Source organism: Streptomyces ovatisporus (genome assembly GCF_042653885.1).
In the GTDB taxonomy this organism is placed as follows: domain Bacteria; phylum Actinomycetota; class Actinomycetes; order Streptomycetales; family Streptomycetaceae; genus Streptomyces; species Streptomyces ovatisporus.
This window is the reverse complement of the sequence record NZ_JBHSFH010000006.1, coordinates 344557-456932: the sequence shown is the minus strand read 5'-3', so window position 1 is coordinate 456932 and position 112376 is coordinate 344557. Positions and strand designations below refer to the sequence as shown.

Here is a 112376-nt window from a genome sequence, read left to right as displayed (position 1 = left end):
TGTGTTGACACGGCTGAAGGGACGCGAGCCGAAGAACCCGCGGTCCGCCGACATGGGCGACGGATGGGAGGACTCGACGACGGGACGGCCGGCCAGCAGCGGACGCAGATTGCGCGCGTCGCGCCCCCACAGCACCGACACCAACGGGCGGTCTCGCTCCACAAGAGCCTTGATGGCCTGCTCGGTGACCTCTTCCCAGCCCTTGCCCCGGTGGGCCGCGGGCCGGCGGGGTGCGGTGGTGAGCGCCCTGTTGAGCAGCAGGACGCCCTGCCTGGTCCACGGTGTCAGGTCGCCGCTGGAAGGTCTCGGCAGGCCGAGGTCGCTGTGCAGCTCGCGGAAGATGTTCTCCAGGCTGCCCGGCAGAGGCCGCACGTCGGGAGCGACCGAGAACGAGAGCCCCACCGCGTGGCCGGGCGTGGGATACGGGTCCTGCCCGACGATCAGGACACGCACTTCGTCGAAGGGCTGCTGGAACGCCCGCAGGACGTTCTGACCCGCCGGCAGGTACGTTCTCCCCGCCGCGATCTCCGCGCGCAGGAACTCGCCCATGGAGGCGACCTTCTCAGTCACCGGCTCCAGCGCCTTGGCCCAGCCCGGTTCGACGATCTCGTTCAACGGTCGTGCAGCCACGGGCCGTTACTCTACTGGCTCCGCCGCGCCGCTCCGGCCGTCCCGCTCACATCAGTCGATCACCGTCGCCCGCACGCACAGCACGTCCGGGAGATGCCCGGCCAGTTGCCGCCAGGTCTCCCCTTCGTCCGCGCTGGCGAAGACCTCGCCGTTCCGGTTGCCGAAGTAGACCCCTGCCGGGTCGGCGGCGTCCGTGCACATGGCATCGCGCAGCACCGGCCCGTAGTGCGCCTTCTCCGGCAGGCCGGAGCCGAGCTCCTGCCAGGTCGCCCCGGCGTCCTCCGTGCGGTGCACGCGGCAGCGGCGCTCGGCCGGAACCCTGTCGGAGTCCGCGTTGAGGGGGAAGACGTAGGCGACGCCCGCGCGGTGCGGGTGACTGACCACGGGGAAGCCGAAGTCCGAGGGCAGGCTCTCGCCGATCGACTGCCAGCTGGTACCGGCGTCGTCGCTGCGGTAGACGCCCCAGTGGTTCTGGAGGTAGAGCCGGTCGGGGTCGACCGCGTCGCGGGAGACCTTGTGCACGCACTGCCCGTACTCCGGGAACTGCTGGTTCTCCGGCAGGAAGACCGCCTGCACGCCCCGGTTGCACGGTTCCCAGCTCTTGCCCGCGTCAGCGGTGCGGTACGCGCCGCCGGTGGAGACCGCGACGGTCACCCTGCGCGCGTCCCTCGGGTCGACCAGGACGGTGTGCAGGCCGAGGCCCCCGCCTCCCGGCACCCAGTCCTTGCGCGTGGGGTGGTCCCACAGGCCGCGCACGAGCTCGAAGCTGCTCCCGCCGTCCTCCGAGCGGAACAGGGCGCCGGGCTCGGTGCCGGCGTAGACGACGTCCGGCTCGCTCGCCCCGCCGGGCTCGAGCTGCCACACACGCTCCAGGGAAGTCTCCGTGTCCTGCGGGAACTTCACAGCGGGCTCGGGCGGCTCCGTCCACGTCGTTCCCAGGTCGTCGGAGTGGAAGACCGACGGGCCCCAGTGCGCGCTGTCGCCGCCGACCAGGATTCGGGGCCCGGAGTCCCGCCTGGTGTCGATCGCGACGGAGTAGACCGCCTGGGCGTTGAAGTGCGGACCGTCGAACTCCCAGTCAGCCGCCTGACGTTCGCCCACCGCCCGCCGTGCGAGGAAGAGCCCTTTTCTCGTGCCCACCGCGAGAATCACATCTGCCATGCCGGATTTCGCCTCCCTTGACGCCGTTGTCCGAGGTGGGCATCAGTCTGCACCCTGGGACCGACAATGACGCCGGGCCGGCGTCGGTGCAGGTGGGGAAGGCGCCGACCGCCGGAGGACGTGTCCGCGACCGGGTCGGCCGCCCCTACGCCTCGCGCGCCGCCTGCGCCTCCCCGCACGGCTCGTACGGCAGCCCCTCGCCCGGCAGCCCGTCGGCGGCCTGCCCTGCCCCGGCCTGCGGCGGAGGAGCGGTCAGCCGAAGGGTGACCGACGGCTGCTGGACGGGCATCTCGCGCGCCCCCGCGGGCGGCGACTCCTGAGGGGGCCGGCCCAGCCGCCATTCCAGTTCGTACCGCGCGAAGAGCTCGGCGCGCAGTCTCGCCATCGGCATCGGCGCCCCGGGCAGCAGCACCGCGACCACGGCACCCATGAGAAGCGCGCGCAGCAGCGGATAGTCGGTGTCCGGGTCCGCCGACCCGTACCGCTCGATGGTGTCCCGCAGCAGCATCGCCAGGCGCTGCTGCTCAGGGCACTGGACGAATCCTTCCTGCTGGAGGATCCCGGCCATGTGCGCCCTCATCAGCACCGGCCGGTCGACCGCCAGCCCGAGGACCGCGTCGATCGCGCGGGCGAGCGCTTCATCGCCTGCGTCCGGATCCTCCGGCCCGGGACCGCGCTCCAGAGCCTCCTCCAGCGTCAGATGCATCAGCCTGTGCACGGCGGACTGGAAGAGCTGCCGCTTCCCCGCGAAGTAGTACGAGACGAGTCCGCGGGCGGATCCCGCACGGTCCGCGATGTCGCCCAGGGTCGTCGCCTCGAAGCCGCGCTCGCCCACCAGCTCCACGGTCGCCTGGAGCAACCGTTCGCGTGAGCGTCGGCGCAACTCTTCATTGACCGAAGCGCTCCGAGGGGACATCCTGTAGCTCCTGTTGTTGACTGGCCCGCAGCCAATATACTCAGGACGACTTCGGACGCACGCCCCCGACCAGGCTGCGCCCGGCTGGCCGCCGGTATTGGGCGACACGGGGGATCGCCCAATACCGGTCGCTCCGCCGCCCCTCGCGGCTCCGTCACGGAGAGCGGGGGCTTTCTTGTTTCGCTGGTCGGGGGCCTGATCGGCGTCGGCGGCTCGGTGCCGGGCAAGCGAGACGAAGGCCCCGGCCGGGAGACCGGCCGGGAGACGGGGCCTTCGTCGTTCTCGTCCCTGTCCGTCTCGGTCGCCGCGCCGGAGAAGGCGTGACCCGCTCTGCCGCTGCCCGCGTCCCGTGGCGGCCGGCCGCGGTACTGCGGTGGGGGCGGGCCACCAGCCGCTCCTCCCCGGGCTGGAAACCGACAGCCCGCTCCGGTGCGTGCTTGCGGCCGGTCCCCCGAGGGGAAGTGATATCGGTGGGGCGCTCGAAGGGACACCGGGCAGGGCGTTCTTGGGCGGGACCGTAGTCAGGTGGCTCGAGTCCGTGGAGGGCGGCCGGGTCCGGGGGCAGGGCCGCATCCCTGGAGGGGGTACGTACGAATGGCAGACCCTGAGCCCTTCGAACTGAGCAGTACCGAGACGGAGTTCAAACGGAACCCCTATCCGCTGTACGCGGCGCTCCGGAGCCGGGGCCCCGTGCACCGGGTGACCATCGAGGGCGGTCGGCAGGCCTGGCTGATCGTCGGCTACGAGCAGGCCCAGGCGGCGCTGGCCGACCCGCGCCTGTCCAAGGACTTCCGCAATGCCTCGCCCTCGCTCGGCATGCGGTCCGTGGCAACCGGGCGGCACATGGTCAACTCCGATCCGCCCGATCACACCCGCTTACGGAAGGCAGTCGGCCCTGCCTTCAGCCCCGCCCGCGTTCAGAGCCTCGCCCCCCGCATCCAGGCCATCGCCGACGACCTGCTGGACCGCCTCTTCGCGCCCCCGGGGGACGAGGCGGACCTCGTGGAGGCGTTCGCCTTCCCACTCGCCATCTCCGTCATCGGGGAAATCCTCGGGGTTCCGGAAGCGGACCACGCGGAGATCAGCCGGTGGTCGCAGGCGGCCTCCCGTCGCCAGGACGCCACCGACGCGGCCCGGCGGTATCTCACGGCCCTGCTGGAGAACAAGAAGAAGCACCCGGGCGACGACCTCCTGAGCGCGCTGATCACCGCGAGCGAGAAGAACGAGGCGAGGCTGACCACCTCCGAACTCCATGCCACCGCATTCCTGTTGCTGCTCACGGGGCACGAGACCACGGTCAATCTCATCTGCAACGGCGTCCTCGCCCTGCTGCTGCACCCCGACCAGCTGGAGGCCCTGCGGAAGGACTCCGGACTGACCCGCAATGCCGTGGAGGAGGTGCTGCGCTACGACGGGCCCGCCGAGACCTCCTCGTACCGTTTCGCCGCCGAACCCCTCAGGATCGCCGGTACGGACATCGCCGCGGGCGATCTGGTCATCGTCGCCCTCGGCTCGGCGGACCGCGACGGCGAGCGCTTCCCCTCGCCCGACCGGTTCGACATCTCCCGCAACACCGGTGGCCACCTCGGCTTCGGCCGGGGCATCCACCACTGCCTCGGCGCGCCCCTTGCCCGGCTGGAGGGCCGCATCGCCCTGCGCACCCTCTTGGAACGCTGCCCCCGGCTGCGGCTGGCGGTCCGTCCGGAGGAACTCGTCTGGCGCGCGGGCTACTTGATCCGCGGCCCCCGGCGGCTTCCCGTGCTCTTCCGCTGAGCGCAACCCGCGCGGCCGCAAGGCGAAGCGGGGCGGCGCGGCGGGCGCTCGTGCCCTGGCTCACCAGGGCTCCGCGCAGAGGCACGCAGATCCTGCGCGGGCCGGGAGGACGTCACGATCGACTGCCCCCGCGAGGCGCACCGTTCCGCTCGTGCTCCACATGCACCTCCAGCCTCGGACCGTGGGGCGTCCCCGCCCGGATGCGCAGCCGACCGGTGGGCCGCGCGCCGACGCTTCGGAGCACCCGTACGACGGGCCGGTTGGCGGGAGCCACATAGGCGCGCAGTTCGCTGTCCCCCTGCTCCCGTGAGTGCGCGATCACCGTGGCCACCAGGCGGCGCGCCAGACCACGGGACCGGTCGTGCGGCTCGACCCACAGACCGCTGAGGAAGCCGATCCCGTCCTCGCTCCGGTACTGAACCAGCCCCACTGTCTCCTCGCCCCGGGCCGCCTGCCAGACCGTGCTCGTCGCCAGCAGGTCCCGCCAGTACGCGGGCGGGGCCGTCGCCTCCGCCGCGCGCTCACCGTCCAGGTACCCGCCCGCCCGATCCAGAGCCGTCAGACGCACATCGCGCAGCAGCCTCCACTCATCGGGACCCATGAGCCGGATTCGCCCGGCCCCGCGGGGGACCGCCGTGCCGGTGCCGTCCGACGGGGGAGCGTCCCCGGCGGCTTCCGTGTGGTCCACTTCCCTCCCCCTGCTGGCGGTCCGGGCCGCCGAGTGGAGTCCAAGTCGGCTGTCCGGAACGGTACTTGGCGGCCCTGACCGGGAGAGTGTGCTCCAGTGGATTCTCCCCCGGCCGGCGCGCCCGCATGCAGGACCCGGTCGCCGCGGCCTGAACCAACTTGCAGGGCAAGACAGCCGTGAACCGGGCGACAGCGGGGAACAACTGTGCCCCCTCCACCGTCCCGGACCGGGCGGCCTCCCCGCGGTGTCCGCACGTACGTGGCGGGTCTCAACTGCCGCCCGGCCGGCGCCCATCCGGGGATCAGGAACTCTTCGCGCCCGATCCGACCAGGAGCTTCCCGGCGCCTTCGCCCTCCACCACGAAGGAGCGAATGGCATCGATGTACTCGTCGAAGACGACCCAGCCGTCCCCGTCGGTGTCGATCTGGGGGAAGGCCTGCTCCGCACGGTCCCGGTCGCTGCCCGAGGCGGCGATGGTCAGCCGCAGGAACTCCTCCTGATCCAACCTGCCGTCCCGGTCCGCGTCGGCGAGCGTGAAGGCGGTGCGCAGTGCCGGCACCAGCGCCTCCTCGAAGTCGCCGTTGCGCTTCGTGTGCCCGTGGAACCAGTTCAGATACTCCGCGAAGCTGATCTCACCGTCCTTGTCGACGTCGAGAGCGGCGGCCATCCGCTCCCACAGGCGCATGTAGGCCTCGGTCACCGCCCGGGCCCGGTCCGACTGCGGGTCGGCCGAGAAGGCGTCGATGACTCGGTGGGCCCGGGCGCGATAGTCCGCCGCGGTGATACGGCCGTCCCCGTCCTCGTCCCAGTGGTCGAACGCCTGCCGTGCGCACGCTTTTTCCGTCATGCGAGTGCCCTTCGTCTGCGATGCGGTGATGGTCTGACCGCGCGTCACAACTGCCTTGCGCAGCCCGCCTCTCTGTATCGCGGACAGTCACCGTGCACCGTCGAAACCGCGCAGAACCACTCTCCGGAGTGATCCGCAGGCGTCCTGGCCAGGATCGCCCTGCGCGCGGCGGTCCGGCGGTCATAAGCTGAGCGCCGCCCGGCGGCAGTCGCGGCGGGAACCGCCAGGTCCGCCCCGGGATCCGGGAGCCGGTATGCAGGCTCGTCCCCTGGCCCGCCCCTCCGCGCCACCGGTGCTGCCCACCCGCCCGTGCCCCCGTCAGCGGCTGGGCAGCCCACGCCCCCCGACTGGCCTCCCCGCAAAGGAGATTGCCCCACATTGACTGCCGGACGCCGCCCGATGACGACAGCAGACCGTGGGACCGACGACCGGCCTCCACCCTCCCGCGTGGACCACCCAGGCTCCCGGCCCGTACGCCGGTCCGCCCTCGCCGGTCGTCCGCCGGGGCTCGACGCGCACTCCGGCCTCGCGTGACCGGCGCCGCGTCCCTCCTGGAAGAAGCCCGGCGGCTCCTGCCCGAGGCCATTGCCGTACGCCGCTCCCTGCACCGCTCGCCTGAACTCGGTCTGCACCTGCCGCGCACCCAGCAGACCGTCCTGGACAGCCTGGCCCGACTCCCGCTGACGCTCACCACTGGGAAACGGCTCAGTTCCGTGGTCGCCGTCCTGGAGGGAACACGCCCCGGCCCCTCGGTCCTGCTGCGCGGCGACATGGACGGTTTGCCGCTGCACGAGGAAACCGGCCTGGAGTTCACCTCACGGCTGCCCGGCGCGATGCACGCCTGTGGACACGACCTGCACGTCGCGATGCTCATCGGGGCCGCCGGACTGCTGTCCGCACGCCGTTCGCAGCTCCGCGGGCGGGTGGTGTTCATGTTCCAGCCCGCCGAGGAGAGCGGCGGGGGCGCCGCCCCCATGATCGACGAAGGCGTCCTGGAGCCACCCGGCGGACCGCCCGTGAACTTCGCCTTCGCCCTGCACGTCACCCCGCGTCTGGAGACCGGCGCCGTGGGGCTGCGGCCCGGGCCCCTGTTCGCCTCGTCGGACCGGATCCACATCCGTCTTCGGGGCCGAGGAGGCCACGCGGCCGCCCCCCACCTCGCGCTCGACCCGGTCCCCGTCGCCTGCGCGCTCGTGCAGGAACTGCAGACCATGGTCGCGCGGACCGTCCCCGTCTTCGATCCCGCGGTGGTGACCATCTCCCGCATCCAGGCCGGCAGCACCACCAACGTGATTCCCCATACGGCGGACCTCCACGGAACGCTGCGGACCCTCACACCCGCCAGGCGCCGGGCCGTGCGCCACTCCCTGGAGCGCCTCGTGCGGCACGTCGCCGCCGCGCACGGGGCGGAGGCGAGCCTCGACCTCACCGAGGGCTACCCGCCGCTCCTCAACGACCCGGCCGCCACCGACACCGTGCTGCACACCGCCGCGGAACTCCTGGCCCCCGGCCTCGTTCGAACGCTGCCGGAACCCGTCATGGCGTCCGAGGACTTCGCGTACGTACTGGAACGCGTGCCCGGCGTCATGGCCCTGCTCGGCGCCCGCCCCGGCCACCTCCCCGAGGGAGCCTCCACCCCGGACTGCCACTCGAGCCAGGTCGTGTTCGACGAGCAATCCATGACGACCGGCATGGCCCTGCACGCCGCGGTAGCCCTGACCTGCCTGGCACAAGGCCCAGGGAACGACACGCAGGACGGCGGCCAGGAGTGAGCCGGTAGCGCCGTGAGCCGGGGGCGGCATCCGCGCCTCACCGGCCGTCATCCCCGGCCCCGTGCACGCCCCGTACTGCGAGCAGCCCCCGTCCCCCTGTGCCGGGCGTACCCGGCGCCGGTCCTTCAGCAGGTGGGGGACGGCGGCGGCCTGTGGTGCGCGGTCAGTTGGGCCACGGCTGGTCGTTCGGCCGCAGGGCCCAGAGCCTGTCGGAGGAGGGGTAGGACGTGTCGAGGTAGAGCGTGTTCCAGCTGCCGTTCCCGTATGCGTCGATCGTCATCGCGAGCTTGGTGTTGACGACGGGGCGCCAGATCCACCAGCCCGAGTTCGTGCCGCCGACCGTTTCGGGCTGGAGGTTCCACTTCTGGATGTCCGACCCGTTGCAGGTCTTCACGACGATGCGCGTTCCGCGCTCAGGCGTATTCGTCTGCGGCTGGAGGCACTTGTCGGCCGCCACGTTCCTCAGGACCCGCCTGTGCGTTCCGTCAGGAAGTCCGTCGCTGACGAGTTGTGACGTCCACTCCTCCGTGCTGTATTTCCAGCCCGGGTTCCGCAGGCTGTTGGCGAAGGCACCCTCGGCCGCGGTGTTGTTGTCCACGAGGGCGAGGCGCGAGCCGTCCTTCTTGTTGATGAGGTCCCGGGAGCCGGGCTCGGCGGATGCCGGTGCGGCGCTGGTGGCGACGAGGCCGGACAGAGCCAGAATGCCGGTGGAGGCGGCGATTGCGGTGCTGCGAAGTGTGGGCATGGCGTGCCTTCCCCTCGATGGTCCAGAACCAAGTGGTCCAGCACGATCCTGCACGGCGAGTACGGCCGTTCAGAGCACGTGCCGGGTAACGCCATCCGATGGTGTAAGACCGGCTACGGGGAGGCATTCGGCCTGATCGGACTGGGTAGGCCGACGGCTTGGTCTTCGGCTGCTTCCCTGAGCGAAGACGTCCCGCTTCCGACGGAAGCCGGCAGGAACCGTGGAAGCCGGCAGGAACCGTGGACCTCGCCCGGTATGGCGAGTGCGCGGCGGCAGGGGCGAAGTCAGCGATCAGCGTGGTCCCTTCCTGCCTGGAGGCGGTGGAGCGAAGGGCCGTCTCGTCGGCCCCACGCGAGAGATACATCAACACCGGGGCCGCGCTCCGGCATTGAGAAGACTCCCCGGCGGAAGTGGTCCGGCGACAGCGTGAACTCGATCGGGGGCTCGTGCGGAGTAGGGAGTGACCGGGCTCTGTTTCGCCCGGCGAGGCGAGACGAAACGGAGCCTGATGTGACAGCGCCCTCCCGAGTGGAGCGCCGGCAGGAACCCTTGGGCGATTCGGCCCTGGTGCAGGCGTCACAGACCGATCCGCAGCGGTTCGCCGAACTGTACGACCGGCACGCGCCGGACATTCACAGATACGCCGCACGACGACTCGGGGATTCCGCCGCGGACGACGTCGTGGCGGAGACGTTTCTGGTGGCCTTCCGCCGCCGGGACCGCTTCGATCCCTCGCGAGGCGCCGCACGCCCGTGGCTGTACGGGATAGCCGGCAACTTGATCGCCGGACACCGCCGTTCGGAGGTCGAGCATTACCGCCTCCTGGCGAAGACCGCCATCGATCCGCTGGTCGAGGGAGACCACGACCGGGCGGACAGCCGGGTGGCAGCGGCAGCGGTGACCCGCCGGCTCGGCGCCGCTCTGGCCCGGCTCTCCAAGGGCGACCGGGACGTACTCCTGCTCGTCGCATGGGAGTCGCTGACCTACGACGAGGTCGCACAGGCGCTGGAGATCCCCATCGGGACAGTGCGCTCCCGACTGAACCGGGCTCGCAAGAAGGTCCGGAAAGCGCTCGGCGGGGTCGACCCCACCGCGGCAAGCGAGGAGTTCACACGTGGATGAGATGACAGAGCTGCGGCGCATGCGCGCCGAGGTCTCCCACCCTGACGCAGCCCGTCTGGCCACCGGCCGGCAGCGGCTTCAGGCCGTGATCGACGAGGAAGAGGCGGCACCCGAGGCGGTTTCCCGACGACCATTCTCCATAGGGGGATTCATGAACGACACGAAGGACGGCTCCCGCAATCCCGTACGCAGACGTCCCCTGCTGAGCGTCGCCGTGGCCGCCGCGGCGGCGGTCGCGGTCACCGCCACGGCAGTGGTCGCCGACAACATCGGTGACAGGCAGGACGGTTCGGCGGACGCGGCACGTACGAAGCACTCCTATGCGGAGGAGGTGCTCCGTAGTGCCGCGGAAGAGGCGCGGAGGGGCCCGGAGTCCGACATCCCGCGGGACGACCAGTTCATCTACACCAAGAGCGTCACCAAGGAAACCGAGCGCAAGACCCACAAGAGCAAGACCTACACGGACGAGAGCTGGACGTCGGTCGACGGCTCGAAGCACTCGTGGAACGTGTTCCTCGGCCAGGGCAACTGGACCAACCCGCATGAGAACGAAATGCAGTACGACTGGAGCGAGCTGAAGAAACTCCCCACGGACCCGGTCAAACTCATTCTCAAGCTGTGCAGCCCGGTCGACCCGCCGCTGAAGCCGAAGTCGTTGAAGGGTGTGAGCAAGGAGGAGTGGAAGGACCTCCACTCCCAGTTGGAGGGCATGGTGATGCGGGCGCCGGTGATGCCCAAGGAACTGCGGGCCACCGCCTTCGAAGCGCTCGCCATGGTCCCCGGGATCAAGGCCAAGCCGGCGAAGGATGCCGAGGGACGTCCCGCAATCGGGATCTGGTCCGAGAACGCCCTGTTCGAGGGCACCCTGCTCGTCCTCGATGAAGACAGTCACAAGGTCCTCGGGTCCACGAGCATCCGTACTCCCGGCAAGAAGACGTACGACCAGTTCTCGCATCTGGAGGACTACGCGATCGTCGACAAGCTCAAGCAGCGGCCCTGACGTCGACGGCTGCCGGGCACCGGCGGGGGAGGGCGCCACCGGGCCGACCGGTGGCGCCGCCTGGTCCACCGGGAGCGAGAAGAAGCAGCCCGCCGGCGAGGATGCTCGGCAGGTCGCCCAGAAAGCCGCTCGAGAAGTTCTGCAGGGCCCGGTGGATTCCAGCTTTCCGGCGCCGGTGCGTCACCCGTCCCCGCGACGCCGCGGCTCGCGGCCGTGTGGCGATGACGCCGCCTTGCCAGTGCCCGGTGATTGGGTGGCGGCATGGCTGATGACACGACTCTTGTTCTCGGAGCCACCGGCACGACCGGACGGCGTGTGACCGCCGGGCTGCGCGCCGCGGGTCTCCCGGTCCGGGCGGCCTCCCGGCGGGGCGACGTCACCTTCGACTGGGCGGAGCGCGACACGTGGGAACCCGCGATCGGCTCGGCCTCCCGCATGTGGCTCATGGCCCCCGAGGACACCGCGGTGGACCCGGAGTTCGTGCACTGCGCGGTGCAGCGGGGCGTCCGTCGGATCGTGCTGCTCTCCAGCAGAGGGATCGAGACGATGGGCGACGAACGCCTGCAGGCGGCTGAGCGGACGGTGAGCGAATCGGGCGTCGAGTGGACGATCGTCCGGCCGGACTGGTTCGACCAGAACTTCGACGAAGGGTTCTGCCTGCCCCAGGTCCTCGCCGGTGAGGTCTTCCTCCCGCTCGGCGGCATGCGTCAGGTGTTCGTCGACGCGGACGACATCGCCGCTGCCGCCGTCGTCGCCCTGACGGAGGACGGTCATGCGGGACGCACGTACGAGCTCACCGGGCCGGAGGCGCTCTCCTTCGCCGACGCGGTGGACGTCATCGGCGAGGCATCCGGCCGCACCGTGCGGTTCCACGGCGGGGAAGAGGAGTTCGCCGCCGCGCTGGAATCCGCGGGCACGCCACGCGAGGTCACGGACGGCATGCTGTCGGCCTTCGCGGCGCTGCGCGGCAAGGGCGACTCCGAACCCAACGACACCGTGCGGCAGTTGACGGGACGTGAGCCGAAGAGCTTCGCCCGCTACGCCGCGGAGGCAGCCGCTCGCGGCGTATGGAAGCCCTGACACGGTCCGGCGGTCGGTGCTGTGCCGGGGGCTCCCGGTAAGCGCTGACCGCGCAGCGCCCGGCTCCTGACCGGCGCCTGCCCGTGGCGGTGCCTGCCGGTCAACTGCCGGTTCGTTCCTCAGTGTTGCCTGCTGCCCGCATCCGTAGAATGCTGAACGAACACGGTGAGGCCGGCGTGGCCGCGGAAAGGGCTTGTCCGGTCCCGTTGTACGGCGATCCCCCGTCCGCAGCTCACAGGGAGAGCTCATGTCGTTAGCGGTGGTCTCGCTCATCTGGGACGCGAAGTCCTCCTCCGGTTCGCAGCGCGTGTCGTACGACGACGACGGTTACCACCTGGTCCGCTTCCCGTACGACGGGGAGTCCTACGACCCGTGGAAGATGCACGACCCCGACAACGGAGGCGGCGACTCCGAGGATTTCCCGCACGCCCGGTCCGGGCTGATCTACCCCAGCCATGAGGGCTGGGGCGTCCTCTCCGCGATGGTCCACTGGGAGAAGGACGGCGATCCGCACGAGTACCGCGCCCGTTTCGTCCGCGATCCGCTCGGCGACGGCTACGACTCGACGGCGACGAGTGATGCGGCGGAGACGGGTGGCGGCCAGTACAAGTCGTACGTGTGGCAGTTCTTCGTCCATCCGGAGACGCCGCTCGGGCTGAAGGTCTCCGCACGCGGCACGGGGGACACGAAGGTCGCCACGCCCCTGATGCACGCCCAGTTCAAACTCGCCATCCACACGGACGTGATGGAGCCCTGACCGGCGCTGCGACCGGGAAGGTCGAGCGTCCGGCAGACCTTCCCGGCCACAGCACTGGGGCACGTCGTTTGGATCTTCGCGGGCTCGCGACGCCCGGCCCGCCCATCTGCTGCGTTGTCGGACTCGCCCGAGTACGCCCAGTACGAGGGCGATCCTCCGCCTGGCATCTGGACGCACCGGACGCCGCTCGCCGACCCACGAAGATCCAAACGACGCACCCTAGCCGGAGGCGTCACGCGCTGCAGGCGCGGCCTCGTTGTGCCCATGGGGCTTCCAGGTGAAGCGCTGAAGCAGCGTGTACCACGCCCCGATGGCCGCAGCGGCGAGAGCGACCCCCAGCATCGCGCCGACGAGCGTGTCCGTCGGCCAGTGGACGCCGAGCACGATCCGCGTCAGGCACACCCCGAGGACGGACACGAGCCCCAGCACCGGAACGATCCGCTGCGCGGGAGCCGGGGCACCGAACTCCCGTACCAGCCACACCACCAGCGTGCAGGTGACCGCCGCCGTCATCGCATGCCCGGAGGGCATCGCCGCGTAATGCGCCGAGTCGACGGGGTGCTCCCACTGGGGACGTTCACGGTCGAGCACGGCCTTGAGGCTCTGCTGAACTCCCGTACCGACAGCGGACGTCGCCACGCACCACACGGCGAGCAGCGTCTCCCCGCGGCGCAGCCACAGCCACAGCGCGGCCGCGGCGATCAGCAGCCGCATGGTCACCGGGTCCCACACCCAGTCGGTGAGGACGCGGTTGGCCTCGGTCAGGGCGGGATGGGCGAGAGCCCGTGCGTGCATCCAGTCGGCCACACCCTCGTCGACGTCGAGCAGCGGCTGCCAGGCCAGTGCGACGAGCACGACGAGGGTGGCCGAGGCGCCCGTCAGCCCGAGTGCGGCGCACAGCCACGGCCCCCTGGAAGGGGCCGAGCCCGACGGGCCGGAGCCGGACGCGGAGGGGCCGGACGCGGAGGGAACGTGGAGCGGTCGCATGTCTCGATCTTCACCTGAGGAAGGGCCGTTGGGCTATCGCAGCGCGGAGAGCCCCGGCACGAAAGCCACCAGCAACGGCACCGCGGGAACCAGCGCAGCCGCGGCCGTCATCCGCAGACGGCGCGCCACCGGCGGCCGGGGCGGCGCCGTGAGCAGGCGGTGCACCCGGTGCGGGACCTGGGCCAGCGGCGTGGGGCACGGTCCGAACACGCCGCGCTCCTCGTTGAGTTCGACCAGTGCGAGAGCGATCGTGAGGCGCCCGAAGCGGCGTGACGCGGTGTCGTCCGCCGCCATCTCGACCAGGGTGTGCACCTGGTCGCGGAAGGCGGCGAACACCGGAACCCGGGGGAAGCCCACCGCCAGCGCGGACGAGCAGTGCAGCAGCCAGTCGTGCCGGGCCCGTGCGTGGCCCTGCTCGTGCTCCAGGACCGCATCCAGCTGGCGGCCTCTCAGGCGGCGCAGCGCGGCCGTGGTGATCACCAGTCGGGGTGCGCTGCCCGGCAGCCACCAGGCGCCGGGCTTGGCGCCTTCCAGTACGACGAGACGGTCGCCTTCGGAGGGTTCCTCACCGGGCAGCCGGGGTGCGCGCTCGCGCAGTTCGGCACGGCGCCGGCGGCGCCGCGTCCGGGCTTCGTGCACCTCGCGCAGCAGCATCGCCCCCGTCCACGCGCCGCCGCAGGCGAGCAGTACGGCGAGCAGCCCGGCCCAGGGCCCGGACGAGCCCAGTGCGTACGCCTCTTCGACGCCGCTCGGCGCCGGCGCGAAGACGTGGGCCCGTACGGCCTGCCAGGCGGCTGCGGCGGAGAAGGCCATGGCCAGCACGCAGCACAGCAGCACCGCGGCGACCACGCACTGCCACATCCACAGTCCCAGCACCGGCTCCCGCTCGGGCCAGGAGGAGCGCGCGAGTACGCGGGGGGCCACGGCAGCGGCCAGTCCGGCCAGAACGAGCAGCGCCAACGGGAGCGTCATGAGTCACACACTATGAGCCGTCCGCTACGGAGTGGTACGCCTGCCTCGGCGAAGTGACGGACGCCTCACATCACGAGCAGCATGGTCAACATGCCGGTTCCCATGGCCACTCGGCATGCGCCGGCCAGCGCGGGAGCGCCGTGCGCGGTGCAGGGCGGAGGGTGACGGCCGCTCCCGGCGGCGGTTGCCACGCCGGGAGACGGGTCGAGGCCGGTACCGCCGCCGTGGCCGGCCGGAGCGGGCAGCAGCCGCAGACCTGTGCGCAGCACGTACGCCGCGAAGTACGCGAGAAGCACACCGCTCAGCAGGGGCGCTGCGGCGGTGGGCGCTCCGGATGCCGTGTGGGCGTGGCCGGTGCCCCCCGTCTGCGTGCCCGGCATGGCAGCAGCCAGGTAGACCATGGACAGAGCGCCGAGAAGGTGGTGGAGATGGTGCGCGCTGCTGCGCGCCGATCGATCCCCCGGCTCCCGCAGCCGCGTCCGCAGAAGTCCCAGCTCCCAAGCGGCCACCACCCCGAACACCACAATGAAGACGAACGGGGGGACGGCCGCTGCGGGCAGGGTGCCGGACAGCGCCATCGCTGCCATCCCCGACCCCATCAGGGCCTCGCTCCGGGCAGCGCTCCGCTGCATCCCCCCGGCCCTCCGCGCCCGCAGCAGACACGCTCCCCCCGTCACGGCGCAGAGCGCCGCCAGCAGCAAGCCGACCGCTGCCGAGCTGTGCATCGCCGACCTCCCCGTCCGTCCAGGAGGAGGCTGCCCGGCCTGTCACCTCCGCACGGGAGCGCACGGTCGCACGGGGGAGCGCCCGGCTGCGTCCGTGACGGGCGCCCGGCGGCGGACCGGCCGCGCCGCCGCGGGCGCGCACGGTCGCACACCCTCCGGCGCGCCGAGGGGACGGCTTTTCAGATGCCCGGCCGGTAGCGCATCGGGTGGTCCTCGGGGACCTCGACGACGCAGATGCGCACCCCGTCCGGATCGGCGATCCACATCTCGACGAGCCCCCACGGCTCCTTCACAGGAGGCCGGAGCACCTCCGCACCCGCCGCCGCCAGTTCGCGGTGCGCGGCCCCGGCGTCCTGCACCTGGAGCCACAGCTGGAGACCCGGTGAGGGCGGGGCGTCGGAACGGCCGGAGACCTCCAGGAACCCTCCGCCGAGGAAGTAGACCGTGCCGCGTTCCGTCCCGGTCCCGAACTCGCGGTGGACTGCGAGGCCCAGCGTCTGTCCGTAGAAGGTCCGTGTCCGCTCGGGATCGGTCGGCCGCAGAAGGAGCCTGCTGCTCAGTACGTGCACCATGCCTGCCGACCCTATTCGCGCGGGCGCCGTATTAAGGTCGCTCACCATGGAGAACGTCATGGAGCCCGCGCCCCCGGCAGGCGAACTGACTTTCCGGGCCGCCACCGAGGAGGACGTTCCTTCTCTCGTGGCGCTCGTGGAGTCCGCCTACCGCGGTGACGCCAGCCGCGCCGGGTGGACGACGGAGGCGGATCTTCTGGAGGGGCAGCGCACCGACCCGGAGGGCGTGGCCGCCGTGGTCGGCGACCCGGACAGCATCCTGCTGACCGCGGAGCGCGCGGGGCTGCTGGTGGCGTGCTGTCAGCTCGAACGGCGCGGCGCGGAAGCCTACTTCGGGATGTTCGCCGTACGTCCCGGGCTTCAGGGCACCGGCCTCGGCAAGGTCGTGCTCGCCGAGGCGGAGCGCACCGTACGGGCGGAGTGGGGTGCCCGTGAGATGCAGATGACGGTGATCCGTCAGCGGGAGGACCTGATCGCCTGGTACGAGCGCCGTGGTTACGCCCGCACCGGCAGGCTCAGCCCCTTCCCCTACGGCGACGAGCGGTTCGGCATCCCGCAGCGCTCCGACCTCGCCTTCGAGCTGCTGGTCAAGCCTCTCGCGCCGCAGCCCTCTTGATCTCCGGCATATCGGTCACCACGCCGTCGAGTCCCAGCTCGCGGACGCGGGCGAGGTCCTCGTCGGTGTTGACCGTCCAGCTGATGACCTTGATCCCGTGGGCGTGGCACTGTTCGACCGTCTCCCGCTCCAGCCACCGCAGTTCGCAGGAGACCATCACGGCGCCGAGCTCACGTGCCCGCTCGGGTGCCGTGGGCGTGGAGCGGCCGGTGACCAGGACGAGCGGCATCTCGGGCAGATGGGCGCGGACCTCGCGCAGGGCCTCGTCGTGGAAGGAGATGACGGTGACCCTGTCGTGCAGCCCGAGCTCGTCGATCACTCCGGCCAGTACGCGCGCGGCGGCCCTGTCCTTGATCTCCGCCTGCAGCGGCGCCCGTACGGCCTCCACGACCTCCCGGAAGACGGGGATGCGCTCGCCCTGCCCGGCGTCCAGCAGGCGGAGTTCGGCGAGGGTGAAGTCGCCGATCGGGCCCGAACTGTCCGTGGTGCGCGCGACGTCGGCGTCGTGCATCACCACCAGCTCCCCGTCCTTGCTCAGGTGCAGGTCCAGTTCGATGACGTCGAAGCCTTCGTGCTCGGCGCGTACGAAGGACCGCAGGGTGTTCTCGGGCTCCACGCCCATCACTCCGCGGTGGCCGACGGTGAGCAGTGACACGGCGCGCTCTCGCTTTCCTGTGGTGACGGCGCACGGGGGCACGTGCGCGCCGCACAGACTAACGGCCCCGCCGCGGCTCCTCCGGTGCGCATGCGCCGTACCGAGGGGCCGTACGTCCGAGGACCTGTCCGCGAGGGGGTGCGACCGCGGGACGTATCCGCACCCGGGTCGGGCGCATCCGGCGGACGCGGTGCCTGGCAGCCCGCACACGCGAGTTGAAGGAGCAGACACATGACCGAGACGGCCTCTTCCGGACCCGAACGCCTGGCCCCGGGAGCCCGCGCGCTGATGGAGGCGATGACCGCCGTCTTCCCGGACGTGGGGAGCACGGTGACGGACGCCGCGGAAGCCCGCCGCATACTCGCCGGCACGATGCCCCCGCCGACGGGGAACCCCGCCGTGGGACAGGTGGAGGACCGCACGGTTCCCGGCCCCGAGGGCGCCCCCGAACTGCCCGTACGGATCTACCGGCCCCACAGCGAGGGGCGGGGCGGCGGTGCGGCTGTGCCGACGGTCGTCTTCTTCCACGGCGGCGGCTGGGTCCTGGGCGGTCTCGACAGCCATGACACGACGGCCCGGAGCATGTGCCTCGCGTCGGGCGCGGTGGTGGTCTCCGTGGACTACCGGCTCGCACCGGAGGCGCGTTTCCCCGAGCCGGCCGAGGACGCCTACGCGGCCGTGTGCTGGGCCTCGGAGCACATCGGTCAGCTGGGCGGCGATCCGCGGGCCCTGCTCGTCGCCGGGGACAGCGCGGGCGGGAATCTCGCGGCGGTCTGCACCCTGATGTCGCGGGACCGCAGCGGTCCGCGCATCGACCACCAGTCGCTGATCTATCCCTCCACCGACCCGGGGGCGCGCACGCCGTCCCGTAAGGCCAACGCGCGGGGCTACTTCCTCACCGAGGACGCCATGCGCTGGTTCGGGGCGCAGTACTTCGGTCCCGGCGCCGACCTCGGACATCCCTACGCGGCGCCGCTCCGCGCCGACCTGCGGGGGCTGCCGCCCGCGCACGTGGTCACGGCCGGCTGCGACCCGCTGTGCGACGAGGGCCGGCTGTACGCCGCCAAGCTCGCGGAGGCCGGAGTACCGGTGACCGAGGCGCATTTCCCGGGAATGTTCCACGGCTTCCTGGGGGTGGGGCATCTGCTGCCGGACGCTCTCGAAGCCATGGCAGGACTGGGCAAAGTCATCGCCGCGACAGCCTCTGACAGGAAGATCGACGGTCAGGAGGGGGGTTCTGGCGGATGATTTACGGCGCCTCCACTTGAGAGGGCGCTCTGGCCCGGCTACCGTTTAGTCACGCCAGGTTCTTTCGTGGAGGGGTAGTCATGACGGAAATTCTTTCGTCCAAGACCGAGGCCGGCGGGGGTACGTCCGACGAGCGCGTGGTCGAACACCCGGCATGGGCCGTACTGAAGGACTCGGTGGAGGCGATCCGTCCGGCCCAGTCCGAGGACGGCTCGATCGACTTCGAAGCGGAGGACGCACCCTCCCGCACCGCCGTGGAGACCGAGGTGGCGCAGGTCTGCACCGCGATACGGGACCTGTCCGCGCTCCTGCCCCACGACGCCGAGTACCACGAGGCGCTCGTCACCGACCTGCGCCGCTGGGCCGAGAGCGGCTTCGGCATACCCGACTTCCTCGACTCCCTGCTCGCCTTCCAGCCGGCCCAGAACCGCCGGGACGGGCTTCAGCACCTGGTCGTCTTCCCGATGTACACGCAGAACGGCAACCCGGACCGCAACCTGGAAGCGGTCGTGCTGCGCATGGTCTGGCCCGACTGGCTCGCCGAACTCGAGCGCACCCGCTACGACAACCCCCTCTTCTGCGGCATCACCTTCGAGGACTTCACCTCCGGGTACGACACCAACTCCGCAGTGCTCTTCCCGGAGACCGTGGCCGTCCGTGAGGCGCCCGAGCGCTTCTCGTGGGGCGGCATCTTCTGCGACCGGGAAGCCGCCCGGTTCCGGCGCGTCATCGACGCCGCCTGCGACGTCACCAGCCTCCGGCTCCCCGACGACGCCGGCGGACTGGTGGCCGACCAGGCGCGCTGCCAGCAGACCTTCGTGCTGTGGGACATGATCCACGACCGCACCCACAGCCACGGCGACCTGCCCTTCGACCCGTTCATGATCAAGCAGCGGCAGCCGTTCTGGATGTACGGCCTGGAGGAGCTGCGCTGCGATCTGACGGCTTTCCACGAGGGCGTGCGGCTGGAGGCGGACGGCTATGCGCAGGGCCGCGACGTGCAGTACGCGGTGCTGCTCGACCGGCTCTTCCGCTTCCCGGTCACCGGTGAACGCAACCGCAACTACGACGGCCTGGGCGGCCAGCTCCTCTTCGCCTACCTCCACCAGCACGACGCGCTGCGCTGGAGGGACAACAAGCTCGCCATGGACTGGGACCGCGCCCGGGAGGTGACGGTGCGCCTGCGGGAGGAGATCGAGGCGCTCTACCGTGCGGGCATCGACCGTCCGAAGCTCGTGCACTGGTTCAAGGCATACGAGCTGGTCTCCACCTACCTCGCCCCGCACCCCGGCTCGAAGTGGGCCCAGGGGCCGGAGGCGCTCGACCTGAGCCTGCCGCCCCGCAAACTCGTGGACGACGTGCTTCCGGACGAGTTTCCGCTGAGCATGTTCTACGAGGCCCTCGCGAAGAAGCTCCGTTCCGTGATCGCATCGACCAAGGGCATCACGGCGGAGGCCCCCGCCCTCGCCGCGGCCTGACCGGCAGCGCCGGTGCGACCGCACGCAGGTTGCACGGCGCACCGGCCCGGCAGGCGGGCACGACAGCACCACGCACGCGGTGCCACTGCGACCCGGTGGCGCAGCGGGGCGTCCAGGACCAGGAGGCAGCAGGCATGACCAGCACGACGGCACGTGGGAACCAGGGCAACGGCAAGGGCAGCCTCGAAGGCTCCGTCGTCGCCGTCGCCGGGGCGGCCGGGCCCGCAGGAGCGGCGGCGCTCCTGCGTCTCGCCGAGGAGGGAGCCACGGTGGTCGCCGCCGACGCGGACGCCGAACGCCTGGCGCAGGCCGTCGACGCCGCCCGGTTCGCACACGGGGGTGCGAGCGTCACCGGTGACACCGTCGACCTGCTGGACGTGGCCGCCGCCCGCGAGTGGGCGGCCCGCACGGAGAAGGAGTTCGGGCGCGTCGACGGCCTCGTGCATCTCGTGGGCGGCTGGCGGGGCTCGTCGTCGTTCGCCGACACCGACCTCGCCGACTGGGACGCGCTGCACAGCCTGCTGATCCGTACCGTCCAGCACACCTCCCTCGCCTTCGAGGGAGCCCTCAGGCGCAGTGGGAACGGCCGCTACCTCCTGGTCAGCGCGGCAGGCGCGAGCAACCCCACAGCAGGCAACGCGGCCTACTCCGCCGCAAAGGCCGCCGCCGAGGCATGGACCCTGGCGCTCGCCGACGCCTTCCGCAAGGCCGGGGGCGATGCGGGCCCCTCGGCGGCTGCTGCCATCCTGGTCGTCAAGGCGCTCGTGCACGACCAGATGCGCGCGGACCGCCCGAACGCCAAGTTCGCGGGCTTCACCGACGTCAGGGAGCTGGCGGAGACCATCACCGGGACGTGGAGCAAGCCCACCGAGGAAGTGAACGGAAAACGCCTGTGGTTGACTCCGAAGCCCTGACCACCGACGCGAAGCGCCGCCACGACCCCGGGGTCCGCGGTTTCGCCAGCGACAACTACGCGGGCATGCACCCCGAGATCCTGGCGGCGCTGGCGCTGGCCAACGGCGGTCACCAGCCGGCGTACGGGGACGACGACTACACGGCCCACCTCCAGCAGACCGTCCGCAGCCATTTCGGCGCGCGCGCCCAGGTCTTCCCGGTCTTCAACGGCACCGGCGCGAACGTCGTCGCACTGCAGGCGCTCACCGACCGCTGGGGTGCGGTCATCTGCGCCGAGACCGCTCACATCAACGTCGACGAGTGCGGTGCGCCCGAGCGCGTGGGCGGCCTGAAGCTGCTCACCGTGCCGACCGAGGACGGCAAACTCACCCCGGAACTGATCGACCGCGAGGCACACGGCTGGGACGACGAGCACCGCGCGATGCCGCAGGTCGTCTCGATCACCCAGAACACCGAACTCGGCACCTGCTACACGGTCGAGGAGGTGCGGGCCATCTGCGAGCACGCGCACGAGCGCGGCATGAAGGTCCACCTCGACGGTGCCCGCATCGCGAACGCGGCGGCGTCACTGGACGTGCCCATGCGCGCCTTCACCAACGCCGCGGGCGTCGACCTGCTCTCCCTGGGCGGCACCAAGAACGGAATGCTCTTCGGCGAGGCCGTGATCGTCCTCGACCCCGGGGCGGTCCGGGCGATGAAGCACCTGCGCAAGCTGTCCATGCAGCTGGCCTCCAAGATGCGGTTCATATCCGTGCAGTGGGACGCGCTGCTGGCCGGTGACCTCTGGCTGCGCAACGCCCGTCACGCCAACGCGATGGCGCAGCGCCTCGCCGAGGGCGTCAAGAGCGTCGACGGAGTCGAGATCCTCTATCCCGTACAGGCCAACGCCGTCTTCGCGCGCCTCCCGCACGAGGTGAGCGAACGTCTGCAGAAGCGCTTCCGCTTCTACTTCTGGGACGAGGCGGCCGGCGACGTGCGCTGGATGTGCTCCTTCGACACGACCGAGGAAGACGTCGACGGGTTCCTCGCGGCGCTGCGCGAGGAGATGGGCCGCTGAGCCAGGCGCCCGGGAACGGCCGGACCGGCGGCAACGGCGCACCGGCGACGCGGTGCGCCGACCGTCGTCGCGTCGCGCTACATGGACTGCGCCTCCGCGGGCGTCGGCGCCGTACCGCCCATGTGCGCGGGCAGCCACCACTTGTCGTTGTCGTCCTTGGGCACCGCGGGGTAGGCGCGCTGCGCCGCCTCCAGCATCTCCTGTACGCGCTCTCGCAGGCGGGAGGTCAGGCGCGTGACCGGCTCCTCCGCGCCGGCCTCCATCGGCTCGCCGACGCGGATGGTGACCGGGAAGTGGTTGCGTCCGAAGTCCCGTTTGCGGCCCTTGGTCCACAGCCGCTGAGTGCCCCACAGGGCCATCGGGACCAGCGGAACCCCCGCCTCCTGCGCGAGCCGTGCCGCGCCCGACTTGAAGTCCTTCAGGGTGAAGGAGCGGGAGATGGTCGCCTCGGGGAAGACGCCGATGATCTCGCCGGAGCGCAGGGAGTCCAGTGCGTGGCTGTAGGCGCCCTCACCTTTCGAACGGTCCACCGGTATGTGCTTCATCGCCCGCATCAGCGGTCCGGAGACCCTGTGCCGGAAGACGGAGTCCTTGGCCATGAAGCGCACCAGGCGCTTCGCCGGCAGGGCGGCGAGACCGGAGAAGATGAAGTCGAGATAGCTGATGTGGTTGCTGACCAGGACGGCTCCGCCCCGCCGCGGCACGTGCTCGGTCCCCTCCATGTCGAAACGCAGGTCCAGTGCCTTGAACCAGGCCCGGGCCGTGGCGATCACCGGTGGGTAGACGAGTTCTGCCATGTCGGGAGACCTTCCTTGTCGCTGCCTGGGGAGGGAGTCCCCGGCCAGGGTTGCCCACTACCTACGGACGCGTAACTTCGGCCCGTGCAAGATGGTTCCCGATGGGCAGGCGCCTGGCTACCCCGCTGCCCGTCCGGAGGGGAGATCCTCGTCACCGGTGGTGACGGAGGGGCGGGAATGCCCGTGCGTACCGCGCATGCCGCCCACTTCGGACGGCCACCGGTCCGAACGGCGGCGGCAGCAGCGACAGTCGGCATCGACGCGAGCGACAGGAGGGCGCAGTGAGCGGACGCGGGCGCGAGGACCAGCGGCGCGCAGGCGAGGACGAGCGGCGTGAAGGCAAGGACGTGGTGCTCGACCCCGCAGCCCTCGGTCTTGCCCGCCTGGGGGAGCGGGCCACGCTCGTGCACTTCTCCAGCGCCTTCTGCCAGCCGTGCCGCGCCACCCGGCGCGTCCTGGCCGAGGTCGGCGGAATGGTCGCGGGCGTGGCTCACGCCGAGATCGACGCGGAGAAGCACCTCGCGCTGGTGCGCCGGCTCCGGATCCAGGGGACACCGGCCGTACTCGTCCTGGACGCCGGGGGACGCGTGGTGCGGCGCGCGTACGGGCAGCCCCGCAGGGCGGACGTCATCGCCGCGATCGGGGCTGCGGCAAGTTCCGCGGAGCGGTGAAGAGGTGCGGTGAAGAGGTGTGGAGCGGGGCCGTTCCCGCCGGTGAGGCGGGGTGCCGTGATTGATCTCCCATCCCGGGGGCCGTTCTTGACGCTCGGAGTGCCGTATCGGCACCGTGACGGTACGCGCTCGCCCGTTCCGGCGCCGCACAGCCGCCGTGATTGAGTTGGGCATGTGTCCCGGCGCGTCATGCGTAGGCAAGGTCACAGTTCCCGGCCTTGAGTACGGGGTACGCGCTGTGTGTACTGACGAGTAATATTGAACGGGGTCCGGTTCAGCGACGGACCGGAACCGTAGGACAAGCAGTAGGAGAGCCGGCGTGAGCTTGAGGATCGTTGTCTGTGTGAAGTACGTGCCCGACGCCACCGGCGACCGGCAGTTCGCCGATGACCTGACCACTGACCGCGAGTCGGTCGACGGTCTTCTCTCGGAGCTCGACGAGTACGCAGTGGAGCAGGCGCTGCAGATCGGGGAGAACTCCGACGACGACGCGGAGATCACCGTGCTCACGGTCGGCCCCGAGGACGCCAAGGACGCCCTGCGCAAGGCGCTCTCCATGGGTGCCGACAAGGCCGTCCACGTCGAGGACGACGACCTGCACGGTACCGACGCGCTCGGCACCTCCGCGGTCCTGGCCAAGGCCATCGAGAAGACCGGGTACGACCTGGTCATGTGCGGCATGGCCTCCACCGACGGCACGATGGGCGTCCTCCCGGCTCTGCTCTCCGAGCGCCTCGGCGTGCCGCAGGTGACGCTCCTGTCCGAGGTGTCGGTCACCGACGGCAAGGTCAACGGCCGCCGTGACGGGGACGCCGCGACCGAGCAGCTGGAGGCGTCGCTGCCGGCCGTCGTCTCGGTCACCGACCTCTCCGGCGAGGCGCGTTACCCCTCCTTCAAGGGCATCATGGCGGCCAAGAAGAAGCCGGTGGAGTCCCTGGACCTGGACGACCTCGACATCGAGGCGGACGAGGTGGGACTCGAGGGTGCCTGGACCAAGGTCGAGGACGCCACGCCGCGTCCGGCACGCACCGCGGGCACGGTCGTCAAGGACGAGGGCGAGGGCGGCAAGCAGCTCGCCGAGTACCTCGCGGGCCAGAAGTTCATCTGAGCGCCCGCCTGAGCCCACGTACTCCCCGCCCGCAGAACCGCCCCACATCCCCGCAGGAGCAACCCCATGGCTGAAGTCCTTGTCTATGTCGACCACGTGGACGGTGCCGTCCGCAAGCCGACCCTCGAACTGCTGACCCTGGCCCGCCGCATCGGCGACCCGGTCGCCCTGCACCTCGGTGCCGGTGCCGAAGAGGCCGCCAAGACCCTCGGCGAGTACGGTGCGGTGAAGGTACTGGCCGCGGACGCCCCCGAGTTCGCCGACTACCTCGTCGTGCCGAAGGTCGACGCGCTGCAGGCCGCCTACGACGCCGTGTCACCGGCCGCCGTGCTGGTGCCCTCCTCCTCGGAGGGCAAGGAGATCGCCGCCCGCCTCGCGGTGCGTATCGGCTCCGGCCTCATCACCGACGCCGTCGACCTGGAGGCGGGGGACGAGGGGCCGGTGGCGTCCCAGTCCGTCTTCGCCGCCGGTTTCACCACCAAGTCCCGCGTCACCAAGGGCACTCCGGTCATCACCGTGAAGCCCAACTCCGCCGCACCTGAGGCCGCACCGGCCGCCGGCGCCGTGGAGCAGCTGTCGGTGACCTTCGGTGAGAAGTCGACCGGCACGAAGATCGTGGCGCGCACGCCGCGCGAGTCGACCGGGCGCCCGGAGCTGACCGAGGCCGCGATCGTCGTCTCGGGCGGCCGCGGCGTCAACGGTGCCGAGAACTTCCACATCATCGAGAGCCTGGCCGACTCCCTCGGCGCGGCGGTGGGCGCCTCGCGAGCCGCGGTGGACGCCGGCTGGTACCCGCACTCCAACCAGGTCGGCCAGACCGGCAAGACGGTCTCCCCGCAGCTGTACATCGCTACCGGCATCTCCGGCGCGATCCAGCACCGGGCCGGCATGCAGACGTCCAAGACCATCGTCGCCGTCAACAAGGACGCCGAGGCCCCGATCTTCGATCTGGTCGACTACGGCGTCGTGGGTGACCTCTTCGACGTCGTCCCGGCGCTGACGGAAGAGGTCAAGGCCCGCAAGGGCTGAGGCCGTTCCGCAGGCGACCGGACACTCTGCTTCCCCCGCCCCCGCACGCCGCCGGCGTGCGGGGGCGAAGCAGTTCGCGGGGGCTGGAGCGGCCCGCGCCCCTGCGTGGTTCTGCTGAGAGCAGGACGCGGCCTTGGCCGGCGGATGACCGGGCACAGTTCGGAGCATGAGACTGCTGATGCTGGGAGGGACGGGCTACGTCGGGCGGGCGGTGGCACAGGCGGCCGTGGCACGCGGCTGGCGGGTCACCGTCTTCCACCGGGGACGGCACGCGCCGCCGCCCGGAGTGGAACACGTACTGCACGGGGACCGCGACGCCGAGGGAGGCACGGCCGCTCTCCGGGGCGGCGAGTGGGACGCCGTGGTCGACACCTGGTCGGGAGCGCCGGACGCCGTACGGGCCTCGGCACGGCTCCTCGCCGAGGGCGGGGGAGCGGGCAGGTACGTCTACATCTCCAGCCGGTCGGTCTACGCCGGACCGGTCGCCGCCGGGCTGGACGAGACGGGGCCAGTGGTGGCCGCGTCGGCCGGGGACACGGCCGAGGAGACGGAGGGTGACTACGCGCGGGCCAAACGCGGCGGCGAACTCGCCACGTGCGAATCCTTCGGCGACCGCGCCCTGCTCGTACGGGCCGGGCTGATCCTCGGGCCGGGGGAGGACGTCGGGCGGCTGCCGTGGTGGCTGCTGCGCATGGCCCGTGGCGGGGCGGTGCCGGCACCGGGGCCGCGCGACCTGCCGATCCAGTACATCGACGTCCGTGATCTGGCGGAATGGGTGCTGGACGCCACGGCCCGCGGACTCTCCGGCGCCTACAACGTGGTCTCGCCGCCCGGGCACACCACCATGGGCGAGTTCCTGGAGTCGTGCGTGCGCGTCACGGGCGGCAAGGCGGAACTGCACTGGAGAAGCCCGGAATCGGTCCTCGCCGCGGGGGCCGAGCCGTGGACGGGCCTGCCCGTCTGGCTGCCGCCGGGTGCCGACTTCGACCACATGCACCGGGGTGACGTCTCGAAGGCCCTCGGCACGGGACTGCGCTGCCGTCCCGTGGGTGAGACGGTGACCGATACCTGGGCGTGGCTCCGGCAGCTGGGCGGGAAGGCTCCGCTGCGGCCGGACCGCCCGCTGAAAGGTGTGGATGCGCAGACGGAGGCAAGGCTGCTGGCGATGCCCGCGTGACGAGTGGCGATGCTCGCGTGACGAGCCCGGGGCGTGTGGTTGACCTGCGTCGGCGGCCCTGGATAGCTTCGTTCTACGAATTGTTGATTCCATGATGCGGAAAGTTGGGATTGGCGTGAGCGAGGACGCGACCGTTGCCACCAGCCTGCCCGGCAGTGTGACCGAGGAGCTCGCCGCCCGGCTGGCCCCCGTCGACGCGGAACTCGCACGCCGGTACCCGGGCGAGCCCGGCACGCGCCAGCCCGTCCACACCGTCTACGTGCCGGCGGACGCCTACTCGGCCGGCACCGTCGCGGACTGGGGCGGGCAGGCCCTGGAACTGCTCCGTCAACACGCCCCGGGCGCCAGGGAGTTCGCCGACGTACTCGGCCTGCCCGAGGAGCTCGCCGGGTCCGTGTACGAGCGCGTACTGGCGAAGCTGGAGCGCGAGCCCGTCGAGGACCTGCGCATCGACTTCGAGGACGGCTACGGCGTCCGGCCCGACGCGGAGGAGGACGCGGCCGCCGCCAGGGCGGCCCGCCTGATCGCCGAGTCCTGCGCGGCGGACGGCGCGCCCCCCTACGCGGGCATCCGTATGAAGTGCATGGAGGCCGCCGTGCGCGACCGCGGCATCCGCACCCTCGACATCTTCCTCACGGGGCTGCTGGAGGCCGGGGACCTGCCCGGCGGGCTGGTGCTCACGCTGCCGAAGGTCAGCTGCCCCGAGCAGGTCGAGGCCATGGCCCGGCTCTGCGGAGAGTTCGAGAAGGCACGCGGACTTCCACCGGGACGCATCGGCTTCGAGATCCAGATCGAGACGACCCAGTCCGTCCTCGGCCCCGACGGGCGTGCCACTGTGGCGCTCATGATCGAGGCAGCCGGGGGACGGGCCACGTCCCTGCACTACGGCACCTTCGACTACAGCGCCTCCTGCGGGGTGAGCGCCGCGTACCAGGCGATGGACCATCCCGTCGCCGACTACGCGAAGGCGGTCATGCAGGTCGCCGCCGCGGGGACGGGAGTACGCCTGTCGGACGGTTCGACCAACATCGTGCCGAGCGGGTCCCGGCGTCAGGTCCACGAGGCGTGGCGGCTCCATCACGGCCTCGTACGGCGCTCGTTGGCCCGCGCCTACTACCAGGGCTGGGACATGCACCCGGGGCACCTGCCCACGCGGTACGCCGCCACCTATTCCTTCTACCGCGAAGGGATGGAGCAGGCAGCGGCCCGACTCGCCGCCTACGCGGGCCACTTCGGCGGCGACGGCGCGGTGATGGACGAGCCCGCAACAGCCCGGGCACTGAGCAACTACCTGCTGCGCGGCCTGGACTGCGGCGCGCTCACGAGCGGCGAGGTCGCCCGCTACTCGGGCATGACCCGCGCCGACCTCGACCGGCTCGCGGGGCGGAGCGCGGCCACCGGGCAGGCCACTGCGGCGACTTGAGAGCCGTAGGCTGTCCCCCTCGGCACGCGGCAAAGGGGACGGGCAGTGCAGACACCGGGGGAGCAGCAGCCGGCGGGCAACGGCGGTGCGGAGCACGGCGGTTCGGGCGGCCTGCCGTCCCCGCCCGAGGCGGCGGGCGGCAGCGACGACGCCGTGGGCCGCGTGCTCGCAGGACGCTACCGGGTGACCGGGCGGCTCGGCCGCGGCGGCATGGGCGTCGTCTGGCGGGCCACCGACGAGGTGCTCGCCCGGGAGGTCGCAGTCAAGGAGCTGCGTACCTGGACCGATGCCGCGAGCAGTGAACTCGGCGACCTGCGGACGCGGATGGAGCGCGAGGCGCGTGCGGCGGCACGCGTGCGGCACCCCGGAGTGATCGCGGTGCACGACGTCGCGCAGCACGAGGGCCGGCCCGTCATCGTCATGGAACTCGTCGAAGGGCCTTCGCTCGACGACGTCCTGCGCGAGCGCGGCTCCCTCGAACCACGCGAGGCCGCAGCCATCGGGCTCAAGGTCATGAACGCCCTCGACGCCGCACACCGCGCCGGCGTGCTGCACCGTGACGTCAAACCGGGCAACGTACTGCTGGAGGGCGGCGGGGAGCGCGTCGTCCTCACCGACTTCGGCATCGCGACCATGGAGGACCCGGACGACGGGTCCGGCACGCGGCTGACCGGCAGCGGCGAACTCGTCGGCTCACTGGACTACTTGGCACCGGAGCGGGCGCGTGGCGAGCCGCCGCGTGAGGCGTCCGACGTGTGGGCGCTGGGCGCCATGCTCTACGCCGCCGTCGAGGGCGCCGTGCCCTTCCGCCGTACGTCCACGTGGTCGACGCTCAACGCGATCGTGGTCGAGCCGCTGCCCGAGCCGCGGCGTGCGGGCCCGCTCGCTCCCGTCCTCGCCGAACTCATGGCCAAGGACCCCGGGCAGCGCGCGGACGCGACGCGGGCGACGGCACTGCTGAAAGCCGTCGCCGAGGGTGCGGCTGTGCCACCCGCCTCCGAGACGGTGCGCCTGCGCACCGCAAGTGCTCCTGGGGCAGTCCCGCCCGGGCCGCAACAGGCGGCGTCCGCACCGGGAGTCCCCGGCCGGCCGGGACCGTCGTCACCACCGCACGGCGGACAGGGCCCGTTCGGTGAGCACCACGCTGCCCGGCCGCAAGACCCGTACGGCTCCGGACAGTTGCAGGCCGGGGTGGGCGGGACGGACCCGGAACGTGACACCGTTCGCACCGCTACGGGCCGCTCCCGCGGCCGGGTCCTGGTGGCTGCGGCGGCCGCCGCGGTGGTGCTGACCGGAGCGGGGGTGACGTACGCCGTCGTGGCCGGCGGCGAGGACGACGGCGTACGGGCGGACGGCGGGAAGCGGGCGGGGGCGTCCGAAGGTGCGGAGGGGGACCGGAAGGGCGACGGGCGCACCGAGGGCGGTCGCGGCGGTAAGAAGGCCGATTCGCTTCCCGGGACGGGCAGTTCGACAGGCACTGCCGAGGGCGGCGGCCGTCAGGAAGACGAGGGAGCCGGGGACGCGCAGGAAGGCGGCTCCGGCGGCAGCGCCGGGACGAGCGGAGTCCCGGGAGGCGGAGACGCCGGGAGTGGCGGCAGCACGGGAGGCGCCGCCCTGTCCGGTGGCGGTGAACCGGGACCGGCGCCCGCCTGCAAGCCGCGAGGCGGAGGCAGATTCGACTGCTCGGTGTGGAAGAAGGCGACGTCCTTCAACTCGGCACACAGACCGGTCGGTGAACTCAATGCGGGCATCAACTACTTCTTCTGCCAGAAGAAGCTCGCCCACCGGGAGACCGCAGGCCGCTGGACCAACATCTGGTGGGCGAAGACCGACGACGACAGCGGCAACAGGAAGGTGTGGGTCAGCGTCGTCTACATCAGGGGCGGGGGCAACGACGAGCCCGTGCCCGGACTGCCCGTCTGCTGAAGCCTGCCCCTGGGGGGGCAAGTGTGGGACAAGCGCTATGTCGCGGGCGGGAGTTCGCCCGAACCGCGGGCTATCAGCCGCGTCGGGTGCGTCGTCCGGCGGGGCGGGTCGTGCGCGCCTTCGAGGCGCCGGAAGAGCAACCCGGCCGCGGTGCGCCCCAGTTGGGCGGGATCCTGCGCGACGACGGTCACCGGGGGGACGAGCAGATCGGCCAGTTCGAAGTCGTCGAAGCCCACCAGCGCCACGGGACGGTCCAGTTCGGCGAGCACCCGCACCAGGGTCACGGTCACCCGGTTGTTGCCCGCGAAGAACGCGGTGACCCCTTCCGCTCCGGCGAGCATCCGCTCGGCGTCGGACCGTACGCGCTCCGGATCGGTGGCCCCGGCCGCCAGCCAGCTGTCGTGCACCGGCAGCCGCGCCTCCTCCATCGCCGCCAGGTAACCGCGCTGCCGCTCGTGAGCCGTGTGGATGCGCGGGCGGTCGCCGATGAAGCCGATGCGTCGGTGCCCGTGCGCGATGAGGTGGGCGACGCCGTCGCGGGCGCCGGCGAAGCTGTCGGCCAGCACCTGGTCGGCCTCGATGTGCCCCGGGGGCCGGTCGACGAAGACGGTGGCGACCCCGGCCGCTATCTCCGGTTCGAGATAGCGGTGGTCGCTGCTGGCGGGGACGATGACCAGGCCGTCCACCCGCCTCGCGCACAGAGCCAGCACCAACTCCTGTTCACGGGCCGGGTCTTCGGCGCTCGATCCGTTGATCAACAGCGCTCCGTGTGCGCGTGCGACCTCTTCGACGGCGCGGCTGAGCGGAGCGTAGAAGGGGTCGGCGAGGTCCTCCAGTACGAGTCCGATGCTCGCGGTGCGGCCCTTGCGGAGGATGCGGGCGCTGTCGTTGCGGCGGAACCCGAGCGCCGTGATCGACTCCTGCACGCGGCGTTCGGTGTCGGGGGAGACGCCGGCCTCGCCGTTGACCACCCGGGAAACCGTCTTCAGGCCGACCCCCGCCCGGGCCGCGACATCCTTCATGGTGGGCCGGTTCCCGTAGCGGCGTTCGGGAGTACGGCCTGCGGCGGGGCGTGCGGTCTCGGGCACGGGGGCGGGTTCCCTCTCAGGTCTCTTGCAGGGGAAGAGCAGCATAGCTCTCCGCCGCACAGGAGTCTGGACAACGTTGTCAGCACACGCCAGACTGGACCTGCTGACCGTTCCCGGCCGGGGGCGGGTCGCCGCCCCGTCCTCAGGAGAACATCACCCATGCACCAGGACCTCGTGGTCGCTCTCGACATCGGCGGCACCAAGATCGCGGGTGCCCTGGTGAACAGCGTCGGCGAGCTGCTCGTGCGTGCGCAGCGTCCCACCCCGTCGCGGGCGCCCGGTGAGCAGGTGATGGCGGCGCTCGGGGAGGTGCTCGGAGAACTGGCCGCGTCCTCGCAGTGGTCCGGTGCACGTGCCGTGGGGATCGGCAGTGCAGGGCCCGTGGATGCCAAGGCCGGCACCGTCTCCCCGGTCAACATCCCCGGATGGCGCGAGTTTCCACTCGTGGCCAACGTGCGGGAGCGTACGGGTGGGCTGCCCGTCACCCTCGTCGGCGACGGCGTCGCGATGGCGGCGGCGGAGCACTGGCAGGGCGCCGCGCGGGGACGGGCCGGTGCGCTGTGCATGGTGGTCTCCACGGGTGTGGGCGGCGGCCTCGTCCTCGGCGGTGAACTGCACCCCGGTCCCAGCGGCAACGCGGGCCACATAGGGCACATCAGCGTCGACCTGGACGGCGACAGCTGCCCCTGCGGAGGACGCGGCTGCGTGGAACGCATCGCCAGCGGGCCCAACATCGCCCGCCGGGCACTGGAGGGGGGCTGGAGACCCGGCCCCGGCGGCGACGGCAGCGCGGCGGGCGTGGCCGCCGCGGCGCGGGCCGGCGACCCCGTCGCCCGCGCCTCCTTCGAGCGTGCCGCACGTGCCCTGGCAGCGGGCATCGCCGCCACGGCGACGCTCGTCGAGATCGAGATCGCCGTGGTGGGCGGGGGAGTGGCTAAGGCCGGCGAGGTCCTGTTCGCCCCGCTGAGGCGGGCGTTGGCGGAGTTCGCGACGCTGTCCTTCGTGCAGGGCCTCGAGGTGGCACCGGCTCGGACAGGCACCGACGCGGGTCTCGTGGGGGCTGCCGCCGCTTGCTGGCACCTGGAGGGCCGCTGAGTCTCCGGCCGCGGCTCGCGCCCCGGCCCCTGTCCGCCCGCACGCGGGCCCGGCTCCGGCGCCGCTCCGTACGGGAGCAGCACCACTTCACGCGCGGGCCGGTCCCGCCGGTCGCGCCCGTCCAGGCCGTCCCGGAGCAGCGTGGGCGACCGCGCGTGCGTAGTCCGTCGGCGGCAGGCCCACGGTCCTCGTGAAGTCCCGTACGAGATGGGCCTGGTCGCTGTAGCCCAGTTCGCCGGCCAGCCGTGCCCAGTCGGTGCCCCGCTGTGCCCCGGCGGCCTCCAGCGCCTCGTGGATCCGGTAGCGCAGGATCACCCACTTCGGGCTGACGCCGACGCACGAGGCGAACAGCCGCTGCAGAGCACGCACGGACAGGCCCCCTTGGCGGGCGAGCTGCTCGACGCGCGTGATGCTCCGGTCGGTGCGAACGCGGTGGGCGAGCTCCATGGCGCGCTCGGCGGCCGGATCCGGCGACGGTCCCGAGCCGAGCAGAAGGGCGTCGGCGGCGGCGACCCTCTCGTCCTCCCCCACGGGCGAGACGATCCGGGCCGCGGCCTGGCCGTCCGCGGAAGGAAAGACCTCCGGGAAGGGCAGACTCCGGCCCGTCAGCGCAGCGACGTCCCGCACGCCGTCGCCGGACAGGAAGGGCCGGAAACCGCCCGGACGGAACTGGACTCCGCAGACCCGGCCTGTGCCCTGCAGCGTGATGGAGAACAGCCCGAGCCCCACACCCGCCACTTCCGCGCCGGGTGGCTCGGCGCCGTAGCGGTGGAAGACGATGTTCACCGACGGATGCGGCACGAGCTGGGAGACGTAGGGCTCCTCCAGCTCCCAGTCGATCAGCCAGTAGTGCTCGACGTACGGGCGCAGGGCCTCCGCGGCAGGGCGGCGCCGGAAGCGCACGCGGGAGAAGAGCTCCGCGGCGTCGAGGATGCCCCGGGTGTCGGCCCGCGGCCTGTCCGAGCCGTACGGCCCCCGCTCCGGCGGCACCGGGCCTCCCCGGCCGTTCCCACCTGCCATGACGCAGATCCTATGCCCGGCGGTGTCGCATTTCTTCAAGCCCTCGGCGGCGGGGCCGCCGTAGCGTTCCGGGCATGACGAACGCGTACGACCTCACCGGTCTGCTGAAGGGTGCCGCCGAGCGGGCGGAGCCCGTGGTGCGCGGGGTGAAGGAGTCCGACCTCGGCTCGCCGACGCCCTGCTCCGAGTACGACGTGCGAGATCTGATCAACCACCTCCTGCACGTCGTGATCAGCTTCCAGGCCCTCGCTGCCAGAGGCACCGCCGATTTCTCCACGACTCCGGACTACCTCGAGGACAGTGCCTGGAGAGCACGGTTCGGGCGGGAGGCCGGACTTCTCGTGGAGGCGTGGTCGCAGCCGGGAGCGCTGGAGGGAGTGTCGCAGGGGATGGGTCTGCCGCAGCGCACCGTGGGGGAGATGGTGCTGGGCGACATGACCGTGCACGCCTGGGACCTCGCGCGCGCCACCGGCCAGGACTTCGTCCCGTACGGACCCGGCGTGCCGGTGCTGAACGAGGGCTTCGGGGCTCTGGCGCCGACGGGGCGGAAGATGAACGTGTTCGCGGAACCCGTCCAGGTCGCCGAGGACGCGACGGACTTCGACAAGCTGCTCGCCCTGACGGGGCGCGACCCCGCCTGGCGCGCGCCTGCCGCGAAGTGAACCCGTCCCACTGACCGCGCCGCTGCTCTCCTGCCCGCCGTCGCGCCCGCGCGGAGGGACGGCCGGGAGGGCGCGGCCGGGCCGTCCTCCTCCCCCGGGCGCCCCGAGTGCGCGACCGCGCGCGGCTTCCCTCACATTCGTGACGATGACCCGCACATCGCCTCCAACTGCTCCCCGGCTGCCGCCTGTTCTCCGCCGTACCGTAGGGGAATCCGCCGCGTGCGCCTGCGTTTTGCGACGGCGCCGCCCCGGCGCGTTTCCGTGGCAGGGTGGAACGGGCAGCGTGAAACGGGGGGCGACGGAAGAGGGGGAACCGACCGTGATCGTGTGGCTCAACGGCGCCTACGGCGCGGGCAAGACCACCGTGGCGCACGAGCTGGTGGACCTGCTCCCGGGAGGCATGCTCTGCGAACCGGAGCTCATCGGCACCGGGTTGAGATGCATGCTCCCCAAGGAACGCCTCGCCCAGATCGACGACTATCAGCAACTGCCGTCCTGGCGACGGCTGGTGGCCGAAACGGCAGCGGCGCTCCTCACCGAGGTCGAGGGACCCCTGATCATTCCGATGACCCTGCTGAGGCAGGAGTACCGGGACGAGATATTCGGCGCTCTCGCCGCCCGTCGCATACCGGTGCACCACGTGCTGCTGCACGCGGATGAAACGATCCTTCGCGCTCGCATGGAGCAACGCGCGTACACGGAAGGTGGGTTGGACCGTGTCCGGTGCCAGGAGCAGCTGCCCGCGTACCGCACCGCGCTCGGCTGGCTCGGCGAGGACGCGCACACCGTGGATACGTCCGGCCTCACTCCCCGCCAGACCGCGGAACGCGTCGCCGGCGCGCTGAACGAGGGCGCCGGCAGCCTGGACATCGTGCAGACCCCCGAGCCGACGGCCGAGACCGTGGCGGCGGGCGTGCTGCTCTTCGACGAGCAGGAACGGATACTGCTGGTCGACCCCACGTACAAGCCGGGCTGGGAGTTCCCCGGCGGAGTCGTCGAGCCGGGGGAGGCACCCGCCAGCGCCGGAATCCGCGAGGTGGCCGAGGAGCTGGGCCTCCAGCTGCACACCGGCCCCCGCCTGCTGGTCGCCGACTGGGAACCGCCGAAACCCCCCGCATACGGAGGGCTGCGGCTGCTGTTCGACGGTGGCTGCCTCTCCAGGGACGAAGTACGGCGACTGCTGCTCCCCGCCGCGGAGTTGAGGGCATGGCGCTTCGTCACCGAGGAGCAGGCCGCCGGGCTCCTGCCGCCCGCACATCTGGAGCGTCTCAAGGGAGCGCTGCGCGCCCGCGAGTCGGGTCACCCGCTCTACCTGGAGGCGGGGGCCCCGGTCGGCGACGGAATCAGCCGCGCCGCCGGGTAGCCGCAGCACCCCGACGGCAGCACCCCGACGGCGCCACCCCGACGGCGGGGCGGCTCAGACGCGCTGGGCGTACCTCAGCAGGAAGAGCGCCTCCGCGACGGACATCCGCTCCAACTCCTCCGGCGAGACGCTCTCGTTGACCGCGTGGATCTGGGCCTCCGGTTCGCTCAGCCCGATGAGGAGGATCTCCGCCCGCGGGTAGAGCGAGGCGAGCGTGTCGCACAGCGGGATGGAGCCGCCCTGGCCCGCGATCTGCATCTCCTCTCCGTCGTAGGCCGCCTGCATCGCCTCGGCCATCGCCTTGTACGCCGGGCTCGCGGTGTTCGCGCTGAACGGCTGTCCCTGGCCCACGACTTCGACGGACACGCGGGCACCCCACGGCACGTGCGACTCCAGGTGGGAGACGAGGAGCGCGGTGGCCTTCACGGTGTCCATGCCCGGGGGCACCCGCAGGCTCACCGCCGCACCTGCGCTCGCCTGCACCGACGCGGTGGCCGTGGCGACCGACGGGCAGTCGATCCCCAGCACCGTCACGGAGGGGCGGGCCCAGATGCTCTCGGCGACGGTTCCCGAGCCTGTCAGCCGTACGCCCTCCAGGACCTTGGCGTCCTTGCGGAAGTCCTCCGGCGGGTAGTCCAGCCCGTCCCAGCCGGCATCCGCGTCCAGGCCGTCGACGACGGTGTTGCCCTCGGCGTCCCGGACGGAGTCGAGCGTCCGGACCAGAGCGGCCAGCGCGTCGGGCGCGGCTCCGCCGAACTGACCGGAGTGCAGGTTGCCTTCGAGCGTCTCCACCCGGACGTGAAGCTTCGCCATGCCGCGCAGCGAGGCGGTGACTGTGGGCAGCCCCACGCGGAAGTTGCCCGTGTCGCCGATGACGATAGTGTCCGCCGCCAGCAGCCTGGGATGAGCCTCCGCGTACCGCTGCAGACCCCCGGTGCCCTGCTCCTCGGAGCCTTCGGCGATGAACTTCACGGTGACGGGGAGCTCGCCCTGGGCACGCAGTGCACGCAGTGCCAGCAGGTGCATGACGATGCCGCCCTTGCAGTCGGCCGCTCCGCGCCCGTACCAGCGTCCGTCCCGTTCGGTGAGCTCGAACGGCGGTGTCCGCCAAGCGGATTCGTCGAGCGGCGGCTGCACGTCGTAATGCCCGTACAGCAGCACCGTGGGGGCGCCCTGCGGGCCCGGGAGCATTCCGTAGACGCTCTGGGTGCCGTCGGGGGTGTCGAGGAGCGCGACGTCCTGGAAGCCCTCCCCGCGCAGCGTGGCGGCGACCCAGTTGGCCGCGGCCTCGCACTCGCCGACCGGGAACTGCGAGGCGTCGGCCACCGACCGGAACGCCACCAGTTCGGCCAGCTCGGCCCTGGCCTGCGGCATGAGAGAGGCGACGGTGGCGGCCACGGCATCGGTGTACGCGGCGTGTTCGTCTGCACCGGGGGCCGGGGTGAGTGTCATCGGAAGGCTCCTTGTGGGGCGCGGCGTCGGACTTCTGCGTACGCGGTCTGTGTGCAGTGCGCGCGCACGAAAAGACGCCGTTGATCCTCCCACAGAGGGACGCGCCGGGGCCGAGCCGTAGGATGCGGTCGGCAACGCAAAGCCGAGGTCGAGCGGAGCGGAAGGACATCGTGAGCAGCGAGAACGCAGCCGGGTCAGAGGGCCGGGGCGGGGACGGGCACGCGGAGGACGTCCTGCACTCCGAGGAGGCCGCACCGGACGGCGGCCCGAGCCCCGCCGAGAGCACGGACAGCGCGGTCGGCCCGGACGACGGGGACGAGCCCGTCTGGGACGTGGTCGTGGTCGGTGCCGGGCCTGCCGGAGCGTCGGCGGCGTACGCGGCGGCAGTCGCCGGACGGCGGGTGCTGCTGCTGGAGAAGGCCGAGCTGCCCCGCTACAAGACGTGCGGCGGCGGCATCATCGGCCCCTCGCGGGACGCCCTGCCGCCGGGCTTCGAACTGCCGCTGCGCGACCGCGTGCACGCGGTGACGTTCTCGCTCAACGGCAGGATGGCCCGTACGCGCCGGTCCCGGCACATGCTCTTCGGGCTGGTCAACCGCTCGGACCTGGACCACCGGCTGGTGGAGCACGCCGTCAAGGCGGGTGCCACCGTGCGGACGGGCGTGAGCGTCTCACGCGTCGAGCAGCACGGCCCGGCCGTGCCCGACCGCCGTACGGTGGCGGTCGTCCTCTCCGGGGAGGAACGGCCCGTACTGGCCCGCGCGGTGGTGGGGGCGGACGGAAGTGCCAGCCGGATAGGCGCACATGTCGGCGTGAAGATGGAGCAGGTGGACCTCGGCCTGGAGGCGGAGGTCCCGGTGCCCGCCAGCGTCGCCGAGGACTGGGCGGGCCGCGTGCTGATCGACTGGGGCCCCCTGCCCGGAAGTTACGGCTGGGTCTTCCCCAAGGGCGACACCCTCACCGTCGGTGTCATCTCGGCGCGTGGCGAAGGAGCCGCGACCAAGCGGTACTTGGAGGACTTCGTGGGCCGGCTCGGACTCGCCGGCTTCGAACCCGACGTCTCCTCCGGCCACTTGACGCGCTGCCGTGCCGAGGACTCCCCGCTCTCCCGGGGCCGGGTGCTGGTGTGCGGGGACGCCGCCGGGCTGCTGGAGCCGTGGACGAGGGAGGGCATCTCCTTCGCCCTGCGTTCAGGGCGGCTGGCCGGAGAGTGGGCGGTGCGCGTCGCCGAGGCGCACGACGCGGTGGAGGCCCGGCGGCAGGCCCTGAACTACGCCTTCGCCATCAAGGCGGGTCTGGGCGTGGAGATGGGTGTCGGGCGGCGGATGCTCAACGTCTTCGCCCGCCGCCCCGGAATGCTGCACGCCGCGCTCACGGGATTCCGACCGGCGTGGAACGTCTTCGCACGGTTCGCGCGAGGGGCGACGTCGCTGGCGGAGGTCGTACGGACGAACGCGGTGGCGCGGCGGGCGCTGGAGACACTGGACCGCTGAAGCACCCGGGCACGGGTCTGCGGTGCCCCGGACGGCAGGGGCGCCGCACCGGCGCGGGCCGGCGCCGGGACTCGGCCGGTACGTGGCCGCGGCGGCAGAGCGCGGCTGCGGACAGCGGCGGCGGGTGCGCCGCCGCCGAACCGGTCCGAGCCGGTGCAGAGCCGGCCGGTTACCGCCGGGCTCAGTCCACGGTGATGCGGAAGACCGGGTACTTGGGGGCGGCGGCGAGGAGTTCAGCGTCCGTCGACTCCGCGCTGAGCCCCTTGAAGAACGCGCCGACCTCCCAGCTCCACTTCTTGATGTAGGCGCGCAGCACCGCGGGCTTCTCCTCGTCGGCCAGTTCGACGGCGCGGAAGAGCTCCACCTTCTTGCCCTTGCGCAGTTCGCCCCCGCCCGCGGCGCGCATGTTGTGCGTCCACTGCACGTGGCCGCGGGGAGCGACCAGGTACCGCTCGCCGTCGAGGGGGAGCGGGTTGACGGGGGTGGTGCGCCACTCACCGGTCTTGCGGCCGCGGACGGCGAGGACGCGGGAGCCGGCGAGGCTCACGTTGCGCCTGGCCAGCCAGGCGACGGTGGGGTTGAGGACCTTGCGGGTGAAGCCGTCCGGCTTGACGAAATGGGCGGTGGTCATGGCGGTCTTCCTTCGTGCATGAGGGCTGCCGGTGACGGCGGCTGGACTCTGACTGGGACGGAACGGGCCGGCCGGGCCGGCGAAGACTGAGGTGGGCTGCTCTTCGAGAGCAGTGCTCTCTCTCAAGAGCAGTGTTGCACGAGCGGCGCACCAGAACAAGAGCACTGATCTCATTCTTGGTCAGTGCTCCGGAAGCTGGCACACTGACACCCATGACCAAGATCCAAGGCGCGCGGGAGCGGGCACGCGGTGAAATCACCATAGCCATCAAGGACGAAGCGCGGCGCCAGCTCGCGGCGGAAGGCGCGGCCAAGCTCTCCCTCCGCGCTGTGGCACGCGAGTTGGGCATGGTCTCCTCGGCGCTCTACCGCTACTTCCCCAACCGCGACGACCTGCTCACCGCCCTGATCACCGACTCCTACGACGCGCTGGGCGCCGCCGCCGAAGCCGCCCTCGAGGGTTCTGCCGCCCAAGGCGATGCCCACCTGGCCCGCTGGCAGGCCGTCTGCCGCGCCGTCCGCGCATGGGCCCTCGCGCACCCGCACGAGTACGCCCTCATCTACGGCTCGCCCGTCCCCGGCTACGCGGCGCCCGAGACCACCACCGGCCCGGCAGCACGAGCGGCGCTCACCCTGATCACCATCGCCGCGGACGCGCACGCCGCAGGAGCGCTGCGTCTCCCCGCCGCGGCAGGTGCGGCCTCCGGGGCCGCGTCCACCGGCCCGGAACCTTCCGGATGCGGGCCGGTCCCCGCCGCGCCGGCGCCCGTCCTGTCCGACACCCACGATCTGACGCAGCGCCTCGGTGTGGACCTGCCCGCCCCCGCCATGGCCGAACTGGCCGCCGTCTGGGCGCAGTTGTTCGGACTGCTCAGCTTCGAGCTGTTCGGCCAGTTCGACGGCGTCATCGCGGCGAGGGACGACTTCTTCGATCACGCGGTGGTCGGCCTCGCCAGGGCGGCGGGCCTCGTCTGAAGCGCCGCGACGCCGCGACGCCGCGACGCCGCGACGCCACGACGCCGCGACGCCACGACGCCGCGACGCCGCGACGCCGCGACGCCTGGCGCCGGCGCCCGGGACGACCCTGCCCCCGGCTCGTCCGGCCCCACCCCCACCTCCACCTCAACCCCCACCCCGGCCCCGGCGGCCGTCCGGACCCTGCGACGTCCGCCTCCGGGACCCCGCCCGGCCCGCTGCGTCCGTCGCTACTCCCCGGGGAGTAGCGAGGAGGCCCGCCCGAGGCTGACTACGGAGCGGCCGCTCCCGGCTAGCGTTACGGGACATGAACGGTCTCCGCCGGCTCCGCAGCCGAAGTCTCTCCGGCCTGGCCCGGTCCGTCACCCGGACGCCGGGCGAGGCGGACGGGCAGCCGCGGCGGGCGCATCACCGCTCCGGTCACCCGGCTCCGCCCGGCTGCCGCCGGCCGGGGCGGCCCGAGGGAGCCGCGTGGACGTCCGGGAGGGCCGGAACCCCCCGCGGTCCCGGGTCTCCCGGCATATCGGCCCTCAGGTCGGTGCCCTGGCTGTCCTCGTTCGCCGTGCTCGTCGTGCAGCAGGTGGGTTCCCAGGCGGCCGCAGCCGGCCAGGACGTGCTGCGCATGCCGCTCGACGGGTTCGCCCGGTTCCTCCTCGCCGCCGGCCCGTTGCTGCTCCTGCTGCGGCACATCGCCCCACGCACAGCCGCTTTCGGCACCGCTGCCGTCGCAGCGGTGTATCTGGGCGCCGGATACCCCTACGGTCCCGTCTTCCTCAGCGTGGGGGTCGCCTGCTTCGCCGCCGCCGCGGCGGGACGGCGCTACGCGGCGTGGAGTGCCCTGGCCGCCTTGTGGGCGGGACATGTGCTGCTGGCGCATCTGCTCTACCGCTGGCTGCCGCCCGACGGCGACGGCGGGGCGAGCTGGGGGACGGAACTCGTCGCCGCGGCCTGGGTCGCGGCCGTCGTCGCCGGGGCCGAACTGGCCCGTGCCCGGCGACAGGAGTGGGCGCGCCGCCGTGCCGCGCAGGAGGAGGCGGACCGGCGCCGCGCGGACGAGGAGCGGCTGCGCATCGCCCGTGAGCTGCACGACGTGCTCGCGCACAGCATCTCCGTCATCAACGTGCAGGCGGGGGTGGGTCTCGCACTGCTGGACTCGGACCGGGAGCAGGCCCGTACGGCGCTGACCACCATCAAGAGCGCCAGCAAGGAGGCCCTCGGCGAGGTCCGTCAGGTGCTGGACGCCCTCCGTGCCCCCGGCGCCGCGCCGCGCACACCCGCCCCCGGCCTCGACCGTCTCCCGGAGCTGACCGGGCAGGCCGCCGGGGCAGGGCTGGACGTGACGACGGAGGTCGTGGGGACGGCGACGCGGCTTCCGCCGGGAGCCGACCTGGCGGCCTTCCGCATCGTCCAGGAAGCCCTGACGAACGTCGTGCGCCACTCGGGCTCGCGCACCGCACGCGTACGGCTCGGCTACGGCCCCGGTGAGTTCCGCGTCGACGTGGACGACGAGGGCCCGGCACTGCGGGACGCGGGGTCCGCGTCCGCGGGCGGCGGCTCCGGCGGCGGCGGTTCGGGCGGCAACGGCCTGCCCGGCATGCGCGAACGGGCCTCGGCGCTCGGCGGAAGCGCCGAGGCGGGGCCACGGGCCGACGGGGGGTTCCGCGTCACCGCCCGCTTCCCCTGCGCGCCCGCCGCTACGGTGCCCGTCCCGCCGGAGAAGGAGAGACCGTGATCCGTGTGCTGCTCGCCGACGACCAGTCGTTGGTCCGTGCCGGCTTCCGTGCTCTGCTGGACGCTCAGCCCGGCATCGAGGTCGCCGGCGAGGCCGCCGACGGTGCGGCGGCGCTGGAGAGCGTCCGCCGCCTCCGCCCCCACCTGGTGCTGATGGACATCCGGATGCCGGTGCTCGACGGGCTCGCTGCGACGCGCCGCATCACCGAGGACCCCGGGCTCGCCGACGTGAAGGTGGTCATGCTCACCACCTTCGAGCTGGACGAGTACGTCTTCGAGGCCATCCGCGCGGGCGCCTCGGGTTTCCTGGTCAAGGACACCGAACCCGAGGAGCTCGTACGGGCGGTCGGCGCGGTCGTCGGCGGCGACGCCCTGCTCTCGCCCGGCGTGACGCGGCGCCTCATCGCGGAGTTCGCGGCGCGTTCCAAGGAGCCGGGCGCCGCCGAGGAGCTGGGGCAGCTCACCGAGCGCGAGCGTGAGGTGATGGCGCTGGTGGGAATGGGCCTGTCGAACGAGGAGATCGCACGCCGCCTCGTGGTCTCGCCGTTGACCGCCAAGACCCACGTCAGCCGCGCGATGGTCAAGCTGGGTGTCCGCGACCGGGCCCAACTGGTGGTCCTGGCCTACGAGTCGGGGCTCGTCCGCCCCGGCTGGCTGGGCTGATCCGCTGCCGGGGTCGAGGGCCGCGCGGCGGGGCCGCGCAACTGCACCCGCACCGCGCCGGCATCGCCGGACAGGATGAATGTATGCGCTTCCAATTTTGTGGGCACGTTGCTCCTGATGCATCCGCCGTCCCCGTGCCGTGGGGCCCCGCGCCTCTTCGGCAGGCGGCCGGTGCACCGGTCGTCACGTCCGTCGAAGGAGCCATCGAGTGGCCGAAAACGTCAGCCGTCGCAGCGTGTTCAGGGCATCCGCGGGTGCCGCGGTTCTCGCCTCGTCCGCGTCCGTCCCGCCGCTCACGGCCACTCCAGCGGCGGCGGCTCCCGCCTCGGGAACCGCCGCTGCCTCCGCGGTGCCCGCAGCCCAGGGAGCGGGCGTCCTGAGTGCCGAGAGCCGTGCGAAGACCGAGCGCCGCGTGCAGGAGCTGCTCGCCCGGATGACCGTCGAGGAGAAGTTCGGGCAGCTCCAGCAGCTGACCTGGAATCCGGACACGGGCCCCGGCGAGGGCCAGAACGAAGCCGCCACGGAGGCCGCGGCGGAAGGACGGCTGGGCTCCGTCCTCAACATCACCGGCGCCAAGGAGTGCAACGACCTGCAGCGGCACGCCGTCGAGGAGTCCCGCCTGGGTATCCCGCTGATCTTCGGACTCGACGTCATACACGGCTTCCTGACCACGTTCCCCGTCCCGCTCGCCCAGGCCGCCGGCTTCGACCCGCAAGTCGTCGTGCGGGACGCCGAGGTGAGCGCGCGGGAGGCGGCCTCCTGGGGCGTGCACTGGACGTTCGCGCCGATGGCGGACGTCAGCCACGAGCCGCGGTGGGGCCGGGTCGCCGAGGGCAGCGGCGAAGACCCGTACCTGACCGCACAGTTGGCCGCGGCCAAGGTGCGGGGCTACCAGGGCGAGGACTACTCGGCCGACGGCCGCATCGCCGCGTGCGTCAAGCACTTCGTGGGCTACGGCTTCCCCGAGGGCGGCCGGGACTACAACACCGTCGACATCTCCGAGCGGCGGCTGCGCGACGTGGCGCTGCCGCCGTTCAAGGCCGCGGTGGACGCCGGGGTGGCCACCGTGATGGCCGCCTTCAACACCGTCAACGGCGTTCCCGCACACGCCAATCCGCACACGCTCACCCGCATCCTGCACGAGGAACTGGGCTTCGACGGCTTCGTCGTCGGCGACTACAACGGCGTGCAGGAACTGATCCCGCACGGTGTCGCCGCCGACGGCGCCGACGCCGCCCGCCTCGCGCTGGGCGCCGGAGTGGACATGGAGATGGTCAGCACCACCTACGCCGAGCACGGCAGGGAACTCCTCGAAGCCGGCGAGATCGACCCGCGGCGCCTGGACGACGCCGTCGCCCGCATCCTGCGCGTCAAGGTGCGGCTCGGTCTCTTCGAGAACCCCTACACCGACGAGGACGGGGAGATCGCCGAACCCACCGCGGCAGCCCGCCGGCACGCCCGGGAGACCGCGGCGTCCTGCGCCGTGCTGCTCAAGAACGAGGACCGTACGCTGCCCTTCGCCAAGGACACGTCCTCGCTCGCCGTCGTCGGTCCGCTCGGTGACGACACCAGGGAACTGCACGGAACCTGGGCAGGGCCGGGATCGAGGATGTTCCCCGCCGTCTCCGTGCTGGAAGGCGTCAGGAAGGCCGCACCCGGCGCGAAGGTGACCTTCGCCCGCGGCTGCGACGTCACCGGCGGAGACACCGGCAAGCTCGCCGAGGCCGTGGCGGCGGTCGAGGCGGCGGACGCCGCCGTCGTCGTCGTGGGGGAGAAGGCAAGTCACAGTGGTGAGGCGGCAGTTCGCAGCGACATCACCCTGCCCGGAGTGCAGGAGGAGCTGATCCGCAGGGTCGCGGAGACGGGCAGGCCCTTCGCCGTCGTGGTGCTCGCGGGGCGCCCGCTGGTGCTCTCCGGCGTGGTCGAGCACGCTCCCGCCGTCCTCAACGCCTGGCATCCCGGCATCGAGGGAGGCAACGCGGTGGCGGACGTTCTCTTCGGCGAGGTCGCCCCCGGCGGCAAGCTGCCCGTCACGCTCCCTCGTGCGGTGGGCCAACTCGCCGTGTACTACGGGCATGAGAACACCGGCCGCCCCTACGACCCGGACGACCCGTACACCTCCAAGTACCTCGACCTGCGCCACGGCCCGCTGTTCCCCTTCGGGCACGGCCTGAGCTACACCACGTTCGCCTTCTCCGGCCTGGAGTTGAGCGAGAAGAGCGTGAGCGCGCAGGACGTCCGGGAAGGCCGGGCGAAGGTGACGGCATCAGTGACGGTGGAGAACACGGGAGGCCGCACGGGAGACGAGGTCGCCCAGCTCTACATCCGTGACAAGGTCGCCAGCCTCGCCCAACCCGTGAGGCGTCTGCGGGGATTCGAGCGGATGACCCTCGAAGAGGGCGAGCGCCGCACCGTCACCTTCGAACTCGGCGCGGCCGACCTCGGCTTCCACACCAACGACCCGCGAGGCGAACTGCTCGTCGAACCGGGCGAGTTCGAGATCTACGCGGGAGGCAGCTCGGAGGCCGGACTGCACACGACGCTGACGCTCACCTGAGGCGACGGCCGTGCTGCTCACGCCACGGCGGCCGGACCGAGCCGGAGCGGCACGGCCCCGAGTCACACGCCGGGGACCGGTCGCGGCAGCAGGCACCGGTCCGCCGCTCGCCCGGGCCCCCGGCTACCGGCCGGGCTTGCGGCGTACGTACAGCTGCTTGCGTACGCGCGCCACCACGGTGCCGTCGGCGGCGGTCACGGTGGACTCGAACCAGGGAAGGGCCTTGGAGCCGTCCGCCGTCGCCTGCCGTATCTCCGCGACCCTCGCCTCGCTCAGCTCGAACTCGGTGCAGACGGTGCCGCGGCCCGGCGAGACGAACTCGATCTCACCGGTCTTGTCCCACACCAGGTAGTCGCTCCCGAGCCGGTTCACGACCAGCAGCACCCAGAAGGGGTCGCTCATCGAGTACAGCGAGCCGCCGAAGTGGGTGCCGAAGTAGTTGCGGTTGAGCAGTCCGAGGCGCAGCCGGATGCGGGCGCTGCTCCAGTCGTCCGCGATGTGCACGACCTTGATGCCCGCGCAGCGGTACGGCGGCCACCAGGCGAGCGCGCGGCGCAGACCGCGCGGGGTGGAGATCAGCTTGCCGAGCCTGGCCATACGGGGAAACTACCACGGCGCATACTCGTGAGTAACTCAGTGGCCGACCGCGCCTCGCACCGTCCAGGCGACCACTCCGGCGACCGTGGCGAGCAGGGCGACCGTGGTGAGCGCCGAGGGCAGTGAGAACCATTCGGCCAGGAACCCGATGGCGACGGGGCCGAGGAGCATGCCGCCGTATCCGAGGGTCGAGGCCGCGGCCACGCCGCCGGGCCCGGCGAGTGCGCCGGCGCGGGCGACCGCGACGGGAAAGAGGTTGGCCAGACCCAGACCCGTGATGACGAAGCCCACCAGTGCCGCCCAGGTCCAGGGTGCCAGCGCACCGAGCAGCATCCCCGCTCCCGCGGCGAGTCCGCCCGCCGTCAGCAGGCGGCTCTGGCCCAGCCGTTCGGTCAGTGCGGTGCCCGTCAGCCTCCCCACGGTCATCGCCAGGGCGAAGACAGAGTACCCGGCTGCGGCGAGTGCTGTGCCGGCGCCGAGGTCCTCGGCCAGGTGCAGCGCGCTCCAGTCGGCCAGCGCCCCCTCGCCGTACGCGGTGCACAGCGCGATCAGGCCCAGTACCAGAACCAGACGCCTGCCCGGCCCCGTCCGTGCCCCCGCCCGCGGCGCCGCTTCAGCCGCACCGACGCCCGTGCCTCCGCCCCCGGGGCCGGCTGCGGGCGGCGCCGGCTGCTGCAGCAGCGTCCGTCCTGCCGCGGCGGTCACGCACAGGCCGAGCACGGTCAGCATCAGCAGATGACGGGCCGGGCTCAACTGTCCTGCCACGAGGCCGCCCAGGCCCGCGCCGAGCATGCCGCCGAGGCTGAACGCCGCGTGGAAGCCGGGCATGACGGGACGTCCCAGGACGGCGATCAGGTCGACGGCCGCGGCGTTCATCGCGACGTTCAACCCGCCGTAGGCTGCCCCGAACACGAGAAGCACGAGACCGAGGGCGAGGACGGAGTGGGTCAGCGGGGGAAGCGCCACACCGGCCGACATCAGCACTGCCGCCGCGACGGTCACCGCGTGGTTGCCGAAGCGGTGGCACAGTCGTCCGGTGAGCATCATCGTGATCACACCGCCGGCGGAGACGCCGAGCAGCGCGAGCCCGAGCGCGCTGGGGGAGGCGCCGGTCTGCTCCTTGACCGCGGGGATGCGCACCACCCAGCCGGCGAAGAGGAAGCCGTCGAGGGCGAAGAACGCGGTGATCGCTGTACGGAGGCGACGCCAGGCCGGGGGCGGGGAGACGGCCCGGGAGCCACTGCCGCGTCCCCTCGCGACGGCAAGCGCCGACCGTATTTTGTTCAGTGTCGGCACAAAGCGAGAATAGAGGGGTGACCCCGACGCGTACAAGCAAATTGGAGAGAGGCCGCAGCGCCCTCGGCCCGGCACTGGAACTCGTCCACACCGGAAGAGCGCCCACCCGTGCCGTCCTCACCGCCGAACTCGGCGTGACCAGGGCGACCGCCGGAGCCGTCGCAGCCGAACTGGAGACGCTGGGCCTGATCACGGTCGACTCCAGTCCGGGTGCCGCGTCCGGCACCCAGGGCCGCCCCTCGCACCGCCTCTCCGTCAACGGCGACGGCCCCGTCGTACTCGCCGCACAGGTGCACGCCGACGGCTTCCGCGCGGCACTCGTCGGCCTCGGCGGCCGGCTCGTCGCCACGGCGCCCGGCGCGGGAACGGCCTCGGCCGATCCGGCACACGTGCTGCGGGAGGTCGTCGAAGCAGGCGCGGGCCTGCTGAAGGACACCGGACGCCGGTGCGTGGGGGCAGGGCTGGCCGTGCCCTCGGCCGTCGCCGAGCCCGAAGGCACCGCCCTCAATCCGCTGCACCTCGCCTGGGAGGCGGGCGCCCCCGTACGGGAGATCTTCAGCCGCAGCCTCGCCAGGGCGCGTATCCCCGGCATCTCCGGCGAGACGACGGCGAGGGGCTACGCCGCCAACGACATCAACCTCGCCGCGCTCGCGGAACACCGCCACGGGGCCGGCCGGGGCGCCGAGCACCTGCTCGTCGTGGGCACCGGCCACCGCGGTGTCGGCGGTGCCCTCGTGCTCGACGGCCGCCTCCACACCGGGAGTTCGGGCCTCGCCCTGGAAGTCGGACACCTCACCGTCGACCCCGGCGGACGGCCCTGCCACTGCGGCAGCCGCGGCTGTCTGGACGTGGAGACCGACCCGCTGGCGTTCCTCGAAGCAGCGGGGCGGGAACCGGGCCCCGAGGTCTCCCTGCTGAAGCAGGCCAAGGAGCTGATCGGCACCGAGTACGGCTCGGACCCCGCGGTACGCACGGCAGTGCACACCCTCAACGACCGTCTCGGCCTGGGCCTGGCAGGGCTGGTGAACATCCTCAACCCCGACCGCATCATCCTCGGCGGCCTGCACCGCGCCCTCCTCGAAGCCGAGGGCGAGCATCTGCGTGCCGTGATCGCCGACCGGAGCCTGTGGGGGAGGAGCGGGAGCGTACCGGTGTTGCCCAGTTCGCTTACGCACAACAGCCTTGTCGGCGCGGCGGAGTTGGCCTGGCAGCCCGTACTCGACGACCCGCTGGGAGCGTTGGCGGCATGACGGCGACCGTACGGATCAGGTCCGGCCGCGAGAAGGACCTCAGGGACCTTCAGCACATCGAACGTGCCGCCGGCCGCTGCTTCCGGGACCTCGGCATGGACCTCGTCGCCGACGACGCCCCGCCCGCCCTCGCGGTGCTGCGCCGGTTCAGGCGCGGCGGCGGACTGTGGGTCGCCGCCGGTGTGCCGGACGACCGTCCTGTCGCCTACGCCCTGGTCGAACCCGTCGACGGCAACGCCCACATCGAGCAGATCTCGGTCCATCCGGACCACGCGAGACAGCGCATCGGAAGGGCTCTCATCGAGTACGTGGCGGAACGGGCGAGGGCCTCCGGGGTCCCCGCAGTCACCCTCTCCACCTTCACCCGAGTCCCCTGGAACGCCCCCTACTACGAGCGTCTGGGCTTCCGCACGCTGGCACAGCAGGAGCTGACACCCGGCCTGCTGCGGATCCGGGAGCAGGAAGCCCTCGCGGGCCTGGACCGCTGGCCGCGCGTGTGCATGCACCGTTCGCTGGCCACGCACTGAACCAGGCACTCGGCGCACCGGGTGGGAAAGGCCGACCGGACGCACGACGCCGCCGGGTCCGTGCACGGTCTCCGAAGTGAAACGAAGGGAAGCAGTGGCGACGAAGCTCACCGACCAGCTCTGCGTCCTCGCCCGTGAGGCAGGTGCAGCCGATGGCGCATCCGGCGGGTCCGCCGGGCCGGCGGCGGGCGGGCCTGCCGTACTGGCCGACCGGCCCGACGGCACCGTCGTCGGCCTCGGCGCGGTCGTCGCCAAGGCGCACCCGCCTGCGGCCGGCGACCAGGGCGACCACGGGCATCAGGGCGACCACGGGGACGAACGTCCCGCGGACGCCGAGCAGTTGACCGTACGGCTGGGCATAGCGGCACACCCGCGCCTCGCCGGCATCCTGCTGCCGCCCCTCGCTGCTGCCACCTCCGGCGTGCCCCGTCCGCGGCGTCTGCCCGGGGGGCGCCTCGCCACCCTCTGGCCGCGCGGCACCCCCGTCAGCCCGGACGCGCCGGACGACGCCCCCTGGGAGGCGGCGGGTGTGCTCCTCGCCCGGCTGCACGCGGTGCCGGTGGAGGACCTGGCCGGAGAACTGCCCGGCGCCGTACCGGTGATGCGGGGTCCCGCGAAGGCGGCGCGGGCGATGAGGCGTCTGCGCGCGGCTCGCGGCGGGGGCAGCGGCGGTGCCACGGACACGACTGCCTCCGGGCTCGCACCCGCCCTCGCCGAGGCCGCCGAAGCCGTCGAAGGTGCCTGGGCGTTGCTGCCCGCCTGGTGCCGGGCCGAGGAGTCACCGCCCGCGGCCCGTGCCGGGATTCTCTGCCACGGCGACTTCCACCTGGGCCAGTTGGTCAGCCACCCGCCGTCCGAGGGCAGTTGGCAGCTCATCGACGTCGACGACCTCGGAGTCGGCGATCCGGCCTGGGATCTCGCCCGTCCGGCGGCCTGGTACGCGGCAGGGCTGCTGCCCTCAGCCGACTGGGAGCGCTTCCTCGGCGCCTACCAGCACGCCGCGGGCGCTCCGTGCCGGGACCCCTGGCAGCATCTGGACGCACCCGCCCGAGCCCTCACCACGCAGACCGCTGCGCTGGCCGTCGTCAAAGCCCATGCCGCCCGACGGCCGCTGGACGAAGCGGAGGCGGCCTGCGTCGAGGCATGTGTCCGGATGGCGGACGTCGACCGCACCAGCACCACCTGCACCACAGCCACCGGCGGCCGTTGCGCGAACGCCTAGTCTGTAGACGCAGAGCCGACTGGTGAATCCACCATCGTGGAGAGGAAGTTGATCATGCAGTGTCCCAAGTGCGGTGCACTTATGCAGACGTTCAACCGTAACGGCGTCCAGATCGAGCAATGCGGAGGCTGCCGGGGCATCTTCCTCGACTACGGGGAGCTCGAGTCCCTCACCCGCCTGGAATCCCAGTGGTCGCAGCCCGCCGGACCGCCTCCGCCCGCTCCGTACGGCCAGGGCGGCGGCCACGCGCCCCAGGCGCCGCAGTCGTACCCCACGGGCCCGGCCTGGGGAGCTCCGCACCACGGACACCACGGCCATCACAAGCACGGACACAAGCGCGGGTTCGGGCACATGCTCTTCTCGTCATGAGCCGTTCACCGTCTCGGCGCGAGCCGTGCACGGACGGGATGAGCCCTGCGCGCGACGGGAGTTGACGCCCCGGGCGTCACCGAGCGGAAGTCCTGCACGAGTGCCCCGGTCGTTGCCGACCGGGGCACTCGGATGTGTCGGTGGACGATACTGGGATTGAACCAGTGACCTCTTCCGTGTCAGGGAAGCGCTCTCCCGCTGAGCTAATCGTCCTTGCATGTGCCGTGCGGCGCGCCCCTGGAGGGGCACGACGATGCAAAAAGGCCCCGAAGGGCCTTCCGCGTGCGCGGTACTGGGATTGAACCAGTGACCTCTTCCGTGTCAGGGAAGCGCTCTCCCGCTGAGCTAACCGCGCGGACCCTCATGCCGGAGCAGAGGGAAGGGCCCTTGCGGGCCCGGTGGACGATACTGGGATTGAACCAGTGACCTCTTCCGTGTCAGGGAAGCGCTCTCCCGCTGAGCTAATCGTCCTTGGAGGTGGAGACGGGATTTGAACCCGTGTAGACGGCTTTGCAGGCCGTTGCCTCGCCTCTCGGCCACTCCACCGAGATGGGAGTCGGTGAACCCCCACTCAGAGCGGACGACGAGATTCGAACTCGCGACCCTCACCTTGGCAAGGTGATGCTCTACCAACTGAGCCACGTCCGCAGGTTGTCGTCCGTTCTGCTCCCGCGTCCCGGCGACGTGGTGAACTCTAGCGGATATCGGTGCCAGCTCAAATTCTGTTTGCCCTCCGTGAACGCTCGTGCGCGCCGCCGAACTGCGGCGGCGGCCCCCCGGCACCCCGGAGTTGCTCCCCGGGGCCTTCGCGGCGGCCGCCATAGACTCGGCTGCGTGAACGTCCCGCCCCCGCCTCCTCTCGCACGCTTCGGCTCCCTGCTGGCCACCGACCTCAGGGACGTCACCGACGACCCCGCAGCGCTGGAGTCCCAGGGCTGGTGGGCCGTGGTGGCGGACTTCGAGGGACGGCTGGTGTGCGCGCGCTTCGGGGACGTCCGCGAGGCCGGGCCGGTGCCGGCGGTGGGCGGCCCGGGGACCCAGCCGTGGCGGGGCCCGGCCCCCGAGGAGTGGACGAGCTCCCTGGACCGCGCCGCCTACACGGCCGGTGTGGCCCGCATACGCGCGCACATAGCGGCGGGGGACGTCTACCAGGCCAATCTCTGCCGCGTGCTCAGCGCCCCACTGCCCCCGTCGGGCTCCTCCGACATCGAAGCGCTGTCCGCCCTGCTCACCCGCGGAAACCCCGCCCCGTACGCCGGCACGGTGCGGCTGCCCGCCTACGGTGTGGAGGTGGCCACAGCCTCACCGGAGCTGTATCTGCGGCGTTCCGGCAGCACCGTCCTCTCGGGCCCGATCAAGGGCACGGGCCGCACCGCCGCGGACCTGCTGGAGAAGGACCACGCGGAGAACGTGATGATCGTCGACCTGGTCCGCAACGACCTCGGCCGGGTCTGCGCGGCGGGGTCGGTCACCGTCCCCTCACTGTGCGCCGTCGAGCAGCATCCCGGGCTCGTCCACCTCGTCTCGACAGTGCGCGGCGAACTGGCCGCAGGGGCAGGGTGGCCGGAGCTGCTCGCACACACCTTCCCGCCCGGCTCGGTCACGGGGGCGCCCAAGCTGAGCGCCCTGCGGATCATCGGTGAGCTGGAGACGGCACCCCGCGGCCCCTACTGCGGCGGCATCGGCTGGGTCGACGCGGACCGCGGCCGGGCGGAGCTGGCCGTCGGCATCCGTACGTTCTGGATCGAACGCGACGCCTCACCGGACGGACGTCCCGTGCTGCATTTCGGCACAGGCGCGGGAATCACGTGGGGATCGGACCCGGAGGGGGAGTGGGCGGAGACGCAGCTGAAGGCTTCCCGCCTGCTCAAGGTAGCGTCGGAGGCGCGGCAGCACACGGGGACGAACGGGAGGAGAGCCCCATGAGGATCTGGCTCGACGGCGGGCTCCGGGACGTCGGCAGCGCGCACGTGTCCGTGCTCGACCACGGACTGACGGTCGGCGACGGGGTCTTCGAGACGATCAAGGTCGTCGAGGGGCGGCCCTTCGCCCTCACCCGGCACATCGACCGGCTCGCGGTGTCCGCCCGCGGCCTCGGCCTGCCCGAGCCCGACCGTGAAGAGGTCCGTCGTGCGTGCGCGGCCGTCACCGAGGCGGAGCCCGTGCCGCTGGGCCGGCTGCGCATCACCTACACCGGAGGACCTTCCCCGCTGGGGTCCGACCGGGGCGAGACCCGGCCGACCCTCGTCGTGGTACTCGCGGAGGCGCCCCGGCGCCCCGACTCCACCGCGGCGATCACTGTGCCCTGGACCCGCAACGAACGCGGGGCGCTCGCAGGCCTGAAGACGACGTCCTACGGCGAGAATGTGCTCGCCCTCGCCCGTGCCCACCAACACGGTGCCAGCGAGGCCCTGTTCGCCAACACCCGCGACCTGCTCTGCGAAGGCACCGGAACCAACGTCTTCGTCGTCCTCGACGGTCAACTCCACACCCCGCCGCTGGAATCGGGGTGCCTCGCCGGCATCACCCGGGCCCTCGTGGCGGAGTGGGCCGGCGCACGGGAGACCGACCTGCCCCTGGACTCCCTCGAGCAGGCCGAGGAGATCTTTCTGACCTCCTCGCTCCGCGACGTGCAGGCCGTGCACCGCATCGACGGCCGCGAACTGCCCGGCGCCCCCGGCCCCGTCACGGCAAAGGCCATGCGGCTCTTCGCCGAGGGTTCCGCCGCCGACATCGACCCGTGAACCGCCGGAATCCGCGGGCGGCCCGGTGACGCCGAGCGCCGTACGCGGGTAGAACTCGACCGTGACCACCACCCTGCGTCCCACAGGCCCTGAGCGGTACGACGCCGACGGCGTCCGGTCCCGTTGCTACGACATCTGCGTCAACAGCCGCCCCGTGGGTTCCCTCGAGCTCACCGCCGACTCCCGGAAAGGGCCCGCGACGGGCCGTGTCGCCCGCCTCGCCGTCGACGAGGAGGAACGGCGGCGCGGACGCGGCGCGGTGGCGGTGCTCGCCGCCGAGGAAGTGCTCCGCCGATGGGGCTGCGACCGCGTGGAGACGAGCATCCCGGCCGGGGCGGAGGCCGCCCTGAAACTGGCCGGAAGCCTGGGCTACCGCGAACGCGGCCGCAGCATGGTCAAAGAGCTGGGCGCCAGGCCGCAGTTGCCGCCCGGCAGCACGGCCCGCCCCATGACGGATGCGGAGTTCCCGGCCTGGCGTGAGCGCGGACAGCGGAAGCTGCAGCCGCTCCTCGCCGAACGGGGCGTGCCGGCGGACGAGGTGGAGCGGAGAGCCGCCGACTCCTTCGACGCGCTGCTGCCGCAGGGTGCCGGCACCCCGGGTGCCGCACTCCGCGTGCTCGTCCACGGCGGCGAGGACGTCGGCGTGGTGTGGGTGGAGCTCGAACGCAGTCCCCGCGAGGACGCCGACAGTTACGTGTACGAGGTGGAGGTCGACGAGGCGCTGCGCGGCCGAGGGCACGGCCGCACGCTCATGCTCGTCGCCGAACGCGAGGCGATCGATGCCGGAGCCGGGGTCCTGGGCCTGCACGTCTTCGCGTACAACTCCACTGCGCTGAGCCTCTACTCCTCACTGGGCTATCGCGTCGTGGAACATCACTTCTTCAAACCGCTGCTGTGAGCGCTCAGGACGGGCCGTCCTGAGCACCCGCCAGCAGACCGTCGGCGATCTCCTCGATCCGCTCCCGCAGCCCGTCCTGGCTCTTCCCGCCGTCCAGCCGCTGACCTGCGATGACGTACGTGGGCGTGCCCGTCACGCCGATCGCCTTGCCCTCCGCCTGGTCCGCGTCGACGATCAGCAGATGGCGTCCGTCGATGAGCGCCGTCTCGAACTCCTCGGCGTCCAGGTCCAGTTCCCGTGCGACGTCGAGGAGCAACGCCTCGCCCCGCGCGGCCAGTTCGGAGTGGCGCTCCAGCACGGCCGCCGCGAACTCGTCGCCCCTGCCCTGCTCGTACGCCTCCTCGGCGGCCTGAGCAGCGGCGTAGGCGTGCTTGTGCTTCTCCAGCGGAAAGTGCCGCAGCCGGATCTCCAGCCGCTCTCCGTACCGCTCGCGCAAAGCGTTCAGATCATGCTGCGCCGTGTGACAGTCGGGGCACTGCAGCTCGCACCAGTAGTCGAGCACGGGGCGGGAGGCGGCGTCGTCCATGCGGACAGTCTCTCAGCCGCGCGGAGCGCTCCTGACCCCGAGATCTCCCTGATTCGGGCAGCAGGCATGGCTCCACAGCGCCGCACGTAGCAGACTGGAGACATGCTCACCACGACCGTCTGCGCCGCCCTCTCGGCGGCGGGCCTGGCCGTCGCCTTCCTGACGGCCTTCCGGCGGCGTTTCGCCGCCGCCACCCGTATCGCCGCGATCGCGCTCGTGCCGGTCGGCCTGGCGATGGCCGGATTGATCGGCCTGGGCGGGAAGATCGTCAAGGCGGTCGGCAGCTGGGCGGCAGACCTCGTGCTCGACCCCACGGTCTGGGCCGGCTTCGCGGTGCTGGCCGTCGCCTTCGTGCTGTACGTCGTCGGGCGCCTGGCGGGCCGCAGGAGTCCCGGCCGCAAGGAGCGGCGTGCCACGGCCCGCGCCGAGAAGTCCCGCGCCGCCTCGGGCGCCGCCGGTGCTCCCGCCCTCGGCGCCGGCGGCCCGTCGGCGCCCACGGCCGCGCAGGCGAAGCCGGGAAGCAGGCCCGAGCCCGCCGCACAGGGGAAGAAACCCGCCTCCGGCACCGGAGGGGACGACTTCTCCGACATCGAGGCGATCCTCAAGAAACACGGCATCTGACGCCCCACCCGCCACGCAGCACACGCGCACGTCCGGCCGCTTCTACCACGTCCGCCGCACGAGTAACGGAACTACTCGACAACTCCACCGTCTCGTGGGCGTGTTGACCTTCGTCAGGGGTGCCGGCTGCGTCATCATCACCGCGAGATGGACATGACGCCGAATTTTCCGGCCGAGCTCGAAGAGCCGCCCTCCGCGCCTGCCGCGACCGCCCCGACTGTCCCCGTCCTGCACGAGTTCCAGGACCAGCACGAGCTGTCACAGCTCGTGGAGACGAAAGGCTGCCTCTACGCGATCTCCCAACCGCCGCTGATGCTCTTCCTGGCGGTCATCGCTGTGCTGCTCGCCGTCACCGGCGCCTACGACCTGTTCCTGCCGTGAGCCGGCCGCGGGCGGGCCCTGGCCGCTCTCCGCGCCTCAGCCGCGGGCGGCCTGTGCGGATTCCCGCTGCCGGGCCCGGTAGGCGGCCACGTGCAGCCGGTTCCCGCACGTACGGCTGTCGCAGTAACGCCGCGAGCGGTTGCGGGAGAGGTCGATGAAGGCCCGCCCGCAGCCGGGTGCGGCGCACCTGCGCAGCCTGTCCCGCTCCCCGGAGACGATGATGAAGGCCAGGGCCATCCCGCCGTCGGCCGCCAGGTGGTGGGCCGCGGAGGCGCCCGGAGCGAAGTAGTGCACGTGCCAGTCGTAACCGTCGTGGTCGGTCAGCTGCGGCGTGGTGCCCGCCTCGGCGACCAGTGCGTTGACGAGCTCCGCCGCCGCACGGTCCTCCTCGGCGGCGAAGACCTCGGCGAAACGCTCCCGCACGGAGCGCACCGCGTTCAGGTCCTCCTCGGTGAGAGCCCCCACCCCGCTGAGGCTGTGCCCCTCGACGTAGGCCGCAAGGTCGCGGACCGTGACGAGCTGGTCGGCCCGGTCGCCGTCCGCTGCGGTGTTGATCAGATCGACCACGTCGTCGAGAGCGCACCGGGTGTCGTGATTGATCTGCACGGGTCGCTCCTCGGGGTCTGCCCTGCGGGGTTTCCGGTGGGCAGAGACTAACGCCTGCACGGCACGACGACGCCGCCATCGCCGAGGCCTCCCGGTACTGCCGGGGAGGTCCCGGCGGTGACGGCGTCGTACGTGCCGGTCACGGCCGAAGAGGGCGCAGCCGTCGCCCCGAGTCGGACGGCTGCGCAGACAGGTGGGCTCAGCTCTCCGCGAGGATGTGGGAGAGCTCTGTGTCGAGGTCGAAGTGTCGATGCTCGGTGCCGGGCGGCACGGCCGCGTCGGTTCGCTTGAGGAAGGACTCCAGGGCCCGCGCCGGGGCCTCGAGCAGAGCCTCGCCCTCAGGGGAGCTGAGGGCGATGCAGACCACGCCCTGGCCGTGACTCCTGGACGGCCATACACGGACGTCACCGGTGCCTGTGGGCCGGTGGAGCCCCTCGGCGAGGAGATCGCGGGCGAAGACCCACTCGACGGTCTCCTCGGCGCCGGTGTGGAAGGTGGCGTGGACGGCATAGGGATCGGCCGTGTCGTACCGCAGCCCCGCGGGAACCGGCAGTGATGACTCGCTCGAAACAACGAGGCGCAGGTGCAGCTCGCAGCTGACCGTGGTGTTCATAAGCGCCAGGGCCTTTCGCTCAGTGTGCGCTCGGGGGTTCGCACGTCGGCGAAATCGACATGCCACGTACTCGTCGGTTGTAAACCCCTCTGACCGTTTTGCCAGTAATGCAGCCCTTGATATGGCCTGTCGCCATTTTGGTCCGTACGGCTATTCCGGTGACCCCCTGAGCGTCGGTTAGGTTGGCGGCATGTGCGCAGAGCGTGACGAGAAGCCTCTGGGATCCCGCGCCCCGAGGTTCATCAAGGCATCGCGGCCTCTTCACCTCAGCTGGCGGGTGGTGGTCTTCGTGCTCGGGCTGGCGGTTGTGGGCGGCGGCATCGTGCTGCTCCCGCTGCCGGGACCGGGCTGGCTGATCATTTTCGCGGGCATCGGCCTGTGGGCCACCGAGTTCTCCTGGGCGCAGCGTGTGCTGCGCTGGACGAAACGGCAGGTGAAGGAGTGGTCGCACTGGTGGAAGGTCCGCCGGGACGAACGCAGGCAGCTCAAGCGGGAGGCCGGGCGGCGCTGACGGCCGGGGCTGCGCCGACGGGTCATGAGCACCCGCTGACATGCGGTAATCTTGTGCGCGCAGCGGGCGATTAGCTCAGCGGAAGAGCGCTTCGTTCACACCGAAGAGGTCACTGGTTCGAACCCAGTATCGCCCACTTCTCGCGGATCATGCCGGGGTGCGAGCCGAAAGGCTCCGCATCCCGGTTTTTCGTATGCGCATACCTTCAGCCGGGCGGCATTCTGCCGGGCCCGTCATCTTCCGTTTCCAGGAGAGGTGACCCGCAATCGGAATTCGCCCCGCGCGGTGAGAACTTGGGAATGTCCTTCGCGTCGAATGGACGAACTCCCGGTGTGCGGGAGTAATTCGGCGGCTGAGCTCGCAGAGCCGCTTGCGCCGTCGGTCGCCGATTCCGGCGGGGGCGGGGTCCGTGGTGCCAGGATGCAGGGGAGAGGAGCGTCCATGAGCTCGACGCGGTACCGGTTCCGATTCCGGAGCGTGTGGCGACTTCCCGCGCCGCCGGAGCGGGTCTTCGCCGTGCTGGAGCGCGGTGACGAGTATCCGGCCTGGTGGCCTCAAGTGAGGGAGGTGCACGGGGCGGAGGGCGGGGCGGACGCAGGCGGGAGGGCACGTATCCGGTCCGTTCTGCCCTACGACCTGTGGATCACCGGGCGGGGGACGCGGCGCGATCCGGCCGCCGGGGTGCTGGAGATGGAGATCGGCGGCGACCTGGCCGGGTGGGCGCGCTGGACCGTCGGCGGGGCCGGGGACGGACACGGCGGGAGCACCGCGGTCTACGAGCAGCAAGTGGAGGTGCGCAAGCCGCTCCTGAGGCTGCTGACGTTGCTGGGACGGCCCCTCCTCCGGGCCAACCACGCGTGGATGATGCGGTCCGGCCGACGGGGCCTGCGGCGGTGGCTGGGAAGGGGTTTGGATGATGGCTGAGCGGCACTGTATGGTTCTGCCCGTGCCGCGAGCGGGCGATTAGCTCAGCGGAAGAGCGCTTCGTTCACACCGAAGAGGTCACTGGTTCGAACCCAGTATCGCCCACCTGTAGAGGAAGGCCGGTCCGTCGATCGACGGACCGGCCTTCGCCGTTGACGGGCGGCTTCCGCTTGCTGAGGGGAAGCGCGTCAGGCGGCGATCACAGGCCGCAGCGGCCACGCAGGGTAGGTCTTCGCCTGCGGGCAGGGCGCGAACCACGTCGCGGAGCCCCGGGCTTCGGCGGCGTACCAGACGGCCTGGAGCGCGTGCAGCGCGGGCGGGGTGAGCCCCGCCAACTGGGGCGCGTAGCGGCGGCCGAGCGCCCGTACGAGCTCCAACGTTGCGACGGCGGCGGGCTCCGGTGCGCTGAGGCAGTCCGCGAGGGGCCTGCTGTCCGGCCGGTGCGGCAACTGGACGCCGTAGTCCTCACAGAGGTCAAGCAGACCACGACGGGCAGGGTCCGCCGCGCGGTTCAGCCGCCGGTCGAGAAGCACGGGGTCGAGCACGCACAGGCTGCGGTGCCCGAGGCAGGCGGTGAGGGACCGGCGGCGGTGGCGTCTCAACTCGCGGTCCAGCAGCGTGAGATCGTACGGCGCGTGCGCGACGGTGAGCGGCCATGCGGCTGCCTCCGCGAGGCTGCGGGAAAGGGCCTCCACGACCGGTCCGGCCGGTGAGTCCGGCAGGGACGGCCAGCTGTGCACCTCGACGGGCGCATGCGGGGCCTGCTGCATGACGAGCGCGGCGGCGGTCAGCACGTCGCGTTCCGGGTCCGGGAGGACCTCCGCTCCTGGCTGCGGCCGGTCGGGCTGCCGGGCACGTACGGTCAGTGAGGCGAGCGGCCCTTCGTACCAGGGGGTCATGGCACCACTCCTGTCCGTCAGGGTGCCCTCGGAGCTGATACCGCAGAGCGGTTCCGGTCAACCCCTGCCGTCCGTACCGGAATCACACGCCGGGCGGGCGGTGCCGGACGGCGGGTGCCGGGCGGGGAGGGGCGCGGGCGGCCGGTAACCGTTTCGCGGAGCGGGGTGCGGGCTCGGTACGATTCGAGCGTGCCCGACACTCGTCGGCGTACCCCAGTTGAGAGTCAGGAGAGACCGGTGGCGGACGTCCGTGTGATCATCCAACGCGATTCCGAGCGGGAAGAGCGCGTGGTGACCACGGGCACGACGGCCGGCGCTCTCTTCGAGGGTGAACGCTCCGTCGTCGCGGCTCGCGTCGCCGGCCGGCTCAAGGACCTGGCGTACGAGGTCGCCGAGGGCGACGAGGTCGAGCCGGTGGAGATCTCCAGCCCGGACGGGCTCGACATCCTGCGCCACTCCACTGCGCACGTCATGGCGCAGGCGGTGCAGGAGCTCTTCCCCGAGGCGAAGCTCGGCATCGGCCCGCCCGTCCGCGACGGCTTCTACTACGACTTCGACGTCGCCGAGCCCTTCACCCCCGACGATCTGAAGCTCATCGAGAAGAAGATGCAGCAGATCCAGAAGCAGGGGCAGCGATTCGCCCGTCGTGTCACGAACGACGACGACGCCCGCGAGGAGCTGGCCGACGAGCCGTACAAGCTGGAGCTGATCGGTCTCAAGGGCTCGGCCGCCGACGCGGCCGAGGGTGCTTCCGCCGAGGTCGGCGCCGGCGAGCTGACCATCTACGACAACCTCGACGCCAAGTCGGGCGAGCTGTGCTGGAAGGACCTGTGCCGCGGACCGCACCTGCCGACGACCCGGGCGATCCCCGCGTTCAAGCTGATGCGCAGCGCAGCCGCGTACTGGCGGGGGAGCGAGAAGAACAAGCAGCTCCAGCGCATCTACGGCACCGCCTGGCCGACCAAGGACGAGCTGAAGGCGTACCTGGAGTTCCTCGCCGAGGCCGAGAAGCGCGACCACCGCAAGCTCGGCGCCGAGCTCGACCTGTTCTCCATCCCGGAGGAGCTGGGTTCGGGGCTGGCCGTCTTCCATCCCAGGGGCGGCGTCGTACGCAAGGTGATGGAGGACTACGCACGGCGGCGGCACGAGGAGTCCGGCTACGAGTTCGTCAACACCCCGCACATCGCCAAGCAGGGCCTGTTCGAGACCTCGGGACACCTGCCGAACTACGCGGAGTCGATGTTCCCGCCGCTGGAGTTCGAGGGCCAGGACTACCGCCTCAAGGCGATGAACTGCCCCATGCACAACCTGATCTTCAAGGCGCGGGGCCGCTCGTACCGTGAACTGCCGCTGCGGCTCTTCGAGTTCGGGACGGTCTACCGCTACGAGAAGTCGGGCGTCGTGCACGGCCTCACCCGCGCACGCGGATTCACGCAGGACGACTCGCACATCTACTGCACCAAGGAGCAGATGGCGGACGAGCTCGACAACCTGCTGACCTTCGTGCTGAACCTGCTGCGCGACTACGGCCTCAGCGACTTCTACCTCGAGCTGTCCACCCGCGAGGAGGGCAACCCCAAGTTCATCGGTGAGCCCGCCGAGTGGGAGGAGGCCACCGAGGCGCTGCGGGAGGCGGCCGGCAAGCAGGGCCTGGAGCTCGTGATGGACCCGGGCGGTGCCGCGTACTACGGGCCGAAGATCTCCGTGCAGGCCAAGGACGCCATCGGCCGTACCTGGCAGATGTCCACCCTCCAGGTGGACTTCCAGCAGCCCAAGCGGTTCGGCCTGGAGTACACCGCGGCCGACGGTTCACGGCAGCAGCCGGTGATGCTGCACCGCGCCCTCTTCGGCTCGATCGAGCGCTTCTTCGCCGTGCTGCTCGAGCACTACGCGGGGGCGTTCCCCGCGTGGCTGGCTCCCGTACAGGCGGTGGGCATCCCGATCGGTGACACGCACGTTCCGTATCTGGAGGAGTTCGCCGCGGAGGCCAAGAAGAAGGGCCTGCGCATCGAGGTGGACTCCTCCTCGGACCGGATGCAGAAGAAGATCCGCAACGCTCAGAAGGCCAAGGTCCCCTTCATGATCATCGCAGGGGACGAGGACGTCTCTGCCGGTGCGGTCTCCTTCCGTTACCGGGACGGTTCCCAGAAGAACGGGGTACCGCAGAACGAGGCGGTCGCGGAGCTGCTGGACGCCGTCGAGCGCCGCGTGTAGCGGCTGCGGCGACGCGGTCACGGGCCGCGAGGACGGCGGCGCCGAGGCCCTCGGCGCACCGGGCCCCGGGGTCACCCTGGGGCCCGGGCCCGTACCGCGGAAGTCTTATGCTGGCCCGCATGACGAGCGAGCCGGAACAGCAGATCGGGGTCGGGACGCCGGACGCGTTCCAGCGCCTGTGGACACCGCACCGCATGGCCTACATCCAGGGTGAGAACAAGCCCACCGGCCCCAACGCTGAAGACGGCTGTCCCTTCTGCACCATCCCCACCAAGAGCGACGAGGACGGTCTCGTACTGGCCCGGGGAGAGCACGTGTACGCCGTGCTCAACCTCTATCCGTACAACGGCGGGCACCTCATGGTCGTACCGTTCCGTCACGTCGCCGACTACCCGGATCTCACCGGCGAGGAGACCGCTGAACTCGCGGAGTTCACGAAGCACGCGATGAGGACTCTGCGGGCCATCTCGGGGGCGCAGGGCTTCAACATCGGCATGAACCAGGGTTCCGTCGCGGGCGCCGGGATCGCCTCCCACCTGCACCAGCACCTCGTCCCGCGGTGGGGCGGCGACACCAATTTCATGCCGGTCGTCGGACACACCAGGGTGCTGCCCCAACTCCTCGGCGAGACACGCAGGATGCTCGCCGACGCCTGGCACGACGTGCGCTGACCTCCGTATGTCCCCCGGCCGCGGCTGCGGCCGCGCATGCCGGTGCCCCGGGCCGAGAGGCCGGGGCACCGGTGTTCCGAGGAGCTGTCAGGCGTCGTAGGAGTCGGCGTGCTTCGGTTCCGCGCCCTGCACCAGACCGCTGAGGACGAGCGAACGGGCGCCGAAGGCGGCGGTGTTGCAGCCGTTCTCCTCCAGTACGCGCATCGCCGCGGAGTGCACGACGCGAAGCACGGGAGTGGCGGCCCGCAGGGCGTCGTCCGCCATGAAGCGGTGCCGCCAGGGCTTGTCGGCCCAGGCGTGCCGGAGCCCGAAGGGTTCCGGCAGGGACAGTTTTCCGCCGAGGAAGTCCAGAACCGGCGGGAACCAGGTGAAGGGGGCGCGGGCCGCGAGCCGGACCACCTCCGGGGCCTCCACGAGCGGCTGCGAAATCTCCTTGGTCTCCCAGAACCTCACGTTCTTGGAGACCTCCTTGGTCTTCGCCTTGGGCTTCGTGGTGAAGAGCGGGTGGACGGGGCCCAGCGCGTGGCCGGTGACCTCGATGCGCAGCGTGTGGTGCAGCACCGTCACAGTGATGAGCAGGGTGATCACCAACTGGCCGTCCCAGAGCACGAACTGGACGCCCAGGTAGTGCCGGTTGCCGCTGCCGAACTGCTGCTCGTTGCAGATGCGCTGTATCTCGAAGTCCTTGATGCGGTAGCCGTCGACCTCCTGGCCTTCGGGACGCTTGACCTCCGAGGCGCCTTCACCGATGGGGGAGACGATCCAGTGGCGTATGGACGGCTTGGGGAAGCCGCCGGTGTGCAGGGGGCCACGCTCCAGCATGCGCAGCTGGTCGGAGATCGCGCGGATCACGTCCCAGCTGCGGAAGGGGTTGATGTCGCTGCCGCGTTCTGCCGGCACGAGCTCCTCCGCGAGCTGCCAGCTTCCCCAGCGGGTGCCCATGCCGAGTATGCCTTTGGGGCCCGCGTAGTAGACGAGGTTGCTGGCCTGCTCGGCGCTGAGTTTCGCCAGTCCGAGACGGATGCGTTCCGCGCCCGCGTCGTTCGGGTCCTGCGGCACCGCCTCGGGGATCTTCGCCCCGACGCCGCCGCCTCCCAGGAGCTGCTCCCACTGTCCGCGGAGCATCTTCGCGGAGCGCTCGCACACCTGCTTCGCCCACAGCCAGCCGACGACGGGTGCGATCAGCATGCCCCGCAGGTAGATGGCCAGCACCCCGGTGAAGGGCAGTTTGAGGACGAACAGGACCGCCAGTCCGCCCAGCGCGACCAGGGCCGCGACCCCGAAGGCGCCCACCCGCTTGTTCTGGGAGCCGGCGAGCGCCCGGCGCATCTGGAAGGCCAGCAGCCACAGGAGGGTTCCGGGCAGGAACAGCACTCCGAAGATCGCCATGATGACGGTCAGCCGGGTGTCGCGGTCCTTGCGGATCCTGGTCGCCGCGAGGCAGTGCTCGACGACCGTCTGGGGTTCGATTCCGAAGGACTGGATGAGCGCCTTGCGGGCGCCGCCGAGCAGCCGTACCTGCACCGCGCGGGAGAAGGCCTCGCCCAGGTTCGGCTCGAACAGCGACAGGCGGGGTGCCTTGACCTTGGCCCCGTCGTTGGCCGCGACGAGGTCGGTGACGGGTCCGTCGCGGTAGGCGGCGGACGCGAGTGCCTGGGTCGCAGCCGTCTGGCCGCCCGCGCCCGAGAGCGGCACCTGAGCTCCAGGACTGAAGTCCGACGCGGCCTCGATCCCTTCGAAGTCCTCGAATCCGGCCACTGAGCCCCCACTTCGCTATACCTCGCCCTGCGCGTGCCCCCACGGCCGCACGTCCGCGATGCTGCCGTGCCCACGTTCTGTGCCGACCACGGCACTTTCCCAACTACCGTGGTCTGCACACCTTTTCACGCGTCTTTGCCCAGCGTAGCGGTGATCAGCCGCCGTTCCGGGCCGCTTCCAGGATCTTGCCCGCCAGTTGCTGCGGCATCGGTTCGTGACAGGCGTACGAGCGCGCGAAACGGCCCGTTCCGTGGGAGAGCGAGCGCAACTCCACGGCGTAACGGCTGATCTCGATCTCGGGGATCAACGCCCGTACGAGCGTGTGGCCTTCGGAGGCCTGCTCGGTGCCGGAGACCTTGCCGCGCCGTCCGGACAGATCGCTCATCACCGATCCGACGTACTCGTCCGCCACTGTCACCCCCAACTCGGCGACGGGTTCCAGGAGATGGATGCGCGCCTTGGACGCGCAGTCACGCAGTGCGAGGGCGCCGGCCATCTGGAAGGCGGCGTCGGAGGAGTCCACCGAGTGCGCCTTGCCGTCGTGGAGCGTCGCCCGGAAGTCCACCAGCGGGTGGCCTGCGGCGACACCCTTGGCGGCCTGCGCCCTGATGCCCTTCTCCACGGACGGGATGAACTGCCGCGGCACTGCGCCGCCGACCACCTTGTCGACGAACTCGATGCCCGAACCGCCGGGCAGCGGCTCCACGGTGATCTCGCAGATCGCGAACTGCCCGTGCCCGCCCGACTGTTTGACGTGGCGTCCCCGCCCGGCGGCCTCCTCGGCGAAGGTCTCCCGCAGGGACACCTTGTGCGGCACGGAGTCGACGTTCACGCCGTACCGGCTGCGCAACCGCTCCAGGGCGACGCCCATGTGGGCCTCGCCGAGGCACCACAGGACGAGCTGACCGGTGTCGGAGTTGTGCTCCAGACGCATCGTGGGATCCTCGGCGACCAGCCGTGCCAGACCCTGCGAGAGCTTGTCCTCGTCCGCCTTGCTGTGCGCCTGGATGGCGACCGGCAGCAGCGGGTCGGGCATGACCCAGGGCTCCATCAGCAGCGGATCGTCCTTGCCGGAGAGGGTGTCCCCGGTCTCCGCCCGCGCGAGTTTCGCCACGCACGCGAGATCGCCGGCGACTGCTTTCGAGAGCGGGCGCTGCTGCTTGCCGAAGGGTGCGGAGAGGGCGCCCACACGCTCGTCGACGTCGTGGTCCTCGTGGCCGCGGTCCTCCAGGCCGTGTCCGGAGACGTGGACTGTCTGATCGGGGCGCAGGGTGCCGGAGAAGACGCGTACGAGCGATATGCGTCCCACGTAGGGGTCGGAGGAGGTCTTGACGACCTCCGCCGCCAGCGGCCCCTCCGGGTCGCAGGCCAGTACCGGGCGCGGCTTGCCCTCCGGGGTGGTCACGGCGGGGATCTCGCGCTCGAGCGGCGTCGGGAAACCTCCGGTGATCAGCTCCAGCAGCTCGACGGTGCCGAGGCCCTGGACGCTGCCCTCGGCGGCCGGTGCGGCGGCGAGCACGGGGTGGAAGACGCCGCGGGCGACGGCCTTCTCCAGGTCCGCGACGAGGGTCTTGATGTCGCAGTCGCCGCCTTCGAGGTACCGGTCCATCAGGGACTCGTCCTCGCTCTCGGCGATGATCCCCTCGATGAGGCGGCTCCTGGCCTCCTCGATCAGCGGGAGTTGGGCGGGGTCGGGTTCGCGCTCGGTGCGCTTCCCCGTGGAGTAGTCGAAGATCCGCTGGGTGAGCAGGCCGATGAGGCCTTCGACGGGGGCGTGTCCGTCGGCGCCCCGTGCGCCGCGCAGCGGGAGGTACAGCGGGAGGACCGCGTCGGGGTCGTCCCCGCCGAACACCCGCCGGCACGTGTCCACCATGTCCTCGAAGTCGGCCCGTGCGGCGTCGAGATGTGTGACCACGATGGCCCGCGGCATGCCGACGGCGGCGCACTCGTCCCAGACGAGGCGGGTGGCGCCGTCCACGCCGTCGGCTGCCGAGACGACGAAGAGGGCCGCGTCCGCTGCCCGCAGACCGGCCCTCAACTCTCCGACGAAGTCGGCGTATCCGGGAGTGTCCAGTACGTTGATCCGGATGCCGCCCCACTCCACCGGTACCACGGAGAGCTGCACCGAACGGTGTTGACGGTGTTCTATCTCGTCGTAGTCCGAGAGTGAGCCGCCGTCCTCGACCCTGCCTGCCCGCTTCACCGCCCCGGAGGCCAGGGCCAGTGCTTCGACGAGGGTGGTCTTGCCCGATCCGCTGTGGCCGACCAGTACCACGTTCCGCAGCTTGGACGGGTGGTCGGCCGCCGCCGCCCTGCCGGCGGCTCCGGGGTGTGTACTCGCCTTTTCGCCCATGTGTCCCGCCTTCCGGTCGACACCTTCCGGGGTTCGTCGCGATGACCGCGGTACTTCGAGCTTTCCACCGCTGCCCGCATGCGTCCATACGTGACGCAGGGGACCATTCGGACCAGGAGGGAGACGGTTGGAGGCCGGTGCCGTCCGGGCTGGTCGGCCGGTGCTGTCCGGGCTGGTCGGGCCGCCTCCGTGGCGCCCCTCCCGGCTGTCGCGTCTTCCGGGGCGGGGCGGGGCGGCCGGCAGGCCGGGAGGCGGGGCCTCACGCCGTGGCGTGCTCCAGGCAGCAGCGGACGAAGTCCTGCACGACGGGATCGGCGTCGTCCCCCGGCGACCAGGCCACGCCGACGCCGCTGGGGCTGACGCCGTCGACCGGCCGGTAGACGACGCCCGGGCGCGCGTAGAAGCGGGCGGCCGATTCGGGGGCGAGCGCGACTCCGTACCCGTTCGCGATCGCACTGAGCCACTCGTCGGGCTGGTCGGTGACGGCCCCCACGCGTACCGGACGGCCTTCGCGCTCGTCGGAGGCCAGCCAGAACTCCCGCCACCAGCCCGATTCCGGCGGAGCGGCCACGAACGGCTCGTCCCACAGCCGGCGCCAGGAGACGCGTGCGGACGCCGCGAGCGGATGCCGTGAGGGCAGTGCGACCCAGCGCGGTTCGGTGAAGAGCTCCGCCACGCGCAGGTCGTCCTGCCCGGGGAAGGGCAGCCGCAGCAGTGCGACGTCGGCGTCCCCCGCGGAGAGACCCGCCGTCGGGTCGGACCACGGAGCCTGCCGCATCTCGGGCCGCCAGTCCGGGCGGCGGCCGGTGAACGTGCCGATGATCTGCTGGGTCGCCTCGTTGGCGGCACTGCCGAGAAAGCCGATGCGCAGTACGCGTGCGGAGCGGCCGGCCGCGCTCTTGGTCTCCCGCAGCGCCTCCTCCCACGCGGCCAGCAGGGCCGGTACCCGCTCCGCCAGGGCCCGTCCCGGCTCCGTCAGCGCCATGCCGGACCGGGAGCGGGTGAACAGCCGCACGTCGAGCTGGGTCTCCAGTTGCTTGATCTGCTTCGTCAGCGCGGGTTGGGAGACGTACAGACGTGCGGCTGCACGGGTGAGGTTGCCCTCCTCGGCCACAGTGCCGAAATACCGCAGAAGCCGTGTGTCGACATCCATGCCGTCAGGTTATAGATGCAGGTATTGGACGTAAAGCGGGACTCTGATGAGGATGGATGGCGAGGGGCGCGGCAGGGCGCCGGGCCTCCGGAGACGGGGCTCGGGCAGCCCCGGCCGTACGCTCCTTCGCCGCACCGGCAACCGTCGGCTCCGCAGGGAGGCCGCAGGGAGTCCGTAGGGAGTCCGCAGGGGAGAAGGTCATGTTCGTCGCCTATGCCGTCGTCACCGTGGTCACGCTGCTGGCCAACGCAGGTACCGCTGTCGCCGACGTGGCGGGGGCCCGGTCCGTACTCGCCAACTCGGCCGAAGTGGGTGTTCCGCGGGCCTGGCTCCCCGTCCTCGCCGGCCTCAAGGCGGCAGGAGCTCTCGGCCTGCTGCTCGGGCTGCTGGGTCTGCCCGTAGTGGGAGAGGCCGCTGCGAGCGGGCTGGTGGTGTTCTTCATCGGGGCGATGGGAGCGCACGTGCGTGCCCGTGTGTTCCACAACATCGCCTTTCCCGCGGGCTACTTGGCGCTCGCCGTCGCCTCTCTGGCACTCGCGGCCGCGTACTGACCCCGCTGAACTTGCCGGCCCCGCTGACCTTGCTGACCTCATGGGCTCCCGAGAAGCAGGACCTCCCCGGGAGCCGGCCTTACCAGCAGCAGCTCTGCGCCTCCTTCCGCGCCGCTGTCCGGGCGCCGGTCCGCGCTGCCGGACGGCGCTGCGGGTCCGTGGACTTGAGCCCGCGCGCGGCTGACTACGATGGGCTCCCCGGTGGCCCCGAGTCCGTCGCCGGGAGCCGTCGACCTTCGGGACAACCATGCTGAACAAGTACGCGCGTGCGTTCTTCACGCGTGTTCTCACCCCTTTCGCCGCCCTGCTGCTGCGCCTGGGAGTGAGCCCCGACACGGTCACCCTGATCGGCACCGGCGGGGTGGTGGCGGGCGCACTGGTCTTCTACCCGCTGGGCGAGTTCTTCTGGGGCACCGTCGTCATCACGCTCTTCGTCTTCTCCGATCTCGTCGACGGCAACATGGCGCGGCAGATGGGGCGTTCGAGCCGCTGGGGCGCCTTCCTCGACTCCACGCTCGACCGGGTCGCGGACGCGGCGGTCTTCGGAGGAATCGCCCTCTGGTACGCGGGCGGCGGGAACAGCGTCCTGATGTGCGCCGTGTCCATCTTCTGCCTGGCCAGCGGGCAGGTCGTCTCCTACACCAAGGCACGCGGCGAGAGCATCGGGCTGCCGGTCGCCGTCAACGGCCTGGTGGAGCGCGCGGAGCGGCTCGTCATCACCCTCGTACTGACAGGGTTCTCGGGTCTGGCCAAATTCGGAGTACCGCACATCGAGGTGCTGCTGCCCGTCTCGCTGTGGGTGGTCGCGCTCGGCAGCATCGTGACACTCGGCCAGCGCGTCGTGACCGTCCGCCGTGAGGCCGCCGAGGCCGCCGAAGCCGAAGGGACGGGCACCGCGTGAGCACCGCCCGCGAACAGCTGACGGACTCGCTGTACGGCCTGGGCTGGTCCGCGGTCCGCAGGCTTCCCGAACCCGCGGCGGCCGCCCTCGGCAAGCGCATCGCGGACGTCGCATGGAGGCGGCGCGGACGAGGCGTGCGGCAGCTGGAGGCGAACCTCGCCCGTGTCGTCCCCGACGCGTCGCCCGAGCGGCTCGGCGAGCTGTCCCGCGCAGGCATGCGCTCCTACCTGCGGTACTGGATGGAGGCCTTCCGGCTGCCCTCCTGGAGCGAGCAGCGCATAAGGGAGAGCGTGCGGATCACCGACCTGCACCGGCTGACCGACGGCATCGCCTCCGACCGCGGCGTCATCCTCGCCCTGCCGCACCTGGCCAACTGGGATCTGGCAGGCGCGTACGTCACGGCCGGGCTGAAGACTCCCTTCAGCACGGTCGTCGAGCGTCTGAAGCCCGCCTCTCTCTTCGACCGATTCGTCGCCTACCGCGAGAGCCTCGGCATGGAGGTGCTGCCGCACTCCGGCGGCTCCGCCTTCGGAACGCTGGCGCGGCGCCTGCGCGAGGGAGGACTGGTGTGCCTGGTGGCGGACCGCGACCTGTCCGCATCCGGCATCGAGGTCACCTTCTTCGGTGAACGCACCCGCATGCCCGCCGGGCCTGCTCTGCTCGCGCAGCAGACCGGCGCGCTGCTGCTCCCCGTCACGCTCTGGTACGAACAGGCGCCCGTCCTGCGGGGCCGCGTGTACCCGCCCGTCGAGGTGCCGGCGGAAGGCACCCGCGAGGAGAAGACGGCCGTCATGACGCAGGCCGTGGCCGGCCGCTTCGAGAGCGGCATCGCCGAACACCCGGAAGACTGGCACATGTTGCAGCGTCTGTGGCTCTCCGACTTCCCCTCTCCGACCGGCTCCGCGGGGACCGACGGGAGTCACGGGGCGGGCATCGCCGACGCGAGGGGCGACAGCGGTGCCGTGCCCCCGAAGGAGGGCCGGGACGCATGAGGATCGGGATCGTCTGCCCGTACTCCTGGGACGTGCCCGGGGGCGTCCAGTTCCACATCCGTGACCTCGCGGAGCATCTGACCGGTCTGGGACACGAGGTGTCCGTGCTGGCCCCCTCGGACGACGAGACTCCGCTGCCGCCCTACGTCGTCTCCGCGGGACGTGCCGTGCCCGTGCCGTACAACGGGTCGGTCGCCAGGCTGAACTTCGGATTCCTCTCCGCGGCGCGGGTGAGGCGCTGGGTGCACGACGGCCGCTTCGACGTGCTGCACATCCACGAACCCGCCACGCCCTCCCTCGCGTTGCTCGCCTGCTGGGCGGCGCAGGGCCCGATCGTCGCGACGTTCCACACGTCCAACCCGCGTTCGCGGGCGATGATCGCGGCCTACCCGATCCTGCAGCCCGCGCTGGAGAAGATCAGCGCGCGCGTCGCCGTGAGCGAGTACGCCCGGCGCACTCTGGTCGAACACCTCGGCGGGGACGCCGTGGTGATCCCCAACGGTGTCGATGTCGACTTCTTCGCCCACGCCGAGCCGAAGGCCGAGTGGCAGGGCGGAACGATCGGCTTCATCGGCCGTATCGACGAGCCGCGCAAGGGACTTCCCGTCCTGATGGAGGCCTTCCCGCGCATTCTGGAGGCGCTGCCGCAGACCAGACTCCTCGTCGCCGGACGCGGTGACGAGGAGGAGGCAGTCGAAGCGCTGCCTGCCGCGATGCGTGAGCGCGTGGAGTTCCTCGGCATGATCAGCGACGAGGACAAGGCGCGGCTGCTGCGCAGCGTCGACCTGTACGTGGCGCCCAACACCGGCGGCGAGTCGTTCGGCATCATCCTCGTCGAGGCGATGTCGGCGGGAGCGCCCGTACTGGCCAGCGACCTGGACGCCTTCGCGCAGGTGCTCGACGGGGGAGAGGCGGGCGAGCTGTTCGTCACCGAGGACGCCGCGGGCCTCGCGGATTCCGCCGTGCGGCTGCTGGGCGACGCGGCACGGCGGGAGGAGCTGCGCGCGTACGGCAGCAGGCACGTCCGCCGCTTCGACTGGAGCACTGTCGGCGCCGACGTCCTCGCCGTCTACGAGACGGTCACCGACGGCGCCGCCGCCGTGGCCCCCGACGAGCGCATCGGGCTGCGCGCACGCTTCGGACTGGCCGCGCGGGGCTGACACCGAGCGGGCACGAGGGGACGGAGAGCGGCGGGCTGAGGGCCGTTCAGCAGCCGGGACAAGCCGGCTGAGGACCGAGGGAGAACGCAGGAGCGATGCCCACCACGACCACCCTGATCCTGCTCGCCGTCGCCGTGCTCCTGATCGGCGTCTATCTCAGCTGGACCGCGGGCCGCCTGGACCGGCTGCACGCCCGCATCGACGCCGCCAAGGCGGCCCTCGACGCGCAGCTGCTGCGCCGCGCCTCCATCGCTCAGGAGCTGGCCACCGCCGGCGTGCTCGACCCGGCGGCCTCGATGGTCCTCTACCAGGCGGCACACGACGCCCGTCAGGCCGAGGAGGACCAGCGGGAGGTCGCCGAGAGCGAGCTGAGCCAGGCGCTGCGTGCGGTCTTCGACGAGAGCGCCCAGGTCGAGGCCGTACGCGCGGCACCCGGCGGGGAGGAAGCAGCCGTCGAACTCGCCGCCGCGGTACGGAGGGTGCCGATGGCGCGGCGGTTCCACAACGACGCGGTACGGGCCGCGCGGGCGCTGCGCCGCCATCGCACGGTCCGTTGGCTGCGGCTGGCGGGCTACGCACCCTTCCCGCTGGCCTTCGAGATGGACGACGAGCCGCCGCCCGCCCTCGCGGACCGGGGCAACGGCGCTCCCCAGTAGCGCCGGTGCCCGGGAGCGAGCCCCCCGGGGAGGCGTGCCAGGCGTATCGGGGGCGGGCGTATCGGGGCCGGGTGTCCCCGGCATGGACGTGCGAGGCGGTTCCGTGCCACCGGCTGCGTCGTGCAGGCCACTGCACCGGAATTGGCCCTTTTCCAAGGCCACCCCTTTCGGTGACCGTGTATTCAGCAGACCTACCATGGTCCTGTCGTACTTTTCGCGTCGAGTGAGGTCATAGCGTGTCCAACCCGTCTTCCGAGTCCCCCGCCACCCCCGCCCCGGGGCCCGAGACCGGCACCGCGCGCGTCAAGCGCGGCATGGCCGAGCAGCTCAAGGGCGGCGTGATCATGGACGTCGTGACGCCCGAGCAGGCGAAGATCGCCGAGGACGCCGGCGCCGTCGCGGTCATGGCTCTCGAGCGGGTCCCCGCCGACATCCGCCAGCACGGCGGTGTCGCGCGGATGTCCGACCCCGACATGATCGAGGGGATCATCGAGGCCGTCTCCATCCCCGTGATGGCCAAGTCGCGCATCGGTCACTTCGTCGAGGCGCAGATCCTTCAGGCCCTCGGCGTCGACTACATCGACGAGTCCGAGGTCCTCACCCCGGCCGACGAGGTCAACCACAGCGACAAGTTCGACTTCACGACCCCCTTCGTCTGCGGTGCCACCAACCTCGGTGAGGCGCTGCGCCGTATCGCCGAGGGCGCCGCCATGATCCGCTCCAAGGGCGAGGCCGGCACCGGCAACATCGTCGAAGCCGTCCGTCACATGCGGCAGATCAAGGGCGAGATCGGCAAGCTCAGGGCGCTGGACAACCACGAGCTCTACGCCGCAGCCAAGGAGCTGCGCGCACCGTACGAGCTGGTGAAGGAGGTCGCCGAGCTCGGCAAGCTGCCCGTCGTCCTCTTCTCCGCCGGTGGCGTCGCCACTCCCGCCGATGCGGCACTCATGCGTCAACTGGGCGCCGAGGGCGTCTTCGTGGGCTCCGGGATCTTCAAGTCCGGCGACCCGGCGAAGCGTGCCGCGTCCATCGTGAAGGCCACCACCTTCTACGACGACCCGAAGATCATCGCCGATGCGTCACGCGGACTCGGCGAGGCCATGGTCGGCATCAACTGCGACACGCTGCCCGAAGGCGAGCGTTACGCCTCGCGCGGCTGGTGACAGCGGCGGGAACGGCCCGCCGTCCGTCCCGTCCGGTGCCGGTCCGTACCCCGAGTACGGCCGGTACCGGGGTCGTGGAAGCTGCACGCAGCACCCGTACGAGAGGCATCGAGCAGTGAGCACTCCCAAAGTCGGCGTCCTCGCCCTCCAGGGCGACGTACGCGAGCACTTCGCCGCGCTCGCCGCTGCGGGCGCAGAGGTGAGCGCCGTGCGGCGTCCCGGGGAGCTGGCGGACGTCGACGCCCTGGTCCTGCCCGGCGGCGAGTCGACCACGATGTCCAAACTGGCCATCGCCTTCGGTCTGATGGAGCCGCTGCGTGAGCGCGTGCACGCGGGTATGCCCGCCTACGGCTCGTGCGCGGGGATGATCATGCTCGCCGACAAGATCCTCGACCCGCGTTCGGGCCAGGAGACCGTCGGCGGCATCGACATGATCGTGCGGCGCAACGCGTTCGGGCGGCAGAACGAGTCCTTCGAGGCGCCGCTGGAGCTGAGCGGCGTCGGGGGCGGCCCGGTCGAGGGCGTCTTCATCAGGGCGCCGTGGGTGGAGTCGACGGGAGCACGGGCGGAGACGCTGGCCTCCTACGACGGGCACCCCGTGGCCGTGCGGCAGAGCCGCTTGCTGGCGACCTCCTTCCACCCCGAACTCACCGGCGACCACAGGGTCCACGCCCTGTTCGTGGACATGGTGCGCGAGGCCCTCGCCTGAAGCACCCACGCCGGACACGGTGCGTGGCGGCTCACGGCGGTGGACCGGGGGCGGAGCGGGCGGGACGCGGTGCGGTCAGCACGCTGAGCCGCTGGCGGTAGGATCTCCGCGTTGGTCCATGTCGGTGACGTCGAAGGAGCGAGGCTGTGTCCGGCCACTCTAAGTGGGCAACCACCAAGCACAAGAAGGCCGTGATCGATGCCAAGCGCGGCAAACTCTTCGCCAAGCTGATCAAGAACATCGAGGTCGCGGCCCGTACGGGCGGTGCCGACCCCGAGGGCAACCCGACGCTCTACGACGCCATCCAGAAGGCCAAGAAGAGCTCGGTCCCCAACAAGAACATCGACAGCGCGGTCAAGCGGGGCGCCGGCCTCGAGGCCGGCGGCGCCGACTACGAGACGATCATGTACGAGGGCTACGGCCCCAACGGCGTGGCCGTGCTCATCGAGTGCCTCACCGACAACCGCAACCGCGCGGCCTCGGACGTACGCGTCGCCATGACCCGCAACGGCGGTTCCATGGCCGACCCCGGCTCCGTCTCCTACCTGTTCAACCGCAAGGGCGTCGTGATCGTCCCCAAGGGGGACGACGGGCTCTCCGAGGACGACGTGCTGGGGGCGGTGCTGGAGGCCGGAGCCGAGGAAGTCAACGACCTCGGCGAGAACTTCGAGGTCATCAGCGAGGCGACCGACCTCGTCGAGGTCCGTACGGCGCTGGTGGACGCCGGCATCGACTACGAGTCGGCCGACAACAGCTTCCTGCCCAGCGTGCAGGTCCCGCTGGAGGAGGAAGGCGCCCGCAAGATCTTCAAGTTGATCGACGCGCTGGAGGACAGCGACGACGTGCAGAACGTCTTCGCCAACTTCGACGTCACCGACGACGTCATGGCCAAGGTCGACGCCTGACGGTGGCATCCGGCCCGGTGTCCGAGGCTCCGGCCTCCCACGCCGGGCCGGCGCATGCTCCGGGCGGCCCGCACCGCGGTTCCCGCCGCGGCAACTGCCGTACGGCCGAGGAGTTTCACCTGCCCGCTCCGGTACTGCCCCCCGGCGTTGTCGGTGCCTGCCGATAACCTGCGGGGACTGCTGGAGAAGGCCCGAAGGTGGAACGAGGAGGACCTGGGTGCGTGTGCTCGGTGTCGACCCGGGACTGACCCGCTGCGGGATCGGCGTCGTCGAGGGTGTGGCCGGCCGGCCGCTGACGATGCGCGCGGTCGGCGTCGTACGCACGGGGGCGGACGCGGAGATCGCCGACCGCCTCGTCCTCATAGAGCAGGGCATCGAGGAGTGGCTGGATGCGTACCGTCCCGAAGCGGTCGCCGTGGAGCGGGTCTTCAGCCAGCACAACGTCCGTACGGTGATGGGCACCGCCCAGGCCAGCGCCGTCGCCATGCTCTGCGCGGCACGCCGTGGCCTGCCCGTCGCGCTGCACACACCGAGCGAGGTCAAGGCGGCGGTCACGGGCTCGGGCCGTGCGGAGAAGGCACAGGTCGGTGCCATGGTCACCAGACTGCTCCGGCTCGACGCCCCGCCCAGGCCCGCAGATGCCGCCGACGCACTCGCCCTCGCCATCTGCCACATCTGGCGCGCACCGGTGCAGCAGCGGCTCGACCGTCTACAGCAAGCGCACGCGAAGCAGGCCGCCGGCCGCTCGACTGCCGCCGCAGCGCGGGCAGATGACTCCACCCGAGCCACGAAAGGCACCCGCCGATGATCGCCTTCGTCTCCGGACCCGTCGCCGCTCTCGCGCCGGACGCCGCAGTGATAGAGGTGGGCGGCGTCGGCATGTCGGTCCAGTGCACTCCGGACACGCTCGCGCAGTTGCGGGTCGGCAGGCACGCCAAACTCGCCACGTCCCTCGTCGTACGCGAGGATTCGCTCACTCTCTACGGATTCGAGGACGACGACGCACGTCAGACCTTCGAGCTGCTCCAGACGGCGAGCGGCGTCGGCCCCCGCCTCGCCCAGGCCATGCTCGCCGTGCACTCACCGGACGCCCTGCGCCTGGCTGTTGCCGAGGGCGACGAGAAGGCGCTGACCGCCGTGCCGGGAATCGGCAAGAAGGGCGCACAGAAGCTGCTGCTGGAGCTGAAGGGCCGGCTGGGCGAGCCGGTGCCGGGCGCCGGAGGTCAACTCCCGGCCCGGGGCGGGACTTCCGCGGCCGGTGGCGGCTGGCGGGGCCAACTCCACACCGCGCTCGTCGGGTTGGGGTACGCCACCCGCGAGGCGGACGAGGCGGTCGCCGCGGTGGCACCGCAGGCGGAGGCCGCGTCGGCGGCCGGTGCGGAGCCGCCCGTACCGCAGTTGCTGCGAGCCGCCCTGCAGACGCTGAACCGGGCGCGGTGAACCGGGCGGGACGCCCTGCGCCGGGCGGACGGATCAGGCACGTGCACACGCGGATGCGGCAGAGGCGGACGTCATGAGCAGGGACGAGGACCAGCAGTACGCGGCGGGCGCCGCGGCGGACGGCGGCGTGGACCGTCTCGTCGGCCCCGAGGCCGACAGCGAGGAGAGCGCCGTCGAGGCGGCGCTGCGCCCCAAGGAGCTGGGCGAGTTCATCGGGCAGCCGAAGGTGCGGGAGCAGCTCGACCTCGTCCTCAAGGCCGCGAGGCAGCGCAACGGGACGGCCGACCACGTTCTGCTCTCGGGGGCGCCGGGCCTGGGCAAGACGACCCTCTCCATGATCATCGCGGCGGAGATGGCCGCACCGATCCGCATCACGTCCGGCCCGGCCATCCAGCACGCGGGCGACCTCGCCGCGATCCTCTCCTCGCTGCAGGAGGGGGAGGTGCTCTTCCTCGACGAGATCCACCGGATGTCGCGCCCCGCCGAGGAGATGCTGTACATGGCGATGGAGGACTTCCGCGTCGATGTGATCGTCGGAAAGGGCCCTGGAGCAACGGCGATTCCGCTGGAGCTGCCGCCCTTCACGCTCGTCGGCGCCACCACCCGTGCCGGGCTGCTGCCGCCGCCGCTGCGCGACAGGTTCGGTTTCACCGCGCACATGGAGTTCTACGAACCGCACGAGTTGGAGCAGGTCGTCCACCGCTCGGCCCGGCTGCTCGACGTGGAGATCGACACCGACGGCGCCGCCGAGATCGCCGGACGTTCCCGCGGCACGCCCCGCATCGCCAACCGCCTGCTGCGCAGGGTGCGGGACTACGCCCAGGTCAAGGCCGACGGCTCGATCGATCAGGACATCGCCTCCCGGGCCCTGGGTGTCTACGAGGTGGACGAGCGGGGCCTCGACCGGCTCGACCGGGCCGTACTCACCGCCCTGCTCAAGCTGTTCGGCGGCGGCCCCGTCGGTCTCTCCACGCTCTCCGTCGCGGTCGGCGAGGAGCGTGAGACCGTGGAGGAAGTGGCCGAGCCGTTCCTCGTACGCGAGGGGCTGCTCGCCCGAACTCCGCGGGGCCGCATCGCCACACCGGCGGCATGGGACCACCTGGACATGCCGAGGCCCACGCAGAACCCGCCGCATCCACCGGGCGGATCGGGACAACAGGGGTTGTTCGGAGCGTGACCGTGCAGATACTCGCGGGCTCAGGAACCCCAGTGCCATGCTTGACGTTGTTCCATCGGCGAGGGCTCGCTTAGACTCCGCCGACGTCGTTCCTCAGGTGCGGCGCGCCCACCCCGAAATCCAGGCCGCTGAGACGCGGTCGTGCGAAGGACATTCTTCCGCCGTGAATATCGTTACTCTCCTCCCCTTCATCGTGCTCATCGGGGCCATGTTCCTGATGACCCGGTCCGCAAAGAACAAGCAGCGTCAGGCCGCCCAGATGCGGGACTCGATGCAGCCCGGCACCGGCGTCCGGACCATCGGGGGCATGTACGCCACCGTCAAGGAGATCCGCGATGACACGGTCCTCCTTGAGGTTGCTCCCGGGACACACGCGCTCTTCGCCAAGAACGCCGTGGGCGCCGTCCTCGAATCCGAGGAGTTCGACCGGATCGTGAACGCCTCCCCCGACGACCTCGAGGTCGGAGAGGCCGTCGTCCCGGACGACGCCTCGTCCCTGACCTCGGACGACGACTCCTCCGACGACTCGAAGGTGGACTTCGCCAAGTCCGCCGACGAGAACGACGCCGAGGACACTGCCGACGACACCGCAGAGGGCGGTTCGAAGGACGCGGCGGCCACGGCCGACGAGAAGCCCGGGGACGTCAAGCGCAAGGGCGACTCCGGCTCGGAGTAAGGTCGGCGCCGCCGGGCCGGTGACCGGGCCCGGCGGCGGAGCATGTCCAAAGACCATTTGTGCGCCGCGTGGCGGCCCGACTCGACTCCTGGGCCGGCACCGGCGGTTGGGACAGGAGAGACGAGAAGGTGGCAGCACCGAAGAAGGGCCGCAGGAGCCCGGGGGCCCACGGGAAGCCGGGGCGCTCGCTGATTCTGATCCTGCTGGTCTTGGGGGGTCTGACCGGGGGCATGTTCCTCTCCGGGCACACCACTCCCCGGCTCGGCATCGACCTAGCCGGGGGCACGAGCATCACGCTCGAGGCCAAGAACCAGCCCGGCAAGGCCGACGCGATCAACCCGACCAACATGAAGACCGCCGTGGGCATCATCGAGCGGCGCGTGAACGGTCTGGGCGTCTCCGAGGCCGAGGTCCAGACCCAGGGCGACCGGCACATCATCGCCAACATCCCCCGGGGGACGAACGAGAAGCAGGCGCGTGAGCAGGTCGGTACGACCGCCAAGCTGGCCTTCCGCCCCGTACTGACCTACGCGCCGTCCACCCCGCAGCCCCAGCCCTCGCCCTCGAAGCCGGGCGGTGAGAAGGGCGAGCAGGGCGAGCAGGGCGACAAGGGCGACAAGGCCGAGCAGGGTGAGAAGGGCGACCAGGGCCGTGCGGTGACCGACGACCTGCGAGCTGCCCCGGCCGACGAGGACAAGCCGTCTCCCAAGCCCGATCAGACGAAGCCCCCCACGACTCCGCCGCAGCAGCAGCAACCCCCGGGTGTGACTCCGGAGCTGGCGAAGAAGCTGCAGAAGATCCAGTGCAACACCAAGGAGCAGCGGGCCAAGGCGAGTGAGCAGGCCGCGGCGACGGAGCCGGACGAGCCCATCGCCGCCTGCGACGCCAAGCAGAGGCTCAAGTACGTTCTGGGCCCCGTCGGGGTCGACGGCAAGAACGTCACCGATGCCAAGGCCCAGTTCGACCAGCAGCGCGGCCAGTGGATCGTCACCATGTCGTTCGACGACAAGGGGTCGAAGGCGTTCGGCGACACCACCGGCGAACTGGCCAAGAAGCAGCAGCCGCAGAACCAGTTCGCGATCGCGCTGGACGGCGAGGTGGTCTCCGCTCCGTCGGTCAACCAGCGGCTGACAGCGAACGCGGAGATCTCCGGCAGCTTCACCCAGGAGTCCGCGGAGGAGCTCGGCAACATCCTCAGCTACGGTGCGCTTCCGCTGACCTTCGAGGAGTCGGACGTCACCACCGTGACCGCGGCCCTCGGCAGCGACCAGCTCCAGGCGGGCCTCATCGCGGGCGCCATCGGGCTCGCGCTGGTGATCATCTACCTCGTGGCGTACTACCGCGGGCTGTCGCTCATCGCGATCCTCAGCCTCCTCGTCTCGGCGGTGCTCACCTACACGCTCATGTCGCTGCTCGGCCCGGCCATCGGCTTCGCGCTGAACCTGCCGGCCGTCTGCGGTGCGATCGTCGCCATCGGCATCACGGCGGACTCGTTCATCGTGTACTTCGAACGCATCCGGGACGAGATCCGCGAGGGCCGTACGCTCCGGCCCGCCGTCGAGCGGGGGTGGCCGCGTGCCAGGCGTACGATCCTGGTCTCCGACTTCGTCTCGTTCCTCGCGGCGGCGGTGCTCTTCATCGTCACCGTCGGAAAGGTGCAGGGCTTCGCGTTCACGCTCGGCCTCACCACGCTCCTGGACGTCGTCGTGGTCTTCTTCTTCACCAAGCCTCTGATGACGGTGCTGGCCCGAGGAAAGTTCTTCTCCAGCGGCCACCCCTGGTCCGGCCTGGACCCGACCAGGCTCGGTGCCAAGCCGCCGCTGCGCCGCGGCCGCCGCTCGTACGCCGTCAGCACCGACCCGAAGGAGGCATGAGATGTCACGACTCGGCAGTCTCGGTGCCCGGCTCTACCGCGGCGAGGTCGGCTACGACTTCGTCGGCAAGCGGATGTTCTGGTACGGCGTCTCGATCCTCATCACGATCACCGCGATCGTCGGCCTCGGGGTCCGGGGCCTGAACATGGGCATCGAGTTCGAGGGCGGCGCCGTCCTCACCACGCCCAAGACCTCGGCCTCGGTGTCGCAGGCCACCGAACTCGCGGAGAAGACCTCCGGGCACACCGCCATCGTCCAGCAACTGGGCAACGGCGGTATGCGCATCCAGATCGCGGGTCTGGACACGGCCAAGTCCACGGAGGTCAAGGAGAAGATCTCCGGCGAACTGAAGGTCGACCCCAACAAGATCGACACTCAGCTCGTCGGCCCGAGCTGGGGCGAGCAGATCGCGAACAAGGCCTGGCTGGGGCTGGGGATCTTCATGGTCCTCGTGGTGATCTATCTCGCCATCGCCTTCGAGTGGCGGATGGCGCTGGCCGCCCTGATCGCGCTGATCCACGACATCACCATCACCGTCGGCATCTACTCCCTCGTGGGATTCGAGGTCACGCCCGGCACGGTGATCGGTCTGCTCACCATCCTCGGCTATTCGCTCTACGACACCGTCGTCGTCTTCGACGGTCTGAGAGAGGGCAGCCGGAACGTCACGAAGCAGACCCGCTACACCTACAGCGAGATCGCCAACCGCAGCATCAACTCGACCCTGGTGCGTTCCATCAACACCACCGTCGTGGCGCTGCTGCCGGTCGCCGGCCTGCTGTTCATCGGTGGTGGTCTGCTGGGCGGCGGCATGCTCAACGACATCGCTCTCTCGCTCTTCGTCGGCCTGGCCGCCGGTGCGTACTCCTCGATCTTCATCGCGACCCCGCTCGTCGCCGACTTCAAGGAGCGCGAGCCGCAGATGAAGGCACTCGCCAAGCGCGTACGGGCCAAGCGCCTGAAGGCCGAGGAGCGCGGAGCGGAGACGCCGGAGGAGTTCGAGGACCAGGAAGGCGACGGCAGCGCTCCGCGGGACGCCGACGACGGCCCCGCGCCTCAGGGCGCGGCGGCAGGCGTCGTCGGGCCACCTGGGCAGCGCGAGGTCTCCGGCCCGCGCCCCCAGCGCCGCCAGCCCGCGTCCCGTGGCCGCGGCGGCCGTAACCGACCGTCCGGAAAGCGCAGGTGAGCGAAGTGACGGGAATGAGTGAGGCGGCCTCGCCGGTCTCGGCCGAGGTGCGGGAGATGCTCCTCAGCCGCATCCGCGACGTGGCGGACTACCCGCTGGAGGGAGTGATGTTCAAGGACATCACCCCGCTGCTGGCCGACCACGAGGCGTTCTCGGTGCTGACCGACTCCCTGGCACGGATCTGCACCGAACGCGGCGCCACCAAGGTCATCGGCCTCGAAGCGCGCGGTTTCATCCTCGCCGCTCCGGCGGCGGTACGGGCCGGTCTCGGTTTCGTGCCCGTGCGCAAGGCGGGCAAGCTCCCTGGCGCCACGCTCGCCCAGTCCTACGAGCTGGAGTACGGGACTGCGGAGATCGAGGTCCACGCCGAGGACCTGACCGCCGAGGACCGGGTGCTGATCATCGACGACGTGCTGGCGACGGGCGGCACGGCCGAGGCTTCACTCCAGCTGGTCCGCCGGGCCGGTGCGCAGGTCGCCGGGTTCGCGGTCCTGCTGGAGATCGGCTTCCTCGGAGGCAGGGAGCGCCTGACCCCGGCGCTGGGGGACGTACCGCTGGAGGCGTTGGTCACGGTCTGACGACGAGAGACCGGTACAAGGCGGTCACCCGGTACGTTCTTCCCAGGAGCGCCGGGTGACCGCCTTCGTCATGTCTGCCCATGCGGCCGTGGGCAGGGGGGCGGCGGGGGTCGATACCATGACAGTCCGACCTGGGGTCCACCGAGGAGTGCATTTGCCAGACGAGGCCCAGCCGCTGAAGGCGGCAAAGCGGCGAGACGCCGAGCCCGGCGGGCCCGGCGCGGCTGCCGCGGCCACGCGCAAGGCGACTCAGGACGGCTCGGAGAGCAAAGGCGGCACTGCCGCCCCGGGCGCCTCGGGGAGCCCCGACGCCGCCACCGCGCGGGGAGCCGGCCAGCAGGGGACCGTTCTCGACGAGCGCGCCGCCCGCAGCCGGGCCGAGGCCGAGCACTCGGAGCGTACGCAGCGCGACGTCCGGGCGGAGAGGGCCGAGGCCGCCCAGAAGGCGCAGAGCGAACGAGTGGCGCCCGCCCGCGCCGTCTCGGGGGTCTCGGGCCGCTCCGGTTCCTCGAACCGCGTACGGGCACGTCTGGCGCGGCTCGGAGTGCAGCGTTCCAGTCCGTTCAACCCCGTCCTCGAGCCGCTGCTGCGGATAGTGCGCGGCAACGACCCCAAGATCGAGTCGGCGACGCTGCGGCAGATCGAGCACGCCTACCAGGTCGCGGAGCGCTGGCACCGCGGCCAGAAGCGCAAGAGCGGCGACCCGTACATCACACACCCGCTCGCGGTGACCACGATCCTGGCCGAGCTGGGCATGGACCCGGCGACGCTCATGGCCGGCCTGCTGCACGACACCGTCGAGGACACCGAGTACGGCCTGGACACGCTGCGCCGCGACTTCGGCGAGCAGGTCGCCCTCCTCGTCGACGGCGTCACGAAGCTCGACAAGGTCAAGTTCGGCGAGGCGGCGCAGGCGGAGACCGTTCGCAAGATGGTCGTCGCCATGGCCAAGGACCCGCGGGTGCTGGTCATCAAGCTCGCCGACCGGCTGCACAACATGCGCACGATGCGCTATCTGAAGCGCGCCAAGCAGGAGCAGAAGGCCCGCGAGACGCTGGAGATCTTCGCGCCGCTCGCCCACCGGCTCGGCATGAACACCATCAAGTGGGAGCTGGAGGATCTCGCCTTCGCGATCCTCTACCCGAAGATGTACGACGAGATCGTCCGGCTGGTGGCGGAGCGGGCGCCGAAGCGGGACGAGTACCTGGCCGTCGTCACCGACGAGGTCCAGGCCGACCTGCGGGCGGCCCGTATCAAGGCGACCGTCACCGGGCGGCCGAAGCACTACTACAGCGTCTACCAGAAGATGATCGTCCGGGGCCGGGACTTCGCGGAGATCTACGACCTGGTGGGCATCCGGGTCCTGGTGGACACCGTCCGCGACTGCTACGCCGCGCTGGGCACGGTGCACGCCCGCTGGAACCCGGTCCCCGGCCGGTTCAAGGACTACATCGCGATGCCCAAGTTCAACATGTACCAGTCGCTGCACACGACGGTCATAGGGCCCGGCGGCAAGCCGGTGGAGCTCCAGATCCGCACGTTCGACATGCACCGCCGCGCCGAGTACGGCATCGCCGCGCACTGGAAGTACAAGCAGCAGGCCGTCGCCGGCGCCTCCAAGGTGCGTACGGACGTGCCCAAGAGCGCGGGCAAGGGCGACGAGCACGTCAACGACATGTCGTGGCTGCGGCAGTTGCTCGACTGGCAGAAGGAGACCGAGGACCCGGGCGAGTTCCTGGAGTCGCTGCGCTTCGACCTCTCCCGCAACGAGGTCTTCGTCTTCACCCCCAAGGGCGACGTCATCGCGCTGCCCGCCGGGGCCACCCCCGTGGACTTCGCGTACGCGGTCCACACGGAGGTCGGCCACCGTACGATCGGCGCACGCGTCAACGGCCGCCTGGTGCCACTGGAGTCGACGCTCGACAACGGCGACACCGTCGAGGTCTTCACCTCGAAGGCCGCGGGCGCCGGGCCCTCCCGTGACTGGCTGAGCTTCGTCAAGTCCCCCAGGGCCCGCAACAAGATCCGCGCCTGGTTCACCAAGGAACGCCGCGACGAGGCCATCGAGCACGGCAAGGACGCCATCGCGCGTGCGATGCGCAAGCAGAACCTGCCGATCCAGCGCATCCTCACGGGCGACTCCCTGGTCACCCTCGCCCACGAGATGCGTTACCCGGACATCTCGGCCCTCTACGCCGCGATCGGCGAGGGCCACGTCTCCGCGCAGAGTGTGGTGCAGAAGCTCGTCCAGTCGCTCGGCGGCGAGGACGCGGCCAACGAGGACCTGGCCGAGACCTCCCCGCCCATGCCGGCCGCGACGCGGCGTGCCAAGCGCAGGGCGAACTCCGACCCGGGCGTCGTCGTCAAGGGAGTCGACGACGTCTGGGTCAAGCTCGCGCGCTGCTGTACCCCAGTGCCCGGTGATCCCATCATCGGCTTCGTCACTCGCGGCAACGGCGTCTCGGTGCACCGCACGGACTGCGTCAACGTCGACTCCCTGACCAAGGAGCCCGAGCGGATCATCGACGTGGAGTGGGCGCCGAGCCAGTCCTCGGTCTTCCTCGTCGCGATCCAGGTCGAGGCGCTGGACCGGTCCCGGCTGCTCTCCGACGTCACGCGGATCCTCTCCGACCAGCACGTCAACATCCTCTCGGCGGCGGTCCAGACGTCCCGTGACAGGGTCGCCACGTCCCGCTTCACCTTCGAGATGGGGGACCCCAAGCACCTGGGGCACGTGCTGAAGGCGGTGCGCAGCGTGGAGGGCGTGTACGACGTCTACCGGGTGACGTCGGCTCGCAGGCCGTCCTGAGGACCGAGCGGACCGTGCCGGGGCCCGAGGGCCCGCCACGCTCAGCACGTGGCAGCAGTGTGCCGCCCGCACGATCACGTGCGGGCGGCACACTGTTCGTCGTCGACGGACCCGCCCCGGGGTCCGCCCGGGGTCAGCCCCCGAACTCCTGAAGGCCCTTGAGCGCCTGGTCCAGCAGTTCCTGGCGGCCCGCCAGCTCCTTCTCCAGCTTCTCGGCCTTGGCGGTGTTGCCCGCTGCGCGCGCCTGCTCGGCCTGACGCTGCAGCTTGTCGACCGCGTCCTGCAGCTGCCCGGTGAGTCCGGCCGCCCGAGCCCGCGCCTCCGGGTTCGTGCGACGCCATTCGGCCTCTTCGGCCTCCTGGATCGCCCGCTCCACCGCGTGCATCCGGCCCTCGATCTTCGGCCTGGCGTCACGCGGCACGTGGCCCACGGCGTCCCAGCGCTCGTTGATCGCCCGGAAGGCGCCGCGTGCCGACTTCAGGTCGGTGACGGGCAGCAGCTTCTCCGCCTCCGCGGCCAGCTCCTCCTTGCGTGCCAGGTTCTCCCGCTGCTCGCTGTCGCGTTCGGCGAACACCTCGCTGCGGGCCTGGAAGAAGACGTCCTGGGCGCCGCGGAACCGCTGCCAGAGGTCGTCCTCGTGCTCACGCTGAGCACGTCCCGCTGCCTTCCACTCCTGCATCAGGTCGCGGTACTTGGCAGCGGTCGGGCCCCAGTCGCGGGAGTCGGAGAGGGCCTGGGCCTCGGCCACCAGCTTCTCCTTGCGCTGCCGGGCCTCCTCGCGCTGCGCGTCCAGCTGCGCGAAGTGCGCTTTGCGGCGCTTGGAGAAGGCCGAGCGGGCGTGGGAGAAGCGGCGCCACAGCTCGTCGTCCGTCTTCCTGTCCAGCCGCGGGAGGCTCTTCCAGCTCTCGACCAGGGCACGCAGCCTTTCACCGGCCGCCCGCCACTGCTCGCTCTGTGCGAGTTCCTCCGCCTCGGCGACCAGCTCTTCCTTTGAACGGCGTGCCTGCTCGTTCTGCTTGGCCTTCTCCGCCTTGCGCTGCTCGCGGCGCTCCTCGACCACCCCCGCGAGGGTGTCGAGCCGCTTGCTCAGCGCGGCCAGGTCGCCCACCGCGTGATGGGCGTCCACCTGCTCCCGCAGGTGCTCGATGGCTGTGCCGGCGTCCTTGGCGGACAGGTCGGTGGTCTTCACCCGGCGCTCCAGGAGGCCGATCTCCACCACCAGGCCCTCGTACTTGCGCGTGAAGTAGGCGAGTGCTTCCTCGGGAGAGCCTGCCTGCCAGGATCCGACGACCTTCTCGCCGTCGGCTGTACGCACGTACACGGTCCCCGCCTCGTCGACGCGGCCCCACGACGGGTCGCTGCTCACAGCGCCTCCTCCACATGATGCCCGGTCCGGTAGGAAAGCCGCCCCCGGCATCGTCCACAGATCTCGTCACTTGCCAACATAGGCGAACCCGTACCGCGCTGTCCGCATGCAGACGGAGCGAAATTCCGCATCCGGCGAAGCGCGGGCGGAGCTCCCGCCGGGCATGCCATGAGCTGCCCGGGTCCTGCCGTCCTGCCGGTCAGGACTTGCTCACCGTGGCCCGCTCGATCACCACGGTCGCGTTGGGCGGGGTGTTCTGCGTCTTGGGATCGGGCGTCGAACCGGCCTTGGCGACCTTCTTGAGTACGTCCATGCCGCCGGTGATCTTGCCGAACGGCGTGTAGTCCGGGGGCAGGGTGCTGTCCTCGAAGACGAGGAAGAACTGGCTGCCGCCGGTGTCCCGGCCCTCCTTCGTCTGCGGGCTGTACCGGTTCGCCATCGCGACGGTCCCCGCCGGGTACGTGCCGCCCTTCAGACGGGGGTCCTTCAGGTTCTCGTCGGGGAGGGTGTACCCGGGGCCGGACTTGCCCGTGGCCGTGGGGTCGCCGCACTGCAGGACGTGGATGCTCTGGTCGACGAGGCGGTGGCACTCCGTGTGGTCGAAGAACTTCTCATCCGCGAGGAACTTGAAGCTGTTCACGGTGCGGGGCGTCTTCTCGGCGTCCATCTCGAAGGAGATGTCACCGCACGTCGTGGCAAGCTTCATGGCGTACTTCGCGGTCCGGTCGACGGCGAGTTCCGGCTCCTTCTTCCACTTCTTCCCGTTGGGCTCGCCCTTCGACGGCTTCTCGCAGGGGTCGTACGACTTGCTGGGAGACGGGGAGGGCTTCGCCTGCTTGTCGGCGGTGTCGTCCTTCTTGTCCCGGTTCAGGCCGCCGGTGGCCGCGTACGCGGCGGCCGCCGCGACGACGAGCACCCCCACGACGGCGAGGGCGATGTTCCGCAGGCGAGCCCTGCGGCGCCGAGCAGCCCGGCGTTCCTGCTGCCGCAGGTACTTCTCACGGGCGAGCTGCTTTCTGCGCTGATCACTGCTGACCACCGGGTCGTCTCCTTCAGGCCGTGCGTGCGTCGGGATGCGTGCGTACGTACCAGAGTCCGGCCGTACCGTATACGGGTTCGCGGCGCCCGTGCCGCCGCCGGTAGGCTGTGACCAGCCTGATCGGCGAAGAACTGCCTGTTCGCCGTGACCGATTGCCGGACGACTGAAGGACGATCGTGCTCGTTGCGGGGTTCCCCGCCGGGGCCTGGGGGACCAATTGCTATCTGGTCGCCCCCGCCGCCGGTGAGGAGTGCTTGATCATCGACCCTGGCCACCAGGCCGCGCAAGGCGTCGAGGAGGCCGTCGCCAAGCACCGGCTGAAGCCGGTCGCCGTCGTGCTCACGCACGGCCACATCGACCACGTCGCCTCGGTCGTGCCGGTCTGCGGAGCCCACGGCGTGCCCGCCTGGATCCACCCCGCCGACCGCTACATGATGAGCGACCCCGAGAAGGCGCTGGGCCGCAGCATCGGGCAGCAGCTGATGGGCGAGCTGACCGTCGGCGAGCCCGACGACGTCGAGGAACTGACCGACGGGGCGACGCTTCGCCTGGCCGGACTGGAGCTGACCGTCTCGCACGCCCCGGGCCATACCAAGGGGTCGGTGACCTTCCGGATGCCCGAACAGGCCGACGTACCACCGGTGTTCTTCTCGGGCGACCTGCTGTTCGCCGGCTCCGTCGGACGTACCGACCTGCCCGGGGGCGACCACGAGGAGATCCTGCAGTCGCTGGCACGCGTGTGCCTGCCGCTGGAGGACGAGACCGTGGTGCTCTCGGGGCACGGCCCCCAGACCACCATCGGCCAGGAGCGCGCCACCAACCCGTTCATGAGGCAGGTGGCCGCCGGGCCGGGAGGCGCCGCAACAGGCGCCTCCCCCCGACGAGGAATGTGACGAGATCTTCCGTGAGCACCTTCAAGGCCCCCAAGGGCACCTACGACCTGGTCCCGCCCGAGTCGGCGGACTTCCTCGCCGTGCGCGAGGCGCTCTCCGCGCCGCTCCGGCGCGCGGGATACGGCTACACCGAGACGCCCGGCTTCGAGCAGGTCGAGCTGTTCGCCCGGGGCGTCGGTGAGTCCACCGACATCGTGACCAAGGAGATGTACACCCTCACCACCAAGGGCGGCGACGAACTCGCCCTGCGTCCCGAGGGCACCGCGTCCGTCCTGCGCGCGGCTCTGGAGGCCAGCCTCCACAAGAGCGGCAACCTTCCGGTGAAGCTCTGGTATTCGGGTTCGTACTACCGCTACGAGCGCCCGCAGAAGGGCCGCTACCGGCACTTCTCGCAGGTCGGCGCCGAAGCGATCGGCACCGAGGACCCCGCACTCGACGCCGAGTTGATCATCCTCGCCCACGACGCGTACCGGTCGCTCGGGCTGCGCGACTTCCGCATCCTGCTCAACTCCCTGGGGGACAAGGAGTGCAGGCCGGTCTACCGCGCGGCGCTCCAGGAGTTCCTGCGCCGTCTCGACCTGGACGAGGACACCCGCCGCCGCATCGAGATCAACCCGCTGCGCGTGCTGGACGACAAACGGGAGAGCGTGCAGCGTCAGTTGACGGACGCGCCGATGATGCGCGACCACCTCTGCGAGGGCTGCAAGGCCTACCACGAGCAGGTGCGCGAGCAGCTGACGGCGGCGGACGTCCGTTACGAGGACGATCCCCGGCTCGTGCGCGGCCTGGACTACTACACGCGCACCACCTTCGAGTTCGTGCACGACGGCCTCGGCTCCCAGTCGGCCGTCGGAGGCGGCGGACGCTACGACGGCCTGTCGGAGATGCTCGGCGGGCCGCCGCTGCCTTCGGTGGGCTGGGCCCTGGGCGTCGACCGTACGGTCCTGGCCCTGCGGGCAGAGGGCGTCGAGCTGCAACTGCCTTCCGCCACGGACGTGTTCGCGGTGCCGATCGGCGACGAGGCACGGCGTGCACTCTTCCGGGTGGTCACCGCGCTGCGCCGGGAAGGGATCGCTGCCGACTTCGCCTACGGCGGCAAGGGGATGAAGAACGCCATGAAATCGGCCAACCGATCCGGCGCACGCTACGCGCTGCTGGTCGGCGAACGGGACCTGGCCGAGTCGGTGGCGCAGCTCAAGGATCTGCAGAGCGGCGAGCAGACCGCCGTACCGCTTGACCGAGTGGTGTCCGAGGTGGGCGCGAAACTCGCCTGAGCGGAAGGGCCCTGGTGCACAATGAGCGGCACACGGGGCAGACCAGGACCGGACGACGGGATACAAGGGCTATGACCATGACGGCACCCCTCGACGAAGCTCGCACGGACGCGGACGAGCCCTCCGGGGGCGCCGTGGGCGCCGGCCGCGCCTTCGCCGTGATGCTGGTGATCACGGGACTGGCGGGGATCCTCGCGTCCTGGGTCATCACGCTGGACAAGTTCTCCCTGCTGAAGGACCCGGATTTCGATCCCGCGTGCAGCTTCAACCCGATCGTCTCCTGCGGCAGTGTCATGAAGAGCGAGCAGGCGGAGGCGTTCGGTGCGCCGAACCCCATGATCGGGCTGGTCGCCTACGGCATCGTCGTCTGCGTCGGCATGAGCCTGCTCGCCCGTGCGCGCTTCCCCCGCTGGTACTGGCTGACGTTCAACGCCGGCACGCTCTTCGGCGTCGGCTTCGTCACCTGGCTCATGTACCAGTCGCTGTACAACATCAACGCCCTGTGCCTGTGGTGCTGTCTGGCGTGGGTCGCCACGATCGTCATGTTCTGGTACGTCACCGCGCACAACGTGCGCAACGACTTCCTGCCCGCGCCGGCTGCCGTGCGCGGTTTCGTCGAGGAGTTCCCGTGGGTGCTGCCGGTGCTGCACATCGGGGTCATCGGCATGCTGATCCTGACCCGCTGGTGGGAGTTCTGGACCAGCTGACGGGCGTCGGCCGGCGCACTTCAGGCGGCCCGCGCCGGTTGTCATACCCGTGACTTAGGGTTTCGGGCGTGGAAGCCGACCTGTTCACCGCAGCCGCCGAGGAACGCCAGGCACAGGACCCCTCGGCCAGCCCCCTGGCCGTGCGGATGCGCCCCCGCACCCTGGACGAGATCGTGGGCCAGCAGCACCTGCTGCGCCCCGGCTCTCCGCTGCGCCGCCTGGTCGGGGAGGGCGTGGGAGGCCCGGCCGGACCCTCCTCGGTGATGCTGTGGGGCCCGCCGGGCACCGGCAAGACCACGCTGGCCCACGTCGTCAGCCGGGCCACCGACAAGCGCTTCGTGGAGCTGTCGGCCATCACGGCCGGGGTGAAGGAGGTCCGGGCCGTCATCGAGAGTGCCCGCCGCTCCTCGGGCGCGTACAGCAAGGACACCGTCCTCTTCCTGGACGAGATCCACCGCTTCAGCAAGGCGCAGCAGGACTCGCTCCTGCCCGCGGTGGAGAACCGCTGGGTCACGCTGATCGCCGCGACCACGGAGAACCCGTACTTCTCGGTGATCTCCCCGCTGCTCTCGCGCTCGCTGCTGCTCACCCTCGAAGGTCTCACCGATGACGACGTGCGGGCACTGCTCCGCCGTGCCGTGGAGGAGGAGCGCGGCCTGGGCGGCGCGGTGACGCTGCCGGACGAGTCGGAGGACCACCTGCTGCGCATCGCGGGTGGCGACGCCAGGCGCGCGCTGACGGCGCTGGAGGCGGGCGCGGGCGCCGCCCTCGCCAAGGGCGAGAGCGAGGTGGGCCTGGCCACGCTGGAGGAGGCCGTCGACCGCGCCGCGGTGACGTACGACCGCGACGGCGACCAGCACTACGACGTCGCCAGCGCGCTCATCAAGTCCATCCGCGGCTCGGACGTGGACGCCGCGCTGCACTACCTGGCCCGGATGATCGAGGCGGGGGAGGACCCGCGCTTCATCGCGCGCCGCCTGATGATCTCCGCGAGCGAGGACATCGGCATGGCAGACCCGCAGGCCCTGCAGACGGCCGTCGCAGCCGCCCAGGCAGTCGCCATGATCGGTTTCCCGGAGGCCCGCATCGCCCTGGGCCAGACCGTCGTCGCCCTCGCCCTGGCCCCCAAGTCGAACGCCGCCTATCTGGCGATCGACGCCGCGCTGGCGGACGTACGGGCCGGGCTCGCCGGGCCGGTCCCGACGCACCTGCGCGACAGCCACTACAAGGGCTCCGCGAAGCTGGGCCACGGCAAGGGCTATCAGTACCCGCACGACCTGCCGGGCGGGATCGCCGCCCAGCAGTACGCCCCGGACGCCGTCCACGGCAAGCGTTACTACGAGCCGACGCGCTACGGCGCGGAGGCCCGCTACGCGGAGGTGGCCGAACGGGTACGGGAGCGGCTGCGCGGGGCGGGCCCGGCGCCCGACGAACGCTGAGCCCTGCCGCCTGCCGCCTGCCGCCTGGCCGTCCGCCGCCTGCCGCGTGCTGCCTGGCTTGCTCCGGGCCGGCTACTGGCTGCCCGGTCGCTCCGCCGCGGTCTCGAAGAGCAGCCGCATCGCCTGCCGCAACTGCGCCACGTCGCCCACCGGTTCGGGGAACTCGAACCTGGCGTCGAAGTACGCGTCGCTCCGGAACCCCTCCAGGGCGCAGAAGCGCACGCGCATCCCGAAGCGGTCCACGGACAGCGGCACCGCGCATCCGCCCGCAGCCGCACACGCGGCTGTGCGGTCGCCCAGGAGACCGCACAGCCCGCGCATCTGCTCGTAGTGCGAGGCCGCCAGGTGCTGGAGCAGTTCCGCCTCGTGAGGCGCGAGCGGATCGGGTGCGGCGGATGCGAAGTCGTCCGGCTCGACCTGCTCCGCTCCCCACAGATCGTCGACGAACGCCTCCCCGACCTCCAGCCGCAGCAGCATCCACGCCGCGTCGGCGGGCATCGGCCCGGCGGGGTGGCGGTCGGCGATCAGCCGCGCGCAGGCAGCCCGCTGCTCCGGGCGTACGGGCGTGAGCCAGCCGGCGATCCAGGCCCGGCCGCGGATGCGGTGCGGGACCGTCACCGGTGCGACGTCGGTGATCTCCATCACCGCGGTCACCTCGTCGCCGGCCGCGTGCTCCACGAGCTGCGCCGCGGGCGAGGCGGCGGGGACCAGCAGGACCACGTCACCGTCGGAGGTGACGGCCCGCGCTTCCGGACTGCCGAATCCGGGCGGAATGTCCTCCGGCGACCGGGCTGAAGGAATGTCCAGCGCGGCCGATACGCTGGATTCCACGAGGGTTCGTACACGCTCTGCGGCAGTTGGAGCCGCGGCGTCTTCCACGGGACGCGGCTGTCCCCGTCCGGCGTCGGAGCCGGGCAGGGGAATCCCAGGTCGATACATGCGTTCTCCTCCGCTAAGGTAAGGCTCACCTAACTTACATGGAGGTCCGTTCAGTGAACCAGTCGCGTCCCAAGGTCAAGAAGTCGCGTGCCCTCGGCATCGCGCTGACCCCGAAGGCCGTCAAGTACTTCGAGCAGCGCCCCTACCCGCCGGGCGAGCACGGCCGGGGCCGCAAGCAGAACAGCGACTACAAGGTGCGGCTGCTGGAGAAGCAGCGGCTGCGCGCGCAGTACGACATCAGCGAGCGGCAGATGGTCCGCGCCTACGACCGTGCCCGCAAGAGCGGCGGCAAGACCGGTGACGCGCTCGTCATCGAGCTGGAGCGCCGACTGGACGCTCTGGTCCTGCGCTCCGGCATCGCCCGCACCATCTACCAGGCCCGTCAGATGGTCGTGCACGGCCACATCTCGGTGAACGACCGGAAGGTCGACAAGCCCTCCTTCCGCGTCAGGCCGGACGACGTGGTCAAGGTCCGCGAGCGCAGCCGTGGCAAGCACCCCTTCCTGGTCGCACGCGAGGGCGGTTACGCCCCCGACGGTGAGACTCCGCGCTACCTCGAGGTCAACCTCGAGGCGCTCGCCTTCCGTCTGGACAGGGAGCCCAACCGCAAGGAGATCCCTGTGGTGTGCGACGAGCAGATGGTCATCGAGTACTACGCACGCTGAGTCCGCGCGACTCCGCCGGGCCGCGCCGAGGGCGCCTCGCCGCCCACGGCGCAGCGTCCCGGGACCGGCCGGCACAGCCCGCCTGCCTCCCGTCGAACTGCCCGTCCGGCGGCGGCACGGCGGGCTGCCGCGTTCCGCCGCCCCTGCGGTGGACGTCCGACTGCCCGGCACCGCTGGGCAGTTCACCTTTTTCCGCGGGGACCCCGCCGCCGCGGCCCAGCAGTTGGCCGTCGGCAGGACCGGCGGCACACCGGCCTGCAGAACGCGCGGCGACTTCGTCCCGGGCGCCCTCCGTGCTGCAGGAATGCGGTACGGCCGAGGTCTCCCGTCGCGATAAGGTCGGAGTATCCGCCGCCGCGCGGGTCCGGCTTCCACGGCGTGGAGCAGCCAGGGCGGCGGCCGACCCCGAAATGACCCGAGGGAAGCGGTGCAGCGTGTCCGGTGGAGAAGTGGCCGGTCTCCTGGTGGCCGTCTTCTGGGCGATTCTGGTCTCGTTCCTCGCCGTAGTGCTGGTGAGGCTCGCGCAGACGCTCAAGGCGGCGACCAAGCTGGTGACGGGCGTGACAGAGCAGGCGGTTCCGCTGCTCGGTGAGGCATCGGCGACGGTGCGCTCGGCCCAGACCCAGCTGGACCGTGTGGATGCGATCGCGACGGACGTGCAGGAGGTGACCTCCAACGCCTCCGCGCTCTCCTCCACGGTCTCCACCACCTTCGGCGGGCCGCTCGTGAAGGTCGCAGCCTTCGGCTACGGCGTACGGCGCGCGCTCGGCCGCAAGAAGGACCTCTCCGCCCGGCCGCCCGCTCCGCGCAAGGTGGTCCTGAGCCGCACGCTTCCCGCGGCGCGGCGGGGCGGCCGCAAGCGCGGAAGGAGCTGAGGCGCCGATGTTCCGCCGTGCTTTCTGGTTCACCACCGGCGCCGCAGCGGGTGTCTGGGCGACCACCAAGGTCCAGCGCAGGCTCCGTTCGCTCGCGCCGGACGCGCTCGCCGTCCGGGCCGCGGACAAGGCAGTCGACACCGGCCACCGCCTCAAGGAGTTCGCCCTCGACGTCCGCGCCGGTATGGCCCAGCGCGAGAGCGAGTTGAACGACGCCCTGGGGCTCGACGTCCCGCCGGACGGTGATTCCGCGGGGCAGCTTCCCGGCCGGCCCCCGGGCTGTCAGCTCGGCCCCGCACAGCCGCAGGGCCGCCCCCGACCGTACGACCGAAACGAGGACCACTGATGGAGTCGGCTGAAATCCGCCGCCGCTGGCTGCGCTTCTTCGAGGAGCGGGGGCACACCGTCGTGCCGTCGGCGTCACTGATCGCGGACGACCCGACGCTGCTGCTGGTCCCCGCGGGCATGGTGCCCTTCAAGCCGTACTTCCTCGGCGAGGTCCGGCCGCCCTTCGAGCGCGCCACCAGCGTCCAGAAGTGCGTGCGCACGCCGGACATCGAGGAGGTCGGCAAGACGACCCGGCACGGCACGTTCTTCCAGATGTGCGGCAACTTCTCCTTCGGCGACTACTTCAAGGAGGGCGCGGCGGAGTACGCCTGGGAGCTGCTGACCACTCCCCAGGACAAGGGCGGCTACGGCCTGGACCCGGAGCGGCTGTGGATCACGGTCTACGAGGAGGACGACGAGGCCGAGCGCATCTGGCGTGACGTCGTGGGCGTACCGGCCGAGCGGATCCAGCGGCTGGGCAAGGAGGAGAACTACTGGGACATGGGCGTCCCGGGCCCCTGCGGCCCCTGCTCGGAGATCAGCTACGACCGCGGTCCGGAGTTCGGCCCCGAGGGCGGGCCCGCCGTCAACGACGAGCGCTACGTCGAGCTGTGGAACCTGGTGTTCATGCAGTACGAGCGCGGTCCGGGCGAGGGCAAGGACTACCCGATCGTGGGCGACCTGCCCAGCCAGAACATCGACACGGGTCTCGGCTTCGAGCGGCTCGCGATGGTCCTCCAGGGCGTGCGCAACATGTACGAGATCGACACCTCGCGCATGGTCCTCGACAAGGCGACCGAACTGACCGGCGTGCGCTACGGCGACGCCGAGCAGTCCGACGTCTCGCTGCGCGTGGTGGCCGACCACATCCGCACCGCCATCATGCTCATCGGCGACGGCGTCACCCCGGGCAACGAGGGCCGCGGCTACGTGCTCCGCCGCATCATGCGCCGCGCCATCCGCAACATGCGCATCCTCGGCGCGAGCGGCCCCACCGTCGCCGAGCTGACGGACACCGTCATCAAGGCCATGGCACCGCAGTACCCGGAGCTGGAGACCGACCGCAAGCGCATCGAGACGGTCGCGCTCGCCGAAGAGGCCGCCTTCCTCAAGACGCTGCGCTCGGGCACCAACATCCTCGAGGCCGCGGTCAGCGACACCCAGGCGTCCGGCAGCGATGTGCTGCCCGGCGAGAAGGCCTTCCTGCTGCACGACACGTGGGGCTTCCCGATCGACCTCACTCTGGAGATGGCCGCCGAGCAGGGCCTGTCCGTCGACGAGACCGGCTTCCGCCGCCTCATGCAGGAGCAGCGGGAGCGCGCCAAGGCCGACGCGAGGGCCAAGAAGCAGGGGCACGCCGACCTCTCCGCCTACCGCCGGATCGCCGACGCCGGCGGCACCACCGATTTCACGGGCTACCACCACACCGGGGGTGAGGCATCCGTCGTCGGACTGCTCGTCGACGGGGTCTCCTCGCCCGCCGCCCACGAGGGCGACGAGGTCGAAGTCGTCCTGGACCGCACGCCGTTCTACGCCGAGGGCGGCGGCCAGCTCGCCGACACGGGGCGCATCCGGATGGAGAGCGGCGCGGTGGTCGAGGTCCGCGACGTGCAGCAGCCGGTCACGGGCGTCCACGTGCACAAGGGCGTCGTGCAGGTCGGTGAGGTCACCGTCGGCTCCGGCGCGTACGCGGAGATCGACGCGGACCGCCGCCGCTCCATCGCCCGCGCCCACAGCGCGACGCACCTCACGCACCAGGCCCTGCGGGACGCTCTCGGGCCGACGGCCGCCCAGGCCGGTTCGGAGAACTCTCCGGGGCGTTTCCGGTTCGACTTCGGCTCCCCGGCGGCCGTTCCGGGGACGGTCCTCACCGACGTCGAGCAGAAGATCAACGAGGTGCTGGCGCGCGAACTGGACGTCAACGCCGAGTACATGGGCATCGACGAAGCCAAGAAGCAGGGCGCGCTGGCCGAGTTCGGCGAGAAGTACGGCGAGCGGGTGCGCGTGGTGACCATCGGCGACTTCTCCAAGGAGCTGTGCGGCGGCACCCACGTGCACAACACCGCGCAGCTGGGCCTGGTGAAGCTGCTGGGGGAGTCCTCCATCGGTTCGGGCGTGCGCCGCGTCGAGGCACTCGTGGGCGTGGACGCCTACAAGTTCCTCGCCCGCGAGCACACGGTGGTCTCGCAGCTCACCGACCTGCTCAAGGGGCGTCCCGAGGAGCTGCCGGAGCGGATCTCCTCGATGGTCACGCGCCTGAAGGACGCCGAGAAGGAGATCGAGCGCTTCCGCGCCGAGAAGGTGCTCCAGGCCGCCGCGGGTATCGCCCGGGGTGCCGCGGACGTCCGGGGGGTGGCCCTGGCCGCCGCCCAGGTGCCGGACGGCACCGCTGCCGACGACCTGCGCACGCTGGTACTGGACGTGCGCCAGCGCATCACCGGCGGCCGGGCCGCCGTCGTCGCGCTGTTCGCGGTGACGAACGGCCGTCCGCTGACCGTCATCGCCACCAACGAAGCCGCGCGTGAGCGCGGACTCAAGGCCGGTGACCTGGTGCGGGGCGCCGCCAAGGCGCTCGGCGGCGGGGGCGGCGGCAAGCCCGACGTGGCGCAGGGCGGTGGCCAGAACCCGGACGCCGTCGGGGAAGCCATCGCCACTGTCGAGCGGCTGGTGGCAGAGAGCGGCCCGGCCTGATGAGGCGGGGCCGGCGCCTCGCCGTCGACGTCGGGGACGCCCGTATCGGGGTGGCATCCAGCGACCCCGACGGGTTGCTGGCGACACCGGTCGAGACGGTGCCCGCGCGTGATCTCCCCGCTGCGCAGCGGCGGTTGGCCTCGCTGGTGACGGAGTACGAGCCCATCGAAGTGGTCGTCGGACTTCCTCGCTCCCTGAAGGGGGGCGAGGGGCCGGCGGCGGCGAAAGTCCGCGGGTTCGCGGAGCAGTTGGCGAGGAAGATCACACCCGTGCCGGTGCGGCTGGTGGACGAGCGCTTGAGTACAGTCACGGCGGCACAGGGCATGCGTGCTTCCGGCGTGAGCTCCAAGAAGGGCCGCTCACGCATCGATCAGGCTGCGGCGGTGGTCATTCTGCAGAGCGCCCTGGAGACTGAACGGATGTCAGGCAGTCCGCCCGGCCAATGCGTCGAAGTGGTTGTCTGATCGCGATACGGTAACGTTCCCGCGACACGGCAGCCGCCGGGAGGCTCGCGCACCACGGGTGTGCGGGCGTCTTGCCTCGTGTGTGTTCGGAACGGTTGCCGTCCGGCAGATCTAGGGGATCGATGACTGAGTATGGCCGGGGGCAGGACGTCCCACCGTGGCATCCCGATGACCCGCTGTTCGGGGACCCGGGGTGGGAGGGACGCCGCCGCACCTACCAGAACGACGGGGACACCTACGCGGGCCAGTACACCGGCCAGCACCCCGATCCGTACGGCACCGGTCAGCATCAGGTTCCTCAGCAGCAGGGCTACTACCAGCAGCAGCCGCAGAACTTCCAGGGCGGCCAGGGGCAAGGCCGGCCCTACGGTGATGGCCAGGGCGGCCAGGGCGGCTACGACGGCGGTGGTCACGGTGGTCACTACGACCCCGGCTACGGCATGGGCGCCACCGATCCCCGCGGAATGCAGCCCGTGGCCGACCCTTACGACACCGGCGCGCAGCCCGGCTACTACGCCGCCCCGGGCGGCTACCCTCCCGGCCACCCTCAGCAGCAGGGCCCTCCCGGGCAGTTCGCGGGCCCCGGACGCCAGGCGGGCCCCGGCGGGTTCCACGGCGGGCCGGGCGGCCGGCCCGCCGGACCCGACGCGGATCCGGAGACCGGCTGGGACCCCGGACCCGACCAGGGCGAGCACGCGTTCTTCGCCGACCAGGACGACGACGGGACCGACGACGGCGAGAACTCCGACCGCAAGGGCAGCCGCAGCGGCCGCAAGGGCACCGGCGAGAAGAAGAAGCGGAACGGCTGCGCGTGCTTGGTCGTGTCGCTCGTGCTCGCAGGCGGTGTCGGAGCGGCCGGCTATTACGGGTACGACTTCTACCAGGCCCATCTGGCCCCGGCGCCCGACTTCTCCGGCGAGGGTTCCGGCCGGGCACAGGTCAAGATCCCGGACGGTGCCTCCATCGCGGACATGGGCGACGCCCTGCAGAAGGCGGGCGTGACCAAGAGCGCCCGCGCGTTCGTCGAGGCCGCCGAGGCCGACTCCAAGGCGAACGGCATCCAGCCCGGGACGTACAGCCTGCGCAAGGAGATGTCGGGGGCGGCGGCGCTGAAGCTGATGCTCGACCCCGCCAGCCAGAACGGTCTGATCATCTCCGAGGGCCTGCGGGCGAAGAAGATCTACCAGCTCGTGGACGAGAAGCTGGGCGAGCCGGCAGGGACGACGCAGAAGGCCGCCAAGAAGGCCGACCTCGGACTGCCGCGGTACGCGGAGGGCAACCCGGAAGGGTTCCTCTTCCCCTCGCGCTACAGCGTCGGCGAGGAGAGCGACCCGGCGGACGTGCTGCGTGAGATGGTCCAGCGGGCCAAGGCCGAGCACACGAAGGTGAATCTGGCCGCCGAGGCGAAGAAGGTGGGCAAGACACCCGAGGAGATACTGGTCATCGCGTCCCTCATCCAGGCGGAGGCGCAGCAGGACGAGGAGTTCGGCAGGGTCTCGCGGGTGATCTACAACCGGCTGGAGAAGAACATACTGCTCCAGTTCGACTCGACCATCAATTACGCCAAGGGCCGTTCGTCGCTGGAGACTTCGGTCGAGGACACGAAGTTCGACTCGCCGTACAACACCTACCTCAACCGGGGGCTCCCGCCGGGCCCCATCGACAACCCCGGTCACCAGGCCATCGAGGCGGCGCTCAACCCGACGAAGGGCAACTGGATCTACTTCGTCACCGTCAAGCCGGGCGACACCCGCTTCACCGCGAGCAAGGCCGAACACGACCGCAACGTGCAGGACTTCAACAGGGAACAGCGCAAGAAGAAGGAGAACGGCGGCTGATGGAGCGGCACCACCCCGTACGGCCGGCCCCTGAGGCGTCGACGGCCGTACGGCGCGCCGCAGTTCTCGGCAAGCCTGTCGCGCACTCGCTCTCCCCGGTGCTGCACCGTGCCGCGTACGGGGCGCTGGGCCTGACGGGCTGGACGTACGAGCGCCGCGAGGTGGACGAGGCCGGCCTCGCTGCCTTCCTCGGCGGTCTCGGCCCGCAGTGGGCGGGCCTGTCGCTGACGATGCCGCTGAAGCGGGCCGTCCTTCCTCTGCTGGACGAGATCAGCGGCACGGCGGCGTCCGTCGAAGCCGTCAACACGGTCCTCTTCCCGGGTGACGGGCGGCGCATCGGCGACAACACCGACATTCCGGGCATGCTCGCGGCCCTGCGGGAGCGGGGGATCGAGCGCGTCGAGAACGCGGCGATTCTCGGCGCGGGGGCCACCGCGTCCTCCGCGCTGGCGGCGCTCGCCCGGATCTGTGCGGGCGAGATCACGGCGTACGTACGCAGCGAACGGCGCGCCGGTGAGATGCGGGGCTGGGGCGAGCGCCTCGGTGCGCCCGTGCGGGTCGCCGCCTGGGCGGACGCAGCCGAGGCGCTGACGGCCCCGCTGGTGATCGCCACGACTCCGGCGGGCACCACCGACGCGCTGGCGTCAGGCGTCCCGGCGCGTCCGGGCGCCCTCTTCGACGTGCTCTACGCGCCGTGGCCGACCGCGCTGGCCGCCGCCTGGTCGCGGCGGGAAGGCACCGTACTCTCGGGCCTCGACCTGCTCGTGCACCAGGCCGTACTCCAGGTCGAGCTGATGACCGGACGCTCGCCCGCACCGCTCGCCGCCATGCGCGCGGCCGGGGAAGAGGCACTGCACGCGCGTACGGCGTGAGTGCGCGGTCGCCGTGGTGACGGCATGCCGGAACGGTGCGGCCGCCCGTCCGCTCCGCGCAGTCCCCGGGATACGCCGTCCGGCCTGTGGACGGGCGGCGGCCACGCTCCTCTCACGTGGCAAGATCGGGGGCAGAGCCGGAGAGGACCGGCAAGGCCGCAAGGGCCGCCGAGAGCGCCGAGGCGCAAGATCGAGGAGCACCGTTGAGCAGGTTGCGCTGGCTGACGGCGGGGGAGTCGCACGGCCCCGCACTGGTGGCGACGCTGGAAGGACTCCCTTCCGGTGTGCCCGTCACCACCGACATGGTGGCGGACGCGCTGGCACGGCGGCGGCTGGGTTACGGACGCGGCGCCCGGATGAAGTTCGAGCGCGACGAGGTCACCTTCATCGGCGGTGTCCGGCACGGACTCACCCTCGGGTCCCCGGTCGCGATCATGGTGGGCAACACGGAGTGGCCGAAGTGGGAGCAGGTCATGGCGGCCGATCCCGTCGATCCCGAGACGCTCGCGGGGCTGGCCCGCAACGCGCCGCTGACCCGTCCGCGTCCCGGGCACGCCGATCTCGCCGGCATGCAGAAGTACGGCTTCGACGAGGCACGTCCCGTACTGGAGCGGGCGTCGGCGCGGGAGACGGCGGCGAGAGTGGCGCTGGGGACGGTCGCGCAGTCGTATCTGAAGGAGACCACCGGCATCGAGATCGTCTCCCACGTTGTCGAACTCGGCGCCGCCAAGGCGCCTTACGGGCTCGTTCCGCAGCCCGGCGACGTGGAACGCCTGGACGCCGACCCGGTGCGCTGCCTGGACGCCGACGCGAGCAAGGCCATGGTCGCCGAGATCGACCAGGCACATCAGGACGGTGACACCCTGGGCGGCGTGGTCGAAGTGGCGGCGCACGGCGTGCCGGTGGGCCTCGGCTCCCACGTGCACTGGGACCGCCGTCTCGATTCGCGGCTGGCCGGAGCGCTGATGGGCATCCAGGCCATCAAGGGCGTCGAGCTGGGCGACGGCTTCGGCCTGGCGCGCGTCCCCGGCTCGAAGGCGCACGACGAGATCGTGCCCGGTGAGGGTGGTCTGCGGCGCAGTTCCGGCCGTTCCGGCGGCACCGAGGGCGGCCTCTCCACAGGTGAACTCCTGCGCGTACGGGCCGCGATGAAGCCGATCGCGACGGTGCCGCGGGCGCTGGCCACCGTCGATGTCGCGACAGGTGAGGAGACCCGCGCACACCACCAGCGCTCCGACGTGTGCGCCGTGCCCGCCGCCGGAATCGTGGCGGAGGCGATGGTCGCGCTGGTGCTGGCCGATGCGGTGGCGGAGAAGTTCGGCGGCGACAGCGTCCGGGAGACCCGCCGGAACGTGAGCGGCTTCCTCGACGGGCTGGAGATCAAATGACCGGGCCCGCAGTGATCCTCGTCGGCCCGATGGGCGTGGGCAAGACGACCGTCGGCGAGCTGCTGGCCCAGCGGCTGGGCACGGTCTGCCGGGACACGGACCAGGACATCGTCGAATCGGCGGGCAAGCCGATCTCCGAAATCTTCCTCGACGAGGGCGAGGAACACTTCCGCGAGCTGGAACGTGCCGCCGTACGCACCGCCCTTGCCGAGCACACCGGTGTGCTGGCGCTGGGCGGCGGGGCCGTACTCGCCCCCGAGACCAGGGAGTTGCTGGCGGGGGCCCCCGTCGTCTTCCTGGAGATGGACGTGGCGGAGGCCGTCAAGCGCGTCGGTCTCGACGCGCCACGGCCGCTGCTGATGATGAATCCCCGCAAGCAGTGGCGGGAACTGATGGACGCGCGCCGTCCCCTCTACACGGAGGTCGCCCGCGCCGTCGTCGGCACCGGGGACCGCACCCCGGACGAGGTCGCCGACGAAATTCTCGACGTCCTGGAGCTGAAGCAGTCATGACCAGCACGACCCCGGCGCCCACCCGTATCACTGTGGGCGGCTCCGCCGGCACACAGCCCTACGACGTACTCATCGGCCGCCGGCTCCTCGGCGAACTGCCGGGGCTGATCGGCACATCGGCGAAACGGGTCGCCGTGCTGCACCCCGAGGCTCTGGCCGAGACCGGCGGCGTGCTGCGCGAGGACCTCGAATCGCAGGGCTACCAGGCCATCGCCGTTCAGCTGCCCAACGCCGAGGAGGCCAAGACGGCCGAGGTCGCGGCGTACTGCTGGAAGGTCCTGGGCCAGACCGGCTTCACCCGCAGCGACGTCATCGTCGGAGTGGGCGGCGGGGCGACGACGGACGTCGCCGGCTTCGTCGCCGCGACCTGGCTGCGCGGCGTGCGCTGGGTCGCCGTACCGACGACGGTCCTGGGCATGGTGGACGCCGCCGTCGGCGGCAAGACCGGCATCAACACCGCCGAGGGCAAGAATCTCGTGGGGGCCTTCCACCCGCCCGCCGGGGTGCTGTGCGATCTCGCGGCGCTGGAGTCGCTGGGTGTGCACGACTACGTCGGCGGTCTCGCGGAGGTCGTGAAGGCTGGATTCATCGCCGATGCCGTCATCCTCGACCTGGTCGAGGCCGATCCGGAGGCCGCCCGCACGCCCGAGGGTCCGCACACCGCGGAGCTGATCGAGCGCTCCGTCAAGGTCAAGGCGGAGGTCGTCTCCGCGGACCTGAAGGAGTCCGGCCTGCGCGAGATCCTCAACTACGGGCACACACTCGCCCACGCCATCGAGAAGAACGAGCGCTACGAGTGGCGGCACGGCGCCGCCGTCTCCGTGGGTATGGTCTTCGCAGCCGAACTGGGGCGGATCGCGGGCCGGTTGGACAACGCCACCGCCGAACGGCACCGCACCGTGCTCCGGTCGCTCGGCCTTCCCGTCACCTACCGCGGGGACCAGTGGCCCAAGCTGCTGGAGACGATGCGGGTCGACAAGAAGTCCAGGGGGGACATGCTCCGCTTCATCGTTCTCGACGGCCTGGCGAAGCCCTCCGTACTGGAAGCGCCCGATCCGGCCATGCTGCTCGCCGCGCACGCGGAGATCGCCGCATGAGCCGCCGCGTGTTCGTCCTCAACGGCCCCAACCTCGGCCGTCTCGGCTCCCGCGAACCCGACGTCTACGGATCGACGTCCTATGCGGACCTCGTCGAGCGGTGCACGGCCCTCGGCGAGGAGCTGGGCTTCGCGGTGGAGGTGCGCGAAACCAACGACGAGGGCGAGTTGATCCGCTGGCTGCACGAGGCGGCCGACGGCAAGATCCCCGTCGTCATCAACCCCGGCGCGTTCACGCACTACTCGTACGGGATGCGCGACGCGGCCTCGCAGCGGACCGCACCGCTGATCGAGGTGCACATCTCCAACCCGCACGCCCGGGAGGAGTTCCGGCACACCTCCGTCATCTCGGAGGTCGCCAGCGGCACGATCGCGGGGTTCGGCATCGGCAGTTACGAACTCGCTCTGCGTGCCCTCCCGAACGGGCTCTGAGGCGCTCGCGCGGCTGCCGGGCACCGTATGCGCTCCTCGACCGTTCAACGGGAAACGGAGTCGGCGGTACGGTCCGGTACTGTCACACCATCATGGCGCTGCGGGGGCAGCGTCGGCGGACGCGAGATGGAGTTGGGGAGCTGATGCAGCAGTACGGGGCGCAACAGCCCGGCCCCGCGCCGGACTCCCGGCTGGGGTTCCACGACGGCCGGCGCCCCCCGTACCCCGGACAGGCACCGCCGCCCCCGCCGCCTGCGCAGCCGCACTCCGTGCCGCAGCCGGGATGGCCCGGCGGTCACGCCCAGCAACCGCCGCCACCCCAGCCCCCCGCGCAGCCACCCGTGCAGCCCCCCGTGCCGGGGCCGCCGGCTGCCCCCGCACCGCCGCACGTCCCCGCAGCGCCCCCTCCCGCGCAGCCGCACGCCCCAGGAGCGCCGCCGCCCGTGCCCGCCGCCCCGGCGCGGCGGCCCGACGGACGGCCCGCGAACGACATGGACGTGCCTCCGTCCGAGACCACCGGGCACCTCACGCTCTCCAGGGGCGCACCCGTCGAGATTCCCGCCCCCGACACCGACCCCGCCCAACTCGACGCGACCCGCGCCGCGGTGGCCGTGCTGCTGATCGGTCCGGCGGGCGCGGGCAAGTCGACGGTCGCGCGTTACTGGGCGGACCGCCGCGCGGTGCCGACCGCGCACATCAGCCTCGACGACGTGCGCGAGTGGGTCCGCTCCGGCTTCGCCGACCCCCAGAGCGGCTGGAACGACCACTCCGAGGCGCAGTACAGGCTCGCCCGCCGGACATGCGGCTTCGCCGCCCGCAACTTCCTGGCCAACGGAATCTCCTGCATCCTCGACGACGCCGTCTTCCCCGACCGGCCGGTGGTGGGTCTCGGCGGCTGGAAGAGGCACGTCGGGCCCGGCATGATCCCGGTGGTGCTGCTCCCGGGGCTGGAGATCGTCCTGGAGCGCAACGCCGCCCGCAGCGGCAACCGGCGCCTCAGCGACGAGGAAGTGGCGAACATCCACGGACGCATGGCCGGCTGGTACGGCTCCGGCCTGCCGATCATCGACAATTCCCGGCAGGACGTCGCGACGACGGCCCGGATGCTCGACGACGTCGTCGCCCGCAGCCTGGCGAGCCCGCCGCGCTGGTGACGTGCGACGAGCCCGGGAGGGCGGAGCTCTTCTGCTGCCCGTGCAGCCCTGCCCGTACGGCCGTCACCGCCTGCGCCCCGGTGCAGCAGGGACGGTGTCCAGGGAGCCGCCCTGGGGGCGGGCGCCGCGGGACCCGTCGCCCGCACGGCCCCGCAGGAACTGCCCTCGCGGCCCGGTCTCCGTACGCTCGGCAATATGTCCGAGGTCCACGTGGCTCGTCGCGCCCTGCTCCGCGAGCGTTGCGCCGCCAACTCAGCGCAGGCCGGTCACGCCGACGCGCTACTGGTCACGCGGCCCGCCAACATCCGCTATCTGACGGGCCGTCCGCCTGACGGAGCGGCGCTGCTGCTCGGCGCCGACGGCACGGACACGCTGCTCGGTCCCGCCGCCGCCGATCCCTCGCACCGCCATGCCGGCAGCAGGCCCGCCGACGAACTGCGCACGGTGGCCATCCAGTCCCCGGACGGCGACACGGCGGTGGCCGCAGCCGACCTCGCCGCTTCGGCGGGGGCACGCAGTCTGGCCGTCGAGGAGCACCACCTCACCGTCAGCCGGTACCGGGCCGTGGATTCCGTCGCCGGACTCCATCTGACGCGTCTGACGTGCTCCGTGGAGGCGCAGCGGGTCGTGAAGGACCAGGAGGAGATCGCGGCTCTGCGTACCGCCGCGGAGATCACCGACCAGGCACTGGGCGAGCTGCTGGAGTCGATCCTGGTCGGACGCACCGAACGGCATCTCGCTCTCGAACTGGAACGCAGACTCATCGACCACGGGGCCGAAGGCTCCGCCTTCCCGACCTCGGTCGCCACCGGACGCAATTCCGGTCTCGCCCACCACCGGCCCACCGACCGGCGCGTGGAGGAGGGCGACTTCCTCTCCGTGCGGCTGGGTGCCCGCTACCACGGCTACTGCTGCCAGATCGGCCGGACCTTCGTCATCGGCACGGCTCCGGACGACTGGCAAGTCGAGTTGTACGACCTCGTATTCGCCGCTCAGCGCGCGGGCCGCGAAGCCCTCACACCGGGTACGGCCTGCAGCGACGTCGACCGTGCCACCCGTCAGGTGCTGGACGGGGCGGGGCATGCCGAAGCGCTGGGTTCCGCGACGGGATACGGGCTGGGTCTGGAAATCGGTGAGGACCCTCGGCTGTCACCTGGGGCCATGGGTAAACTCGACGCTTGTGTGCCGGTCACCATCGAGCCCGGGGTCCATCTACCGGGCCAGGGCGGTGTCCGGATCGACGACACGCTCGTCGTCCGCCCCGCGGCGGACGGCGGACCCGAGCTACTCACCATCACGACCAAAGAGCTGCTCGCTCTCTAGCCCCTGACGGGCGGGAGTGCCGCGGCAGCCCTCTGGTTCCCGCAGCAGCAGTCTCAGGAGATTCCGCAACCGTGGCATCCACGAACGACCTCAAGAACGGCATGGTGCTCAAGCTCGACGGCGGCCAGCTCTGGTCCGTCGTCGAGTTCCAGCACGTCAAGCCCGGCAAGGGGCCGGCCTTTGTCCGTACGAAACTGAAGAACGTCATGTCCGGCAAGATCGTCGACAAGACGTTCAACGCGGGCACCAAGGTCGAGACGGCGACCGTGGACCGACGCGGCATGCAGTTCTCGTACAAGGACGGCGAGTACTTCGTCTTCATGGACATGGAGACCTACGACCAGATCCACATCACCCCGGAGATCGTCGCCGAGACCGCCAACTACCTCCTGGAGGGCTTCGAGGCGACGGTCGCCATGTACCAGGGCGAGGCGCTCTTCGTCGAACTGCCCGCGGCGGTCGAGCTGACGATCGAGCACACCGAGCCGGGAGTTCAGGGTGACCGCTCCACCGGCGGCTCCAAGCCCGCACGCCTGGAGACGGGTTACGAGGTCGGTGTTCCCCTCTTCATCACGACGGGTGAAAAGATCAAGGTCGACACCCGTTCCGGCGAGTACCTCGGCCGGGTGAACAGCTAACCGTGGCTGCCCGTAACAAGGCCCGTAAGCGTGCCTTCCAGATCATCTTCGAGGCGGACCAGCGCGGCGTCGCCGCGACGGACGTCCTCGCCGACTGGATCCGGCACGCCGGGACCGACGACCGGCATCCGCCCGTCGGCGAATACACGATGCAGCTCATCGAGGGATACGCGCAGAACGCTCCGCGCATCGACGAGCTCATCTCGACCTACTCGGTGGGCTGGACGCTGGACAGGATGCCGGTGGCAGACCGCTGCATCCTGCGTCTGGCGGCCTACGAGCTGATCTGGTCGGAAGAGGTGCCCGAAGCGGTCGTCATCGACGAGGCCCTGGCCATCGCCAGGGAGTTCTCGACGGACGAGTCGCCTCCGTTCATCAACGGCCTGCTGGGCCGCCTGCAGGACCTCAAGCCGACGCTTCGGCGCTGACCGGCAGGAGCAGCCGGAGCTCCGCCCGAACACGGGAGCTCCGCGACGCGAAAACAGAAGCCGCCGCCTGTGGCCGACCCCGGAAGGGGCCGGCCACAGGCGGCGGCACGTTTCTTCGGCCCGTCCGGGCCGGTCAGACTCGCACGTCGGGCTCAGACTCGCACGTCGGGCGGAGGAAGGCCGCTCACGCGTCTTCGTGGGCCACCGCGCGGCGTGCGTCGGCGTCGAGCACGCCCCAGCTGATGAGCTGCTCGGTCAGCACCGAGGGGGACTGGTCGTAGATGACGGCGAGCGTGCGCAGGTCGTCCTGCCGGATGGACAGGACCTTGCCGTTGTAGTCGCCTCGCTGCGACTGGATCGTGGCTGCGTACCGCTGGAGCGGGCCGGCCTTCTCGGCCGGGACGTGGGCGAGCCGCTCCAGGTCCAGCACGAGCTTCGGCGGCGGCTCCGCGGCACCTCCCGGGGTGGTCCCCGGAAGCAGTTCCTGGACGGGCACACCGTAGAAGTCGGCCAGCTCGGCGAGGCGCTGAACTGTGACGGCGCGGTCTCCGCGCTCGTACGAACCGACCACGACCGCCTTCCAGCGGCCCTGGGACTTCTCCTCGACACCGTGAAGGGAGAGGCCCTGCTGGGTGCGGATGGCGCGGAGCTTCGCTCCGAGCTGCTTGGCGTATTCGCTGGACATATCGCTCCCCGCGTACGAGAAAGTGGTAACTCACTGTGAGGTTACGCAGCGTAATGTCCGCCGTCAAGCCGAACGCCGAGTAGCTTTGCCGAGGTGAGCGGAACATGCCCTTCCGTGGCCCGCCAGGGGCGCCCTCGGGGCTTGTGCACGCCCCTGCTACCGTTTGGGTGACAGCTCAGACGTCCTTTAAGGCCCGTCCCGTGAGGCGGGGAAGGAGGTCCTTTCCGTATGGACTCAGGCAACAGGGGTGCCGCCGCAGGCCGCCCCGTACTCGAGGCGCCCGACATCGCGCGCGTCCTCACCCGCATCGCCCACGAGATCGTCGAACGCGCCAAGGGCGCCGATGACGTGGTGCTTCTCGGAATCCCCACCCGTGGTGTCTTCCTGGCCCGGCGCCTGGCCGCGAAGCTCGCGGAGATCACCGGCCGGCCGGTGCCGCACGGTTCGCTCGACATCACGATGTACCGCGACGACCTCAGGCTCGGCCCCGCCCGCACCCTCGGGCACACGGAGATCCCCGGCGACGGGGTGGACGGCCGGCTGGTCGTCCTCGTCGACGACGTCCTCTTCTCCGGGCGTACGATCCGTGCCGCGCTGGATGCGCTGGGTGACATCGGGCGTCCCCGCGCGGTCCAGCTCGCCGTGCTTGTCGACCGCGGTCACCGCGAGCTTCCCATCCGCGCCGACTACGTCGGGAAGAACCTGCCCACCTCGCTGCGGGAGACGGTCAAGGTCCAGCTCACCGAGGAGGACGGCCGCGACGGCGTGCTGCTCGGAGCCGCCGGAGCCGCCGGAGCCGCGGCCGGTGCCGAGGAGCCCGTCACCGTCCGGTCCGCACCGTCCGACCCCGGGCACGCGGAGCGCTAGGGGCAGCCAGGTCGGCCCCGGGACACCCTCCTGCCACGCTGCCGGCCGCACCGGCCCGCCCCGGCCGTGAACCGCCTCACACCTCGGCGGCCTCCCCGGCACCACTCCGGCGAGCCCGCAAGCGGCGGCAAGCAGCCGACGCAGCCGAGTGCAGCCGCCCGCGGCCGCACGGCCCAAATGCAGCCACATCGATCGAGCTCAGCCCACGACACCCGCACGCCTGACCTCCGCCCCCGGGCACCCACCCACGGAAGGCAACGATGAAGCGTCACCTCATCTCGGCCGCCGACCTCACCCGCGACGACGCCGTGCTGATCCTCGACACCGCCGAGGAGATGGCCCGGGTCGCGGACCGGCCGATCAAGAAGCTGCCGACTCTGCGCGGCCGCACCGTCGTCAATCTCTTCTTCGAGGACTCGACGCGCACCCGCATCTCCTTCGAAGCGGCGGCCAAGCGTCTCTCGGCGGACGTCATCAACTTCTCGGCCAAGGGCTCCTCCGTCTCCAAGGGCGAGTCGCTGAAGGACACCGCGCTCACGCTGGAGGCGATGGGCGCGGACGCCGTCGTGATCCGCCACCACGGCTCGGGGGCGCCGCACCGGCTCGCCACCTCCGGCTGGATCGGCGGCTCCGTCGTCAATGCGGGGGACGGCACCCACGAGCACCCCACGCAGGCGCTGCTGGACGCGTTCACCATGCGCCGCCGCCTCGCGGGAGGCGAGGGGGACCTGGCGGGGCGGCGGATCACGATCGTCGGCGACGTGCTGCACAGCCGCGTCGCCCGCTCGAACGTGTACCTGCTGAGCACGCTCGGGGCGGAGGTCACCCTCGTCGCACCGCCGACGCTGGTGCCCGTGGGGGTCGGGGCGTGGCCGTGCGAGGTGAGCTACGACCTCGACTCCGTCGTCGCCAAGTCCGACGCCGTGATGATGCTCCGCGTCCAGCGCGAGCGCATGAACGCGGCGTTCTTCCCGACGGAGAGGGAGTACGCCCGGCGCTACGGCCTGGACGGGCAGCGGATGGCGCGGATGCCCGAGCACGCCGTCGTGATGCACCCCGGCCCGATGAACAGGGGCATGGAGATCACCGCCGAGGTCGCCGACTCGCCGCGCTGCACCGTCGTCGAGCAGGTCGCCAACGGCGTCAGCATCCGCATGGCCGTGCTGTACCTGCTGCTGGGCGGCGCCGAACCCGCCGTCTCGGGCTCCCCTTCCGCGGAGGCCGCGGTGCCCGCCACAGAGCCCTCCGCAGTGCCCTCCACCGAGAACGCCGCCCGTACCGAGGAGAACGAGTAACGATGACAGGCAAGGCCGACGACACCAGCAAGACCCTTCTCCGCGGCGCCCGGCTGCTGGGCGGCGAGCCCCGGGACGTACTGATCGACGGTGAGACGGTCGCCGAGGTGGGCAGCGGTCTCGACGCCGCCGGCGCCGACGTGGTCGAGGCGGAGGGGCGCATCCTGCTGCCCGGCCTCGTCGATCTGCACACGCATCTGCGCGAGCCCGGGCGCGAGGACTCCGAGACCGTGCTGACGGGGACCAGGGCCGCCGCGAAGGGCGGCTTCACCGCGGTGCACGCCATGGCCAACACCTTCCCGGTCGCCGACACCGCCGGTGTCGTCGAGCAGGTGTGGCGGCTCGGCCGCGAGTCGGGCTACTGCGACGTGCAGCCCGTCGGCGCGGTCACCGTCGGCCTGGAGGGCAAGCAGCTCGCCGAACTCGGAGCCATGCACGACTCCGCCGCGGCCGTCCGGGTCTTCTCCGACGACGGCAAGTGCGTCGACGACGCCGTGATCATGCGCAGAGCCCTGGAGTACGTGAAGGCCTTCGACGGCGTCATCGCCCAGCACGCCCAGGAGCCGCGGCTGACCGAGGGCGCCCAGATGAACGAGGGCGTCGTCTCCGCCGAGCTGGGTCTGGGCGGGTGGCCCGCCGTCGCCGAGGAGTCGGTCATCGCCCGGGACGTGCTGCTCGCCGCGCATGTCGGGTCCCGGGTCCACATCTGCCACCTGTCCACCGCGGGCTCCGTCGAGCTGGTGCGCTGGGCGAAGTCCAAGGGCTGGCAGGTCACCGCCGAGGTCACCCCGCACCACCTGCTGCTGACGGACGACCTCGTACGCTCCTACGACCCGGTCTACAAGGTGAACCCTCCGCTGCGCACCGAAGAGGACGTACGGGCGCTCCGCGAGGCGCTCGCGGACGGCACCATCGACTGCGTCGCCACCGACCACGCACCCCACCCGCACGAGGACAAGGACTGCGAGTGGGGCGCGGCGGCCATGGGGATGGTGGGCCTGGAGACAGCGCTGTCCGTCGTGCAGCACACCATGGTCGAGACCGGTCTGCTGGACTGGGCCGGCGTGGCCGAGCGGATGTCCCGCCGCCCCGCCGCCATCAGCCGTCTGAACGGTCAGGGCCGCCCCGTAGCCGCAGGTGAACCCGCGAACCTGGTGCTCCTGGACCCGGCCTACCGTGGAACGGTGGACCCCGCAGGTTTCGCCTCCCGCAGCCGCAACACCCCCTACGAGGGCCGCGATCTGCCGGGACGCGTGACCCACACCTGGCTGCGGGGACGTGCAACAGTCGTGGACGGGAAGCTGGCGTGAACGCACAACCCCGACCGGTCTCCTGGCTCGCCCTTCCGGCCGCCGAACCGAGGTCGCAGGAGGTCACCGACTGGGCGGCCCGCATCGGCTGGGTCGTCGGGCTCCTCCTCTTCGTCGCCCTCCTGTACTGGCTGATGCGGCAGGGCTGGAAATGGCGGGGAACCCTCCAGGGCGACCTGCCGGAGCCGGCCGTACCGCCGGCCTCCGACGGGACGTCCGGGGAGGCGCTGCTCCAGGCCTCCGGCCGCTACCACGGCTCGACCACCGCGGGGCAGTGGCTCGACCGCATCGTGGCCCACGGTCTCGGCACGCGCAGCCGCGTCCTGCTGACCCTCTCGGCGGCGGGAGTGACGGCCGAGCGGCCCGGCGCGCGGGACTTCTTCGTCCCCGTGGAGAGACTGCGCGGTGCACGCCTGGAGAAGGGCATCGCGGGCAAGGTGCTCACCGAAGGCGGCCTGCTGGTGATCACCTGGGAACTCGGGGACCGTCTCCTCGACTCCGGGTTCCGTCTCGACCACCCGGCCGAGCAGGCCGGCTGGGTGGAGCGGCTCACCACCCCCGACGCCGCCCGCGACACCGCCGACGTCTCCGCCCGCGCCGACGGGCCCGCCCAGGAGACGGCCCCCGCCGGTGACAGCGCGGTCACCGGCCCGTACCGCCACGCAGTAACCCCTGAGAGGGACACATGATGACGACCTCCACCGGTCCAGCCGCACCTGCTCCCGCCGTGCTCGTCCTGGAGGACGGCCGCAGCTTCCGGGGGCGCGCCTACGGCGCAGTGGGGGAGACCGTCGGCGAAGCCGTCTTCAACACCGGCATGACGGGCTACCAGGAGACCCTCACGGACCCCTCCTACCACCGGCAGGTGGTCGTCATGACGGCCCCGCACATCGGCAACACCGGCGTCAACGACGAGGACCCCGAGTCCGCGCGGATCTGGGTCGCCGGTTACGTCGTACGCGACCCCGCGCGCACCCCCTCCAACTGGCGTTCCGTACGCACTCTCGACGAGGAGCTGACCGCGCAGGGCGTCGTGGGCATCAGCGGGGTCGACACCCGCGCGCTCACCCGCCATCTTCGGGAGCGCGGTGCGATGCGCGCCGGGATCTTCTCCGGCGAGGCCGCCGCGGCCGGCGAGGAGACCCTGCTGGAGCGCGTACGGTCCGCTCCCGCGATGACGGGCGCCGACCTGTGCGGTGAGGTCGCCACCAGGGAGTCCTACGTCGTACCGGCGAAGGGCACCAAGCGCTTCACGGTCGCCGCCGTCGACCTGGGCATCAAGGGCATGACCCCGTACCGGATGGCCGAGCGCGGCATCGAGGTGCACGTGCTGCCCGCCGACGCGGGCGTGGAGGACGTCTACGCGGTCGAGCCGGACGGTGTCTTCTTCTCCAACGGGCCCGGCGACCCCGCCGCCGCCGAACACCCGGTCGCGCTGATGCGTGCGGTGCTCGACCGGGGTACGCCGCTGTTCGGCATCTGCTTCGGGAACCAGATACTGGGGCGCGCACTGGGGTTCGGCACCTTCAAGCTCAAGTACGGCCACCGGGGCGTCAACCAGCCCGTGCAGGAGCGCACCGCTTCGGGCACGTGGACGGGCGGCAAGGTCGAAGTCACCGCCCACAACCACGGGTTCGCCGTGGACGCGCCGCTGGACGGGCCGGTCCCGACGCCGTACGGGCCCGCCGAGGTCACCCATGTCTGCCTCAACGACAACGTGGTGGAGGGGCTGCGGCTGCTGGAGCGGCCGGCCTTCAGCGTCCAGTACCACCCCGAGGCGGCGGCCGGACCGCACGACGCCGCCTACCTCTTCGACCGCTTCGTCGCGCTCATGAGCGGCGAGGGTCCACGGACCCCCGCAGAGAGCCGGCGCAGCAGCACCCAGCACAGCGACACCCAGCACATGGAGGGCCAGAGTGCCTAAGCGCACCGACATCCAGTCCGTTCTGGTCATCGGCTCGGGCCCGATCGTCATCGGTCAGGCCGCGGAGTTCGACTATTCCGGTACGCAGGCCTGCCGGGTTCTCAAGGCCGAGGGCCTGCGCGTGATCCTGGTCAACTCCAACCCGGCGACGATCATGACCGACCCGGAGATCGCCGACGCGACGTACGTCGAGCCGATCACGCCCGAGTTCGTCGAGAAGATCATCGCGAAGGAGCGTCCCGACTCGCTGCTGCCCACCCTCGGCGGCCAGACGGCGCTGAACACCGCGATCTCCCTGCACGAGTCGGGGACGCTCGCGGAGTACGGCGTGGAGCTGATCGGCGCCAACGTCGAGGCGATCAACAAGGGCGAGGACCGCGAGCAGTTCAAGGAGGTCGTGGAGGCGGTACGGCAGCGCACCGGGCACGGTGAGTCCGCGCGGTCGGTGA

106 protein-coding genes, 7 tRNA genes and 2 pseudogenes (2 of these 115 only partly in view) are annotated in these 112376 nt (G+C 71.4%); 81 read left to right on the top strand and 34 right to left on the bottom strand.

The genetic code is table 11. From position 1 onward, the window contains the following. The 3 genes from ACFPA8_RS13280 to ACFPA8_RS13270 form a co-directional block, all read right to left on the bottom strand. A protein-coding gene (locus tag ACFPA8_RS13280; protein ID WP_386447305.1) for a uracil-DNA glycosylase crosses the window boundary here: on the bottom strand, positions 1–630 show its 5' portion. The gene continues 48 nt to the left of window position 1, outside the view; the window shows 630 of its 678 coding nt (coding positions 1–630); it begins with the start codon at positions 628–630; its stop codon lies off the left edge, out of view. Between the two features lie 51 nt (positions 631–681). Then, positions 682–1791 carry a WD40/YVTN/BNR-like repeat-containing protein gene (locus tag ACFPA8_RS13275; protein WP_386447303.1) on the bottom strand — a complete coding sequence of 370 codons (1110 nt, stop codon included), beginning with the start codon at positions 1789–1791 and terminating at the stop codon, positions 682–684. Positions 1792–1936: 145 nt separating this feature from the next. Then, on the bottom strand, positions 1937–2707 hold the full coding sequence (locus tag ACFPA8_RS13270; protein ID WP_386447300.1) for a TetR/AcrR family transcriptional regulator: 771 nt from the start codon (positions 2705–2707) through the stop codon (positions 1937–1939). A gap of 594 nt (positions 2708–3301) precedes the next feature. On the opposite strand from ACFPA8_RS13270, the gene ACFPA8_RS13265 reads away from it, so the two are divergent. Next, entirely contained in the window at positions 3302–4480 is a 1179-nt protein-coding gene (locus ACFPA8_RS13265; RefSeq protein ID WP_386447297.1) for a cytochrome P450 family protein, read from the top strand. 112 nt (positions 4481–4592) lie between these two features. Here the strand turns inward: ACFPA8_RS13265 and ACFPA8_RS13260 are convergent, their stop codons facing one another. Together ACFPA8_RS13260 and ACFPA8_RS13255 are read right to left on the bottom strand one after the other, a co-directional pair. Then, positions 4593–5081, bottom strand: a complete 489-nt coding sequence (locus ACFPA8_RS13260) for a GNAT family N-acetyltransferase (protein ID WP_386447295.1) — start codon at positions 5079–5081, stop codon at positions 4593–4595. A gap of 388 nt (positions 5082–5469) precedes the next feature. Continuing rightward, complete coding sequence (locus ACFPA8_RS13255; protein ID WP_386447292.1) at positions 5470–6015, bottom strand: EF-hand domain-containing protein; 546 nt, start codon at positions 6013–6015, stop codon at positions 5470–5472. A gap of 530 nt (positions 6016–6545) precedes the next feature. Here ACFPA8_RS13255 and ACFPA8_RS13250 point away from each other — a divergent pair. Next, positions 6546–7787, top strand: a complete 1242-nt coding sequence (locus ACFPA8_RS13250) for a M20 metallopeptidase family protein (RefSeq protein WP_386447290.1) — start codon at positions 6546–6548, stop codon at positions 7785–7787. 163 nt (positions 7788–7950) lie between these two features. On the opposite strand, the gene ACFPA8_RS13245 is transcribed toward ACFPA8_RS13250, so the two are convergent. Then, positions 7951–8532 carry an RICIN domain-containing protein gene (locus tag ACFPA8_RS13245; protein ID WP_386447287.1) on the bottom strand — a complete coding sequence of 194 codons (582 nt, stop codon included), beginning with the start codon at positions 8530–8532 and terminating at the stop codon, positions 7951–7953. Positions 8533–9042: 510 nt separating this feature from the next. Between ACFPA8_RS13245 and ACFPA8_RS13240 the strand changes: the two genes are divergently transcribed. The 4 genes from ACFPA8_RS13240 to ACFPA8_RS13225 all read left to right on the top strand — a co-directional run bounded on the left by ACFPA8_RS13240 (position 9043) and on the right by ACFPA8_RS13225 (position 12491). Continuing rightward, entirely contained in the window at positions 9043–9654 is a 612-nt protein-coding gene (locus tag ACFPA8_RS13240) for an RNA polymerase sigma factor (RefSeq protein WP_386447283.1), read from the top strand. 1 nt (position 9655) lies between these two features. Then, a complete protein-coding gene (locus ACFPA8_RS13235) occupies positions 9656–10654 on the top strand; it encodes a CU044_5270 family protein (RefSeq protein ID WP_386447667.1) in 999 nt (332 codons plus the stop codon). 261 nt (positions 10655–10915) lie between these two features. Continuing rightward, positions 10916–11734, top strand: a complete 819-nt coding sequence (locus ACFPA8_RS13230; RefSeq protein WP_386447281.1) for a Rossmann-fold NAD(P)-binding domain-containing protein — start codon at positions 10916–10918, stop codon at positions 11732–11734. Between the two features lie 247 nt (positions 11735–11981). Further along, positions 11982–12491, top strand: coding sequence for a hypothetical protein (locus ACFPA8_RS13225; protein WP_386447278.1), 510 nt, complete (start codon positions 11982–11984; stop codon positions 12489–12491). Positions 12492–12710: 219 nt separating this feature from the next. On the opposite strand, the gene ACFPA8_RS13220 is transcribed toward ACFPA8_RS13225, so the two are convergent. The 4 genes from ACFPA8_RS13220 to ACFPA8_RS13205 form a co-directional block, all read right to left on the bottom strand. Then, a complete protein-coding gene (locus ACFPA8_RS13220; RefSeq protein ID WP_386447275.1) occupies positions 12711–13478 on the bottom strand; it encodes a phosphatase PAP2 family protein in 768 nt (255 codons plus the stop codon). Positions 13479–13511: 33 nt separating this feature from the next. Beyond that, positions 13512–14450 (bottom strand): M56 family metallopeptidase, encoded by a 939-nt coding sequence (locus ACFPA8_RS13215; RefSeq protein WP_386447272.1) that lies wholly within the window; start codon positions 14448–14450, stop codon positions 13512–13514. A 65-nt stretch (positions 14451–14515) separates the two neighbouring features. Next, positions 14516–15175, bottom strand: a complete 660-nt coding sequence (locus ACFPA8_RS13210) for a DUF5134 domain-containing protein (RefSeq protein WP_386447269.1) — start codon at positions 15173–15175, stop codon at positions 14516–14518. A gap of 179 nt (positions 15176–15354) precedes the next feature. Next, positions 15355–15747 carry a VOC family protein gene (locus ACFPA8_RS13205; RefSeq protein ID WP_386447266.1) on the bottom strand — a complete coding sequence of 131 codons (393 nt, stop codon included), beginning with the start codon at positions 15745–15747 and terminating at the stop codon, positions 15355–15357. A gap of 58 nt (positions 15748–15805) precedes the next feature. Between ACFPA8_RS13205 and ACFPA8_RS13200 the strand changes: the two genes are divergently transcribed. Continuing rightward, positions 15806–16363: a GNAT family N-acetyltransferase gene (locus ACFPA8_RS13200; RefSeq protein ID WP_386447664.1), complete on the top strand. Its 558-nt coding sequence runs from the start codon at positions 15806–15808 to the stop codon at positions 16361–16363. Here the strand turns inward: ACFPA8_RS13200 and ACFPA8_RS13195 are convergent. Beyond that, positions 16335–17018 (bottom strand): glycerophosphodiester phosphodiesterase, encoded by a 684-nt coding sequence (locus ACFPA8_RS13195; RefSeq protein WP_386447263.1) that lies wholly within the window; start codon positions 17016–17018, stop codon positions 16335–16337. The genes ACFPA8_RS13200 and ACFPA8_RS13195 overlap by 29 nt on opposite strands. 231 nt (positions 17019–17249) lie before the next feature. Here ACFPA8_RS13195 and ACFPA8_RS13190 point away from each other — a divergent pair, with 231 nt between their 5' ends. The 4 genes from ACFPA8_RS13190 to ACFPA8_RS13175 all read left to right on the top strand — a co-directional run bounded on the left by ACFPA8_RS13190 (position 17250) and on the right by ACFPA8_RS13175 (position 21716). Then, positions 17250–18266 carry an alpha/beta hydrolase fold domain-containing protein gene (locus ACFPA8_RS13190; RefSeq protein WP_386447260.1) on the top strand — a complete coding sequence of 339 codons (1017 nt, stop codon included), beginning with the start codon at positions 17250–17252 and terminating at the stop codon, positions 18264–18266. 80 nt (positions 18267–18346) lie between these two features. Further along, positions 18347–19744: a DUF6421 family protein gene (locus ACFPA8_RS13185; protein WP_386447257.1), complete on the top strand. Its 1398-nt coding sequence runs from the start codon at positions 18347–18349 to the stop codon at positions 19742–19744. 134 nt (positions 19745–19878) lie between these two features. Further along, positions 19879–20658, top strand: coding sequence for an SDR family NAD(P)-dependent oxidoreductase (locus ACFPA8_RS13180; protein WP_386447254.1), 780 nt, complete (start codon positions 19879–19881; stop codon positions 20656–20658). Beyond that, positions 20655–21716 (top strand): threonine aldolase family protein, encoded by a 1062-nt coding sequence (locus ACFPA8_RS13175; protein ID WP_386447661.1) that lies wholly within the window; start codon positions 20655–20657, stop codon positions 21714–21716. Before ACFPA8_RS13180 ends, ACFPA8_RS13175 begins: the two co-directional genes overlap by 4 nt. 77 nt (positions 21717–21793) lie before the next feature. On the opposite strand, the gene ACFPA8_RS13170 is transcribed toward ACFPA8_RS13175, so the two are convergent. Further along, positions 21794–22513 carry a lysophospholipid acyltransferase family protein gene (locus ACFPA8_RS13170; RefSeq protein ID WP_386447251.1) on the bottom strand — a complete coding sequence of 240 codons (720 nt, stop codon included), beginning with the start codon at positions 22511–22513 and terminating at the stop codon, positions 21794–21796. Between the two features lie 281 nt (positions 22514–22794). Between ACFPA8_RS13170 and ACFPA8_RS13165 the strand changes: the two genes are divergently transcribed. The 6 genes from ACFPA8_RS13165 to ACFPA8_RS13140 all read left to right on the top strand — a co-directional run bounded on the left by ACFPA8_RS13165 (position 22795) and on the right by ACFPA8_RS13140 (position 29847). Next, positions 22795–23184: a TlpA family protein disulfide reductase gene (locus tag ACFPA8_RS13165; RefSeq protein WP_386447248.1), complete on the top strand. Its 390-nt coding sequence runs from the start codon at positions 22795–22797 to the stop codon at positions 23182–23184. Between the two features lie 319 nt (positions 23185–23503). Then, a complete protein-coding gene (locus ACFPA8_RS13160; protein WP_386447245.1) occupies positions 23504–24292 on the top strand; it encodes an electron transfer flavoprotein subunit beta/FixA family protein in 789 nt (262 codons plus the stop codon). A gap of 66 nt (positions 24293–24358) precedes the next feature. Further along, positions 24359–25321, top strand: a complete 963-nt coding sequence (locus ACFPA8_RS13155) for an electron transfer flavoprotein subunit alpha/FixB family protein (protein WP_386447242.1) — start codon at positions 24359–24361, stop codon at positions 25319–25321. Between the two features lie 166 nt (positions 25322–25487). After that, the gene (locus tag ACFPA8_RS13150) at positions 25488–26498 is read left to right on the top strand and encodes an NAD-dependent epimerase/dehydratase family protein (protein WP_386447240.1); all 1011 of its coding nucleotides are present in this window, start codon (positions 25488–25490) and stop codon (positions 26496–26498) included. Between the two features lie 94 nt (positions 26499–26592). Next, a complete protein-coding gene (locus ACFPA8_RS13145; protein ID WP_386447658.1) occupies positions 26593–27921 on the top strand; it encodes a DUF6986 family protein in 1329 nt (442 codons plus the stop codon). A gap of 111 nt (positions 27922–28032) precedes the next feature. Continuing rightward, positions 28033–29847 carry a serine/threonine protein kinase gene (locus ACFPA8_RS13140; RefSeq protein WP_417801320.1) on the top strand — a complete coding sequence of 605 codons (1815 nt, stop codon included), beginning with the start codon at positions 28033–28035 and terminating at the stop codon, positions 29845–29847. A gap of 35 nt (positions 29848–29882) precedes the next feature. Here the strand turns inward: ACFPA8_RS13140 and ACFPA8_RS13135 are convergent, their stop codons facing one another. Continuing rightward, a complete protein-coding gene (locus ACFPA8_RS13135) occupies positions 29883–30935 on the bottom strand; it encodes a LacI family DNA-binding transcriptional regulator (RefSeq protein WP_386447234.1) in 1053 nt (350 codons plus the stop codon). A gap of 159 nt (positions 30936–31094) precedes the next feature. Here ACFPA8_RS13135 and ACFPA8_RS13130 point away from each other — a divergent pair, with 159 nt between their 5' ends. Continuing rightward, positions 31095–32030, top strand: coding sequence for an ROK family protein (locus ACFPA8_RS13130; protein WP_386447232.1), 936 nt, complete (start codon positions 31095–31097; stop codon positions 32028–32030). Positions 32031–32117: 87 nt separating this feature from the next. Here the strand turns inward: ACFPA8_RS13130 and ACFPA8_RS13125 are convergent, their stop codons facing one another. Continuing rightward, positions 32118–33050 (bottom strand): DUF6597 domain-containing transcriptional factor, encoded by a 933-nt coding sequence (locus ACFPA8_RS13125; RefSeq protein WP_386447230.1) that lies wholly within the window; start codon positions 33048–33050, stop codon positions 32118–32120. A 74-nt stretch (positions 33051–33124) separates the two neighbouring features. Between ACFPA8_RS13125 and ACFPA8_RS13120 the strand changes: the two genes are divergently transcribed. Continuing rightward, a complete protein-coding gene (locus ACFPA8_RS13120) occupies positions 33125–33712 on the top strand; it encodes a TIGR03086 family metal-binding protein (RefSeq protein ID WP_386447227.1) in 588 nt (195 codons plus the stop codon). 319 nt (positions 33713–34031) lie between these two features. Next, on the top strand, positions 34032–35075 hold the full coding sequence (locus ACFPA8_RS13115) for an NUDIX hydrolase (RefSeq protein ID WP_386447224.1): 1044 nt from the start codon (positions 34032–34034) through the stop codon (positions 35073–35075). A 54-nt stretch (positions 35076–35129) separates the two neighbouring features. Here ACFPA8_RS13115 and ACFPA8_RS13110 read toward each other — a convergent pair whose 3' ends face one another. Continuing rightward, positions 35130–36527 carry a dipeptidase gene (locus tag ACFPA8_RS13110; protein WP_386447221.1) on the bottom strand — a complete coding sequence of 466 codons (1398 nt, stop codon included), beginning with the start codon at positions 36525–36527 and terminating at the stop codon, positions 35130–35132. Positions 36528–36697: 170 nt separating this feature from the next. Between ACFPA8_RS13110 and ACFPA8_RS13105 the strand changes: the two genes are divergently transcribed. Continuing rightward, positions 36698–38020 carry a geranylgeranyl reductase family protein gene (locus ACFPA8_RS13105; protein WP_386447218.1) on the top strand — a complete coding sequence of 441 codons (1323 nt, stop codon included), beginning with the start codon at positions 36698–36700 and terminating at the stop codon, positions 38018–38020. 181 nt (positions 38021–38201) lie between these two features. Here ACFPA8_RS13105 and ACFPA8_RS13100 read toward each other — a convergent pair whose 3' ends face one another. Next, the gene (locus ACFPA8_RS13100; RefSeq protein WP_386447215.1) at positions 38202–38651 is read right to left on the bottom strand and encodes a nitroreductase family deazaflavin-dependent oxidoreductase; all 450 of its coding nucleotides are present in this window, start codon (positions 38649–38651) and stop codon (positions 38202–38204) included. 212 nt (positions 38652–38863) lie between these two features. Between ACFPA8_RS13100 and ACFPA8_RS13095 the strand changes: the two genes are divergently transcribed. The 4 genes from ACFPA8_RS13095 (at position 38864) to ACFPA8_RS13080 (ending at position 44576) form a co-directional block, all read left to right on the top strand. Further along, positions 38864–39625, top strand: a complete 762-nt coding sequence (locus ACFPA8_RS13095; protein ID WP_386447212.1) for a TetR/AcrR family transcriptional regulator — start codon at positions 38864–38866, stop codon at positions 39623–39625. A 538-nt stretch (positions 39626–40163) separates the two neighbouring features. After that, entirely contained in the window at positions 40164–41357 is a 1194-nt protein-coding gene (locus ACFPA8_RS13090) for a sensor histidine kinase (RefSeq protein WP_386447210.1), read from the top strand. Beyond that, entirely contained in the window at positions 41354–42019 is a 666-nt protein-coding gene (locus tag ACFPA8_RS13085; RefSeq protein WP_386447208.1) for a response regulator, read from the top strand. The genes ACFPA8_RS13090 and ACFPA8_RS13085 overlap by 4 nt, the downstream gene beginning before the upstream one ends. A 433-nt stretch (positions 42020–42452) precedes the next feature. Further along, positions 42453–44576: a glycoside hydrolase family 3 N-terminal domain-containing protein gene (locus ACFPA8_RS13080; RefSeq protein ID WP_386447655.1), complete on the top strand. Its 2124-nt coding sequence runs from the start codon at positions 42453–42455 to the stop codon at positions 44574–44576. A gap of 123 nt (positions 44577–44699) precedes the next feature. Here the strand turns inward: ACFPA8_RS13080 and ACFPA8_RS13075 are convergent, their stop codons facing one another. Both ACFPA8_RS13075 and ACFPA8_RS13070 read right to left on the bottom strand, forming a co-directional pair. Continuing rightward, positions 44700–45173, bottom strand: coding sequence for a DUF4442 domain-containing protein (locus tag ACFPA8_RS13075; RefSeq protein WP_386447205.1), 474 nt, complete (start codon positions 45171–45173; stop codon positions 44700–44702). 36 nt (positions 45174–45209) lie between these two features. Further along, entirely contained in the window at positions 45210–46469 is a 1260-nt protein-coding gene (locus tag ACFPA8_RS13070; RefSeq protein WP_386447202.1) for an MFS transporter, read from the bottom strand. Positions 46470–46486: 17 nt separating this feature from the next. Between ACFPA8_RS13070 and ACFPA8_RS13065 the strand changes: the two genes are divergently transcribed. From ACFPA8_RS13065 to ACFPA8_RS13050, 4 genes are all read left to right on the top strand, one after another. Next, on the top strand, positions 46487–47719 hold the full coding sequence (locus ACFPA8_RS13065; RefSeq protein WP_386447199.1) for an ROK family protein: 1233 nt from the start codon (positions 46487–46489) through the stop codon (positions 47717–47719). After that, positions 47716–48246 (top strand): GNAT family N-acetyltransferase, encoded by a 531-nt coding sequence (locus tag ACFPA8_RS13060; protein ID WP_386447196.1) that lies wholly within the window; start codon positions 47716–47718, stop codon positions 48244–48246. Before ACFPA8_RS13065 ends, ACFPA8_RS13060 begins: the two co-directional genes overlap by 4 nt. A gap of 76 nt (positions 48247–48322) precedes the next feature. Beyond that, positions 48323–49468, top strand: coding sequence for a phosphotransferase (locus tag ACFPA8_RS13055; RefSeq protein WP_386447193.1), 1146 nt, complete (start codon positions 48323–48325; stop codon positions 49466–49468). A 54-nt stretch (positions 49469–49522) separates the two neighbouring features. Next, a complete protein-coding gene (locus tag ACFPA8_RS13050) occupies positions 49523–49837 on the top strand; it encodes a TFIIB-type zinc ribbon-containing protein (RefSeq protein WP_386447190.1) in 315 nt (104 codons plus the stop codon). 141 nt (positions 49838–49978) lie between these two features. On the opposite strand, the gene ACFPA8_RS13045 is transcribed toward ACFPA8_RS13050, so the two are convergent. The 5 genes from ACFPA8_RS13045 to ACFPA8_RS13025 form a co-directional block, all read right to left on the bottom strand. Beyond that, positions 49979–50050 (bottom strand) — tRNA-Val (locus ACFPA8_RS13045). A gap of 70 nt (positions 50051–50120) precedes the next feature. Next, positions 50121–50192, bottom strand: a tRNA-Val gene (locus ACFPA8_RS13040). A gap of 44 nt (positions 50193–50236) precedes the next feature. Next, a tRNA-Val gene (locus ACFPA8_RS13035) sits at positions 50237–50308 on the bottom strand. 1 nt (position 50309) lies between these two features. Further along, a tRNA-Cys gene (locus ACFPA8_RS13030) sits at positions 50310–50383 on the bottom strand. Between the two features lie 29 nt (positions 50384–50412). Beyond that, a tRNA-Gly gene (locus ACFPA8_RS13025) sits at positions 50413–50485 on the bottom strand. Positions 50486–50671: 186 nt separating this feature from the next. Between ACFPA8_RS13025 and ACFPA8_RS13020 the strand changes: the two genes are divergently transcribed. The 3 genes from ACFPA8_RS13020 (at position 50672) to ACFPA8_RS13010 (ending at position 53479) form a co-directional block, all read left to right on the top strand. Continuing rightward, positions 50672–51763: a chorismate-binding protein gene (locus ACFPA8_RS13020; protein ID WP_386447187.1), complete on the top strand. Its 1092-nt coding sequence runs from the start codon at positions 50672–50674 to the stop codon at positions 51761–51763. Beyond that, positions 51760–52581 (top strand): aminotransferase class IV, encoded by an 822-nt coding sequence (locus ACFPA8_RS13015; protein ID WP_386447184.1) that lies wholly within the window; start codon positions 51760–51762, stop codon positions 52579–52581. Before ACFPA8_RS13020 ends, ACFPA8_RS13015 begins: the two co-directional genes overlap by 4 nt. A 61-nt stretch (positions 52582–52642) precedes the next feature. Further along, complete coding sequence (locus ACFPA8_RS13010; protein ID WP_386447181.1) at positions 52643–53479, top strand: GNAT family N-acetyltransferase; 837 nt, start codon at positions 52643–52645, stop codon at positions 53477–53479. A 4-nt stretch (positions 53480–53483) separates the two neighbouring features. Here the strand turns inward: ACFPA8_RS13010 and ACFPA8_RS13005 are convergent, their stop codons facing one another. Continuing rightward, the gene (locus ACFPA8_RS13005) at positions 53484–54005 is read right to left on the bottom strand and encodes a DsbA family protein (protein WP_386447178.1); all 522 of its coding nucleotides are present in this window, start codon (positions 54003–54005) and stop codon (positions 53484–53486) included. Positions 54006–54107: 102 nt separating this feature from the next. Here ACFPA8_RS13005 and ACFPA8_RS13000 point away from each other — a divergent pair, with 102 nt between their 5' ends. After that, positions 54108–54626, top strand: coding sequence for a hypothetical protein (locus ACFPA8_RS13000; RefSeq protein ID WP_386447175.1), 519 nt, complete (start codon positions 54108–54110; stop codon positions 54624–54626). Between the two features lie 147 nt (positions 54627–54773). Further along, positions 54774–55007 (top strand): hypothetical protein, encoded by a 234-nt coding sequence (locus ACFPA8_RS12995; RefSeq protein ID WP_386447172.1) that lies wholly within the window; start codon positions 54774–54776, stop codon positions 55005–55007. A 36-nt stretch (positions 55008–55043) separates the two neighbouring features. Here ACFPA8_RS12995 and ACFPA8_RS12990 read toward each other — a convergent pair whose 3' ends face one another. Together ACFPA8_RS12990 and ACFPA8_RS12985 are read right to left on the bottom strand one after the other, a co-directional pair. After that, complete coding sequence (locus tag ACFPA8_RS12990) at positions 55044–55613, bottom strand: CGNR zinc finger domain-containing protein (RefSeq protein ID WP_386447169.1); 570 nt, start codon at positions 55611–55613, stop codon at positions 55044–55046. A 199-nt stretch (positions 55614–55812) separates the two neighbouring features. Then, on the bottom strand, positions 55813–56226 hold the full coding sequence (locus tag ACFPA8_RS12985; protein ID WP_003959770.1) for an SsgA family sporulation/cell division regulator: 414 nt from the start codon (positions 56224–56226) through the stop codon (positions 55813–55815). Between the two features lie 190 nt (positions 56227–56416). Here ACFPA8_RS12985 and ACFPA8_RS12980 point away from each other — a divergent pair. From ACFPA8_RS12980 to ACFPA8_RS12965, 4 genes and pseudogenes are all read left to right on the top strand, one after another. Continuing rightward, positions 56417–56713 (top strand): annotated as a pseudogene (locus tag ACFPA8_RS12980) (TIGR02611 family protein); the annotation flags it as partial. An 88-nt stretch (positions 56714–56801) separates the two neighbouring features. Next, positions 56802–56873 (top strand) — tRNA-Val (locus ACFPA8_RS12975). A gap of 305 nt (positions 56874–57178) precedes the next feature. After that, positions 57179–57661, top strand: coding sequence for an SRPBCC family protein (locus ACFPA8_RS12970; RefSeq protein ID WP_386447166.1), 483 nt, complete (start codon positions 57179–57181; stop codon positions 57659–57661). 33 nt (positions 57662–57694) lie between these two features. Further along, positions 57695–57766 (top strand) — tRNA-Val (locus ACFPA8_RS12965). 83 nt (positions 57767–57849) lie between these two features. On the opposite strand, the gene ACFPA8_RS12960 is transcribed toward ACFPA8_RS12965, so the two are convergent. Then, a complete protein-coding gene (locus tag ACFPA8_RS12960; RefSeq protein WP_386447163.1) occupies positions 57850–58560 on the bottom strand; it encodes a 3'-5' exonuclease family protein in 711 nt (236 codons plus the stop codon). Positions 58561–58797: 237 nt separating this feature from the next. Between ACFPA8_RS12960 and thrS the strand changes: the two genes are divergently transcribed. Further along, complete coding sequence (gene thrS, locus ACFPA8_RS12955; protein ID WP_386447160.1) at positions 58798–60774, top strand: threonine--tRNA ligase; 1977 nt, start codon at positions 58798–58800, stop codon at positions 60772–60774. A 107-nt stretch (positions 60775–60881) separates the two neighbouring features. Further along, positions 60882–61445 (top strand): HIT family protein, encoded by a 564-nt coding sequence (locus tag ACFPA8_RS12950; protein WP_386447157.1) that lies wholly within the window; start codon positions 60882–60884, stop codon positions 61443–61445. An 87-nt stretch (positions 61446–61532) separates the two neighbouring features. Here ACFPA8_RS12950 and ACFPA8_RS12945 read toward each other — a convergent pair whose 3' ends face one another. The 3 genes from ACFPA8_RS12945 to ACFPA8_RS12935 form a co-directional block, all read right to left on the bottom strand. Then, on the bottom strand, positions 61533–63203 hold the full coding sequence (locus ACFPA8_RS12945; protein WP_386447155.1) for a hypothetical protein: 1671 nt from the start codon (positions 63201–63203) through the stop codon (positions 61533–61535). Between the two features lie 154 nt (positions 63204–63357). Beyond that, positions 63358–65556 (bottom strand): elongation factor G-like protein EF-G2, encoded by a 2199-nt coding sequence (locus ACFPA8_RS12940; RefSeq protein ID WP_386447152.1) that lies wholly within the window; start codon positions 65554–65556, stop codon positions 63358–63360. Between the two features lie 259 nt (positions 65557–65815). Then, positions 65816–66709, bottom strand: a complete 894-nt coding sequence (locus ACFPA8_RS12935) for a LysR family transcriptional regulator (protein WP_386447149.1) — start codon at positions 66707–66709, stop codon at positions 65816–65818. Positions 66710–66909: 200 nt separating this feature from the next. Between ACFPA8_RS12935 and ACFPA8_RS12930 the strand changes: the two genes are divergently transcribed. The 16 genes and pseudogenes from ACFPA8_RS12930 to ACFPA8_RS12855 all read left to right on the top strand — a co-directional run. Next, on the top strand, positions 66910–67260 hold the full coding sequence (locus ACFPA8_RS12930; protein WP_386447146.1) for a DoxX family protein: 351 nt from the start codon (positions 66910–66912) through the stop codon (positions 67258–67260). A 247-nt stretch (positions 67261–67507) separates the two neighbouring features. After that, positions 67508–68161, top strand: coding sequence for a phosphatidylinositol phosphate synthase (gene pgsA, locus ACFPA8_RS12925; RefSeq protein WP_386447143.1), 654 nt, complete (start codon positions 67508–67510; stop codon positions 68159–68161). Then, entirely contained in the window at positions 68158–69153 is a 996-nt protein-coding gene (locus ACFPA8_RS12920; RefSeq protein WP_386447140.1) for a phosphatidylinositol mannoside acyltransferase, read from the top strand. Before pgsA ends, ACFPA8_RS12920 begins: the two co-directional genes overlap by 4 nt. Next, complete coding sequence (locus ACFPA8_RS12915) at positions 69150–70313, top strand: glycosyltransferase family 4 protein (RefSeq protein WP_386447138.1); 1164 nt, start codon at positions 69150–69152, stop codon at positions 70311–70313. The genes ACFPA8_RS12920 and ACFPA8_RS12915 overlap by 4 nt, the downstream gene beginning before the upstream one ends. 95 nt (positions 70314–70408) lie before the next feature. Next, a complete protein-coding gene (locus ACFPA8_RS12910; RefSeq protein ID WP_386447135.1) occupies positions 70409–70969 on the top strand; it encodes a hypothetical protein in 561 nt (186 codons plus the stop codon). A 236-nt stretch (positions 70970–71205) separates the two neighbouring features. After that, complete coding sequence (gene pdxS, locus ACFPA8_RS12905; protein ID WP_386447132.1) at positions 71206–72132, top strand: pyridoxal 5'-phosphate synthase lyase subunit PdxS; 927 nt, start codon at positions 71206–71208, stop codon at positions 72130–72132. Between the two features lie 115 nt (positions 72133–72247). After that, positions 72248–72841, top strand: a complete 594-nt coding sequence (gene pdxT, locus ACFPA8_RS12900) for a pyridoxal 5'-phosphate synthase glutaminase subunit PdxT (protein WP_386447129.1) — start codon at positions 72248–72250, stop codon at positions 72839–72841. Positions 72842–72987: 146 nt separating this feature from the next. After that, a complete protein-coding gene (locus ACFPA8_RS12895; RefSeq protein WP_386447126.1) occupies positions 72988–73746 on the top strand; it encodes a YebC/PmpR family DNA-binding transcriptional regulator in 759 nt (252 codons plus the stop codon). A 217-nt stretch (positions 73747–73963) separates the two neighbouring features. Further along, positions 73964–74554: a crossover junction endodeoxyribonuclease RuvC gene (ruvC, locus tag ACFPA8_RS12890; RefSeq protein WP_386447124.1), complete on the top strand. Its 591-nt coding sequence runs from the start codon at positions 73964–73966 to the stop codon at positions 74552–74554. Next, positions 74551–75186, top strand: a complete 636-nt coding sequence (gene ruvA, locus ACFPA8_RS12885) for a Holliday junction branch migration protein RuvA (protein ID WP_386447121.1) — start codon at positions 74551–74553, stop codon at positions 75184–75186. The genes ruvC and ruvA overlap by 4 nt, the downstream gene beginning before the upstream one ends. 73 nt (positions 75187–75259) lie before the next feature. Next, positions 75260–76363 (top strand): Holliday junction branch migration DNA helicase RuvB, encoded by a 1104-nt coding sequence (ruvB, locus tag ACFPA8_RS12880; RefSeq protein WP_386447118.1) that lies wholly within the window; start codon positions 75260–75262, stop codon positions 76361–76363. A 163-nt stretch (positions 76364–76526) separates the two neighbouring features. After that, positions 76527–77039, top strand: coding sequence for a preprotein translocase subunit YajC (gene yajC, locus ACFPA8_RS12875; RefSeq protein ID WP_386447115.1), 513 nt, complete (start codon positions 76527–76529; stop codon positions 77037–77039). 128 nt (positions 77040–77167) lie between these two features. Beyond that, positions 77168–78913: a protein translocase subunit SecD gene (secD, locus tag ACFPA8_RS12870; RefSeq protein WP_386447113.1), complete on the top strand. Its 1746-nt coding sequence runs from the start codon at positions 77168–77170 to the stop codon at positions 78911–78913. Position 78914: 1 nt separating this feature from the next. Further along, complete coding sequence (secF, locus tag ACFPA8_RS12865; RefSeq protein WP_386447110.1) at positions 78915–80099, top strand: protein translocase subunit SecF; 1185 nt, start codon at positions 78915–78917, stop codon at positions 80097–80099. A gap of 14 nt (positions 80100–80113) precedes the next feature. Continuing rightward, complete coding sequence (locus ACFPA8_RS12860; RefSeq protein ID WP_386447651.1) at positions 80114–80677, top strand: adenine phosphoribosyltransferase; 564 nt, start codon at positions 80114–80116, stop codon at positions 80675–80677. Between the two features lie 463 nt (positions 80678–81140). Continuing rightward, positions 81141–83486: pseudogene (locus ACFPA8_RS12855) on the top strand (RelA/SpoT family protein); the annotation flags it as partial. A 133-nt stretch (positions 83487–83619) separates the two neighbouring features. Here ACFPA8_RS12855 and ACFPA8_RS12850 read toward each other — a convergent pair. Beyond that, entirely contained in the window at positions 83620–84852 is a 1233-nt protein-coding gene (locus ACFPA8_RS12850) for a DUF349 domain-containing protein (RefSeq protein ID WP_386447107.1), read from the bottom strand. A gap of 199 nt (positions 84853–85051) precedes the next feature. Beyond that, positions 85052–85891, bottom strand: a complete 840-nt coding sequence (locus ACFPA8_RS12845) for a peptidylprolyl isomerase (protein WP_386447104.1) — start codon at positions 85889–85891, stop codon at positions 85052–85054. Between the two features lie 176 nt (positions 85892–86067). Between ACFPA8_RS12845 and ACFPA8_RS12840 the strand changes: the two genes are divergently transcribed. The 4 genes from ACFPA8_RS12840 to ACFPA8_RS12825 all read left to right on the top strand — a co-directional run bounded on the left by ACFPA8_RS12840 (position 86068) and on the right by ACFPA8_RS12825 (position 90204). Then, positions 86068–86784 (top strand): MBL fold metallo-hydrolase, encoded by a 717-nt coding sequence (locus ACFPA8_RS12840; protein ID WP_386447101.1) that lies wholly within the window; start codon positions 86068–86070, stop codon positions 86782–86784. An 11-nt stretch (positions 86785–86795) separates the two neighbouring features. Continuing rightward, positions 86796–88058, top strand: coding sequence for a histidine--tRNA ligase (gene hisS / locus ACFPA8_RS12835; protein ID WP_386447098.1), 1263 nt, complete (start codon positions 86796–86798; stop codon positions 88056–88058). Between the two features lie 77 nt (positions 88059–88135). Beyond that, positions 88136–88765, top strand: coding sequence for a vitamin K epoxide reductase family protein (locus ACFPA8_RS12830; RefSeq protein ID WP_386447648.1), 630 nt, complete (start codon positions 88136–88138; stop codon positions 88763–88765). 68 nt (positions 88766–88833) lie between these two features. Then, the gene (locus ACFPA8_RS12825; RefSeq protein ID WP_386447095.1) at positions 88834–90204 is read left to right on the top strand and encodes a replication-associated recombination protein A; all 1371 of its coding nucleotides are present in this window, start codon (positions 88834–88836) and stop codon (positions 90202–90204) included. Positions 90205–90276: 72 nt separating this feature from the next. Here ACFPA8_RS12825 and ACFPA8_RS12820 read toward each other — a convergent pair whose 3' ends face one another. Continuing rightward, complete coding sequence (locus ACFPA8_RS12820; RefSeq protein ID WP_386447092.1) at positions 90277–91143, bottom strand: DUF2470 domain-containing protein; 867 nt, start codon at positions 91141–91143, stop codon at positions 90277–90279. 53 nt (positions 91144–91196) lie between these two features. Between ACFPA8_RS12820 and rpsD the strand changes: the two genes are divergently transcribed. From rpsD to nusB, 15 genes are all read left to right on the top strand, one after another. Then, positions 91197–91808: a 30S ribosomal protein S4 gene (gene rpsD / locus ACFPA8_RS12815; RefSeq protein ID WP_368073245.1), complete on the top strand. Its 612-nt coding sequence runs from the start codon at positions 91197–91199 to the stop codon at positions 91806–91808. Between the two features lie 410 nt (positions 91809–92218). Continuing rightward, a complete protein-coding gene (locus ACFPA8_RS12810; protein WP_386447088.1) occupies positions 92219–92683 on the top strand; it encodes a DUF948 domain-containing protein in 465 nt (154 codons plus the stop codon). A 7-nt stretch (positions 92684–92690) separates the two neighbouring features. Then, positions 92691–93029: a DUF6167 family protein gene (locus tag ACFPA8_RS12805; protein ID WP_386447086.1), complete on the top strand. Its 339-nt coding sequence runs from the start codon at positions 92691–92693 to the stop codon at positions 93027–93029. Continuing rightward, positions 93029–95701: an alanine--tRNA ligase gene (alaS, locus tag ACFPA8_RS12800; protein WP_386447083.1), complete on the top strand. Its 2673-nt coding sequence runs from the start codon at positions 93029–93031 to the stop codon at positions 95699–95701. The genes ACFPA8_RS12805 and alaS overlap by 1 nt, the downstream gene beginning before the upstream one ends. Next, positions 95701–96165 (top strand): Holliday junction resolvase RuvX, encoded by a 465-nt coding sequence (gene ruvX, locus ACFPA8_RS12795; protein ID WP_386447080.1) that lies wholly within the window; start codon positions 95701–95703, stop codon positions 96163–96165. The genes alaS and ruvX overlap by 1 nt, the downstream gene beginning before the upstream one ends. Before the next feature lie 122 nt (positions 96166–96287). After that, a complete protein-coding gene (mltG, locus tag ACFPA8_RS12790) occupies positions 96288–98003 on the top strand; it encodes an endolytic transglycosylase MltG (RefSeq protein ID WP_386447077.1) in 1716 nt (571 codons plus the stop codon). Further along, a complete protein-coding gene (locus ACFPA8_RS12785) occupies positions 98003–98875 on the top strand; it encodes a shikimate dehydrogenase (RefSeq protein WP_386447074.1) in 873 nt (290 codons plus the stop codon). Before mltG ends, ACFPA8_RS12785 begins: the two co-directional genes overlap by 1 nt. 203 nt (positions 98876–99078) lie before the next feature. Further along, positions 99079–100263, top strand: coding sequence for a chorismate synthase (aroC, locus tag ACFPA8_RS12780; RefSeq protein ID WP_386447072.1), 1185 nt, complete (start codon positions 99079–99081; stop codon positions 100261–100263). Next, entirely contained in the window at positions 100260–100775 is a 516-nt protein-coding gene (locus ACFPA8_RS12775; protein ID WP_386447069.1) for a shikimate kinase, read from the top strand. The genes aroC and ACFPA8_RS12775 overlap by 4 nt, the downstream gene beginning before the upstream one ends. Next, positions 100772–101872 carry a 3-dehydroquinate synthase gene (gene aroB / locus ACFPA8_RS12770; RefSeq protein WP_386447067.1) on the top strand — a complete coding sequence of 367 codons (1101 nt, stop codon included), beginning with the start codon at positions 100772–100774 and terminating at the stop codon, positions 101870–101872. The genes ACFPA8_RS12775 and aroB overlap by 4 nt, the downstream gene beginning before the upstream one ends. Next, a complete protein-coding gene (aroQ, locus tag ACFPA8_RS12765; protein ID WP_386447065.1) occupies positions 101869–102303 on the top strand; it encodes a type II 3-dehydroquinate dehydratase in 435 nt (144 codons plus the stop codon). Before aroB ends, aroQ begins: the two co-directional genes overlap by 4 nt. Positions 102304–102446: 143 nt before the next feature. Beyond that, entirely contained in the window at positions 102447–103457 is a 1011-nt protein-coding gene (locus tag ACFPA8_RS12760) for an AAA family ATPase (RefSeq protein WP_386447063.1), read from the top strand. Positions 103458–103652: 195 nt separating this feature from the next. Then, the gene (locus tag ACFPA8_RS12755; protein ID WP_386447060.1) at positions 103653–104780 is read left to right on the top strand and encodes a M24 family metallopeptidase; all 1128 of its coding nucleotides are present in this window, start codon (positions 103653–103655) and stop codon (positions 104778–104780) included. Between the two features lie 71 nt (positions 104781–104851). Continuing rightward, positions 104852–105418, top strand: coding sequence for an elongation factor P (gene efp, locus ACFPA8_RS12750; protein ID WP_386447057.1), 567 nt, complete (start codon positions 104852–104854; stop codon positions 105416–105418). A gap of 2 nt (positions 105419–105420) precedes the next feature. Next, positions 105421–105846, top strand: coding sequence for a transcription antitermination factor NusB (gene nusB / locus ACFPA8_RS12745; RefSeq protein WP_386447054.1), 426 nt, complete (start codon positions 105421–105423; stop codon positions 105844–105846). A 184-nt stretch (positions 105847–106030) separates the two neighbouring features. Here the strand turns inward: nusB and bldD are convergent, their stop codons facing one another. Then, positions 106031–106531, bottom strand: coding sequence for a transcriptional regulator BldD (bldD, locus tag ACFPA8_RS12740; RefSeq protein ID WP_028431622.1), 501 nt, complete (start codon positions 106529–106531; stop codon positions 106031–106033). 228 nt (positions 106532–106759) lie between these two features. On the opposite strand from bldD, the gene pyrR reads away from it, so the two are divergent. The 6 genes from pyrR to carB all read left to right on the top strand — a co-directional run. Further along, a complete protein-coding gene (pyrR, locus tag ACFPA8_RS12735) occupies positions 106760–107398 on the top strand; it encodes a bifunctional pyr operon transcriptional regulator/uracil phosphoribosyltransferase PyrR (protein ID WP_386447052.1) in 639 nt (212 codons plus the stop codon). Between the two features lie 260 nt (positions 107399–107658). Further along, positions 107659–108693: an aspartate carbamoyltransferase catalytic subunit gene (locus tag ACFPA8_RS12730; protein WP_386447050.1), complete on the top strand. Its 1035-nt coding sequence runs from the start codon at positions 107659–107661 to the stop codon at positions 108691–108693. Between the two features lie 2 nt (positions 108694–108695). Then, the gene (locus ACFPA8_RS12725; RefSeq protein ID WP_386447047.1) at positions 108696–110003 is read left to right on the top strand and encodes a dihydroorotase; all 1308 of its coding nucleotides are present in this window, start codon (positions 108696–108698) and stop codon (positions 110001–110003) included. Beyond that, positions 110000–110692 carry a PH-like domain-containing protein gene (locus ACFPA8_RS12720; RefSeq protein ID WP_386447044.1) on the top strand — a complete coding sequence of 231 codons (693 nt, stop codon included), beginning with the start codon at positions 110000–110002 and terminating at the stop codon, positions 110690–110692. Before ACFPA8_RS12725 ends, ACFPA8_RS12720 begins: the two co-directional genes overlap by 4 nt. Next, the gene (gene carA, locus ACFPA8_RS12715; protein ID WP_386447041.1) at positions 110692–111927 is read left to right on the top strand and encodes a glutamine-hydrolyzing carbamoyl-phosphate synthase small subunit; all 1236 of its coding nucleotides are present in this window, start codon (positions 110692–110694) and stop codon (positions 111925–111927) included. The genes ACFPA8_RS12720 and carA overlap by 1 nt, the downstream gene beginning before the upstream one ends. Then, a protein-coding gene (carB, locus tag ACFPA8_RS12710; protein ID WP_386447038.1) for a carbamoyl-phosphate synthase large subunit crosses the window boundary here: on the top strand, positions 111920–112376 show its start. It continues 2858 nt past the right edge of the window; only the first 457 of its 3315 coding nucleotides appear in the window; the start codon lies at positions 111920–111922; its stop codon lies off the right edge, out of view. Before carA ends, carB begins: the two co-directional genes overlap by 8 nt.

What these genes read in the sequence shown, in the direction of transcription:
- ACFPA8_RS13275 (WP_386447303.1), bottom strand. Translation starts at nt 1,791, where the DNA reads ATGGCAGATGTGATTCTCGCGGTGGGCACGAGAAAAGGGCTCTTCCTC.
- ACFPA8_RS13270 (WP_386447300.1), bottom strand. Translation starts at nt 2,707, where the DNA reads ATGTCCCCTCGGAGCGCTTCGGTCAATGAAGAGTTGCGCCGACGCTCA.
- ACFPA8_RS13265 (WP_386447297.1), top strand. Translation starts at nt 3,302, where the DNA reads ATGGCAGACCCTGAGCCCTTCGAACTGAGCAGTACCGAGACGGAGTTC.
- ACFPA8_RS13260 (WP_386447295.1), bottom strand. Translation starts at nt 5,081, where the DNA reads ATGGGTCCCGATGAGTGGAGGCTGCTGCGCGATGTGCGTCTGACGGCT.
- ACFPA8_RS13255 (WP_386447292.1), bottom strand. Translation starts at nt 6,015, where the DNA reads ATGACGGAAAAAGCGTGCGCACGGCAGGCGTTCGACCACTGGGACGAG.
- ACFPA8_RS13245 (WP_386447287.1), bottom strand. Translation starts at nt 8,532, where the DNA reads ATGCCCACACTTCGCAGCACCGCAATCGCCGCCTCCACCGGCATTCTG.
- ACFPA8_RS13235 (WP_386447667.1), top strand. Translation starts at nt 9,656, where the DNA reads ATGACAGAGCTGCGGCGCATGCGCGCCGAGGTCTCCCACCCTGACGCA.
- ACFPA8_RS13230 (WP_386447281.1), top strand. Translation starts at nt 10,916, where the DNA reads ATGGCTGATGACACGACTCTTGTTCTCGGAGCCACCGGCACGACCGGA.
- ACFPA8_RS13225 (WP_386447278.1), top strand. Translation starts at nt 11,982, where the DNA reads ATGTCGTTAGCGGTGGTCTCGCTCATCTGGGACGCGAAGTCCTCCTCC.
- ACFPA8_RS13220 (WP_386447275.1), bottom strand. Translation starts at nt 13,478, where the DNA reads ATGCGACCGCTCCACGTTCCCTCCGCGTCCGGCCCCTCCGCGTCCGGC.
- ACFPA8_RS13215 (WP_386447272.1), bottom strand. Translation starts at nt 14,450, where the DNA reads ATGACGCTCCCGTTGGCGCTGCTCGTTCTGGCCGGACTGGCCGCTGCC.
- ACFPA8_RS13210 (WP_386447269.1), bottom strand. Translation starts at nt 15,175, where the DNA reads ATGCACAGCTCGGCAGCGGTCGGCTTGCTGCTGGCGGCGCTCTGCGCC.
- ACFPA8_RS13205 (WP_386447266.1), bottom strand. Translation starts at nt 15,747, where the DNA reads ATGGTGCACGTACTGAGCAGCAGGCTCCTTCTGCGGCCGACCGATCCC.
- ACFPA8_RS13200 (WP_386447664.1), top strand. Translation starts at nt 15,806, where the DNA reads ATGGAGCCCGCGCCCCCGGCAGGCGAACTGACTTTCCGGGCCGCCACC.
- ACFPA8_RS13190 (WP_386447260.1), top strand. Translation starts at nt 17,250, where the DNA reads ATGACCGAGACGGCCTCTTCCGGACCCGAACGCCTGGCCCCGGGAGCC.
- ACFPA8_RS13185 (WP_386447257.1), top strand. Translation starts at nt 18,347, where the DNA reads ATGACGGAAATTCTTTCGTCCAAGACCGAGGCCGGCGGGGGTACGTCC.
- ACFPA8_RS13180 (WP_386447254.1), top strand. Translation starts at nt 19,879, where the DNA reads ATGACCAGCACGACGGCACGTGGGAACCAGGGCAACGGCAAGGGCAGC.
- ACFPA8_RS13170 (WP_386447251.1), bottom strand. Translation starts at nt 22,513, where the DNA reads ATGGCAGAACTCGTCTACCCACCGGTGATCGCCACGGCCCGGGCCTGG.
- ACFPA8_RS13155 (WP_386447242.1), top strand. Translation starts at nt 24,359, where the DNA reads ATGGCTGAAGTCCTTGTCTATGTCGACCACGTGGACGGTGCCGTCCGC.
- ACFPA8_RS13150 (WP_386447240.1), top strand. Translation starts at nt 25,488, where the DNA reads ATGAGACTGCTGATGCTGGGAGGGACGGGCTACGTCGGGCGGGCGGTG.
- ACFPA8_RS13145 (WP_386447658.1), top strand. Translation starts at nt 26,593, where the DNA reads ATGCGGAAAGTTGGGATTGGCGTGAGCGAGGACGCGACCGTTGCCACC.
- ACFPA8_RS13130 (WP_386447232.1), top strand. Translation starts at nt 31,095, where the DNA reads ATGCACCAGGACCTCGTGGTCGCTCTCGACATCGGCGGCACCAAGATC.
- ACFPA8_RS13125 (WP_386447230.1), bottom strand. Translation starts at nt 33,050, where the DNA reads ATGGCAGGTGGGAACGGCCGGGGAGGCCCGGTGCCGCCGGAGCGGGGG.
- ACFPA8_RS13120 (WP_386447227.1), top strand. Translation starts at nt 33,125, where the DNA reads ATGACGAACGCGTACGACCTCACCGGTCTGCTGAAGGGTGCCGCCGAG.
- ACFPA8_RS13110 (WP_386447221.1), bottom strand. Translation starts at nt 36,527, where the DNA reads ATGACACTCACCCCGGCCCCCGGTGCAGACGAACACGCCGCGTACACC.
- ACFPA8_RS13100 (WP_386447215.1), bottom strand. Translation starts at nt 38,651, where the DNA reads ATGACCACCGCCCATTTCGTCAAGCCGGACGGCTTCACCCGCAAGGTC.
- ACFPA8_RS13095 (WP_386447212.1), top strand. Translation starts at nt 38,864, where the DNA reads ATGACCAAGATCCAAGGCGCGCGGGAGCGGGCACGCGGTGAAATCACC.
- ACFPA8_RS13080 (WP_386447655.1), top strand. Translation starts at nt 42,453, where the DNA reads ATGACCGTCGAGGAGAAGTTCGGGCAGCTCCAGCAGCTGACCTGGAAT.
- ACFPA8_RS13075 (WP_386447205.1), bottom strand. Translation starts at nt 45,173, where the DNA reads ATGGCCAGGCTCGGCAAGCTGATCTCCACCCCGCGCGGTCTGCGCCGC.
- ACFPA8_RS13060 (WP_386447196.1), top strand. Translation starts at nt 47,716, where the DNA reads ATGACGGCGACCGTACGGATCAGGTCCGGCCGCGAGAAGGACCTCAGG.
- ACFPA8_RS13050 (WP_386447190.1), top strand. Translation starts at nt 49,523, where the DNA reads ATGCAGTGTCCCAAGTGCGGTGCACTTATGCAGACGTTCAACCGTAAC.
- ACFPA8_RS13015 (WP_386447184.1), top strand. Translation starts at nt 51,760, where the DNA reads ATGAGGATCTGGCTCGACGGCGGGCTCCGGGACGTCGGCAGCGCGCAC.
- ACFPA8_RS13005 (WP_386447178.1), bottom strand. Translation starts at nt 54,005, where the DNA reads ATGGACGACGCCGCCTCCCGCCCCGTGCTCGACTACTGGTGCGAGCTG.
- ACFPA8_RS13000 (WP_386447175.1), top strand. Translation starts at nt 54,108, where the DNA reads ATGCTCACCACGACCGTCTGCGCCGCCCTCTCGGCGGCGGGCCTGGCC.
- ACFPA8_RS12995 (WP_386447172.1), top strand. Translation starts at nt 54,774, where the DNA reads ATGGACATGACGCCGAATTTTCCGGCCGAGCTCGAAGAGCCGCCCTCC.
- ACFPA8_RS12985 (WP_003959770.1), bottom strand. Translation starts at nt 56,226, where the DNA reads ATGAACACCACGGTCAGCTGCGAGCTGCACCTGCGCCTCGTTGTTTCG.
- ACFPA8_RS12970 (WP_386447166.1), top strand. Translation starts at nt 57,179, where the DNA reads ATGAGCTCGACGCGGTACCGGTTCCGATTCCGGAGCGTGTGGCGACTT.
- ACFPA8_RS12960 (WP_386447163.1), bottom strand. Translation starts at nt 58,560, where the DNA reads ATGACCCCCTGGTACGAAGGGCCGCTCGCCTCACTGACCGTACGTGCC.
- ACFPA8_RS12950 (WP_386447157.1), top strand. Translation starts at nt 60,882, where the DNA reads ATGCTGGCCCGCATGACGAGCGAGCCGGAACAGCAGATCGGGGTCGGG.
- ACFPA8_RS12940 (WP_386447152.1), bottom strand. Translation starts at nt 65,556, where the DNA reads ATGGGCGAAAAGGCGAGTACACACCCCGGAGCCGCCGGCAGGGCGGCG.
- ACFPA8_RS12935 (WP_386447149.1), bottom strand. Translation starts at nt 66,709, where the DNA reads ATGGATGTCGACACACGGCTTCTGCGGTATTTCGGCACTGTGGCCGAG.
- ACFPA8_RS12930 (WP_386447146.1), top strand. Translation starts at nt 66,910, where the DNA reads ATGTTCGTCGCCTATGCCGTCGTCACCGTGGTCACGCTGCTGGCCAAC.
- pgsA (WP_386447143.1), top strand. Translation starts at nt 67,508, where the DNA reads ATGCTGAACAAGTACGCGCGTGCGTTCTTCACGCGTGTTCTCACCCCT.
- ACFPA8_RS12915 (WP_386447138.1), top strand. Translation starts at nt 69,150, where the DNA reads ATGAGGATCGGGATCGTCTGCCCGTACTCCTGGGACGTGCCCGGGGGC.
- ACFPA8_RS12910 (WP_386447135.1), top strand. Translation starts at nt 70,409, where the DNA reads ATGCCCACCACGACCACCCTGATCCTGCTCGCCGTCGCCGTGCTCCTG.
- ruvA (WP_386447121.1), top strand. Translation starts at nt 74,551, where the DNA reads ATGATCGCCTTCGTCTCCGGACCCGTCGCCGCTCTCGCGCCGGACGCC.
- ruvB (WP_386447118.1), top strand. Translation starts at nt 75,260, where the DNA reads ATGAGCAGGGACGAGGACCAGCAGTACGCGGCGGGCGCCGCGGCGGAC.
- secF (WP_386447110.1), top strand. Translation starts at nt 78,915, where the DNA reads ATGTCACGACTCGGCAGTCTCGGTGCCCGGCTCTACCGCGGCGAGGTC.
- ACFPA8_RS12860 (WP_386447651.1), top strand. Translation starts at nt 80,114, where the DNA reads ATGAGTGAGGCGGCCTCGCCGGTCTCGGCCGAGGTGCGGGAGATGCTC.
- ACFPA8_RS12830 (WP_386447648.1), top strand. Translation starts at nt 88,136, where the DNA reads ATGACGGCACCCCTCGACGAAGCTCGCACGGACGCGGACGAGCCCTCC.
- ACFPA8_RS12820 (WP_386447092.1), bottom strand. Translation starts at nt 91,143, where the DNA reads ATGTATCGACCTGGGATTCCCCTGCCCGGCTCCGACGCCGGACGGGGA.
- ACFPA8_RS12810 (WP_386447088.1), top strand. Translation starts at nt 92,219, where the DNA reads ATGACCCGAGGGAAGCGGTGCAGCGTGTCCGGTGGAGAAGTGGCCGGT.
- ACFPA8_RS12805 (WP_386447086.1), top strand. Translation starts at nt 92,691, where the DNA reads ATGTTCCGCCGTGCTTTCTGGTTCACCACCGGCGCCGCAGCGGGTGTC.
- alaS (WP_386447083.1), top strand. Translation starts at nt 93,029, where the DNA reads ATGGAGTCGGCTGAAATCCGCCGCCGCTGGCTGCGCTTCTTCGAGGAG.
- ruvX (WP_386447080.1), top strand. Translation starts at nt 95,701, where the DNA reads ATGAGGCGGGGCCGGCGCCTCGCCGTCGACGTCGGGGACGCCCGTATC.
- mltG (WP_386447077.1), top strand. Translation starts at nt 96,288, where the DNA reads ATGACTGAGTATGGCCGGGGGCAGGACGTCCCACCGTGGCATCCCGAT.
- ACFPA8_RS12785 (WP_386447074.1), top strand. Translation starts at nt 98,003, where the DNA reads ATGGAGCGGCACCACCCCGTACGGCCGGCCCCTGAGGCGTCGACGGCC.
- ACFPA8_RS12775 (WP_386447069.1), top strand. Translation starts at nt 100,260, where the DNA reads ATGACCGGGCCCGCAGTGATCCTCGTCGGCCCGATGGGCGTGGGCAAG.
- aroB (WP_386447067.1), top strand. Translation starts at nt 100,772, where the DNA reads ATGACCAGCACGACCCCGGCGCCCACCCGTATCACTGTGGGCGGCTCC.
- aroQ (WP_386447065.1), top strand. Translation starts at nt 101,869, where the DNA reads ATGAGCCGCCGCGTGTTCGTCCTCAACGGCCCCAACCTCGGCCGTCTC.
- ACFPA8_RS12760 (WP_386447063.1), top strand. Translation starts at nt 102,447, where the DNA reads ATGCAGCAGTACGGGGCGCAACAGCCCGGCCCCGCGCCGGACTCCCGG.
- ACFPA8_RS12755 (WP_386447060.1), top strand. Translation starts at nt 103,653, where the DNA reads ATGTCCGAGGTCCACGTGGCTCGTCGCGCCCTGCTCCGCGAGCGTTGC.
- bldD (WP_028431622.1), bottom strand. Translation starts at nt 106,531, where the DNA reads ATGTCCAGCGAATACGCCAAGCAGCTCGGAGCGAAGCTCCGCGCCATC.
- pyrR (WP_386447052.1), top strand. Translation starts at nt 106,760, where the DNA reads ATGGACTCAGGCAACAGGGGTGCCGCCGCAGGCCGCCCCGTACTCGAG.
- ACFPA8_RS12730 (WP_386447050.1), top strand. Translation starts at nt 107,659, where the DNA reads ATGAAGCGTCACCTCATCTCGGCCGCCGACCTCACCCGCGACGACGCC.
- ACFPA8_RS12725 (WP_386447047.1), top strand. Translation starts at nt 108,696, where the DNA reads ATGACAGGCAAGGCCGACGACACCAGCAAGACCCTTCTCCGCGGCGCC.
- carA (WP_386447041.1), top strand. Translation starts at nt 110,692, where the DNA reads ATGACGACCTCCACCGGTCCAGCCGCACCTGCTCCCGCCGTGCTCGTC.